Origin of the sequence: Shewanella sp. SM73 (assembly GCF_025653795.1) — a bacterium.
In the GTDB taxonomy this organism is placed as follows: domain Bacteria; phylum Pseudomonadota; class Gammaproteobacteria; order Enterobacterales; family Shewanellaceae; genus Shewanella; species Shewanella oncorhynchi.
The window spans coordinates 1-106,254 of the sequence record NZ_JAKKRY010000018.1 but is presented as its reverse complement, the minus strand read 5'-3'; the positions used below and the strand labels follow the sequence as shown (position 1 = coordinate 106,254).

The following is a 106,254-nucleotide window of genomic DNA, read 5'->3' as shown; positions in this document are numbered from 1 at the left end:
CTTCAGCGGCTCAATGAATTCTGATTTTTTGTTTCTAACTAAAGAAACAAACTGTACATATTACTATGAACACTCATTGTTACATTGATTTAAATTTTTGACTGCCAACCCGAAGGTTAAGCAGTTTCGATTAACTCAACACCTGTGAGTGTCCACACAGATTTCTTGTTTTATCTTGTTAAAGAGCGTTGACCACATACCGTTGCCGGCGGGTCGTGCTGATGCTTCATCAGCTCAGGGTCGTGCATTCTACGCATTTCCCGTTTCGCGTCAAGGAGTATTTTACAACTTCTTGCTGCGCTTGAATTAAGTGCTTAAAAGCGACTCAATTCAACCTAACTCGTCAGCTTGCTTTCGCTGTCTGCCGTGTCAGTGGATGCGCATTATAGGGAGATTAAGAAAGTCCGCAACCCCTATTTTTAAGATAATTGTCATTTTCTCACTGTTCGTTGGATATTTGACCTGACCCGCTAGTTTTTAACCTTTATAATGCTAAAAACCACTCAATTAGGGACTTTTCTATGTCAGGGCCACTCAGAACTTACCAAGGTATTCATCCTCAATTAGGCAATAACGTATATGTAGATGAAGCTTCGGTGCTTGTTGGCGATATTGCGTTAGATACTGATGCCAGTATTTGGCCTATGGTGGCGGCGCGTGGTGATGTTAACCATATTCGTATTGGTAAGCGCTCGAACGTACAAGACGGTAGCATATTGCATGTAACGCGTAAGTCAGCTGCTCGTCCCGATGGTCATCCACTGATTATTGGTGATGATGTGACTATTGGTCACAAGGCTATGCTTCACGGTTGCAAAGTCGGTAACCGAGTATTAGTAGGCATGGGTGCGATAATTCTCGACGGTGCGATTTTAGAAGATGATGTGATCTTAGGTGCGGGTTCTTTAGTGCCACCGGGCAAGGTATTACAGAGTGGCTATTTATATGTAGGCAGCCCAGTTAAGCAGGCTCGCCCATTAACGCCAGCCGAAATTGCCTTTTTGCCAGAATCTGCCGACAACTATGTCAGACTGAAAAACGAATACTTAGTTGAGTTACAAAACATCTAATCACTTATAGCCAATCTCTTATAGTTAGTCGCTTAGTGTCACTATAGCTATATAAGAAAGGCGGTAGAGACTCATTGAGTCTCTACCGCCTTTTGCTATTCGCTGATTCAGAAAAGTATCTAAGTTCGATAAGTTTAGCCTAAGTGTACTGCCCCAAACTCATCAAACTCTTCGGCTTCAATTAAGTCTTCCGCCATTTCTTCGGCATCAAATCTCACCGCATCAAACAATGCCAGCATAGCGGCGGCTTCATTGGCACTCGGCTGTTCAGAGAAATCATTCAGCTCGGCTAACTTATTCACACTGATATAGCACTTGATGTTCATCCCCTGTGACTGCGCGATAAAGCAGACTCGCTTGTGGGCGTCGTCCCAATATTGCAGTTCGGGGAAAAGAATACTTTGATTCATGCTTCCTACTTAGGCTCGGCCATTAGTTTATCCCTCAAAAGATTTAATACCACTTGAGTGTCGGGCTCGATACCTCGCCATAGGGTAAAACTCTTAGCCGCTTGTCCGACTAACATGCCGAGCCCATCAATAACCTTAGCTGCACCTTGAGATAGCGCCCATTGGTTAAACGCGGTGACCGAGGCGCCATACATCATGTCATAACAAACGGTTTGGGTGGTGATGATATGTGCTGGCAAAGGTGGCAACTCGCCCGCAAGACTCGCCGAGGTTGAATTGATGATGACATCGAACTCGCCCACAAGCTCATTCATTTCTACGGCGGTGACTCTATTTGCGAAAGCACCGTTATCCACCGAAGTAAAGATATCGACCAGAAGCTGTGCCTTAGTATGAGTGCGATTACTGATGATCATCTGCGCAATTCCCGCATTTAATAACGGCAGAATACAACCGCGCGCCGCACCACCAGCACCAATAAGTAACACGCGCTTATCTTGCAGGCTGCCTAAGTTAGCGATGAGATCGGCCACCAGCCCTAAGCCATCGGTGTTATCACCGCGAATAGTGCCATCGGCCAATAAACTTAAGGTGTTTACCGCGCCGGCAAGCTTGGCCTCTGGGCTGAGACTGTCACACAGCGCAAAAGCTTGCTCCTTAAAAGGCACTGTCACATTCGCGCCCTTGCCGCCCGTATTGAAAAACGCCGTCAGAGAGGCTTCAAAACCATCGACCGGAGCAAGAATGGCTTCATAGGTTAATAACTCTTGGGTGGGCGCGGCAAATTGTCCATGAATGAACGGCGATTTACTGTGGCTAATTGGATTGCCAAACACTGCGTATCTGTCTGTCATAGCGATATTAAATTTTAGGTTCAATGGCTTTGCAGTCTACCGCGCTTTTGAGCCTAGGCAAGACGAATTATGTTCAACTAAATTTCACGTTGGGTTTCACGCTATAATGCGCCATCGGCTCAATACTCTCTATTTTAGTGAACGACTATTCCAATGAACTGGCTTAAAAAGATTTTTAGCAAACACACTCCACCGCAGGATGATCGCGATCCGAGCCAATCTAACGCTTACGACTTAATCGGCGGCGAAAAAGTGATCCGCGCTATCACCAAATGTTTTTATCAGAAGATGGCAAGCTCTGAAGAAACAACAACACTGCTTGCCATTCATAGAGCGCCAATTGCGGAATCAGAGCAGAAGTTGTTCGAATTTTTAAGTGGTTGGCTCGGCGGGCCGCAGCTCTATCAGCAGAAATATGGTCATCCTGCATTGCGAGCACGACACATGTATTTCGCCGTCGATGAGGTGATGCGCGATCAATGGCTGTTTTGTATGAAATTTGCGATTGAAGAACACATTAAAAAGCCAGAGCATCGAGCCGCCATCTTTGAGGCGATTTCAACTCTGGCCGATCATATGCGTAATCAATAAAGTGGATGCTGTATCCACTTCATAAGATTACTGGCTAAACCCAGTCGCGGGGTTTGAGGTAGTTATCGTACAAATCTGCCTCTGGGCTTCCCGCCTCTGGCGTATAAGCATATTGCCAACGCACTAATGGCGGCATCGACATTAAGATAGACTCGGTACGGCCGCCCGTCTGTAGGCCAAACAAAGTGCCTCTGTCGTAGACTAAGTTGAACTCAACATAACGACCACGACGATAGAGTTGGAACTGACGCTCACGCTCACCGAATTCAGTCTCTTTACGACGCTCGACAATCGGCGCATAGGCCGTTAAGAAGCCATTACCCACGGCTTGCATAAAGCTAAAGCTTTGCTCGAATCCTTCTTGATTCAAGTCATCGAAAAACAATCCACCCACGCCGCGGGTTTCATTACGATGCGGTAGGAAGAAATACTCATCACACCATTTCTTATACTTGGGATAAACCTCATCCCCGAAAGGCGCACAAATATCCTTAGACGTTTGATGCCACTCGCGCACATCTTCCTCAAATGGATAATAAGGTGTTAAATCAAAACCACCGCCAAACCACCACACGGGATCGGCACCTTCTTTTTGAGCAATGAAGAAGCGCACATTGGCATGAGTCGTTGGGATATAAGGATTATTAGGATGAATCACTAAAGAAACGCCCATAGCTTCAAAACTACGGCCCGCTAACTCAGGGCGATGCGCCGTAGCCGACGCAGGCATAGCAGCGCCAGTCACATGGGAAAAGTTAACCCCAGCTTGCTCGAACACTGCACCTTGGGTTAATACTCGGCTCGTACCACCACCGCCTTCGGCGCGAGTCCATGAATCGGCGGCGAACGTAGCTTGGCCATCCAGCACCTGTAAACCAGCACAAATTCGGTTTTGTAGATCGATTAAAAACGCTTTTACCACTGCAACATCAGGCACACTCATCTTGTTATCCTTATTATTGGTTTGCTCATTGTCCATTTCGTAAAATCTTACCGCTTCGCGCATCGATAATGGTCGAGGGCTGACGTTGCTCACCGAGTTCACCTAATACGAGTGCATCAATTTTACCTGTAAAATCTGCAAGAATTTCATCGGCAGTTAATGCTGGATCTTCACCCGCAAGGTTAGCGCTAGTCGACACTAAAGGTTTATTGAGCGCGCGGCACAGGGCTTGCACCCCAGTATGGGCTGATACTCGCACTGCGATAGAGTCAAATTCACCACAGAGGTATTTTGAAACCTGCACTTTGATTGGCATTACAAAGGTAAAAGGCCCCGGCCACTTGGAAAATGCAAACTCGAGCTGCTCAGCCGTTAATTGCGATTCATCAACATAAGCTAAAAGCTGCTGAAAATCACTGGCGACTAAGATCAGTCCCTTTTGCCATGGGCGCTGTTTTACAGCCAATAACTTTTGGATAGCGGTGTCATTATCTGGGTCGCAACCTAGGCCATAAACGGCCTCGGTTGGATAAGCGATAACACCACCGTTAAGCACAATATCTTTTATGTCAGATGGGTGCAGCTGCAACATCTTAGGATCACCTTTTGAGTATTGTCGATTTCAACAATCAAATTATTGGATAAATTCGAATACTGACCGCCCCATCAGCGGTCAGCCGAGGATTATACGCAAGCCACTTTCATCGGCCAAATATTAAGATGCAGGTCACACAATAAACTAAAGTGGTCTTTTGTATTTACAGCTTTTTTGCGGGCATTCTAAACGCATCCCAGCCGCACCTTTACGCTCGACTAAGATCCCAAAACCACAACTCGGGCAAGCTTCAGCAACCGGAGGATAATTCACAATAAACTTACACTTAGGGTAAGCACTGCAGGCATAAAAACTCTTTCCGAAGCGACTCGTTCTGTGCTCAAGCTTACCCGCTTTGCATTCAGGGCAAGGAATGTCAGGCTTGTCACTCGCTTGATCCTGTTTTTCAATATGCGTGCAGCTAGGGTATTGAGTGCAACCAATAAAGATCCCAAATCGACCAGATTTTACCGCCAGCTCGTGGCCGCATTCAGGGCATACAGAACCTTCAATCACTTGAGTTTCAATAGATTCGTGCTGCACTAAGGGTCGAGTGTAATTACAGCTAGGGTAATTATTACAGCCAATAAAACCGCCGTGCTTACTGTGTTTAACCGATAACTCGCTGCCACATTCAGGACAAAGTTCGTATTCTTTTTCCAGTGCGTGTTCGTGGGCACTAAATAATTGTTCATCAATCTTAGACATAATCATTCACCACCTGTCGTAGCGCATTAGGATATCAAGCGCAGTGCCATCAAGGAATTTATGGCATCAAAAAAGGAGGTCTTAGCCTCCTTTCTCTCATAATTCATCTGTCACAACAATTAAGAATGCAGTCGGCCTTCGGGCTGTTCGAAGATCAAATCTTCCATTTGCTCATAAGCGGACTCATGGCCAGGAGCATTAAACAGCACCATTAAGATAACCCATTTGAGATCTTCTAAAATCAGGGTTGGTTCATCCAACTCCATAACTCTATCGATCACCATTTCACGGGTTTCGACATTCAGCACTTTAACTTGCTCTAAAAACAACAAGAAACCGCGGGATTCTACATCCAGCTTGTCCATTTCGTCCTTTGTATAGATACGAAACGAATGCTGATCGTGATTACAAAGATAAGGTTTATCCCCTTCTTGTAATTCAGCTAAGCGCTCCAACCAAGTTAACGCTTTTAAAATCTCGGATTGATGAAATCCGGCACGAGTGAGTTCCTTGGTTAACTCGTCTTCATCAACTAGTAGTTCAACTTCACTGTGAACATAGTTTTCAAATAGATACATGAGGATATCAAACATGGCTAGCTCCTCTTTACTCTGACGTAACCACCGGGTACTGCTATTACCCAACCTTGCAACTCAAGTTCAAGCATTTGTTCTAACACCAGATCTATCGTTTTTCCACTATGTTCAACGACTGCATCAATTGATGTAGTTTCATAACCTACACTAGCTAACAGAGACGAAAATGGCAAATTACAAATCTCGTCTTGCTGTATATGGTGGCATAACTTCAATTCTTCAAGGTGGAAAGCGGTTAAACTTGCCAACTCTTCCACTATATCGGCAGCGGTTTCCACAAGCTTTGCTCCATCACGTAATAAATCATGGCAGCCTTGATGGTAACCCCCTAAGATTGAGCCCGGAACGGCAAACACCTCACGCCCTTGTTCCATCGCCAACCTAGCAGTGATTAAAGAGCCGCTTTTGCGACAGGCTTCAACCACAAGAGTACCTAAAGATAGACCGCTAATAATGCGATTTCGTTTTGGGAAATTACCCGCAAAGGGACCAGTATCGGGCCAAAACTCGCTAAGTATACAGCCTTGCCGCTGAATATCATGATAAAGCTGTCGATGTTTTCGTGGATAAATGATCTCTATGCCCGTTCCTAGTACGGCAATAGTGCGCCCTTGATGGTCAACACAGGCTTTATGGGCCGCCCCATCAATCCCCATCGCCATGCCACTACAGATACCAAATCCCATTGAGGACATCTCAGCAGCCAGTTGATAAGCGACCTGCAATCCGCCTGGAGAAGCATTACGACTGCCAACAATAGCAAGATAAGGAAGGGCTAACGCCTCTAAGCAACCTTTAACGAACAGGACGGCGGGCGGATCTGAGAGTTGTTTTAATAATGGTGGATAAAGCGGATCAGAGAAACAAAGCAGATGATGATCGGCGGCTTGCTGTTGCCATTCGAGGGCGACATCCACTTTTTGATAATCAATAACAAGGCTATGGAGCAGATGATCAGATAAAGGTAGCGCTTGTCTCTCATGCTCTAACCTTTGTCTGAGGTCGTCCACTTCCATGTGCGTTAATAATTGTTGGATCCGAGCGGGTCCTAGCCCAGATACAGCACAAACAACTAACCAATCAACCAAATTTTCAGAGATTATAGACCTCTTAAGGCTAAAGATTCTGGGGCGATTAACTTATCGTCGACACGAACAGGCCGCTCGGTGGAGACAATCAAACCTAAGCTCGCCTTATCAAAAACTTTAAACACTAACAACTTACCATGATAAACATCCGGCATCTTAACTGCACGATCCGAAGAGACTGACGCCATTAGGTTATCATAGGCAGTACGTTCAATTGCAGGAACCGGCATACCATCATTGTTGATAACAATAACCTCACCATCACGGTAAATAGAAAATACCACCCCAGGCTCGACGCCATCCTGAGTGCCTTTATCTAAGTACACGACATTCAACTTACCCGCTTCACGCAAATTTGATTCTGTTGCTAACACTAAAGCTGGTATCTTTAATTCCGCAGGTTTAGGAGTAAAGTAAGCTGACATCAAGGAATCACTTTCCATCGGCAATACTCTGAAGCCTGCTTTGGTTTCGCGAAAGCTCGTTAGCAACTTAATTTTTGAAACCTTACCAGACTCAATCACTTGCCCAGTAGACGACAAAATGGCTTCTTGTCCTAACGCTTCGCCTGACTCTTTATTGAAAAACTCGCGACCACGTTCGTAAATACCATATTTTTGGTTTATTGGCAGTTCAGCATCAATATAAATCACATCACCCACAATATGGTGACGCGATGGACTTTCACCTGCCAGCACCATAGGTTGCTCAGTAAGCCAGTGAGTCTCAACGACCCGATTCTGCACTAAATATTGTTCAATCAAAGCTAAATCAACGGCTGGAATAGCATTACTCTTAGCAATAACACGTCCCTCGGGACTCTTTCTTACATGGGGTTTAGCACTATCGACAGTAGCACCATTACGCACAAGGCGGGGCTGACCATCAATAAATACTAGAGTGAGTTGATCGCCAGGGTAAATAAGGTGGGGGTTAGCAATCTGTGGGTTTACATCCCAAAGACTCGGCCATTTCCATGGGTCATTCAGAAACGCGGCGGAGATATCCCAAAGAGTATCGCCCTTTTTCACTACATATGACTCAGGATGCCCCGCCTTAAGCGTCAGGGTATCTGCGGCAACAAACGTGCAATTGAATGTCATTAACGCGAGTAAAATTAACCGTTTCATGGGTATTTCCATGTTGTTTAACTCTTAGTTTGAGCTTTTACTGTTATTGGTAGGCACTAAAGATTAAAATTAACTCATTAGCATCAGTCAGTATAACTAACTGGCAGAGATTTGACAGACTTGTTAAGAGTTTATGTATGACACTATTAAAAGTATTACAATTCCCTGACGAAAGATTACGAACACAAGCCACACCCATCACAGAGTTTAATGCCGAGCTGCAGACTCAAATTGATGATATGTTCGAAACCATGTACCAAGAAAAAGGTATCGGTCTGGCCGCGACCCAAGTTGATTACCATAAACAACTCATTGTCATGGACTTACAGGATGAAGTCGAACGACCAAAAGTGTTTATCAACCCTGAAATTATCGCCAGTAGCGGTGACTTCTGCAATGAAGAAGGTTGCCTGTCGGTTCCGGGGATTTACGCCAAAGTCGATCGCGCCGAATTTGTCACGGTAAAAGCCTTAGACAGGCACGGTAACGAATTTATAGTTGAGGCCGATGAGCTATTTGCCATTTGTATTCAACACGAGATGGATCACCTCAAAGGCAAATTGTTTGTCGATTATTTGTCGCCGCTAAAACGTCAGCGGATCAAACAAAAACTTGAAAAAGCGGCCCGATTGGACGCCAAAGAAGCATAGGATCAGATTTGAAACCACTCAACATCATCTTTGCCGGAACACCGGATTTTGCCGCTCGCCACTTACAAGCACTGTTGAACTCACACCACAATGTGATTGGCGTTTACACTCAGCCCGATAGACCCGCTGGCCGCGGCAAGAAACTGACCGCCAGCCCAGTAAAAGAACTCGCTATCGCCAATAGTATTCCAGTGTTTCAACCCGGCTCATTACGTAAAGAACCCGCGCAACAAGAACTTGCCGCACTCAACGCCGATATCATGGTGGTCGTAGCCTATGGTCTGATCTTGCCAAAAGTCGTGTTAGATACACCGCGTTTAGGTTGTATTAACGTTCATGGTTCTATTTTGCCACGCTGGCGCGGTGCCGCACCGATCCAACGCGCACTTTGGGCCGGCGACAAAGAAACCGGCGTGACCGTTATGCAGATGGATGTGGGTTTAGATACAGGTGACATGCTGCTTAAAACCTATCTGCCGATCGAAGATAACGACACGTCAGCCAGCCTTTACGAGAAACTGGCAGAACAAGGTCCCGTTGCCCTATTGCAAGCCCTCGAGGGTTTAGCAAACGGTACCTTAGCCGCTGAAAAACAAGATGAAGCCTTAGCGAACTACGCAGAAAAACTCAGCAAAGAAGAAGCCAGACTCGATTGGAATAAATCTGCCAAACAACTCTGGCAAGAAGTCCGCGCCTTTAATCCTTGGCCTGTGAGTTACTTTGAGCACCAAGGTAACACTATTAAAGTGTGGCAAACCCAAGTCAGCGAAACCACCAGCACAGCTGCTCCGGGCACTATTATCAGCGCCAGCAAAAAAGGCATAGACGTCGCCACCGCTGATGGTGTGTTAACCCTGCTGAGTATGCAGCTTCCGGGGAAAAAGCCACTCAATGTTGCCGATATTCTCAATGCTCGAGGTGAATGGTTTAGCCCGAATACTCGCCTCGCAAACGAGGCACAATAATCATGAACTTGCGCGCGCTGGCTGCGAAAGCCATCTTCGAAGTATTAGAAAAAGGCGTGTCACTGTCAGTGGCATTGCCTGATCAACAAAAGCATCTTGCCAGCGGCAAAGATAAAGCCCTACTTGCCGAGATCTGTTACGGCGTGATGCGCACTCTGCCGCAAATAGAAAAACGCATCAGTGAATGCCTAGAGAAACCACTTAAAGGCAAACAAAGGATTATCCACCAGCTCCTGATCGTAGGTTGCTATCAACTGTACTTCACTCGTATTCCAAGCCACGCCGCAATTTCAGAAACCGCCGAAGCCTGTCGCCAATTAAAATTTGAAGGCATGGTCAAAGTGGTTAATGGTGTACTGCGCAATATTCAGCGCCAGCTATCGCCGCTAAACACAGAATCAGATACCTTAAGCTATAACACACCCGCTTGGTTAATTAAGCGCTTAAAAGAAGCCTATCCCGAGCAGTGGCAAGACATCATTCAACAAAGCCATGAACGCCCGCCCATGTGGCTGCGTAACAATCGCTTATCCCAGAGCCGTGCCGAATACCTCGCAGCCCTAGCCGAAATCGACATTGAAGCGAGCGAAGGCAGCAGTGCCGATGCCATTCTCCTAGTGCATCCAAAGGATGTCGCCACACTGCCACACTTTCATGAAGGTGCAGCATCAGTGCAAGATGGCGCGGCACAATGGGCGGCGACCTTATTAGCCCCGCAAGCGAATGAATTAATACTCGATGCCTGCGCGGCACCCGGTGGCAAAAGTTGTCACTTACTCGAACTTGAGCCGAGTATCAAATTAGTGGCTGTTGATTTTGATGCCAAACGCCTTGAGCGTGTGCAACAGAACCTTGACCGCTTATCATTAAAAGCGGAGCTTATCCATGGTGATGCGGCCAACATAGACTCATGGTGGCAAGGCGGACAATTTGATCGTATCTTACTGGACGCGCCTTGCTCAGCCACAGGAGTGATCCGCCGCCATCCCGATATTAAATGGTTGCGAAAAAACCATGACATCGAAGAGTTGGCTGAACTACAACAGCAAATTCTCGATCATTGCTGGAAGTGGCTAAAACCCGGTGGCACGCTTCTTTATGCCACTTGTTCGATTTTACCGCAGGAAAACCGCGACCAGATCAGTGCGTTTTTAGATAGAACGGTAGATGCTAAGCTAGACACACTTGCCCAGCAAAATTCGCCACAGGATATAGGTTGGCAAATCACGCCAGGACAAGACAATATGGATGGGTTTTATTATGCCCGTTTATTGAAAGCGACTGATTAGGAAGTAAGCAAGGCCATGAAAATTATCATATTAGGTGCAGGTCAAGTTGGGGGAACCTTGGCCGAAAATTTGGTGGGTGAGAACAATGACATCACCATTGTCGATTATGACAAATCCAGATTACGCGCCCTGCAAGATAAATATGACCTTCGCGTCGTAGCGGGCCATGCCGCTCACCCTGATGTGCTCAGAGAAGCGGGCGCAGAAAATGCCGACATGCTTATCGCCGTAACCAATAGTGATGAATGCAATATGGCTGCCTGCCAGATTGCCTATACCCTTTTTGGTACGCCGACTAAAATTGCCCGTATCCGCTCAGAACCGTATTTGGCGATGCGCGATAAACTCTTTATCGACAGTGAAACCAAAAATAGCGATGGTCGTCCCCGTGGCGGCTTCGTGATCGATGAATTAATCGCCCCTGAACAGTTAGTGACCGCTTACATCCAGCGACTCGTAGAATATCCAGGCGCATTGCAAGTGCTTGAATTTGCGGAAGGCCGCTTGAGCCTAGTGGCTGTTCGAGCCTATTACGGCGGCCCACTGGTGGGGAATGCATTAGCGGCACTTCGCGAACACATGCCTAATATTGATACCCGGGTCGCGGCGATTTTCCGCCAAGGCCGCGCTATTATGCCTCGCGGAACGACCATTATCGAAGCCGATGATGAAGTCTTCTTCGTTGCAGACAGTCGCCACATTCGTGCTGTCATGAGCGAAATGCAAAAGCTCGATAACTCCTACCGCAACATTATGATCGCCGGTGGCGGTAACATAGGCCTAGGTTTAGCAAAACGCCTTGAGCGCACCCACTCGGTCAAACTGATTGAGCATAAATTAGAACGTGCAGAAGCCTTATCGGAGCAGCTGGAAAATACCACAGTGTTCTGCGGTGATGCCTCAGATCAAGAATTACTGCTCGAAGAACACATAGACCAAACCGACGTATTTATTGCGGTCACCAATGACGACGAAGCCAATATTATGTCCGCCCTGCTAGCAAAACGTATGGGCGCGAAAAAGGTCATGGTGCTTATTCAACGCGAAGCCTATGTGGATATAGTGCAAGAAGCCAACATCGATATTGCAATCTCACCACAGCAAGCGACGATTTCAGCACTATTAACTCATATTCGTCAGGGTGATATCTGTAACGTTTACTCTCTACGTCGTGGGGCGGCCGAGGCAATTGAAGCCATCGCCCACGGAGATGCCAGCACTTCTAAAGTCGTTGGCAAAGCCATTGGTGATATTAAGTTGCCACCGGGGACAACGATTGGCGCCATTGTCCGCAATGATGAAGTGCTGATGGCCCACGACAAAACCGTGATAGAGCAAGGAGATCACGTGATCTTGTTCTTAGTGAATAAAAAGTTTGTCGGCGAAGTCGAGAAGCTTTTCCAACCAAGTGCTTTCTTCTTCTAAGAACCTTAGTAAGCCAACTTATGCTGAACTTTAGACCGCTATTGTTTATTTTAGGGCTGTTTTTGTCCATGCTGACAGCTTTCATGCTGATCCCACTACTCCTCGCCGCATACAAAGGTGAGGAAACTGTGGGCTCTTTTATGGTGTCGGCATTAGTCACAGGCATTAGCTCAAGCCTGTGTTTACACAATGGCCAGAGCAAAAGCATTAACCTCAATATCCGCGATATGTTCCTACTAACCAGCCTAACGTGGTTGATCGTAAGCCTATTCGCGGCCATGCCATTTACCCTTTATCACGGTATTGGTTATACCGACGCCTTCTTTGAAACCATGTCCGGCATCACGACCACAGGTTCTACTGTACTCTCAGGGTTGGATACTATGGATCACAGTATCTTAATCTGGCGCTCTTTATTGCAATGGCTAGGTGGGATTGGTTTTATCGTAATGGCGGTGGCGATTCTGCCCTTCTTAAACGTTGGCGGGATGCGGCTATTCCGCACTGAATCATCCGATTGGAGCGATAAAGCAGTGCCTCGCACCCAAAGCATGGCTAAGTATTTATTCTTTATATATATTTTACTAACGAGTATCTGCTGTGTTGCCTACCATCTGGCGGGAATGACTTGGTTTCAGGCCATCAATCATGCAATGACCACCCTCTCGACTGGTGGCTACTCGACCTCAGATAGCTCAATGGCGGCGTTCTCCAACTCTGCACACTGGGTTGGGATTTTCTTTATGGCAGCAGGTGGCTTGCCACTACTCATGTTTGTACAAACCATACAGCAAAGGGATCTACGGATTTGGAACGATGCTCAGGTCAAAGGCTTCTTATTTTTCCTCACATTTGTATCTTGTTCTATTGGCTTCTGGCTGTGGCAAACCCGTGACATTGAACTTCTAGATGCACTGCGTTTATCCAGCTTTAACGTGGTATCGGTAGTCACCACTACAGGTTATGGCTTAACGGACTATGGTGCTTGGGGCGCCTTTGCCAATATCGCCTTCCTGTTTTTAATGTTTGTAGGTAGTTGCTCTGGTTCCACTTCGGGCGGGATTAAGATCTTCCGTTTTCAAATTGCTGGGGCCATTATGCGCGAGCAATTGAAACAGCAATGTCATCCAAACGGTATCTTTAGGGAACGTTACAACAACCGCATCATCAGTGATGATATCGTGCGCTCTCTGATCACTTTCGTACTGCTGTTTGTGATGGTGATTGTAGGCTTGTCAGTGATTTTAGTGCTCACGGGTCTCGATCCTATGACCAGTTTCACGGGCGCGATTACGGCAGTCACTAACGTGGGCCCTGGTTTAGGCCCGATTATTGGACCTGTAGGTAACTTCTCAACGCTACCCGATGTCGCTAAATGGGCGTTGTCACTCGGCATGCTCCTCGGTCGTTTAGAAATCTTAACCGTGGCGGTGTTGTTTCACCCGAGTTTCTGGAAGTACTAATTCAGTAGAGCTTGAATACTAAAAAGGCGCTTAACTTGTTAAGCGCCTTTTTTATTAAGCTGTTGCAGTAACGTCAGCTAATTCCAACAGATGATCAGCATAAACATTCACATCTGCCCAGTCGGTATAATCGATAACTGACTTAGGATCAGTTGGACCCTTAGTCATCTTCATAATCAACTGAATCGCCAATCTGTCATACCAAGGCCATGAAGGATAATCCACTTTGCCCGCAATAATTTTAAGATCAGCAGGCGTCCATGGCGATAACGCAATGAACTTTTGCAGATATTTATTATTTGCAGGGATACGTTTTTCAGGATTTCTCGCCACAACATTGACGCAGAAAAAACTGTTTGGCAATGCGCCCAGAGCCTGTGCATGCTGCTCAATAAATTGAAAAACGCTCTTATCATAGGTGCCATAGAGCACGCAGGCACCTAAGGCAACGACATCATAATCAGGCCAATTAATACAAGTCGCGGCAGCACTGTTGATATCGATGAGGTCAACCTTAGCGTCACGAAATCTTAATTGCTCGGCAATTGCACTGGCAATCTTGGCCGTATGGCCACCACGGGTAAAATAAAGTACGAGGACGCGTGTCATAGGCAATTCCCGATCCACTGAGTAATACCACCATTGTGGCAAGGTTACGTTAAATAAACCTCTGATAGGATCACAAATCAGTCGTATCTCATATTCTGAGATGCAAAAATTGAGATCTGCATTGCCGAGCAGTATGATTGCGTAAACACATGTGTTCAATTAGAATTATCTAATCAAAAGCGATAAAGTGAGTGACCTTATGCAAAATGATATAGATGTAGATGCAATGGTAACTAATGCGGAAAGTGCGGCTAAATGGCTCAAGGCCATAGCGAACCCTTATCGCCTAATGATTTTATGTCTATTACTAGACAAAGAGTTGAGCGTAACCGAGCTCAACGCCACAGTGCCATTAAGCCAGTCGGCCCTATCCCAGCATTTAGCCGTATTACGCGCAGAAGATCTCGTGGATACCCGTAAGAGCTCGCAGATTGTTTACTATAAACTCAAGAACGAGCAAGTCACCCAAGTGATTTCGATTCTGCATAGCCGCTACTGCGCGGCCTAACACTGCAAAATGAGCCTAAATTTAAGCCCTAACCTCTTGCAAGTGATTAGGGCTTAATGGTTTTTAATGTTGGCTAAAACGGTTACCGAAGGCATCGACTTTTGCCCAATCGGTAAACTCAAAAGTGCCTGTGATATCCGTTGGCCCTTTAGTCAACCACATGATAAAACGTATCATGGTCCGGTCGAAGAAACCGTATTTAGGGTAATCAATCTTGCCCGCAAACACTTCTAACAGCTGGGGTTGCCACAGTGAAAGCTTGAGAAACTTTTGCATATAAGGATTGGTTTCAGGCGTATTTTTTAAGAGTTTGCGCGCCACTACGTTAACGGTAAAAAAACCATTAATCTTAGTATCTAGCACTGCATGGTGGCGATTCACATACTGATAAAGCTCTGGTCTATGTTTACCATAACGAATACTGGCACCAATCAGCACTTTATCAAAATCCACTAAGCTCAACGCTTCCGCCTGCTTTAATGTGACGAGCGAAACCTGCTCTCCCGCCTGTTCAGCAATCGTCTTCATTTTTTGGCAAATTGCCAATGTTTGGCCATCAATCGTCGAATAGATTATTAACGTCTGCATGATTAATTCTTCCAAAAAGTTGGCGTAAACAAAATCAGTAAGGTAAATACTTCGAGGCGACCAAACAGCATAGCCACGACCAATACCCACTTGGCTCCATCACCAATACTGGCATAATTGCTCGCTACCTCACCTAAACCTGGGCCTAGGTTGTTTAAGCATGCCGCCGTGGCACTAAAAGCCGTAATATCATCTAATCCCATCGCCATGAGTGCAAGCATACAAATCACAAACACCAGCGCATAGGCAGAAAAGAATCCCCAAACAGCATCAACCACACGGTCGGGTAAGGCTTTAGAGCCAATCCTAATCGAAAACATTGCCTTAGGGTGAACGAGTCGTTTCAATTCACGGGAACCCTGTAACAGCAGTAAAATTACTCGAATGACCTTAATCCCACCCGCAGTTGAGCCACCACAGCCACCGATAAAACTCGAAAACATTAATAGTATAGGTAAAAATAATGGCCACAGATGGAAGCTATCAGTGCCAAATCCAGCCGTAGTGGCAACTGAAACTGCCTGAAATAAAGCATGATCTAAGGTTTCTTCTGGCGAATCATAAATACCAGAACGATAAAGCGTGAAGAAACAAATCGCGGTGAGAATAAGTTGAATCGCCACCAGCATCTTAAATTCAGCATCTTTAAAATAGACTCTAACGTTAATCCCACGTCGTGAAAATGCCGCAAAATGCACGCTAAAGTTAACCGCAGAAACAATTAAAAAGAACACACAAATAAGATTAATAGTAGGACTATCGAAATAGCCCATACTGGCATCGTGGGTCGAAAAACCTCCGATGGCTATGGTCGAAAATGAATGACAAATGGCGTCAAAAATACTCATGCCCGCCCACCAATAAGCCGTCGCGCAGGAAATCGTTAGCAGTAAATAGATATACCACAGTGCTTTCGCGGTTTCGGCTATCCGCGGGGTCATCTTACTGTCTTTCACTGGCCCCGGAATTTCTGCGCGATAAAGCTGCATTCCTCCCACACCGAGCACAGGTAAAATAGCCACTGCGAGCACAATAATCCCCATGCCGCCAAGCCATTGCAGCATATGGCGGTAAAACAAAATGGCCTTAGGTAAGAAATCGAGCCCGACAATAACAGTGGCTCCGGTGGTGGTTAACGCAGAAAAAGATTCAAAGAAGCTGTCTGTCCAGCTTAAGTCTGGCTGACTCGAAAAGATAAACGGCAAGGCACCAATAGAACCCAGTACAGTCCAGAACAGCACGACAATCAGGAAGCCCTCTCGAGTACGCAATTCTTCTTTGCAGTGGCGGTTCGGATACCAGAGCCAAAAACCAATAAATAGGCTAACAAAAAATGCCTGCATAAACGCCGTGCCGCCGCCATCGTTATACCAAACAGCGATCAGTGCTGGTGGCAGCATAGTGATTGAAAATAAACCAATCAGCAGGCCTATGATTCTAATTATGGTTTTATATTGCATTACGCGAGTTCAATTATTCCATTGGCTGTAAAGGTATTTTCAGCATTTGGGCTATTTTGGCATAATTTACGCAGGCATCACAGCTCAAACTCGGGCCTCAAACTTCCTTGACTCAGTGTCGCCAGTGACTCACAAAGCCATGCCTGTTGCTCTCGCCCTATCTCAAACACAATATCGACCGCTGCGGCAAATTGCTTATCGATGATCACGGCATCCACTTGCTGTAATAGATGCTCGACATCGCGCAGCTGCGCATAATCACAATGCAACTTGGCGGGATACCGTAACTGTTTGAGTCGCGTCGGTAATTGAATCAAGCCTTGCCTTAAGCCCGACGTATAAGCCCGAACGAGTCCACCTACGCCTAGCTTAGTACCGCCATAGTAACGCACAACAACGGCGCCCACTTCGCCAATATGTGCCCCTTGCAACACAGCTAACATAGGGCGGCCTGCACTGCCAGCGGGGCTCACCGTCATCACTCGAACCAATTAAGACGCTATCATCCGGTGCGCCAGCAACAAAAGCTGAGCAATAGTGGCTTGCGCCGGGATAGTCACGCTTTATGTCAGTAAGTACTAACTTTAATTTATCGACGCTATCGCAATGAAAGAGAAAAGAGATAAAGCGACTATGCTTTATCTCTTCTTCAATGACGATTTCATCACAGGGAACGTTATAACTTTCGAGCACGAATTCGCCCTAATCTATTTTCAAACATCAATCGGCTAAGCCGAGCTCACGGGTCATGTTCTCGTTTCTATCTTGATGCACTATGACGTTATCTTCGATACGAATACCGCCAAAAGGCCTTAACTCATCAACCGTTTGCCAGTTGATCTGTTGGCCACGACTATCTTGTTTAAGCTCATTGAGCAAAGTATCTATGATGTATAACCCAGGTTCCATAGTCAGCACTTGGTTTGGCGCTAAAATGCGGGTGCAGCGCAAAAATGGGTGGGCCTCGGGGGCCGCGATATGGGTACCGCGCTCATCGTGGGAGAAGCCACCCACATCATGCACTTGTAAACCTAACATGTGGCCTAAACCATGGGGGAAGAAAGCACTGGTAATGCCTTGTTCAACCAAACCTTGGGCATCCCCCGTGGCTAAATCAAAATCCAATAGCATTTGCGCGACTTTAGCGTGAGTCGCTAAGTGTAAATCAGGATAACGAACGCCGGGGCGCATCATGTCGATAAGCTCCAGCTGCGCCTTATTCATCGCAGCGATCAACTCATCGAAACGATTCTTCTCAAATGCATAGGTTCTAGTGATATCAGACACATAGCCAAAGTAACTCGCTCCCGCATCAATAAGAAAAGACAAACGTTTCGCAGGGCTTTGATGCTCGAGCGCGGTGTAATGCAAAATCGCCGCATTTTGATTAAGAGCGATAATATTGCCGTAGGGCACTTCATTTTCGCTCTGGCCAACGGCAGATAAATAATGCTGTTGGATCTCGAACTCACTCGCACCGTTATAAAACGCATTTTTAGCCGCCAAATGTCCCTGCACCGCAATTTGGTTGGCGCGGCGCATACATTCCAGCTCATATTCAGTTTTAGTGGTTCTGTGGTAATGCAAATAGCTCATCACAGCATCGGGATTGCGACTGGTAAAACCCAGCACTTCGGCTACATCTAAATGCTCACCCAAATAAGCCCAATTAACTGTGTCTTTAGGTAACAGCTCAGCGACCTTATCGGCCTTAGTTAACAGCTTAATATCAAAATGCTCGGTCCAGAACATATCCGGCACATCGGATACTTTGTGCCAAAAATCCACAGGACGATAAAAAATCAGCTGCGGCTTATCGCGACCATTGACGACTAACCAGCAATTCGGATTATCCAACACTGGCAACCATGCCTTGAAGTGCGGGTTTGCTTTAAAGGGATAATTGATATCATCCAAAAACATCCGATGCGGCTGACCCGAATGGATCACTAAACCAGACAAGGCTTCTCGAGACAAAATATCTGCGACTCGGCGGTTTAACTCGGCAATATGGGCACGATAGTGATGAGCCAACTGATCCATTTGTCATCTCCTGCAATGAATAAAAGTTAATATTATGAGCCAAATTTGCCCACATAATCTTAATCTGATCATGAACAACAGATTCAATCAAAACGTTAAACTGTCACTCAATCTAAAATACATGGCTGCTGAATAAAGAACATTAAAGCGATAACATCATGATTATTTTTAATAATTCTATTCAACCCTAGCATGGCTACAGCGTTTAAACGTCTAAGAAAAACAGCCACAAAGACCTATTTATCCGCAAAGTGATTTAACGCATTCTAGGTGTTCTACACTCTGTGCAGTGTATCACAAAGGTGAAAAATCACTCTAGCCGACAAGAAATTAAACAGTCGTTTAAATTGGGTGTTGTAATTTATCGAATTTCGAAGCACACTGGCACACAACTGGTCAAATGATGGCCGAAGCTGCTGTGAGATAGAGAGTCGTACTAGCACCAACACATAATGGTGGGTATCACTTTTAAGCCAAAAGGAAGCAAGCAATGATCTACCAAAGTCCTACAATTCAAGTTGAGTTACTCGAGGATAATATTGCCAAGCTGTGCTTTAACGCACCCGGTTCGGTGAACAAATTCGACAGAGAAACCCTCGCTTCGCTCGATGCCGCATTAGACAGCATCAAGCAAAATTCCAATATCAAAGCGTTAGTGCTGACCTCCAGTAAAGATACCTTTATTGTGGGTGCCGACATTACCGAATTTTTAGGCCTATTTGCACAAGATGACGCCGTACTGCTCTCTTGGGTTGAACAAGCCAACGCTGTCTTCAACAAACTCGAAGACTTACCTTTCCCAACCGCATCTGCAATCAAAGGCTTTGCCTTAGGTGGCGGCTGTGAAACCATTCTGGCAACGGATTTTCGTATCGCAGATACCACAGCCAAAATCGGTTTACCTGAAACTAAACTCGGCATCATCCCAGGCTTTGGCGGCACAGTTCGTCTGCCACGTGTAATTGGTGCAGATAACGCACTCGAGTGGATCACCACAGGTAACGACCAACGCGCTGAAGATGCACTGAAAGTCGGTGCTGTGGATGCCGTGGTTGCGCCAGAAGCATTAGAAGCGGCTGCGATTCAAATGCTCAAAGATGCTGTTGATGAAAAGTTGGATTGGCAAGCGCGTCGTAACCGCAAACTGTCTGCCCTAACGCTGCCAAAACTTGAAGCTATGATGTCATTCACCACAGCTAAAGGCATGGTGTTTGCTGTTGCGGGTAAACACTACCCTGCACCAATGGCCGCAGTAAGCGTGATTGAGCAAGCATCGACTAAAGGCCGCACCGAAGCACTCCAAATCGAGCATCAAGCCTTTATCAAACTGGCTAAAACTGACGTTGCTAAAGCGCTTATCGGTATCTTCCTTAATGATCAATTCGTTAAAGGCAAAGCGAAAAAAGCGGGTAAATTAGCCAAAGAAGTGAAAAACGCTGCCGTATTAGGTGCTGGTATTATGGGCGGTGGCATAGCCTACCAAAGTGCCAGCAAAGGCACACCGATTGTCATGAAAGACATTGCCCAGCCAGCATTAGATTTAGGTCTCAATGAAGCCGCCAAACTGCTGTCTGCCCAAGTTGCTCGTGGTCGTTCAACGCCAGAAAAAATGGCCAAAGTGCTGAACAACATCACGCCTTCATTAGATTATGCTGCGCTCAAACACAGTGATGTCGTCGTTGAAGCCGTTGTTGAACATCCAAAAATTAAAGCACAGGTTTTAGCCGAAGTTGAAGGCTATGTGAGTGAAGATGCAATTATCGCGTCAAACACCTCAACGATTTCAATCAACTTGCTCGCTAAGAGCATGAAGAAACCTGAGCGTTTCTGCGGTATGCATTTCTTCAACCCAGTGCACAAAATGCCGTTGGTCGAAGTTATCCGTGGTGAGCACAGCTCTGAAGAAACCATCGCCTCTGTTGTGGCTTACGCCAGCAAAATGGGCAAAACCCCAATCGTGGTAAACGATTGCCCAGGCTTCTTCGTTAACCGCGTACTCTTCCCTTACTTTGCAGGCTTTAACGGCTTACTTGCCGAAGGTGGCGACTTTGCTGCAATCGACAAGGTAATGGAAAAACAATTCGGTTGGCCAATGGGCCCTGCTTACCTGCTCGACGTAGTGGGTTTAGACACAGGTCATCACGCCCAAGCCGTTATGGCTGAAGGTTTCCCTGATCGCATGGGTAAATCAGGCACTGATGCGATTGATGTGATGTTTGAGAACAAACGTCTTGGCCAGAAAAATGGCAAAGGTTTCTATGTCTATTCAGTCGATAGCCGTGGTAAACCGAAGAAAGATGTCGATCCTACGAGCTACGGCCTATTGAAAGCTGCCTTCGGCGAATTAAAAGTCTTTGAAGCCGATGACATTATTGCCCGTACAATGATCCCTATGATCATCGAAACCGTGCGCTGTTTAGAAGAAGGTATTGTCGCATCACCAGCCGAAGCGGATATGGGCCTAGTTTATGGCTTAGGTTTCCCGCCATTCAGAGGCGGCGTGTTCCGTTACTTGGATACCATGGGTGTCGCAAACTTTGTAGCCTTAGCAGACAAATATGCTCACTTGGGCGGTCTGTATCAAGTCACAGATGCGATGCGTACATTAGCAGCCAATAACGGTAGCTACTACCAAGCCTAATTAGCGGGAAAGGAATTTAATCATGAAACAAGCTGTTATCGTAGACTGCATCCGTACTCCGATGGGCCGCTCAAAGGCTGGCGTATTTCGTAATGTGCGTGCAGAAACTCTGTCTGCCGAATTGATGAAAGGTCTGTTGCTGCGTAATCCGCAACTCGACCCAAACTTGATTGAAGACGTGATTTGGGGTTGTGTGCAACAAACCCTAGAGCAAGGCTTCAACATCGCCCGTAATGCTTCACTATTAGCCGGCATTCCAAAGACCGCTGGCGCAGTGACGGTTAACCGCCTATGTGGTTCGTCAATGGATGCTATCCATCAAGCGGCGCGTGCGATTATGACTGGCATGGGCGACACCTTTATTATTGGTGGCGTAGAACACATGGGCCATGTGCCTATGAGCCATGGTGTCGACTTCCACCCAGGTCTTGCTAATAACGTGGCAAAAGCCTCTGGCATGATGGGGTTAACTGCTGAAATGCTGGGTAAACTGCACGGTATTACCCGTGAACAGCAAGATGCTTTTGCAGTACGTTCTCATCAACGTGCTTATGCTGCGACGATTGAAGGCCGTTTTGCCAAGGAAATCTATGGCATTGAAGGTCACGATGCTAACGGTGCCTTAATTAAAGTACAGCAAGACGAAGTGATCCGCCCAGAAACGACTATGGAATCTCTAGCAGCACTGCGTCCGGTATTTGATCCAGTCAACGGTACTGTCACTGCGGGTACTTCTTCTGCACTGTCTGATGGCGCTTCAGCCATGCTGATCATGGAAGAATCTAAAGCGCGCGCACTTGGCTTGCCGATTCGTGCACGTATTCGCTCTATGGCGGTTGCGGGTTGTGATGCGGCGATCATGGGTTACGGCCCAGTTCCTGCCACGCAAAAAGCGCTGGCTCGTGCCGGTATCACAGTTGCCGATTTAGATGTGATTGAACTTAACGAAGCGTTTGCTGCTCAGTCTTTACCTTGTGTGAAAGATTTAGGTTTAGCGGATGTGGTTGACGACAAAATCAACCTCAACGGCGGCGCGATTGCACTAGGTCACCCACTGGGTTGTTCAGGTGCGCGTATCTCTACGACGCTGATCAACTTGATGGAAGACAAAGACGCGACCTTAGGTTTAGCGACCATGTGTATTGGTTTAGGCCAAGGTATCGCCACCGTGTTCGAACGCGTTTAATTCGTTAATCAAATAATCATCAAAGCCGGAACTTGTTCCGGCTTTTTTATGCCAAATCTTCTGCCATCATAAATATTAATATTTCTCATTTCTTCTGCTGTTCATTTGAAAATCAGTCCGTTATCGACTTAACTACAAGGGCATTACTGGCTATTGTGGACGACAACAGGCAAGCAATCATCAGCCAAATCTAGGCAGTGTAGTGCAAGGATGCAATTCGTTGTTTTACCAGAGGAATGCCAGATGCTACAAACGGAACAGACCCTTTTCGAACAAATGCGGATCACTGAGCTGGAGATCGAGTCTCGTAAAGCGCTCTTCTCTTTTACAGGGGCAGACGTAAAGGCACTGCAATCCTTTAAGCCCATCATTGAAGAAAACATCGATAAAATTGTCGATGACTTTTACGGCTTACAAACCAGTGTGTCAGAAATTGCGCTCTTGATTGGAGACTCAGACACCCTTGCCCGCCTACGTACCGCACAGAGAAGATATGTGCTTGATTTATTTAATGGTATTTATGATCTTGAGTACGTAAACAATCGCCTGCGGATTGGTTTAGTCCATAAACGCATTGGTGTTGAACCCAAACTTTACCTGTCTGCAGTACACACTCTCAAGGAGTTGATCTATGCAGTGATCAACAGCTCAGTACAAGATGTACGTCAAGCCGAACGTATTCGAGCCGCAATTGATAAACTCGTGCTGTTTGATGTCACACTAGTATTCGATACATATATTCGCAGCTTAGTCTCCGAGATTGAGAACGCTAAGGATAAAGCCGAAAAATATGCCCAAAGCATGGAAAGCAAAGTCAAAGAGCGAACACAGCAGTTAGAAGAACTCTCGCAAACCGATCCCTTAACAGGTTTGCTCAACGTAAGGCACTTACAAGAAACCGCAACTCGCATACTCAGAGCAGCCCAAAGACGCGCCGAGCCCGTATGTGTCATCTACTTAGATGTAGATGATTTTAAATTATTTAATGACACTCAAGGCCATAGATCAGGTGATGAAGTACTTTGTGCTGTCGCAAAAGCGATTAAAGAAACCACTCGTGCTGAAGATCAATGTTTTCGATATGGTGGAGATGAGTTCTGTATCATCATGCCTAACTGTCGTGAGGAACAAGCTCGCGAGAATTTCATCACTCGGTTTAATCAAAAAATAAAACTCAGTCTAAACAATATTTCCTTAAGCTTTGGCATTACAGATACTGGCCCCTATGAATATGAAGAAGCCAATAGCTTAATTCATAAAGCCGATCAAAAAATGTATAGCTACAAACGGGCGTCCAAATTGCAGCAACAAACTATGGCGGCAGCAAATGATTTAGCACCAGAGAATAGTACAGCTGTCATCCATCCAATCTCTCAATCTCAAAGCGCTGCTGATAAAGCCGTTGAGTAATGTTAATTACTATCAGCCATAAGTTTGTTCCACGTGGAACATTTTATCTCTAGCTTTGGTAACGACAAAAAGCACACCAATCAAACCACATCACAAATTGAGACCACCAACTTGGTTTATCATGGGGGCTGGAGTAACATTAGCTAATTCTGCTTAACCGTTCAGTAGAGGTAATATGAACGATGCTTTCTCAACCGCACAGCATAGGCTCGATGCACTAGGCTTACGTTGCCCAGAACCTGTAATGATGGTGCGTAAAACGGTAAGACAAATGGCTGCAGGCGAGACACTGCTGATCATTGCCGATGACCCTGCAACGACACGCGATATTCCAAGCTTCTGTGAGTTTATGGATCACACCCTTATCGCCAGCGAAACGGCTCAGACGCCATACCAATATTTGATCAAAAAAGGACTTTAAGTCGTATCGTTTTAGCGACTTAATCATTAAAAAAGGATGTGAGGAACTATGCCAAAACTGCTGGCAATTGCCTATAAAACTGTAAAGCGCGGCCCAATGAATGAGGTTCTCTGTGCCAATGTCACCCAGTTAAATGGTGTAGAGAAAGATGTATTTGGTCGTCCAGGCAAACGCCAAGTCACTGTGCTTTCCAAACTACAATGGCAACAAGCCTGTCGTGCTATCGAGGCAGAATTGCCTTGGACGACTCGCAGAGCAAATCTGCTCGTTGATGGTCTAGTATTTAGCAGTGCAGATGTTGGTAAACATTTACAGATTGGTGAGTTACTACTTGAAATTACAGGTGAGACCGATCCTTGTAAAAAAATGGAAATTGCACATGTTGGTTTAGAAGCCGCACTCACCCCAGATTGGCGAGGAGGTGTAACATGCAGGGTATTGAATGACGCTATGATCCACTTAGGTGATGAGATAGCAATTTTCTTTCCTAGCTAATCCAATCAGCCTATCTCAGCTAGTTCTCCATACTCCTCTATAAATAGAACCAAATAACTTGGTTCTATTTCTGTTGTCCCAATCCTAATATAAATATCAGCTTTCTAGCTCGAACATCAATTGAAACAGTATTTACGTTTTCCTTCCTATCTATTTATGCGATAACTACACCAAGTATTAACAAAACTTTATCTTGTGATTAATACCGCTCATGTAGCCCATAAGAACGATAACAGGAAGTGACATGTTGAACTCTAAACTTACCCCGCTTTATATTGCCCTCACTCTTGGGATGAATACCCTCGCAGTTAACGCCACAGAAACGAAAGAATCGACTTGGAATGTTAACGCTCCAGCGAATGCTCCCTTAGTGCAAGTCAAAGTTGATGTTAATGAAGGCACTTGGATGAACTTAAGTGTCAGCCCAGATGGTAAATATATCGTCTTCGACTTACTCGGTGACATCTACCAAATTCCAGTAACAGGCGGTGAAGCTAAGCCATTAGCCCAAGGCATAGCTTGGCAGATGCAGCCCGTCTATAGCCCTGATGGCAAGCACATTGCTTTTACGTCCGATGGTGATGGTGGTGATAACATTTGGATTATGGATGCTGATGGTAAAAACCCAAGAACAGTTACCCAAGAAACCTTCAGGCTGCTAAACAGTCCAGCTTGGAGCCCAGACTCCCAGTATCTGGTTGCCCGTAAGCACTTTACCGCCAGTCGTAGTTTGGGTGCGGGCGAAGTGTGGCTATACCACGTTGCGGGTGGTGAAGGCGTTAAATTGACCGAGCGTCCTAATGATGAGAAAGATTTAGGTGAACCCGCGTATTCACCCGATGGTCGCTATATCTACTTTAGCCAAGATGACACGCCGGGTAAAACATTCCATTACTCAAAGGACTCGGTCAACGGTATCTACAAAATAAAACGCTACGATACTCAAACTGGTGAGATTGAAGTATTAATCGAAGGCACGGGTGGTGCAATTCGGCCAACGCCGAGCCCAGACGGCACTAAGCTCGCCTATATTAAGCGCGATGATTTTCAGTCATCACTCTACCTACTCGACCTTAAGTCGGGAGAGACGACTAAACTGTTTGGCGAACTTGACCGTGATATGCAAGAGACTTGGGCCATTCATGGCGTCTATCCAACAATGGCATGGACACAAGATAACAAGGATATTTTCTTCTGGGCTAAGGGAAAAATTAATCGTCTGAATGTTGCCAATAAAACACTCACAGATATCCCCTTTAGTGTAAAAACTGAGTTAGCCATACAACCCTCGGTGCGCTTTAAGCAAGATATCGATAAAGACGTTTTCGATGTAAAAATGCTACGTATGGCGCAAGTCTCACCGGATGGTAGCAAAGTCGCCTTCGAAGCACTGGGGAAAATTTGGTTAAAATCCTTACCCGATGGCAGAATGTCGCGCTTAACTGATCTAGACAAAAATATTGCAGAACTTTATCCCCAATGGTCGCGCGATGGTAAAAATATTGTTTTCACCACTTGGAATGACCAAGACCAAGGCACAGTACAAGTGATTAGCGCCAAAGGTGGCAAACCTAAGCAGCTAACATCTGAACCAGGAAAGTATGTCGAACCCACCTTTTCACCCAATGGTGAACTCGTAGTGTATCGTAAAACTCAAGGCGGTAACCTCACACCAAGAACTTGGTCGCAGGAGCCCGGGCTATATAAAGTCGATATTAAAGGTAAACAAAATAGCAAGATCAGTACCGATGGCTATCAAGCTCAATTCGGTGCCAATGCTGATCGCGTCTTTTTTATGAATAGCAGCGAAGATGAAACGCCGCAGTTATCATCCATCAACTTAGACGGCTTCGATAAGCGGGTTCATTACAGCAGCAAACATGCAACTGAATTTAGGGTTTCACCCGATGGCGAGCAACTCGCCTTTGCTGAACGCTTTAAGGTTTGGGTAACACCTTTTGCTAAACACGGCGAGACAGTTGAGATTGGCCCCAATGCCAGCAATCTACCCGTAAGCCAATTGAGTGCCCGTGCGGGCGAAAGTATCAGTTGGAACAGTAAAAGCGACCAACTATATTGGACTCTTGGCCCCGAGTTGTACCAAGCCAAGGTTGACACTCAATATCGCGACAAAGATGAAAAGGCACAACCAAGCATTATCGATTTAGGCTTTACCGAAAAGGCCGATGTTCCACGTGGAACAATCGCCTTCGTCGGTGGCAAAGTGATTACGATGGAAAATGACCAGGTGATTGATAATGGTGTGGTCATAGTCAAAGACAATCATATTGTCGCCGTAGGCGATGCCAATGTTGCGATTCCTAAGGATGCGCAGATCATCGACATCAAAGGCAAATCCATTATGCCAGGACTATTCGATGCCCACGCCCATGGACCGCAAGCAGATGATGAAATTGTGCCACAACAGAACTGGGCGCTCTACTCTGGATTATCTTTAGGCGTGACTACTATTCACGATCCATCGAATGACACCACAGAAATATTTGCCGCTTCCGAACAACAAAAAGCAGGCAATATTGTTGGCCCACGAATATTCTCCACCGGCACCATACTCTATGGAGCGAATGCGCCTGGCTACACATCGCACATAGACTCACTGGATGATGCTAAATTCCATCTTGAACGCCTGAAAAAAGTTGGAGCCTTTAGCGTAAAAAGCTATAACCAACCTCGCCGCAATCAGAGACAGCAAGTCATAGCCGCAGCACGTGAACTTGGAATGATGGTTGTCCCTGAAGGTGGCAGCTTGCTGCAACATAATTTAAGCATGGTCGCCGATGGACATACTACGATTGAGCACTCGCTCCCCGTTGGTTCAATCTATAATGATATCAAACAGTTTTGGAGCCAGACTCAAGTTGGTTACACGCCAACCTTAGTGGTTGCCTATGGTGGTATTTCTGGTGAAAACTACTGGTATGATAAAACCGATGTGTGGGCACATCCACGCCTATCCATGTATGTGCCAGCCGATATTTTGCAAGCAAGATCAATGCGACGCCCCCATGCACCAGAGAGCCACTACAATCATTTCAATGTTGCTAGAGTCGCTAACGAGCTCAATAAGTTAGGGGTTCACCCAAATATTGGCGCCCACGGACAGCGTGAAGGTTTAGCGGCACATTGGGAAATGTGGATGTTTGCCCAAGGCGGCATGAGCAATATGGAAGTGTTGAAAACGGCCACCATTAATCCAGCGACGACCTTTGGCATGGAGCAGCAACTCGGTTCTATCAAAGAAGGTAAGCTCGCAGACTTGATCGTTATTGATGGTGATCCATTAGCCGACATTCGAGTCACCGACAGAGTCACTCATACTATGGTCAATGGTAAGTTATTTGATGCAGAGACTATGAATGAACTTAATGGGGATAAAGCACAGCGTAAGCCGTTTTTCTTTGAGAAAATCTAAGTTCGACCTCAAGGCAAAATGAAATTGTCGCTTTTCTATAAGGCCATTTAGACTTTATAAGAGTGATGACTAACTCCTGCGAATAACAAAAAGCATGTTCCACGTGGAACATGCTTTTTTATCGCTAGGCTTCTAATACCACGACAAGTCCCAACCCCTACTTTAACATAGGCAAGCTCTGCGATTAATGTTACTCGTGGTTATGCAGTCCGGCACAAGAATCGACACAGGCCTGATAAGCAATACACTCGACAAGATGATCGTTCACCATACCCACCGCCTGCATAAAAGCATAACAAATGGTTGGGCCGACAAAATTAAATCCAAGCTTCTTTAACGCTTTTGACATGGCTTCAGATTCTGGCGTTTGTGCCGGAACCTGCGACATTGCCCTAATCTGATTAACTATGGGTTTACCGCCCACAAAGCTCCATAAAAAAGCAGAGAAATCCTTCCCATCGGCAGTATAGGCTAAATAACCTTTGGCATTCTTGATGATAGAGTTCACCTTCAAGCGATTGCGCACTATACCGGGATTCAACATGAGCTCCTCTACTTTCGCCTCATCGAAAGTCGCAATAATCTCAGGTTCAAAATTAGCAAAGGCCTGTTCATAGTTTTGTTGCTTCTTCAGGATAGTTATCCAAGATAATCCGGCCTGTTGACCATCTAAACACAACTTAGCAAACAGCTCCTTTGGATCATAAACAGGTCGCCCCCACACTTTGTCGTGATACTCACGATACAAGGGATCATCACTTACCCAGCCACAGCGGATCTCTTCCATGACATATAACCTTATCGTTTTAATTAAGAAGGTAAAAAATAACCTACATAAGCAGATATCTACAAGGTATAATCGAACCCATTTTCTATTCAGGCTGACGGCAGTAGACAAGTAGACATGACGACAAAACACGACGTAAAAACATTTCAGGGTTTCATTCTCACCCTGCAGGAATATTGGGCACAGCAAGGCTGTGCAATTGTTCAACCTTTAGATATGGAAGTCGGCGCTGGTACATTCCACCCACAAACTTTCCTACGTTCTTTAGGGCCTGAACCTATGAGCAGTGCCTATGTGCAGCCATCGCGCCGCCCTACGGATGGTCGTTACGGTGAAAACCCTAACCGTCTGCAGCACTACTACCAGTTCCAAGTCGTGTTAAAACCTTCGCCTGACAATATTCAGGAGCTGTATTTAGGCTCACTGCAAGCACTGGGTATTGATACTCAAATCCACGATATCCGCTTTGTGGAAGATAACTGGGAATCACCAACACTAGGTGCTTGGGGCTTAGGCTGGGAAGTTTGGCTTAATGGTATGGAAGTGACTCAGTTTACTTACTTCCAACAGGTCGGCGGCATCGAATGCAGCCCTGTCACAGGTGAAATCACCTATGGCCTAGAGCGTCTGGCCATGTATATCCAAGGCGTAGATAGTGTTTATGATCTCGTATGGACCGATGGTCCACTAGGCCTAATCACCTATGGCGATGTGTTCCATCAAAACGAAGTCGAGCAATCGACCTATAACTTCGAACACGCCGATGTGGATTTTATGTTCACCCTGTTCGATCAGTGCGAAAAAATGTGTCAGCATTTATTGTCGCTAGAAAAACCCTTACCTCTGCCCGCCTACGAGCAAGTGATGAAAGCCTCACACGCTTTCAACCTGCTCGATGCCCGCCATGCCATTTCAGTTACTGAGCGCCAACGCTACATCTTACGCGTTCGTACTATGGCGAAAGCGGTCGCTGAATCTTATTATCAGGCACGCGAAGCGCTTGGCTTCCCAATGTGTAAGTAGAGGTAAAAACATGAATTTTGAAAACTTACTCATAGAGTTAGGCACGGAAGAATTACCACCTAAGTCACTGCGTAAACTGGCTGAATCCTTTTTAGCTAACTTTACTGAAGAACTCACCAAAGCCGATTTAGCGTTCAGCTCAGCCGTTTGGTACGCAGCGCCACGTCGTCTGGCAATTGACGTCACTGAACTTGCCCTTGCACAAGCTGACAAAGTCGTTGAAAAACGCGGCCCAGCAGTGAGTTCAGCATTCGATGCTGAAGGCAAACCGACTAAAGCCGCCGAAGGTTGGGCACGTGGTAATGGTATTACTGTTGAACAAGCCGAACGTTTAGTTACAGATAAAGGCGAATGGTTAGTCCATAACGCCAAAGTTGAAGGCGTCGAAACCAAAAGTTTGATCGCTGCTATGGCTCAACGTGCACTCGATAAATTGCCCATTCCTAAGCCAATGCGTTGGGGCAATAATAAAACCCAATTTATTCGCCCTGTGCACACAGCAACTATGTTGTTAGGCAGTGAGTTGATTGAAGGTGAATTGCTGGGTATCAAATCGGCACGCACTGTTCGCGGTCACCGCTTTATGGGGCTCAAGCAGTTTGAATTAGCACACGCTGATCATTACCTTGCCGACCTAAAAGAAAAAGGCAAAGTCATCGCCGATTACGAAAGCCGTAAAGCATTAATCAAAGCCGATGCCGAAAAAGCCGCCGCTAAGATTGGTGGCACAGCCGATATCGAAGATAGCCTGCTGGAAGAGGTCACCTCTTTGGTTGAATGGCCAGTAGTATTGACCGCTAGCTTCGAAGAAAAATTCTTAAGTGTACCGTCTGAAGCTTTGGTCTATACCATGAAAGGCGACCAAAAATACTTCCCAGTCTTTGATGATGCAGGCAAGTTACTGCCAAACTTTATCTTTGTGGCCAATATCGAATCTAAAGATCCCGCGCAAATTATCTCTGGTAACGAGAAAGTCGTTCGCCCACGTTTGGCTGATGCTGAGTTCTTTTTTAATACCGATAAAAAACACACGCTGGAATCGCGTTTACCTAGCTTAGAAACCGTCCTGTTCCAACAACAGCTCGGCACCTTAAAAGACAAAGTGAATCGTATTTCTGCCCTAGCCGCCTTTATTGCCGGACAAACTGGCGCGAATGCAGTTGATGCAGCCCGTGCAGGTTTGTTATCTAAAACCGATTTGATGACCAATATGGTGATGGAGTTTACCGACACTCAAGGCACTATGGGCATGCACTACGCCCGCCTCGATGGTGAAACCGAAGCCGTTGCAGTTGCAATGGAAGAGCAATACAAGCCTAAGTTCTCTGGCGATACAGTGCCTAATGCCGGTGTATCTTGCGCTGTCGCATTAGCAGACAAGCTCGACACCTTAGTCGGCATCTTTGGTATTGGCCAAGCACCAAAAGGCGCTGCCGATCCCTTTGCCCTACGCCGTGCCGCCATCGGTGTGCTGCGTATTATCGTTGAGAACAAACTGCCACTGGACTTAGTAACGCTGATAGCTAAAGCTCAGGAGCTCCACGGTACTAACTTAAGCAACGCCAATGCAAGCGATGAAGTGTTAGAGTTCTTAATGGCACGCTTCCGCGCTTGGTATCAAGATAAAGGTATTGGTGTTGATGTGATCTTAGCCGTGCTAGCACGTCGCCCAACACGCCCTGCTGATTTTGATAGCCGTATCAATGCGGTATCACACTTTAGAAGCCTAGAAGCTTCTAGTGCACTTGCGGCAGCGAACAAACGTGTATCAAACATTCTGGCTAAGGTTGAAGGTGCTTTACCGACAACGATCAATGCGAGTCTGTTAACCGAAGCCGCAGAGCAAGCATTGGCGGCCAAGTTGAACGAGCTGCAACCGCAGTTAGCGCCTCTGTTTGCCAATGCCGATTACCAACAAGCCTTAACCTTGTTAGCTGGCCTACGTGAAAGTGTGGATCAGTTCTTCGAAGATGTGATGGTCATGGCGGATGATGAAGCGTTGAAAAACAATCGTTTAGCATTATTGAATAATCTACGCGAGCAGTTCCTGCACGTCGCGGATATATCACTACTGCAATAACGATACTAACGTTTTTTAAATTATCGCTTTAGAAAAAACGCGCTCAATAGCGCGTTTTTTATTGTCCTGATTTCTTAAACAGCCCAATCAGAACTGCGTCAGTTTTTGATGTAAGCCATCAAATTGAGTTTGATCTAAGTTAACTTGCTGCAGTAAATTCGCCAGTATCTCAGGGGATAATTGCCCTGCTTGATGCAGCATAGAAATCTCGCTAATCACATTCGCCCGCCACACCACAGCGGCGAGCCCCGCTTGCGGGCGCGAGTTCACACTGGCAAGCTTGTCTAATTCTGTTTCAAAGGTATTAGGTAACTGCCAATGCTTAGCAAGCAATGAACTCAAGGTTAACGATTTCGTCGTCATCACTTGTCTAAATAATCCAGAATTAGGCTGTTCTCCCGGCTCTGCCTGTACAAATGCATCGAGGAGCATTTTAAAAATGGCCAACTTGCCGACATCGTGTAATAGGCCCAATAAAAAAGCCGTATCTTGATCTTCATCGCTTAACTCACTGGCAAGAAAAGCAACCTGCATCGAATGGCGCCAAATTTCAGCCCCAAAACGACGAAAATAGATTGGTTTAATATCCAACATTTCACGCACTAAACAAGTAGTGACAAATTTTCTCAACTGTTCGCGGCCAAGCTGTACCAAAGCCTGCTGTAAACTGGTGATATCCCTATCGCTACGTTTAAACGCAGGGGAATTACATAGCTTAAGCACCTCCACACTCAATAAAGGATCTCGCTCGATAAGCGCTAATAGATCCTTAATATCAAATTGTGGGTCGGCCAATTTACGATCTAACTCCAATACCTTTGACGGCAGCTTTAACACTTTTTCGGCGATGACTTGTGGCGATGCTAAGGCCTGCTCTATCTCCGCCATGACTCTACGTTCAAGATTATTCGCTACACCGCCAGTGTCCTTAACCCGTGTCGGAAATAACAAACTATAAAAGAGTGCAGATAAATCGACAGATACGACGCTAATATCTTCGAGAGATTTAGCTGGCTTTCGCGCAGGTTCAAGCGACTTACCTAAGTCCGTCGTTGAAAAACTTTTGGGTCTCTCAACGGTCGCCGTATCACGAATATTAAAGAGTTTGTTAAAAAGTGATTTAATCAAGAAGCATCAACCTGTCATTATAAATAATTGTTAAAAAGTCAGTTAAATATTGCCCATCATAAATCCATTTTGATCAGCTCAAGCCATGCATTAAGGCATTGTAGAGAGGCTAATATTTAGCTTAAGTGTAACATATTCAATTCATTTCGGACTTCTTCTATCCCACCATTACTGCTTTTACAAAGACAATCTTGGTTACAAGTTGAAACCTCAAAAAACTTACATTTCAGCATCATTTAACTGACAATACGCCTACCATTCCTAAAGGGATACATATTTTGTCTCCCTTTAATTGATTAACAATCTACTCGCGAGCTAACAACGGAAAATTTGATGATCGAGGTAATAAAAGCGGGTGCACTAACCACAGTTCAAGATATCGGACGCATGGGATATCGACATTTAGGCGTAACCCAAGCTGGTGCCTTAGATAGACCTGCACTGTGTTTAGCAAACCGCCTACTCTCAAATCCAGACAATACACCCGTACTGGAATTGACCTTCGGACAATCGATTTTTTTGTTTAAACGCGATGCTTGGATTGCCTTAACGGGTGCCGATTTCGATGCCCGCATAGACAATAAACCCATAGTTTGCGGCTGGCGCTACTCCATTAAGGCAGGACAAAAACTCAGTCTTAGAGGGGGAAATAAAGGCATGCGTGCCTATGTTGCGGTTGACGGCGGCGTTAAAGTGCCGTTAGTGATGGATTCTGCTGCAACTGATTTAACCTCAGGTATCGGTGGATTTCATGGCCGCGCATTAGAAGCTGGCGATAACCTGACCTTAGGTTCCGCTCATCCACTAAGAAGGCAAGTTGGCGCAATTCAAAAAAGTTGGAATGGGCATATTCGCGCACTCGCAACAAAGCACACCCAAGCCTTCTCGTTGAAATCTCAGCAAATATTCTGGCAAACACAGTGGCAACTTTCGGCAGAAAGCAATCGTGCAAGTGCAATACTCAACGGGGAAATATTGACCTTAGCAAAACCATTCCCTGTTCAATCCCATACAGTCAAGCCAGGAGTCATTCAAGTGTCAGCTTCAGGGCAACCTTTAGTGTTACTTGCCGATGCTAAGACCACCAGCAATCACCCTCAAATAGCCGTGATTATTGAAGCCGATTTGTGGAAACTCGCGCAAACTCGCCCAGGGCAGACAGTTAAATTCGAATTGGTTGACGATGAACAAGCGGCAACGGCGCAAGCGGAATGGCATGACTACTTCTACCGACTACAACGTAGCCTAGGTTAACGAACCACTGCATAATCAAATCTACAAAATATCACCCCGTATTCCCTACTAAACCCTATATCGGTTTAATTCAAATAACACACTATGCTCGTGCTAATTCGCACTTAGGTTCGGTGTAACTTGCTGGCTATAAAACAGCGCCACATCTTGTAATTGCTCAGAGCTTAACGCGCTGACTTGTGATTGCATCAAAGGTTCGAGTCGTAAACCGGTTTTAAAATCGACGAGCTGTTTATTAAGATAAGCTAATTTTTGTCCCTTTAAGTTTGGGAATTGCTTGGCCATAGCGATCACCGCATTGCCATGGCATGACTCACACTGTGCTGTAGCCAATGCCTGACCTCGCTCTATATCTGCTTGATAAACCTCTCCATTAACCTCTGTGGATAAGCCACATAGCGCAATCAAACTTATGATAATAGCTTTCATTTTGGTTCCTTAGGGAAAGGGTTAACTAGCACAGGCTGCAGGTTCGGTTCTAAAGGTAGACGTCTGAAGATCGTCATATCCATTTCAGCCTGCCCATAATGAGTGCTTAGATAACTCAAGGTGGGCTCCCAAGTATCCGACAAGTCCCATAAACCCTGAGTGTCTATCATCCACTGCAAAGTCTCTTTCCAAAAGGCTTTATCGCCGTGGTTTTGCACGACTATCATACTGGTATGGCAGGCATTACATTGATAGTTCACTAACTCCCAGCCAGGAGCCATGATCAAACCCGATTTAGGGTCCACTGGATACTCAGCGGCTAGCGAAATACTGGATGCCACTAGCCCAAGCAATATCAGTTTATTGATATGCGACTTCATCACACCACCCTAACGGCAATACGGTGGCAGCCGTTAAACATATATCCCTTAGGATTCCATTGCGGTTGTACGACAGGCTGACTATCACCTTCACTATCGGTCGCTTTGGCCCAGATTTCATAATAACCCTGCGACGGTAATTGCAATTCAATCTTCCATTGCTGCCATGCTGTTATGTTTTTAGGTTTTTCTAATTCAGCGGCAAACCAACGGGTGCCATAATCGTAACTGACTTCCACCTTAACCACTTCCCGCAATCCCGCCCAAGCATGACCTGCGATAGTCATCTTTTGACCCACAGCTAATTCGGTTCCAGATTGGGGTTGAGTGATCAATGACTTCACTATCATTTCTTCAATGATTTTATAGTCTTTATCATCAACAGACTCACCTGGCGCTATCGGATATTTAGGGAGTTGATACGCTGGTGCTTCCATTTTATGTCCATCATGAACTTTATTACGCACACTGATCCCCGTCGCCGCTTTTTGCGAAACGGAGCCCGGCCGTCCACCAAACACAATACGTAAGGGATATCCATGTAGATAAGGAATGTCCTCACCATTCATCGACCATGCAATAAGCCCAAGCTCTTCAAGCGCCGCCTTTATTGGTACGCCGCGTGAAATCGCCTCACCTTTGCCGCTCAAATGCCGATCAACACCGTGATGGCCTGTGTAAACAGCATCAGATTTAATACCGCAATCCTTAAGCACATCACTCACTAAGACACCTGTCCACTCGGAGCAAAATACGCCGGCATTATTCCACTGATTACCCTTAGTACTAGGAAAAAAGCCAGAGCGACTATTACCGCCACATTCAATCAGCAACTGCAATGTGTAATGCTTAAAGCGACGCTTAAGTTCATCAATTGTGTAGGTTTTTGGGGTGATTACAGACTCACCATCCACTTGAAAAGTCCAAGTTTTAGCATCTAACGCCTTAAAGTCAGGCACTATGCCATTCCAACGGATAAACGAGGCATCTGCAGGCGTCACGGCAGGAGCGAGCTTATGCTCCGGCGGAAACGCATTCAGTGGATGAGTGTTTAACACTTTGAAATAACTCGGTAAGTCATCTGCCTTAGTCCAAGTTAATGCTGATATATCCAGAGGAGTGACGGCTGCGGGAAGCTGTTCGGCAAATACCCACTTAACGGGTAAAGCTGATAACACAGACGTCGCTACCGCACCTTTAATAAAAACCCGACGATTAAGATCCATGTTATTTATCCTTTCCGAGGTAAAAGTAATCCGCCATCAGCTGCATATCAGCCTCAGTCAAGAGTTGGGCGACTTTAGTCATAGTGGGATCTTGGCGATTCCCCGCCTTAAAGGCTCGCAGTTGCTTCAATAGGTATTCTGAGTTTTGCCATCCGATATTAGGAATATGCTCAAAACGACTCACACCGGACTCGCCATGACAGGCCTTACACATATTCAATAACTTATTTGCCTCATCGGCGTTTGCCACCGCCGATAGCATAAAAATCAGTGCACTTACGGGGTAAATCACTCGCTGCCACATCCATTTATCTCGCCAATTAGCCTTTATCTCGACAGAATCCATCGAGCAAAGTAATTAAGATATGGTTAAATTATCTCAATGCTGTGGGTCGTTTAAATTCAATAAAAGTGACTCGTAAGCTCAAGAGAAATGACGCGTATTAGCGGATGTAGAAAGGGTAAAATATTCATTAGTCATAGGTGAAATGAGTCCATATAGTAGCTTTGCAGAAACACTCGGCATTTCACTCAAGGACAAACAATGGATCTTTATATTGGCAATAAAAACTACTCTAGCTGGTCACTGCGGGCTTGGTTTATGGCCGCAAAATCTGGCGTGCAGTTCAACGAAGTATTACTGCAACTCGATACCGACAGCTTCTATCAGCAACTCAAAGCCATTTCGCCGACTTTAAAAGTACCGACATTAGTCGATGGTGACATTACGGTATGGGATTCACTTTCGATTTGCGAATATCTCAACGACACCTATCTTGCAGGTAGCGCATGGCCGCAAGATCCTAAACAAAAAGCCAAGGCCAGATCGATTGCCAGTGAAATGCATTCAGGCTTTAATGCCGTGCGTAACGCTCTACCAATGAACATACGCGCGAGGCGCTATGTTGAGCTCACTGATGCGGTCCGCAAAGACATTGAGCGCATCGATGCGATTTGGTCAGCACAAATGGCCGAGTTTGCCCCATCACATGCGGAAGGTACTTGGTTATTTGGCCAATGGTCGATTGCCGACATGATGTTTGCCCCTGTGGTTATGCGTTTTCTTACCTACGATATTGAAGTCTCGCAGGCAAACCGTGCCTATATGCAGCATGTGATCAGCTGTCCGGAAATGCAGGCGTGGATTAATGCGGCTAAAGCAGAGACTGAAATTGTTGCAGCGGATGAAGCGGGTATTGATCGATAAAGAGATAAATCATAGAGATAAAAAAGGGAAAGCCTTGGCTTTCCCTTAATCATTCAAGTACTAACGCGAGTCTTAACACGCATTACACGTCTAATATTATACATCTAGCATTAAACGTCTAAGTTAGCCACGTTCAATGCGTTCGCTTCGATGAACTCACGACGAGGTTCAACTTGATCACCCATCAAACAAGTGAACAACTGATCGGCACCCACAGCATCATCGATCGTGACTTGCAACATACGGCGTGATTCAGGATCCATTGTAGTTTCCCACAATTGCTCAGGGTTCATCTCACCCAATCCTTTATAACGTTGAATGTATAAGCCGCGTTTGGCTTCAGAAATCGTCCAATCTAGCGCTTCGAGGAAGCTGCCGACTTCTTTAACACGATCGCCGCGTTGTACATAGCCGCCTTCTTCAATCATGCCATCTAACGCCGCACCTAACTTACCGATACGTTGATAATCGCTTGATTGGAAGAAGTCATAAGTAAACAGATAGTTAGTATCGATACCGTGCTTACGAATGGTGATCTTAGGCAGATACACTTTACGCTCAGGATCGAGAATCGGCTCAGCAGAATACAGTACACCGCTGTTTTCCATTTCCACCAGCTCATGGATAAAGGCATCGATCCACTCTTTCATCTTGCCTTCATCGGCCAACATATCGTTGGTGATCATTGGGTGGTAAAGCATACGGTTAGTAATGTGCGTTGGATAGCGCTGCTCTAAACGGGCCACAATGGCTTCCACTTCACGATACTGAGTCACTAAACGCTCTAACGGCTCACCTGACATACCAATCGCACCTTGCGTTGGATACACAACAGTGCCATCCAATGCTTGAGTCGTGAGGTATTGAGTCAATGCTGGCTCATCTTTCAAATACTGTTCTTGCTTGCCCTTTTTCACTTTAAATAAAGGCGGTTGAGCAATATACACATAACCACGTTCAATCAATTCAGGCATTTGACGGAAGAAGAAGGTCAACAGCAAAGTACGAATGTGCGAGCCGTCGACGTCAGCATCCGTCATGATGATGATGTTGTGATAACGGGTTTTATCTGGGTTATATTCGTCGCGACCAATACCACAGCCAAGTGCCGTGATCAGTGTGGCCACTTCTTGAGAAGACAACATCTTATCGAAGCGGGCCTTCTCAACGTTTAGAATTTTACCTTTCAGTGGCAAAATCGCTTGGTTCTTACGGTTACGTCCCTGCTTAGCACTACCGCCAGCAGAGTCACCTTCCACTATGTAAATTTCTGAAAGACCAGGATCTTTTTCTTGGCAATCGGCCAGCTTACCTGGCAAACCACCTAAATCGAGTGCGCCTTTACGACGGGTCATTTCACGAGCTTTACGCGCCGCTTCACGGGCACGGGCAGCATCGACAATCTTACCGACGATCAACTTCGCATCAGCTGGGTTTTCCAGCAGATAATCGTTCAGCTTCTCACCCATGGTTTGTTCAACCGCGGTTTTCACTTCACTAGAAACCAGTTTGTCTTTGGTTTGCGAGCTGAACTTTGGATCTGGCACTTTAACAGAGATAACGGCAGTCAAGCCTTCGCGGGCATCGTCGCCAGTCGCGCTGGTTTTGCCTTTCTTGTTATAACCTTCGTTTTCCATGTAGCTGTTGAGGTTACGTGTCAACGCACTACGGAAACCGACTAAGTGAGTACCACCATCACGCTGTGGGATGTTGTTGGTAAAACAGAAAATATTTTCCTGATAACCGTCATTCCACTGCATAGCCACTTCAACGGTAATGCCATCTTCACGTTCTTGCATAAAGTGGAATACATCTTTGTTGACTGGCGTTTTATTACGGTTCAGGTAATCGACGAATGCGCTAATCCCGCCTTCGTATTTGAAAAATTCATTTTTATTGTCGCGTTCATCAACCAGACGAATACCCACGCCTGAGTTAAGGAAAGACAGTTCACGCACACGCTTTGCCAGAATTTCAAAGTGAAACTCAACATCGCTGAAGGTATCTTCACTTGGCCAAAAACGGATTTCAGTACCGGTTTTGGTTGCATCACCAATCTCTTTGATCGGCGCATCAGGCACACCGTGAGTATAAAACTGCTCGTATACTTTGCCAGCACGACGAATGGTCATTTGCAGCTTTTTAGATAAAGCGTTTACAACCGATACACCCACGCCGTGGAGACCGCCAGACACTTTATAGGAGTTATCGTCGAACTTACCGCCGGCATGCAATACCGTCATAATAACTTCTGCCGCCGATACGCCTTCTTCCTCATGGATAGAGACCGGAATACCACGGCCGTCATCCTTAACAGAAACCGAACCATCTACATGGATAGTAATCGTAATATCGCTACAGTGGCCGGCTAAGGCTTCATCGATAGAGTTATCGACTACTTCGAACACCATATGATGTAGACCCGTACCGTCGTCGGTGTCACCAATATACATCCCAGGTCTCTTACGTACTGCATCAAGGCCCTTAAGGACCTTAATACTCGAAGAATCGTAACTATTCTCTGACATATTATTCTCTCAATGGTTATTCAATTACCGTTACACGTCCCTGTTCCACATGAAACATCCTACTGGGAGGCGTGTGTAACGAATCGACTATTGCAGCAGGATCAATGGCGGTCACAAAAACTTGTGCTCCGGTATCCGTTAACTGCTTAAGCAATAGCTGCCTATGCTGTGCATCCAACTCGGACGGAAGATCGTCCACAAGATAAATACTGTTTTTATCTATTTGTTGTTTGAGCAACTTTCCCTGTGCAATACGCAGTGCACAGACTAATAATTTCAATTGACCACGGGACAGGGCATCCTGCGCCGGCAAAGTGCCTACACGAAGTCTAAGGTCAGCTTTATGGGGACCGCTGACGGTATGACCTGTGGCCAAATCTCTGGAATATTGGTTTTCGAGTAGTTCTGCAAAATCCGTTTTACTATCCCAGCCGCGCGTAAATGAAACCTTCACATCTACACTCGGTAAAAACTCCCCGATTATACCCTTAAGTAGCTCATTTAACGAGTCTACATAATGGTTTCGTATTTCGGTGACCTGCTCGGCATAGCGCACAAACTCTTGATCCCAAAATTGAATATGACTGTAAGCCGAACCGTTTCTAAGCAATTGATTTCTTTGCTTAAGAACGCGACGAACATTCGTCCAAGCGCCATAAAACTGTGGGTCAGCATGAAATGCGCCCCAATCGATAAATTGTCGACGGGATTTTGGGCCTTCAAACAGTAAAGAAAAGCTTTCAGGTGTGATCACTTGAATAGGTAAAGCTTCGGCTAAGGTCGACAGACGTTTGACTTTTTCGCCGTCGATTTTCACTTCCGTCTCACCATTGCGAAATCGGCGTAAACCAATTTTACTGTCACCGCGCGCTAAATTTAAAGTCGCAAATAGCGTTAATTTATCGTCATCGTGATTAATCACTCGTTGGGATAAATGACTGCGAAACGAGCGCCCCATACCGAGGAAATAAATGGCTTCTAAAATACTGGTTTTTCCGCTGCCATTTTGACCATAAATCACGTTAATCCCAGGTGCGGGGATTAACTGTGCGGACTGAATGTTGCGAAACGCTTCGATATTGAGACGGGTCAGGCTCATGCATTACTCATTAAGCCGCGTCAACGGCGTAGGCAAGGATTCATAGCACTTAACGAGCAACTCAATCGCTGCCACAGGCTAAGACTATCGGTAAATGAGTGAAAGAATGGCCAATGCTGTGCATTAAACACTGTGCCGCCGTTAAGCGGCATAGACATCGAAGACAGAGGTACAGACACGGGTAACGTAAAAATCGATGGTTTATAAGCGCATCGGCATAACCACATACATGGAATCTTCTTCCAAATGGTTTTCGATTAGGGCGCTGGAGTTACCATCAATGAGCGTGATACGCACATCATCGGACTTAAGGTTGTTGAGCACGTCCAGTAAGTAACTGACGTTAAAACCAATTTCTAAGGCCTGATTGTTGTATTCCACATCAATGATTTCTTCCGCTTCTTCCTGTTCAGGATTATTAGCGGTGATCTTGAGCAGACCATTTTCGAGTTGAATACGCACACCACGGAATTTTTCATTGGATAAAATAGAAGCCCGCGTCAGCGCTTGCTTCAAGTGATTACGACTCGCAATCACAATTTTATCACCGCCCTTTGGCAATACACGGCGATAATCAGGGAAGCGACCATCGACTAATTTACTGGTAAATACTGTGTTAGCCGTGGTGGCACGAATAGCATTATCACCAATAGCAATGGTGATATCGAGATCGTCAGACTCCAATAAGCGCGCCATTTCAATTACGCCTTTACGGGGCACAATGACTTGTTTTTCTGGTAATTGTGCTTCAATCGTACGATGACTTAAGGCTAAACGATGGCCGTCGGTCGCTATCGCACGCAACACATTACCTTCAGTTTCAAACAATAAACCGTTGAGGTAATAGCGTACATCTTGGTTAGCCATCGAAAACTGCGTCGAGTCGATAATCGACTTCAACACGCCCTGCTTCAAGCTAAATTCAATCTCAGCTTGGAAGGCTTCAACGTTAGGGTATTCTTCTGCGGGCAAAGTCGCTAAGGAAAAACGGCTACGGCCTGAGCGCAGCAACCATTTATTATCTTGTTGTTCGACTTTCAGTTCGCTTTGTTCTGGCAAAGACTTAACAATATCGAGCAGTTTCTTCGCGGGAACCGTAGTACGACCTTCTTCGATATCACCGTGAACCACAGCTTGGCCCACGAGTTCGACTTCTAAATCTGTACCAGTCAGCTTAAGTGAGTGACCACTTACTTCTACAAGGAGGTTAGACAAAATGGGCAAGTTATGGCGTCTTTCTACCGCACCACACACCAATTGCAACGGCTTTAATAGGGCATCCCTATCAATTGAGAATTTCATCGTGTCCAAATTCCTTGTTTTAAGAAGATAAGGTTCTAATCAAATTAGCATAATCTTCTTTAATGTCGTGGCTCTCTTCCCGTAGCTGAGCAATCTTACGACAGGCATGCAACACTGTGGTGTGATCTCTACCACCAAAAGCATCACCAATTTCCGGCAAGCTTTGGTTAGTTAATTCTTTGGATAACGCCATTGCCACTTGCCTTGGGCGCGCGACACTGCGTGAACGACGCTTAGACAACATATCAGCCATCTTGATCTTGTAGTATTCAGCTACGGTTTTCTGAATATTGTCTATAGTGACTAATTTTTCTTGAAGTGCCAAGAGGTCACGTAAGGCTTCACGAACAAAATCAATAGTAATTGGCCGACCCGTGAAGTTAGCGTTGGCGATAACGCGGTTTAATGCCCCTTCTAGCTCGCGTACGTTTGAACGTAAACGCTTAGCAATAAAGAAAGCCACTTCATCGGGCAAGTTAATGCCGCTCTCTTGAGCTTTACGCATCAAGATCGCTACGCGGGTCTCTAACTCTGGTGGCTCAATAGCCACAGTTAAACCCCAACCGAAACGCGATTTCAATCTGTCTTCAACACCGTCGATCTCTTTTGGATAACGATCTGAAGTCAAAATAATTTGGTGATTCCCTTCAAGTAACGCATTGAAGGTATGAAAGAATTCTTCTTGGGATCTGTCTTTATTGGCAAAAAATTGAATATCATCAATAAACAAGGCATCGACGCTACGGTAGTAACGTTTAAATTCTTCGATCGCATTGTTTTGCAGCGCTTTAACCATGTCCTGGACAAAACGCTCGGAATGCATGTAAACCACTTTGGCATTAGGATTATTTTTAATGATCCCGTTACCGACAGCGTGCAACAAGTGAGTCTTACCTAGACCTGTTCCGCCATATAAAAATAGTGGGTTATAAGCACCACCCGGATTTTCAGCCACTTGTAACGCCGCAGCCTTACCTAATTGGTTAGACTTACCTTCTACGAAGTTATCAAACTGGTAGCTCGGATTAATGTTACTGCGGTGATTCGCGTTCGCCATAGGCTCGGCTTGGACATTAAACGTCGTGCCTACCGTCGCTTTAGTTTGGGTATTCGCTACACGAGTTGGCGCAATCGGTGCTGGAACACTAGGCTTTTTCGCCGAAGGACGACTACCTATATCGAAACGCAATTTAGGCGCGTCGCTACCCATTTGCTCAGTAAAGAACTGATTAATGATATTGATGTACTTATCTCTGACCCAATCAAGCACGAAGCGGTTGGGCGCATAAAGCACCAGAGTATCTCCATCCATTTCGGCTTGTAACGGTCTGATCCACATACTGAACTGCTGAGCAGAAAGCTCATCTTGCAGTCGTCCGATACATTGTTGCCAAAGTGAAACAGCCACTTAGTTATCCCCAAAAGATCATCAAAAAAGAGGTGTATTCTATAGCGAGATCTCAAGGATCGCTATCCTTAAAAAATATTTATCCCCAGCGAGATCATTCTATGTGGATATCCTCGATCATCAAAGATCCAAAACGATCCTTTTATTCAGCAATAACCGCAAATCCTGCTTTATTAAGCGATCCACATTGATCTATAATGGCGCCCCTTCGATCGGCTCGAAGATCCCCTGCACTACTACATGTAGTGTCCGTACACAGAGTTATCCACATCTTATGGTGTATTCTGGGGATTGATCTAAGGATACGCTGGCAGAAATAAAGCACTTACTTACTTTCGTTGTTGACGTGACTAAGTATTGTGATTACAATTCGGCCTCTTTTTTGCCCTTACCTCTATCCTAGAGATAAGGATATGTTCACTAATAACAAAGACGGATTGCCATCATGAGTAAACGTACTTTTCAACCTAGCAACCTGAAGCGCAAGCGTTCTCACGGCTTCCGCGCTCGTATGGCTACTGTAGGCGGCCGTAAGGTGCTTGCACGTCGTCGTGCGAAAGGTCGCGCTCGTTTATCTGCTTAATAAGTGGGTAACTAGTTGACTAGCTATACCTTTTCGCGGGAGTTACGTTTGTTAACTCCCGCGCAATTTAAATCTGTATTTTCCAATCCCATCAAAGCATCTTCTGCTGAAATTACCTTGCTCGCTATTCCTAACACGGAACAACATCCGCGTATGGGCCTTACTGTTGCTAAACGCTATGTAAAACGCGCCAATCAACGTAACCGTATTAAGCGCGTGATCAGAGATAGTTTTCGCTTAAATCAACACGACATTCCTCATCTTGATATTGTTGTGCTTGTCAGAAATGGCGTGATGGAAATGGAAAACGCTGAAATCAACAAATTGATAGAAAAGCTATGGCGCAAACTCAGTCGCCGCTACAATGGCTAGCGACCACGTTAATTCGTGGCTATCAAGTATTCATAAGCCCTATACTGGGCCCTCGATGCCGTTTCAATCCCACCTGCTCTCACTACGCTATTGAAGCAATAAAAGTGCATGGAACCGCGAAAGGTTGTTGGTTTGCATTGAAACGCATATTAAAATGTCACCCTTTACATCCCGGCGGTAGTGATCCCGTCCCCCCTAAAAATGATAGGTGTAATAAATAGGCTATGGAATCTCAACGCAATATATTGCTCATAGGACTACTGTTTGTCAGCTTTTTGCTGTGGCAACAGTGGCAAGCAGACAAAGCTCCTAAACCCGTTGCAACCGAATCGTCCTTAGTGGCGAACGCGGCAAGCTCGCACAGTGCCGATGTTCCAGAAGCTGATACAGGTGTTCCTGCTGCAGCAGTTACTGCAAACAGCAAACTGATTACGGTAAAAACAGATCAGTTAGACATTCAGATCAATCCAGTGGGTGGTGACATCGTTTTTGCTGCGTTAGTTTCGCACAAAAAAGAACTAGAGAAAGATCAACCATTCGTATTGCTTGAGCAAACGAATGATTTCACTTATATCGCTCAAAGCGGCCTAATTGGTCGCGATGGTATAGATAGCAGCGCAAAAGGCCGTGCCGCATTTAGCACAACGGCAACTGAATATACCTTAGCCGAAGGCCAAGATACCTTAGAAGTACCGTTAACTTATATTGCTGACAATGGTGTGACTTACACTAAAGTGTTCGTATTCCATCGCGGTAAGTTCAACATAGATGTTGACTATAAAATCAACAACACTTCAGCAGCACCACTGCAAGTTCAGATGTACGGTCAGATTAAACAAACGATCAAGCCATCTGAAAGCAGCATGATGATGCCTACCTATCGTGGTGGTGCGTTCTCAACGAATGATGTGCGCTATGAAAAATACAACTTTGACGACATGGCCAAAAGTAACCTGAACCAAGCCACTTTAGGCGGTTGGGCAGCCATGTTACAACACTATTTCGTTTCAGCTTGGGTGCCACCCGCAACTGACAGCAACACTATTTTTTCTAGTGTCAGTGCTGGCGGTTTAGCTAATATTGGTTTCCGCGGCGCGGTATACGATATTGCACCTGGTGCCAGCCAAGAAATTAGCTCACAGTTCTATGTTGGTCCTAAGGATCAAGCGGCACTGTCAGCGATTTCTGAAACCTTAAATCTCGTGGTCGATTACGGTTTCTTATGGTGGTTAGCAGTTCCTATTCACTGGCTATTGATGTTCTATCAATCATTCGTCGGTAACTGGGGTGTGGCAATTATTCTGATCACGTTAACCGTTCGTGGTTTACTGTTCCCGCTGACAAAAGCGCAGTACACCTCAATGGCGAAGATGCGTAATCTGCAACCTAAGCTGACAGATTTGAAAGAACGCTTTGGTGATGACCGTCAAAAGATGGGTCAAGCCATGATGGAACTGTATAAGAAAGAAAAAGTTAACCCTATGGGTGGCTGTTTACCTATTATTTTACAGATGCCAATCTTCATTGCCTTATACTGGGTATTGCTAGAAAGCTTCGAATTACGTCATGCACCATTTATGCTGTGGATCCACGATTTATCGGTACAAGATCCTTACTACATACTGCCGCTGCTGATGGGCGTCTCTATGTTTGTAATGCAGAAGATGCAACCAATTGCGCCGACAATGGATCCAATGCAAGTGAAAATGATGCAATGGATGCCAGTAATCTTTACCGTATTCTTCCTGTGGTTCCCATCAGGTCTAGTACTGTACTGGTTAGTAGGTAACATAGTTGCCATCACGCAGCAGAAGATTATTTATGCAGGTCTTGAGAAAAAAGGCTTAAAATAAGCCCTACCTTTAGCAAAGCATAAAGTGAAAATAATACTAAAGGCGGCTTAATTAGCCGCCTTTTCCTTTACATGATTTGGTAGATATTAGTTTGGTGGGTATTTCCGTGACAACTGACACTATCGTGGCTCAAGCCACCGCGCCCGGACGTGGCGGCGTTGGCATCATCCGAATTTCAGGCAACAAGGCCAGTGATGTCGCTATGGCCTTATTGGGTCATCTTCCTAAAACAAGATATGCCGATTATTGCGACTTTAAAAGTGCAACAGGCCAAGTAATCGACCAAGGCATAGCGCTGTTTTTTAAAGGCCCCAATTCCTTTACTGGCGAAGATGTATTGGAGCTTCAAGGCCACGGCGGCCAAATCGTTCTAGACATGCTGATCAAACGTGTAATGGAAGTCGGTGGTATTCGAATAGCCAAACCCGGTGAGTTCAGCGAACAAGCCTTTATGAACGATAAGCTAGACTTGACCCAAGCCGAAGCGATTGCCGATCTTATCGATGCCACCAGTGAGCAAGCGGCTAAAAGTGCGCTGCAATCACTCCAGGGTGAATTTTCTAAGGAAGTCCATGAGCTGGTGGATCAAGTCACTAACCTACGTTTATATGTAGAAGCTGCGATTGATTTCCCCGATGAAGAAGTCGACTTTTTAAGTGATGGTAAAATTGCCAATGCACTCTACAAAATCATCGACAAACTTGACCTAGTGCAAGCCAGTGCTAAACAAGGTTCTATCATCCGCGAAGGCATGAAAGTCGTGATCGCGGGTCGTCCTAACGCTGGAAAATCCAGCTTATTAAACGCCTTAGCCGGTAAAGAATCGGCTATCGTTACCGAAATTGCTGGTACAACACGGGATGTATTACGCGAGCACATCCACTTAGATGGCATGCCGCTGCACATTATCGATACTGCAGGCCTACGTGATACGACAGATACCGTTGAACAAATTGGTATAGAACGCGCTTGGAATGAAATAAACAGTGCCGATCGGGTGTTATTTATGGTTGATGGCACCACCACTGCCGCCGTTAATCCCCATGATATTTGGCCTGACTTTGTCGATCGCCTGCCCTCAAATTTAGGTGTGACAGTGATCCGCAATAAAGCCGATCTCACTGGCGAAGACTTAATGATGACTGAGGAACAAGGTTATAGTGTTTACCGGATCTCGGCTAAAACGGGCTTAGGTGTCGAACAGTTAAAGCAGCATTTAAAGTCACTCATGGGCTACCAGAGTAACCTCGAAGGTGGCTTTATCGCCCGTCGTCGTCACTTAGAAGCCCTTGAACTCGCCGCAAGCCATCTGCAATTGGGGAAAGAACAGTTAGAAGTGTACCTAGCTGGAGAACTGCTGGCAGAAGAGTTACGCATGTGCCAATTAGCGCTATCGGAAATCACTGGCCGCTTCACCTCAGATGATCTCTTAGGCAAGATTTTCAGCTCTTTCTGTATCGGAAAATAATTAACCTTAATATTATTTCCATATAAATCAGCCCATACAATATGGGCTGATTTTTTATCTACAACCGAATATTTCCACTCATCGGCTAACTCATGATTCGACGTGGCGGTAATGATCTTGCATTTGATAGGATCTTGCATAAAGCGCGAATATCAATGCCGCCAAGATGGCAAAACCTGCGAAGAAAAACATCTGAAATGCGGTAATACTGATCCCCGTCTGGGCAATTTGTTCGGTCACAGCCGGACTTTTCACACTGACGTTCGCCAGTAACACCCATAAGTTACCGACAGTCACAGATAAGGTCCAAAAACTCATGATAGTGCCTTTCATAGCTTTAGGCGCTTGGCTGTAGGCAAACTCTAGTCCAGTGGCAGAGACTAATACTTCACCAAAGGTGAGCAAAGCATAGGGCACAATCTGCCAAAATATTGATAATGCCGAGCCGCCATCCATCACCAATTGAATGCTACCAACGACTATCCAACTCACGCCCGTGATGGCAATCCCTGCCCCCATTTTACGCAAAGCAGTTAACTTTATACCCATACGCTCAATCGCCGGATATAACACAAAGTTATTAAATGGGATAAGTAACATAACTAATAATGGGTTTAAAGCTTGCATCATGGCGGGTTCAAACCATTCAGGTTTAGACATGTCATTGGCTTGCAGTATCCAAGTGGACGCTTTCTGATCGAACAAAGACCAAAAAGGAGTCACTAACGCAAATAATATTAAGATCCGTAGTACTGAGCGTACCCCATCAACGGCGATATCCGGATGGATCCCCCTAGCCCGTTCGAGTTGCAATGAAGCCCCTGCGCCAACAAATCCCATCACTAGCACTAACGCACAACACAAACCAGCAACGATACCTAAGGTTGGAATATTCACTAAAGCATACGCTGCAGAAATTATCCCAACTAAAGCTAACACTAAACCTATGTTGGCTTGACCAGCGATTTTAGTGAGCAATGCGGTACGAATAACGGGTAAAAAACCATGGGGATTTTTCGGCTCGGGTGGCATATGCACATAACGTTTGCGACCTAACCAGAAGAACACAGTTGCAATAAACATTAAGACACCAGGGATCCCAAATGCGACCGCAGCACCATAATATTTCAATAGTAATGGCATCGATAACGAGGCAAAGAAGGAGCCAAAGTTAATCGTAAAATAAAACAGATCAAACGCTTTCTGCGCCAATGTTTTATTGGTTTGATCAAATTGATCTCCCATAAAGGAAGAAACCAAGGGCTTAATCCCACCCGATCCGAGCGCAATTAAAAATAATCCCGTATAAAACCCTTGAATACTGTGTTCAAAAATAGCGAGAAACGCATGACCAACACAGTAAATCAAGCTTAACCATAAGATAGTATTGTATTTACCGAAAAAACGATCGGCAATCCAACCACCGAGTAACGGGAAAAAATACACTCCAATGACAAAGGAATGGAACACATCCTTAGCCATAGTTCCGCGCAGTTCTTCTGGAATAGACAACAAAAGTGCTGTCATCAAGAATGGGGTAAGAATATTCCGCATACCGTAAAAGCTAAAACGTTCACAAGCTTCACTGGCTATGATGTAAGGAATTTGCCGTGGCCACTGGGGCGCATTTACGGGTGTTGTCATGGATCATCCTATTATAATTATTTGATTTTAAATGAAATTAACTTTTTAAATATATTAATTATGTATCAAGAAGCTAAAGGTAACATGTAAGCGAAACCAACCTTATATAAAGGATGCAAAAACTGCAAAAATCACGTATTGCTTCTGTGGTCCTATCCACATTTCCTTTATGATGAACATAATAATAGCCATTCAGCTATCTATTTAATTGAAATTAGTTTTAAAAACAACAACACACTGAGAAATCATAATGGCAAAGATTGAAGTAATCGTTGGTACAACATTGGGCAGTGCAGAGTATGTTGCCGACGAAATGATGGCCCAATTAACGGAGCAAGGACACCAAGTTCAAGTTCATTTAACCCCAACATTGTGCGAAATAGACACCCATGCACTGTGGATTATCGTGTCATCAACTCATGGAGCTGGTGATCTTCCAGATAATATTCAGCCTTTTTTCAACGAAATTACCGAGCAAAAACCGGATCTCAGCCAAGTAAACTTTGCCTTATGTGCAATTGGTGACTCAAGTTACGATACCTTTTGCCAAGGCCCAGAAAAATTAATTTCGGCCATTCAAGACTGCGATGCAAAAGCCTTTGTGGATAAGATCCAGATCGATGTACAGCTTGATCCTGTGCCGGAAGACCCAGCCCTTGCATGGTTAGCACAATGGCAACAGGATATTTAAGATCGCTTATTGGATAAGGTCCCGATCTATGTACAGTTTAGATCCTATTTATCCACAATTTACTTATTTAAAGTATAAACATGTGGATAAGCTATTATTTAGATCTGATCAACCTCTGTACTATTCACAGTCCGATCTGCTTAATGATCCGCCTTGTGGATAAGTAGGCGATCTATCCCCATGTTTAATGACATTAGATCGCGATCAGATCACAGGATCAAGATCGCGCTAATTAATGATTTATATAATGAATTTGGGTTATGCACAGAAAAACGCGATCCTAATAGTAAACATAATAAGAAGATCTATATAAAGATCTTAAGATCTATTAGTCCGGATCATCTCGATCGAACAGAGTAAAATGATCATTCACCTAAGACGAAGCAAATGCTAAAATGCTCGGCTCGTACTGAGTCTCTTAGCAATTGAAGGTAGTGGCATGCATTTTCATGAACGGTTTGATGTTATTGTTGTTGGTGGTGGTCATGCCGGAACTGAAGCCGCGTTGGCAGCAGCAAGAATGGGATCAAAAACATTATTACTAACGCACAATATCGATACGTTAGGACAAATGTCATGTAATCCAGCAATCGGTGGCATAGGCAAAGGCCATTTAGTGAAAGAAATTGACGCCTTAGGTGGTGCAATGGCAATCGCAACCGATTATGCAGGGATCCAATTTAGAACCTTAAATTCAAGTAAAGGCCCAGCAGTACGAGCAACACGAGCACAAGCTGACCGTGCACTATATCGTCAAAAAATCCAAAATATATTACAAAACCAACCTAACTTACGTATTTTCCAACAAGCCGTAGATGACTTAATTGTTGAAAATCATCAAGTAGTTGGTGTAGTTACCCAAATGGGTTTAGCTTTTGAATCTCCAGCTGTTGTATTAACAGCAGGTACATTCTTAAGCGGCAAAATTCATATAGGCTTAGAAAACTACAGCGGTGGTCGCGCAGGCGATCCACCAGCGATTGCTTTAGCAAATCGATTACGTGAATTACCGATCCGAGTCGGTCGTTTAAAAACAGGTACACCGCCACGTATCGATGCAAACACGATCGATTTTTCTCAAATGGCTGAACAGAAAGGCGATTCTCCGTTACCTGTCATGTCATTTATGGGGGATATCAGTCATCATCCAAAACAGATTTCTTGCTGGATCACTCACACCAATGAAAAAACCCATGAAATTATTCGTGGTGGTTTAGACAGAAGCCCTATGTATTCAGGCGTCATCGAAGGTATTGGTCCACGTTATTGCCCATCGATTGAAGACAAGATCCACCGCTTTGCGGATAAATCTTCGCATCAGATCTTCATCGAACCAGAAGGTTTAAATACCAATGAGATCTATCCTAACGGGATCTCTACTAGCTTACCTTTCGATGTACAGTTGAATTTAGTACGTTCGATTAAAGGCATGGAAAACGCAGAAATCATGCGTCCAGGTTATGCGATCGAATACGATTATTTCGATCCAAGAGATCTGAAAAACTCATTAGAAACCAAAGCGATCAACGGTTTATTCTTCGCTGGCCAAATAAACGGCACTACAGGTTATGAAGAAGCCGGTGCTCAAGGTTTATTAGCAGGCATGAATGCCTCACTGCAAGTGCAAGGCAAAGAAGCCTGGTGTCCACGCCGTGACGAAGCATATCTTGGAGTACTAGTTGACGATTTATCAACTCTGGGTACCAAAGAACCGTACCGCATGTTTACTAGCCGTGCCGAATACCGTTTGTTACTCCGTGAAGATAACGCTGATATTCGCTTAACGGCAAAAGGTCGCGAATTAGGTTTAGTTGACGACACTCGCTGGGCGGCATTTAGTGAGAAGTTAGAATCGATCGAACTTGAGTTACAACGTTTGCGCGCTCAATGGGTGCATCCAAATTCACCTTTGATCCATGCGTTAAACCCACATTTGAATACGCCGATCTCTCGCGAAGCATCATTTGAAGAATTACTACGTCGTCCAGAAATGGATTACAGTAAGTTGATGCAGATCGAAGGTTTTGGTCCTGGGCTTGAAGATCCACAGGCGGCTGAGCAAGTTCAGATCCAAGTTAAGTATTCTGGATATATTCAACGTCAACAGGAAGAGATCAACAAAGCTGTGCGTAATGAGAACACAGGTTTACCTTTGACGCTCGATTACAAAGAAGTACCAGGCTTATCGAACGAGGTGATTGCTAAGTTAAATAACCATAAACCAGAAACCATAGGCCAAGCCTCACGGATCTCTGGTATTACGCCTGCGGCTATTTCAATTTTGTTGGTTCACCTCAAAAAGCGTGGCTTATTACGTAAGAGTGCGTAAAAGCTAGCTTAATCGCTGCTTAGGTCATAGAAGGGAAGCATTCAGGCTTCCCTTCATCGTTTTCGGGCTTCATAATAGCCTTCGCGTTCATAATCGTATCTTTGTTGAGGTTGCTCAGTGTTATCTGCCCAGTTAGAGGCTTATTTAGCCGAAATTAATTTGCCCGCAACCGTCGAGCAGAAAAAACAACTAATTGATTTTGTTGGTATGCTCAACAAATGGAATAAAGCCTATAACCTGACATCGGTGAGAGATCCCGAAGCTATGCTGATCCGTCATATCATGGACAGTTTAGTGGTTTCAAAACATCTGCAAGGTGAACGTTTTATCGATGTAGGCACTGGACCGGGTTTACCTGGGATCCCATTAGCGATTATGAATCCTGATAAACAATTTGTGTTATTGGATAGCTTAGGTAAACGTATTCGTTTTCAAAAACAAGTGTCTTTTGAATTAGGCATATATAACATCAGCTCAGTTGAAAGCCGCGTAGAAGCTTATCAACCGGAGGATAAATTCGACGGCGTATTAAGTCGTGCATTTGCCTCAATCCAAGATATGCTGACTTGGTGCCATCATCTCCCCGCCGAACATGGACAGTTTTATGCACTTAAAGGCCAGTTGAATGATGAAGAGATGCAACATATTCCAAGTGGATTTGTGGTGAAAGAAGTTATCGAGCTTAAGGTGCCTAAACTCGATGAAAAAAGACATTTATTGAAGATAATCAAAGAATAACAGGCTTAAAAGTGATAAATAAATCATTTATAAGCAAGGGCAATAAACCAGCATTTACATACAGGGTGATATTGTGGGTAAAGTGATTGCCGTGGCTAACCAGAAAGGTGGCGTAGGAAAAACAACTACTTGCGTTAACCTCGCCGCTTCGTTAGCAGCAACAAAACGTAAAGTATTATTGATCGATCTCGATCCTCAAGGTAATGCCACCATGGGGAGCGGTGTCGATAAGTATGACGTAGCTAATACAGCCTATGAATTATTGGTTGAAGAAAAATCCTTCGACGAGATCGTCATTAAAAACACTGCGGGTAAGTATGATCTGATCGCCAGTAATGGCGATGTCACTGCGGCAGAAATCAAATTGATGGAGTTTTTTGCCCGTGAGATCCGTTTGCGTAACGCACTCGCACCGATCAAAGATCAATATGATTATATCTTTATCGACTGCCCTCCTTCATTGAACATGTTGACCGTAAACGCTATGTCTGCGGCCGACTCTGTACTCGTGCCTATGCAGTGTGAATATTATGCCCTCGAAGGCTTAACTGCACTGATTGATACCATCACTAAGCTTGCTGCTATGGTTAATCCTGGACTTGGCATCGAAGGCATTTTACGTACTATGTATGATCCGCGTAATCGTTTATCTAATGATGTGTCCGATCAGCTAAAACAGCATTTTGGTGACAAAGTCTACCGTACTGTTATCCCACGTAATGTGAGGCTGGCAGAAGCACCAAGTTTTGGAGCGCCTGCTATGTATTACGATAAATCGAGTGCTGGCGCTAAGGCGTATCTAGCGCTTGCGGGTGAAATGATCCGTCGTTCAGAACAACAAACTCAGGCTAAGCAAGCGTAAAGGATCACCATGACGTTAAAGAAAAGAGGATTAGGCAAAGGGTTAGATGCCCTACTGAGTAACAGCCATGCCGCCAGTAAAAAGCACACTGACGAAGCTGATGTTGTCGATAAAAAAGAAGAGCTTATCCATCTCGATTTAGACTTATTACAGCCAGGTAAGTATCAACCTCGTAAAGACATGTCCCCCGAAGCGTTGGAAGAACTGGCACACTCTATCCGCAATCAAGGCATTATTCAGCCTATCGTTGTGAGACAAGTGACGAATAACATGTATGAGATCATTGCGGGTGAACGTCGTTGGCGTGCTGCGCAACTTGCTGGCTTGAATAAAATCCCCTGCATAGTAAAGCAAGTACCTGATGAAGCCGCTGTTGCTATTGCTTTGATTGAAAACATCCAGCGTGAAGACTTAAATGCCATGGAAGAAGCCATTGCATTGCAACGTTTAATGCAAGAGTTTGAACTGACTCACCAACAGGTTGCCGATGTTGTGGGAAAATCCAGAGCGAGTGTATCTAACTTGTTACGTTTAAACGGCCTAAATGAGCCTGTTAAGCGTCTACTCGAGTATGGCGACATTGATATGGGTCATGCTCGCGCTTTGTTGGCAATTGAGGGAGAAGAACAAACAAATCTTGCGAGATTAGTGGCCGCTAAGGAATTAACCGTTCGCGAAACTGAACGATTAATTAATCAAACCTTAAATCCGCCTAAACAAGCCGAAACTACGACTAAAGATCAAGATGTTTGTCGTTTAGAGCAGCAGTTAATTGAAAGATTAGGTGCCAAGGTTTCGATCGCTCATAGCAGTAAGGGCACGGGTAAAATTGTAATTAACTATCAGAATCTGGCTGAATTAGACGGAATTCTTAGTAAAATTCATTAATGTCTGTAGATTAACAGTTTTTAATGTAAATTTGTGACAGATGCTAATCTTACATTTTAACTCGTTTGGCGCGAGATCACGTTAAAAGTGTTGTTTTTCCTTATCTCAAAGTTGCAATGAAGGCGTGAAAAGGTATACTTTCGCAAGCTTTTTGTGCATCGACATAAATACGGGTATTTGTCATCCGGTCATCGAAACAAAAAGTATGAATGCGGAGAGGATGAATTGAGTAAGGTTTTAGCGCGTCGTGGCCGGTGGTCAGCCTATAAATTGGTGATGATGCAGGCGGCGGTCGCTGGGGGTGCTTCAATTCTCTTTTTCGCCGTGTGGGGAGTTCAGTTTGGCTATTCTGCATTAGCAGGTGGTTCAATCGCTGTGCTCCCTAATTTTGTATTCGCAACCCTCGCTTTCTCCCACACGGGAGCAAGTTCAGCTGCAAAAGTCATAAAGACTTTTTACTGGGGGGAAGCGGTAAAGTTGCTGTTAACCATCGCAATGTTTTCGTTTGTGTTTATCAATCTTAAGGTCGCTTTTATGCCGCTTTTTGTTTGTTATGTGCTGACGCTAATCGTGCATTGGACAGCTCCTTTATACTTCAAGCAAAGTTAAGTGGGATGAATCATGGCTGCAACTGGTGAAGCGTTAACACCGCAGGGCTATATCCAACATCACCTTACCAACTTAAGTGTTGGTGAAGGCTTTTGGACATGGCACATTGATTCGTTGTTCTTTTCGGTTGGTCTTGGTGTTCTGTTCCTGTGGATTTTCCGCAGCGTTGGTAAAAAAGCGACTTCCGGTGTTCCTGGCAAACTGCAATGTTTTGTTGAGATGATCGTCGAGTTCGTAAATAACAGCGTGAAAGAAAGTTTTCATGGCCGCAATGCTCTGATCGCGCCTTTAGCTCTGACCATTTTTGTATGGGTATTCATGATGAACTTCATGGATATGATCCCTGTAGATTGGCTGCCTCACGCAGCAAGTTTAATGGGTATTCCCTATCTAAAAGCGGTTCCGACGACTGACGTTAACATTACTTTTAGCTTAGCTATTGGTGTGTTCGTGCTGATTATTTTTTACAGCATTAAGGTCAAAGGTGTGTCTGGGTTTGTTAAAGAATTGACACTACAGCCCTTTAACCATAAGGCAATGATACCCGTCAACCTCCTATTAGAGACTGTTACTTTGATTGCTAAGCCAATTTCATTGGCATTGCGACTCTTTGGTAACTTGTACGCAGGTGAGTTGATCTTCATCCTTATTGCGCTGATGTATGGTACCAACTTGTTATTATCTACCCTAGGTGTGACTCTGCAACTGGGCTGGTTAATATTCCACATTTTGGTTATCACGCTGCAGGCGTTTATCTTCATGATGTTGACCATTGTTTATTTAAGCATGGCGCATGAAGATCATTAAGGATTGCTGAAGAAATTTTAAACTAAATCATCAACTAATATAGATTTAGATACTGGAGATACAGATGGAAACGATTTTAGGCATGACAGCTATCGCTGTTGCTCTGCTGATTGGTATGGGTGCTCTTGGTACTGCAATCGGTTTCGGCTTATTAGGCGGTAAGTTCTTGGAAGGCGCTGCGCGTCAACCAGAAATGGCTCCTATGCTACAAGTTAAAATGTTCATCGTAGCGGGTCTTCTTGACGCCGTAACTATGATCGGTGTTGGTATCGCATTATTCATGCTATTTACCAACCCACTGGGTGCAATGCTGTAAAAAACGCTTCTGTCTTAACTCTAAATAGGAGGCTGTTGTGAATTTCAACGCTACCCTAATCGGTCAGACGGTCGCCTTTATCATCTTCGTGTGGTTTTGCATGAAGTTTGTATGGCCCCCTTTGATGAATGCCATCGAAGAGCGCCAAAAAAGGATTGCTGACGGTCTAGCTGATGCTGATCGTGCGGTAAAAGACCTGGAGTTGGCACAAGCGAAAGCGACTGACCAACTAAAAGAAGCCAAGGTAACGGCTAATGAAATTATTGAGCAAGCTAACAAGCGTAAAGCTCAAATAGTTGAAGAAGCCAAAACCGAAGCAGACGCTGAGCGTGCTAAAATCATCGCTCAGGGTAAAGCAGAAATTGAAGCTGAACGTAATCGCGTCAAAGAGGATCTGCGTAAGCAGGTTGCTACTCTTGCCATCATGGGTGCTGAGAAGATCCTTGAGCGTTCTATTGATCCAGCCGCCCACAGTGACATAGTTAATAAACTAGTCGCTGAAATTTGATAAGGGAGTTGAGTTATGGCTGAATTAACCACCATCGCTCGCCCTTACGCAAAGGCAGCTTTTGACTTTGCTATTGAACAAGATGCAGTGGATTCATGGGCAGAAATGCTTACGTTTGCCGCATTGGTGAGTGAAAACGAAACCATGCAACCACTGTTAGCTGGCTCTTTAGCCAGCACTAAGCTCGCAGCACTCTTTATTAGTGTGTGTGGTGAGCAAGTCAATGTGCAAGGTCAGAACCTGATAAAGGTAATGGCTGAAAACGGTCGCTTAAAGGTGCTACCTGCTGTATCTCAGTTATTTACTGAATACCGTAATGAGTGGGCAAAAGAAGTAGAAGCCGATGTGGTTTCTGCAACTGAGCTGAGCTCTGAACAACAACAGCAGATTAGTATTTCTTTAGAGAAACGTCTCGCACGCAAAGTTAAGCTGAATTGTAGCACTGACGCCGCGCTCATCGCCGGTGTAATCATTAAGACAGGAGACCTAGTCATCGATGGCTCGGTCCGCGGTAAGTTATCGCGTCTGTCTGATAAGCTGCAGTCGTAATTGGGAGTTTGAGCATGCAACTGAATTCCACTGAAATCAGCGATCTGATTAAGCAGCGGATCGAGCAGTTCGAAGTCGTTAGCGAATCTCGTAACGAAGGTACTATCGTTGCGGTAAGTGACGGCATCATCCGCATCCACGGCCTAGCCGACGTGATGCAAGGTGAGATGATCGAACTGCCTGGTAACCGTTTTGCAATCGCGTTGAACCTTGAACGTGATTCTGTCGGTGCCGTAGTAATGGGTCCTTATGCTGATTTAGCAGAAGGCGTAAAAGTGAAAACGACTGGCCGTATTCTGGAAGTTCCAGTTGGCCGCGGTCTTCTTGGCCGCGTTGTTAACACTCTAGGTGAGCCAATTGACGGAAAAGGACCTATCGATAACGATGGTTACTCGCCAATTGAAGTTATCGCACCAGGTGTTATTGAACGTCAGTCTGTTGATCAACCAGTTCAAACTGGTTACAAAGCCGTTGATGCCATGATCCCTATCGGTCGTGGTCAACGTGAATTGATCATTGGCGACCGTCAAACTGGTAAAACAGCTATGGCGATCGACGCAATTATCAACCAGAAAAATTCTGGCATTAAATGTGTGTACGTTGCGATTGGCCAAAAGGCTTCTACTATCGCTAACGTAGTGCGCAAGCTAGAAGAACACGGTGCGTTAGCTAACACTATCGTTGTTGTTGCAACGGCTTCTGAAGCTGCTGCTCTACAATACTTAGCGCCATATTCTGGTTGTTCTATGGGTGAATACTTCCGTGACCGCGGTGAAGATTCTTTGATCGTATACGATGATTTGTCTAAGCAAGCAGTTGCTTATCGTCAAATTTCGTTACTGCTCAAGCGTCCACCAGGCCGTGAAGCTTACCCAGGTGACGTATTCTATCTACACTCACGTTTACTAGAGCGTGCATCACGCGTTAACGCGATTTATGTAGAGAAGTTCACTAAAGGTGCAGTAACTGGCAAAACCGGTTCTTTAACCGCGCTGCCGATTATTGAAACGCAAGCGGGTGACGTTTCTGCATTCGTACCGACCAACGTAATTTCTATTACCGATGGTCAGATCTTCCTTGAGACCGATCTGTTTAACTCTGGCCTACGTCCAGCGGTTAACCCAGGTATTTCTGTTTCTCGTGTTGGTGGTGCGGCTCAGACTAAGATCATCAAGAAACTGTCTGGTGGTATTCGTACTGCACTAGCACAGTATCGTGAGCTTGCTGCGTTCTCGCAATTTGCATCTGATCTTGACGATGCAACACGTGCTCAACTTGAGCATGGTGTGCGTGTTACCGAACTGATGAAGCAAAAGCAATATGCTCCTATGAGCGTAGCCGCTCAAGCTGTGTCTATTTTCTCAGCTGAAAAAGGTTACCTGAAGAGTGTTGAGCTGAATAAGGTCGGTAATTTCGAAGCCGCTCTGCTCTCGTTCATGAACAGCGAGCATGCTCCTTTAATGAAGCTTATCAACGAAACTGGCGATTATAGCGCTGATATCGAAGCTGAATTAAAAGCTGGCCTCGACAAGTTCGTAGCAACCCAAACCTGGTAACAATGATAGAGGTGTCTTAAGACACCTCAGGTCCAGATTGGAGAGTAGAGATGGCCGGCGCTAAAGAGATTAAAACCAAGATCGCGAGTGTGAAAAACACTCAGAAGATCACGTCCGCCATGGAAATGGTGGCAGCCAGCAAAATGCGCAGAGCGCAGGAACGCATGGCTGCGAGCCGTCCATATGCGGAAAGCATGCGTAAGGTGATCGGTCACGTCGCGCAAGGTTCTCTCGAGTATAAACACCCCTATTTGGAGGTGAGAGAGGCTAAGCGGGTTGGTTACATTGTTGTAGCAACCGACCGTGGCCTTTGTGGTGGTCTGAACGTTAACCTTTTCAAAAAGGTTATTGCAGACGTGAAAAGCTGGAAAGCCCAAGGTGCAGAATTTGAATTTTGCCCTATCGGCGCACGTAGTGTGCAGTTTTTCAAAAACTTCGGTGGACAAGTGTCTGCTCACGCTTCAGGTTTAGGCGATGCTCCAAAGCTCGCTGACTTGATCGGGACAGTCGGTGTCATGCTAGAAGCTTACAACGAAGGCAAGCTGGATCGTCTGTACGTGGTATTTAACAAATTTGTGAATACTATGACGCAGACTCCTGTGATCGAGCAGCTGCTACCTTTGCCTAAATCAGAAGATGATGAAACTGCTCATCGTTGGGATTATATCTACGAGCCAGATCCAAAAGCACTTTTGGATACTTTATTGGTCCGTTATGTAGAATCTCAGGTTTACCAAGGTGTTGTTGAAAACATTGCCTCTGAACAAGCTGCCCGTATGGTGGCAATGAAGTCGGCAACAGACAACGCGGGTGAGCTTATCAACGACTTGCAACTGGTCTATAACAAGGCCCGTCAGGCTGCGATTACGCAGGAACTGTCGGAAATTGTTTCTGGTGCCTCTGCGGTTTAGGTTAGGTAACGAATACAAGTTTTAGAGGATTAATCATGAGCACAGGTACTGTTGTCCAAGTGATTGGCGCGGTTGTGGACGTAGAGTTCCCACAAGATGCCGTACCTCAAGTATATGACGCTCTGAAAATCGTAGGTGAAGGCCCGTGTAATGGTTTGGTGCTGGAAGTTCAGCAACAGCTAGGTGGTGGTGTAGTTCGTACCATCGCTATGGGTTCTTCTGACGGTCTGCGTCGTGGTCTTGAAGTAGTAAACTCAGGTTCACCTATTACTGTTCCTGTTGGTACCGCCACTCTTGGCCGTATCATGAACGTATTAGGCGAGCCTATTGATGAAGCGGGTCCAATCGGTGAAGAAGAGCGTTATGTCATTCACCGTACAGCTCCTTCATACGAAGATCAATCAAGCTCTACTGAACTGTTAGAGACTGGCATCAAGGTTATCGACCTTGTTTGTCCATTCGCTAAGGGCGGTAAAGTCGGTTTGTTCGGTGGTGCGGGTGTTGGTAAGACAGTTAACATGATGGAACTGATTAACAACATCGCTAAAGCCCACTCGGGTCTTTCTGTATTCGCCGGTGTAGGTGAACGTACTCGTGAAGGTAACGACTTCTACTACGAGATGAAAGATTCTGGCGTTCTCGACAAAGTGGCCATGGTTTATGGTCAGATGAACGAGCCTCCAGGTAACCGTTTGCGTGTTGCACTGTCTGGTCTGACTATGGCAGAGAAGTTCCGTGACGAAGGTCGTGACGTACTGTTGTTCGTTGACAACATCTATCGTTATACCTTAGCCGGTACTGAAGTATCTGCACTGTTAGGTCGTATGCCTTCTGCGGTAGGTTATCAACCAACATTGGCTGAAGAGATGGGTGTTCTGCAAGAGCGTATCACTTCAACTAAGACGGGTTCTATTACTTCTGTACAAGCGGTATACGTACCTGCGGATGACTTGACCGATCCGTCACCAGCAACAACCTTCGCTCACTTAGATGCGACTGTTGTACTGTCACGTCAAATTGCTTCTCTGGGTATTTACCCAGCGGTTGACCCATTGGATTCGACTTCACGTCAATTAGATCCATTGGTTGTTGGCCAAGAGCATTATGACGTTGCTAACGGCGTGCAAACTGTACTGCAACGTTACAAAGAGCTGAAAGACATTATTGCGATTCTGGGTATGGATGAATTGTCTGATGAAGACAAGACTGTCGTATTCCGTGCTCGTAAGATTGAGCGTTTCTTATCTCAGCCTTTCTTCGTAGCAGAAGTCTTTACTGGATCTCCTGGTAAGTACGTTTCTCTGAAAGACACTATCCGTGGCTTTAAGGGTATTTTGAACGGTGAGTTTGATCACCTGCCAGAACAAGCGTTCTACATGGTTGGCTCAATCGATGAAGTCATCGAGAAAGCGAACAAAAAGAAATAACTAAGTATTCATACTTAGTTTTTTAAGGAGAACGGGATGGCAGCCATGACAGTACATCTTGATATTGTAAGCGCAGAGAGCAAAATCTTCTCTGGTCGTGTAGCTTCGCTGCAAGTGACTGGTTCTGAAGGTGAGTTGGGCATAATGCATGGCCACGCTCCTTTGCTTAGTTATATCAAACCTGGCATGGCGCGCATCGTCAAGCAAGACGGCAGTGAAGAAGTGTTTTACCTTTCAGGTGGTATTCTGGAAGTGCAGCCTTCTTCTGTCTCCGTATTGGCTGATGTGGTTATGCGTGCCAAAGATATTGATGAGCAAGCGGCATTAGAAGCTAAGCGTCGTGCAGAAGCCCATATGGCAACTGCTGGCGCTGACTTCAATTATGACGCGGCTATGGTTGAGTTAGCTAAGGCTATGGCTCAATTACGTGTTGTTGAAACCATCAAGAAAAACATTGCCAGATAAGGTTATTGTTTGTGAAAAAAGGCGACCCTATGGTCGCCTTTTTTGTGTCTAAAAATGGGATAGATTGGCATTCTTGCATGTCTTTGATTGACTAGCATTGCTATCTACTTCGCTTTTCGATGTGCTTTCCGTTAAAATTGCGCCACTAATACCAATCGTATTAAATATCTGTTCATTCAGCGGGAGTTCAACGCGCTTTAGACAAGGCGAAGGCTTGAAGGCATAGTGGTGCTCTGTCGAAAGCCTTGAACGCAGTATGAAGCGCGTTGAAACCCGCCCTTTGGGAGCCTCACAGGCATCCCACTCCCGTGTTGCATTGATTTAAAAGGGAATAACCATTTCTGCGTCAATGCGCCTTGGATTGAGATGCCTGTGAGGCTCTGAACTGATTAGATATTTAATGTGATTGGTATACGACCGTAATTTTTTCACCCTCTTGGGTATTTGTTCAAGGATATGGTAATGGCATTAAATGTAGTGATCTTAGCGGCTGGCAAGGGAACACGGATGCGCTCTGATCTTCCTAAGGTATTACATCCCATCGCCCATAAGAGCATGGTGCAACATGTCATCGATACCGCTAATAAAGTTGGCAGTGACTCTATTCAGTTAGTCTATGGTTATGGTGCCGACAAGCTACAAGCCTGTTTGGGTGAGCAACAACTTAACTGGGTATTGCAAGCCGAGCAATTAGGCACAGGTCATGCGGTTGCACAGGCTAGCCCACATATCGCCGACAGCGATACAGTGCTTATTCTTTATGGCGATGTGCCGTTGATCCAAACATCGACTCTCGAAGCATTACTCGCCGCCCGTCCTGAAAATGGTGTTGCTATTTTAACAGTGAATTTAGCGAATCCTATTGGTTATGGCCGTATTGTCCGTGAGCAAGGAAAAGTCATTGGAATTATTGAGCAAAAAGATGCGACAGCAGAACAGTTGCTGATCAACGAAATTAACACCGGCATCATGGCGGTTCCAGGTAAACAACTTAAAACTTGGTTGAGCCGTTTATCGAACAATAATGCTCAAGGCGAATATTATCTAACGGATATTATTGCTATGGCGCACGCTGATGGCGTTGCCATTGATACTGCTCAGCCACAATCGGCCATTGAAGTCGAAGGCGCCAATAATCGCGTACAATTAGCGCAACTTGAACGTGCTTACCAAGCTCGTGAAGCCGAAAAACTCATGTTGGCGGGAGCGAACCTTCGCGACCCAAGCCGTATCGATATCCGTGGTGAAGTCACTGTTGGTATGGATGTGATGATCGATATTAATGTGATATTCGAAGGCAAAGTGACCTTGGGTAATAATGTCACTATTGGCGCAGGCGCGATTTTAATTGATTGCGAGATTGCCGATGATGCTGAGATCAAGCCTTACTCTATTATCGAAGGTGCTACGCTTGGCGTTGCTGCCAGTGCTGGCCCATTTGCCCGTTTACGTCCCGGCGCAGAGCTTAAGCAAGATGCACATATAGGCAACTTTGTTGAAGTGAAAAAAGCGGTGATTGGCGTGGGATCAAAAGCAGGGCACTTAGCCTATTTAGGCGATGCCATCATTGGTGATGGCGTCAACATTGGTGCTGGTACTATTACCTGCAACTATGATGGCGCGAATAAGCATCTTACTGTTATCGAAGATAACGTCTTTGTCGGCTCTGACACTCAGTTGGTGGCTCCAGTGACCATAGGTAAAGGGGCAACTTTAGGGGCCGGTTCAACGATTACCCGTGATGTAGGTGAGAATGAGTTAGTGATCACTCGTGTTAAACAAAAACACCTCACAGGTTGGCAACGTCCAGTGAAAATTAAAAAGTAAGTTTTAAAACTCAACTTAATGTCAAAAAAGCGGCCATGTGCCGCTTTTATCTTTATTGTGTTCAATGTTTTGCACTAAAAAGCCTTTTTATTAAGTAATGCTTAATAATTAAGATTTTCTTCATGTTTTTGTGGTATGGGCAAATTGTTGGTTTTTAAGTTAATTTGATCACTATCACACTCAATTGTAAATTTTAGTAAAGAAGAGAAAATAAAAACACTTCTCATTTATATTGCCTGCAATTCTAAGACGAAAGGTCTATTTGAGGTGTTGGCAATGGTATTTAAATATTCAGTTATAGGTTTAGCTGTAGGCTCGGCATTAATGGCTATGCCGGTTATTGCAGAAGTGGCGAGCGATAATAATATTGAGCGCATCAATGTGACTGGCCGTACTTTTAACGACTATAAAGTCGGTAGTGCATCGGGTGCCATGCGTGGCGATATCGACTTAATGGATACCCCACAGTCAGTTAATGTGATCCCCGATTTTGTGACCGATGAACAGTTGGCCACTAACCTTGCCGAGGTTTTAGTTAACGACTCCAGTGTGACGGCGGGAACCACGCGCTGGAACCGTCAAGTCTTCAGTATCCGCGGCTTCGAGCTCGATTCGGGTAACGGTTATCTTATCAATGGCCATCAACAATGGTCTCACTACGTACAACCAATTGAAACTTTACAGCAAGTCGAAGTATTGAAAGGTCCTTCGAGCATGTTGTACGGCCAATCTGGCCCTGGTGGTTTAGTGAATATGGTCACTAAGAAACCGACCTATGATTCAATGCTCGATTTAGGTTTTGATACTGATGGTTTTGGTTCGACCCGTGCTCAGCTAGATGCGGGCGGCAGTTTAAATGATGCTCAGAGTCTTCGTTACCGCGGCGTGTTAGTGAAGCAAGACACAAAATACTGGCGTGAGTATTCCGCTAACGATGAGAACCAAGAGCGTGACCGTTGGCTGGGCTACTTAAACTTAGAATTTGATGTCAGTGATGATGTTCTGTTATCGGTTAAGTACGATCATACCCAAGATAAAGCAGGCATTGATGCGGGTGGGTGGTTAGATAAACAAGGTAATGTTATCGGCGAACGTAAAACCGTATGGGATGCACCTTGGGCCTTTACCGATAACACAGTCTCTAACTTAGGTGCCGATCTAACTTGGCAGATGAGTGATGATTGGAAAGTTAAAGTCGGCTATAACGATCAACAATTTAATCGTCAACGTTTTGATTCAGCTCCCCAATATACTGAAGACCCATTCACTAAGGGGTATAGTATCAAACCATTCGATCGTTACGACGATTGGCAGCATAAAACCGCTTTCGTGGACTTTACGGGTGAATTTGCCTTAGCGGGCATGGAGCACCAATTCCTTATTGGGGCTAACTACTTAGACTATTTCTACCAGCAGCAAATTCAGCGTGGGGCAACTCAAACCGTTATTTCTGGGCAAGCGGTAATTGAGCCAGATCTTGATTACCACAATGGCAAAAAAGGTACCCCAAGCGAATACAAGTATTACGGTTTCTATTTACAGGACTTAATGACGCTTAATGAGCAATGGAAATTGCTTGCTGGCGTGCGTTACGACGAACAGAAAAAAGATGGTTATGGCGAAAATAGCTATGCCGTATCGCCTAAGTTTGGTGTGATCTACTCGCCAATGAGTAATGGCAATATTTACGTTAACTATTCAAAAAGCTTTACACCACAAGGCGCGGTAAATAACGAATTCGATGTCAACGATGGCCTGAATTTAAAGCCAGAATACGGTATTCAATATGAACTGGGTACTAAGTGGGAATTGTTTGACGATAGCCTGTTATTAACCGCAGCGGTATTCGATATTACGCTCGAAAACATCACAATTTCAGAGAAATTATCTACACCAATTGGTAATTATACCGATATCACTACTCAGGGTGGTGAACAGAAACATCGTGGCTTTGAAATGGGAGCACAGGGTCAAATCGGTGATAGCTGGTTTGTGACTTCTTCCATGATGTATTTAGATGCAGAGTATCAAACGGGAGATGCCCGTGAAGGTAAAACTCCGATTGATGCCCCTGAGTGGTCGGCCAATATCTGGACCCGTTACGAAGTGACTGACAATTTTGCGATGAACTTCGGTGCTATCTATGTGGGTGAGCGTTTTGCCGATCTCGATAACACTATTACTAAAGATGGTTATGTGCGTTTCGATATAGGTGCAGCCTACACTATGGATATCATGGGCAAAGATGTGAGCCTTCGCGCCAACGTGAGAAACCTCTTCGATACCGATTATATCGATGGTGGCCAGTACAATATGGTCACTATTGGCCAAGACCGTAACTTCAGTGTTGCAGTTGAAGCTAAGTTCTAATACTTATTAGGATTTTTAATCTATTTAAAGCAGTTTATCCCTAAAGGATAAACTGCTTTTTTATTGGTTGTTTTTTAAGTTCACAATTTTAAATTAATTAAAATGACTCGCGATCATGCGAAAGAGTGCTTCGTATGACTAGCAAAAAAGTTTCGTTTCACTATAATGCACCTTTCGAATCGAAACTTACCTGAAAGGTTTTATGAACAAACGAAACACACAGCAGCGTCGCCACAGTATAATCACCATATTGAACGAACAGGGTGAAGTGAGTGTTGATGAACTGTCGTTACGTTTTGAAACCTCAGAAGTGACGATTCGTAAGGATCTCGCCGCGCTTGAGAAAACGGGTTTATTATTGCGCCGTTACGGTGGCGCCGTGGCGATTCCAGACGAAGTCACTCAACAGTTCTCTGCCAAGATAGCGCCTAATAAGCTGTCTATTGCGAAAACCGCCGCGCAGCTGATTAAAGATCACAATCGCATCATTATCGATAGTGGCACTACGACGTCAGGCTTGATTGAACAGCTGAACGATAAGCGTGGGCTGGTGGTTATGACTAATGCGCTACACCTTGCAAATGCCATCCATGAACTCGAAAACGAGCCCACCTTATTGATGACCGGTGGCACTTGGGACCCGCATTCTGAATCCTTTCAAGGCCAAGTCGCCGAGCAAGTGTTGCGTTCATATAATTTCGACCAACTGTTTATCGGTGCCGATGGTATCGATCTTGAACGCGGGACCACCACCTTTAACGAGTTAACAGGTCTAAGCAAAGTGATGGCCGAAGTTTCCCGCGAAGTGATCGTTATGGTCGATTCAGACAAAATCGGCAAGCGGATCCCTAACTTAGAGTTACCGTGGGCCAAGGTCAGTGTGTTGGTCACCGACTCACGTATCGACGAGAGTGCGCTCAAACAAATTTCAGATCAGGGCGTGCGAGTCATGCTAGCGCCCTATGCTCAATAGACAAAATTGCTTAACAACTTCATTTTAATTTATAGGTAAAGACTATGTGTGGAATCGTAGGCGCCGTGGCGCAAAGGGATGTGGCTGAAATTCTGGTAGAAGGCTTACGCCGTTTAGAATATCGCGGATATGACTCTGCAGGCGTTGCCGTTATTCACAATGGTGAACTCAACCGTACGCGCCGCGTTGGCAAAGTACAAGAGTTGTCGGCTGCGCTTGAAACTGACCCATTAGCAGGCGGAACCGGTATCGCGCACACTCGTTGGGCGACTCACGGTGAGCCGAGTGAGCGTAATGCTCATCCGCATTTATCGGAAGGTGATATTGCCGTGGTGCACAACGGTATTATCGAAAACCACAATAAACTGCGCGAAATGCTTAAAGGTTTAGGTTACAACTTTAGTTCAGATACCGATACCGAAGTGATTTGTCACTTAGTGCACCATGAGCTGAAAACCCATAACACTCTACTTGGTGCTGTACAAGCCACAGTTAAACAACTCGAAGGCGCCTATGGCACAGTCGTTATTGACCGTCGTGATAGTGAACGTATGGTTGTTGCTCGCTCTGGTAGTCCATTGGTGATTGGTTTTGGTCTAGGTGAAAACTTTGTCGCTTCAGATCAACTCGCCTTATTACCCGTCACTCGCTCATTTGCTTTCCTAGAAGAAGGTGATGTGGCCGAAGTGACCCGTCGCAGCGTGAGTATTTTCGACTTAAACGGTAATGCCGTTGAGCGTGAAGTCAAAGAATCTGAAATTACCCACGATGCCGGTGACAAAGGCGAATATCGCCACTATATGCTTAAAGAAATTTACGAGCAGCCATTGGCACTGACGCGCACAATTGAAGGTCGTATTGCTAATAAGCAAGTGCTAGACACGGCTTTTGGTGACAACGCTGCTGAGTTTTTAAAAGATATCAAACATGTGCAAATCATCGCCTGTGGTACTAGTTACCATGCGGGCATGGCGGCACGTTACTGGTTAGAAGATTGGGCTGGTGTGTCTTGTAACGTCGAAATTGCCTCTGAATTCCGTTATCGCAAGTCGCACTTATTCCCAAATAGCCTGTTGGTGACGATTTCACAATCGGGTGAAACTGCCGATACCTTAGCGGCCATGCGCTTAGCGAAAGAAATGGGTTACAAAGCCACATTGACGATTTGTAATGCGCCAGGTTCATCACTGGTTCGCGAATCTGACATGGCTTACATGATGAAAGCAGGCGCCGAGATTGGCGTGGCATCGACTAAAGCTTTCACAGTACAGCTTGCTGGCTTGTTAATGTTGACTGCGGTGATCGGTCGTCACAATGGCATGTCTGATCAAATGCAGGCCCAAATTACTCAAAGCCTACAATCTATGCCAGCAAAAGTGGAACAAGCTTTAGGTTTAGATGCTGCGATTGCTGAACTGGCTGAAGATTTTGCCGATAAACACCATGCATTATTCCTTGGCCGTGGCGATCAATATCCGATTGCGATGGAAGGCGCGTTAAAGCTGAAAGAGATTTCTTATATTCATGCTGAAGCTTATGCCTCTGGCGAATTAAAACACGGCCCACTAGCGCTTATCGATGCCGATATGCCAGTGATTGTCGTTGCGCCAAACAATGAATTGCTCGAAAAACTGAAATCGAATGTTGAAGAAGTGCGTGCCCGTGGCGGCTTAATGTATGTGTTTGCCGATGTAGATGCCGAGTTCGAGTCGGATGACACGATGAAAGTGATCCCTGTGCCACACTGTGACATCTTTATGGCGCCACTGATCTACACTATTCCTTTACAGCTATTGTCGTACCATGTTGCATTAATCAAAGGTACCGACGTGGATCAACCACGTAACTTGGCAAAGTCTGTAACAGTAGAATAAATAGAGATATTTAAATGAAAACCGCTGTGGGAGAGTAATAAAGTCTCATACTAAGTATTAAAGGTTCATACTTGGTATTAAAGTTTCATACTGAAATGGCAGCGATCACGTAGGTACGCTGCCATTTCTAAAACGTTTATGCCCCAAAACGTTTCAGCAATGATCTAGGATGAGCTTTGTTTCCCAAATCGGATTTACGAACAAGTCCAAAAATTGTTCAAATATCAAATTACATTCTGAGTTTCAGGCATACAAAACCCTTTAAGTTTATACAAACTGATGTGCATAGCTTTCAATCGAAAGCTACAGGAATATTTCTAGCCTCTATGTCCTTATGTAATATAGAGATAGGAGTATGAGAATACAGATAGAGATTTATTGTCATCCCAAAACCACCGCCTCTGGCGGTGGTGATTGTTCCTTGAGGCTATAGCCTGAATTACGCCCATGCTAAAAGAGACTTCTTATTCACCACAAGTAAGAGGAAACGAAAAGCATGGGCGATTATAGAAGTTCATCACATGTTTATTGGCGTTGCAAATATCATATTGTTTGGACTCCGAAGTACCGTTTTAAAATTTTAAAAGGAAACCTTGGTAGGGAGTTATACAGGTCAATTTATATCCTTTGCAATATGAAGGGTTGTGAGGTTTTAGAATTAAACGTTCAGATAGACCACGTTCACTTAGTTGTCATAATCCCGCCGAAGCTGTCAGTATCAACGCTGATGGGAGTATTGAAAGGAAGAAGTGCGATAAGGCTGTTCAATAAATTCCCTCATGTACGTAAAAAACTATGGGGCAATAGCTTTTGGGCCAGAGGTTATTTTGTAGATACAGTAGGGGTTAATGAAGAAATCATTAGACGATATGTGCGCCATCAAGATAAACAAGATCAGGCACATGAGGCTCAATTGTCGTTGCAGATGATGTAGGTTCTTGGAATAGCCCCTTCCAGGGGCAAGTCAAAGCCGCCTTCTAAGAAGGCGGATTCTTTACTATATAAGGTAATTAACACTTGCACCCTTTAGCTTTACGATTGATGTTTGTGTGTACTTTAATCAAAATATTTCAGGGTGCAAGTTAATCTTAATATTTTATATGCTCAGTAAATAACTGAACGTGGCTAAATATTCTTTGCTATGACGGGATAACCAATTGCCCACAAATCGCAAATAACTTTATTTACTAAAATTGGAGGAGCAACATCAGGATGACCACAGTTAAACGGTGGGTCTGGATTATATTCCAGTAGTAATTGAGTTTCTTGTGCTTTATCGATACCAATAATACGTGATATAATTGCAAGACCAAAGTCAATTCCAGCAGTAACACCGCCACCTGTTACACGATTACGATCAATCACATAGCGGCCTTTTGTATAGACAGCACCAAATGAATGAAGCATATCGACCATTGTCCAATGTGTCGTTGCTTTATAGCCTTCCAATAATCCTGCTGCACCAAGAATAAGTGCACCTGTACATACGCTCGTAATCCAAGATGATTTATCTGAGGTACGATTTAAAAAATCTAAAACTTCTTGATCTTGCATTGCTTCAAATGCACCAAGTTTTCCTCCTGGAACAAAAAGTATATCAACTCTCGGCAGAGCATCAATTTCATCAAAGGTGCAAGTTGGCAATAAATATGCGCTAGTATCAGTCTCTATTTGCTCACGATTTTTCCAAACCAGTTGAATATTAACATCATTTATTAATGACCAAGCTTGTAATGGCCCAAATAAATCTAAAGGGGTTATACCAGGGTAAAGTAACATCACAATATTCATAAAAACTCCAAATTTAAAAAATTATTTTATGCTTGATTTAAATTCATCAATCTTAAATGAACCATAAAAATTACTTACCCTGTGTCCAGAGTTAACCCATGAAAATAGCCCATCCTTTAGATTGTAAACATTAATATACCCAAATTTATTAAGGATATCAGTAACGATTGTGCTTCTAATGCCATGGGAACACATAACAACAATATGTTGATTCTTATTTGGGATCAACCTCTGAACATTAAATTCCACCGTTCCCCTAGGGATGTTTATCTTATTATTTATATCTATATTTACAGCAATGATTTCTTCAGACTCTCTAACATCTAAAAGAATAAAATCTTTCTTGGTTTCTATCCATTTATTAAGTGTTTCAGCTTCAATTGAACTAATCTTATTAATTAGCAGCTGATGCTGATTCCTGATAATTTTTTCAGCTGAAATTATTTCACTAGCAGTAACTGGTATACTAAAAGCAACCGAAAACAAAAAAACTAAGCTAAATTTCATAAACAACCATCTCATAAAACAAAAGTTAATGTCGAGTCATAATGATAAATGCTTTAAGATTTGCAAAATATAGACAAATTATATATATTGTCCATACTTAGACGAATATGATTTGTTGGTTATAATGTGAGATACCAAGCTATGGAACGTGGAGAACGAGAACGTTGCCGAACTAAAAGTGCAATTAAGAATGCACTTATACTAATAGTAAAGAATAAAAACTATAATGACATTACTGTAAAAGACATTGTCGAAGAGGCTAATGTTGGCCGCAGTACACTTTATAAGCATTATCCATCTAAAGCACACATTATGCTTGAAATTCATGAGGATATGTTTAACCTGTTATTCGATGATCTTACAACATCTGAAAACTGGCTGCAGACTGAGCCACAACCTCACTTAGTATCGTTTTTGAATCGGTCACGTCAATTAGGAAACAATCGATTTTTTATGAGTTATAAACTGGGGAATGATCTTGATTTTTTATTAACAAATGTGAATATGCTTATGAGCAAAATTCTACAGGAAAGATTAAATCAGGCTTTTCCTACAATAAGTTTTAATATTCCCAGTCAAATTATTTCTATATCTATAGCGAGTATTTATAAAGATTTATTATTGGCTTGGTTCGCTAAGTTCTCAGCGACGCCTCCAAACGAGTATGCTCATTATATTTCACAGTTGCGTAGTCACTTAATAAAGTCACATATGAAGTAGATCTAAGTCACCCGATTTAATACATCGCGCGCTATTTTTACAGTACATGGATTTTTAACTTTCTTTTTAATTATGTTAAGCGCTTGTAAATAAAGCTAAATATAGGTGGCAGAATAATAGGGTGCTCGCCAGTTGGTGCTTATGATTAAAAATTAATAATAGTATAGATAGCGCCCGCTCAATCATTAGTCCAGAATTTATGATAATTTACTGAGAATATAACTATTATGCATTTTTTGAACTTGCAGTTTGCATAAAAATCATTTCTTTTAATCTAATAAAGAATGAATTACTGTTGATAAAAGATAACTTACACTCTTTCCAGTTGATTGTTTTATAATGATATTTTAGAACTGAAAACAGATAATACTGTGGAAGATACAAAATAAGCTTATCAGATTGAATTAAAAATTAGAACCAATCCATATTATTTAAACGATCTAGATGTAAAGTGACGATAAAAGATGTATTTATCTTATTGATTTGTTTTTTAACCCATTTTGTAATGTTATGATATCTAGTTGAGAACATATCTTATTTATTAAGCTGCAGATACTAGAGTTTTTGGGGGCGAAGTTGTTTGCCCAGATATTTGCCAATGTGAATATGAGTCTTTCACATTGGCTAAGTTCGTTATCTTGCAATGCTTTTATAAATAGTAACTGGCAGCTAATAAATAAACAGTTTAAAACATGTTCTTCTGATATTTTTTTGAAGTTAACTTTTTGGGGCAACCACTCTGGTTTACCTTCATTGTATACCAGCGCAGCAATCATACATGTCACAGAATTTAAACTGGTTGCACCTGTAATAAATTGATTTATTTGACTATGGTTTCTAAACTTCTGATTTAACACGTCACTTAAATGAGATTTTTCCCATTGTTGGTTTATTGAATTTAATAATGTCATTATTAGATACCTAGCGATAAATATTCCTAACTTTAACTTTTAAGTTGAATACTCTAATTAAATATTCAAAGAACTCTAATCCTAAATTTGAAAATCCTTTATAATAGTCTGATTCAGAACTTTCATAAGCTAACTGCAAACACCGATTTCCCCACGGTAGAAAATGGGTCTCTAATAGCTCTGTAAGAACTAATCTATAATCATCGACACTAGGGTTTTCTATCATTTTTTCTAGTAAAAAATTAATAACAGCCATAATTAAGCCGATGTGATCAATAGGTTCATTGCTTTCGGCTTTAACATTTATTCTGTGTTTGGCGTAAAAATGTTTTAACTCAATAGTGCTGCTGTCATTTAATAGCTGTGAAGGTGATAAATAGGTTGACCCCCAAGGTGTTGCTTTGGGAGTGTTTGGACCATAAAAAACCGTTCCGTAATCTAATTTAAGCTTAATGAGTTCATCATTATTATCACTCCATTGTGTTAGAAATCGGGACAATTCTTCTAAAGCTTGAGATTCTCTTTTTGAATTAGTTAGTCTTGGCCAATCTTTGGCTAGGTTTTGCTCTTTGAATTGATTTAGTAATTCTGCCTCAGGATATATCATTAATACTGAATGTAAAATATTTGATATAGCTTTCAATTCGTTGAGTGTTGCGAGATTATTTCTTTTCATGATGATTGAATTATCTTTTTATATTTTAAAAGGTGCAATTTTCATTGCACCTTAACTTAAAAGTTCTTTAAACTTCGCGTATATTCAATACTTTACCGCTAGCATTGCCTGTCGATTTTGAGTTTCGAGAGGCTTTTACAATCAAGTTTGGAGACGTTATTGACTGCGAAGGTAAGGGGGCAAAATGCTCATCTCCATCGCCATATTTTGCTCGTAGATTTTCCATCGTATCAAAATCTAATGCTCGCAAAGGACAGCTTTCGACACAAATAGGTTTTTTACCTTCGGCAAGACGGTCGTAGCAACCATCACATTTAGTCATTACTTTTCGGTCTCTATCAATTTGCGGAGCATCGTAAGGACATGCTCTAGAACAACTTTGACAACCAATGCAAAGTGATTCTTCAACTAACACAAGACCATCTTCCTTGCGTTTGTGCATCGCTCCTGTTGGGCAAGCTTTGACGCAAACAGGTTCAGAACAATGATTGCAACTTAACGAGGTATAGTAAGCAAATACATCTTGTTCGAAGCTATTATCGCTATTCTGGTTCCATGTTCCGCCACCGTATTCATACACTCGACGCCATAACATGCCAGGTAGAGAAGCTACGCCATTTAAGGCTACGTCATCTTTGTTTCGAATTTTTCCAACCATACGGTCTTTACAAGCAATGTGACAAGTCTTACAGCCTGTACATTTGCTACTATCGAAATAGAATCCAAATTGAGTTTTTTCTGTCATTTTGATTACCCTTAAGCTTTTACTACCTGAACACGATTGGTATGTTGTGGATTCCCCTTTGTAATGGGCGAAGGATGGTATTTGGTTAATGTGTTAATACAACCACCAATATCAATCACATGACCAGATGGACCAATTCGACCATTGCTATCTGGTTTGTACCATGCACCTTGCCCTAAGGAGCAAACTCCTGGTGTTACTCTAGGTGTTAATTTGACTGGAATCTCTATCGTACCTCTGTCATTGAAAATATGGACTTTATCTCCATCAGCTAAACCGCGTTGAGCTGCATCAATTGGATTCATCCACACAGCATCTTCAACTGCTTCACGTAACCAAGCGACATTGTGATAACTGGAATGGGTTCTACCTTTTGTGTGATAACCACAAAGTTGTAATGGATAGCCAGCATTAATCGCATCAGCATCTTCATACCCGTCCCAAGTGATAACATATTGTGGCAGGGCAGTAATTTTGTCTCCTGAAGGCAATGTCCAAGTTGCCGCTTTACGTGCAAGGGAAATGGAGAATATTTCAAACTTTCCTGAAATCGTTGGTCGTGGATTTGCTGTTGGGTTTTGAATAAATGATTGATACGCTACAAATGAAGCTGGCATATATTTGCGGAATACCCCAATTTTTTGAGCCTCTTCATAGGTATTGGGCATCGCAACGTCTGGATTCATCGCTTTTGTTTCACTGTAGAGTTTTTCACACCATTGTTGGCCAGTTAGCCCATTGGTATATTCAGACTCTTTACCCATTGCCTTGGCTATGCCAGTACACATTTCATACATTGATTGAGCTTGGCCAAGAGGAGTTAGTGATGTACTCATGAAGGTTGCATAGGCCATCTGCCCTGATGCATAAGAGTCATTTGCATAGTCATCAGATTCAAGCCAAGTACTATCAGGTAACAGATAGTCTGCAAATTTTGCAGAAGCTGTCATCCAACAATCACTTACGATCACTAATTCACACAGTGTCTCGTCTTGTAATATCTCTGCTGTACCATTACTGTCAGAATGTTGGTTTACCAGTGTGTTACCCGCACAGTTGATTATGGCTTTGATGTTGGTTGTTAGCTTTGCAGGGTTGTTGTCTACTAGTTCTTGGCTGCCACTCGTCTTGTAACGAACACCATCAGTGGTTCCTGTGAACTCTTTGCCTCGAACAATCGCATCGGACCATGTAAAGACTGGGATTGTTACTTCAACAGGATTATTACCTGCCGGCATTCCTGATACCCCAAAGCTATAACTGGTAGGCATTGCACCACTGTTTACGCCTGGGCGGCCAATCTTACCTGTCATTATCGCTAGGGTATAAACAGCTCGGGTTGCTTGATCACCGTTAGCATGTCGACTAATACCTGCTCCAGCAGAAATATATGGCGCTTCTGCAGCCATAATTGCTGTAGCTAATTGTTTGATTTTATTTTCAGATACGCCACAAATAGCAGCCGCCCAACTTGGAGTTTTAGCTCCGTTAGCGGAATAAATGCCTTGTCCCATGATGTAATCAAAATAGTTTTCATCTGGGTTTACATACTGTGCATGTGATGCAATGAATGGATCTGAATGTAACGCGATAGATGCTTTGGCATTAACTAAAGAATTCCTGTCATAACCTACAACATACTTATCTAAAAATGACTTCGCATTTGAGTCTACCCAGCCAGAATTAATCATCTGATAAATAACAGCTTCGATTAATGCTGCGTCTGTTCCTGGGCGAATAGCAAGCCATTCATTTTCGTTCCCACGCATAGAATCAGTGTAACGAGGTTCGATCATCCAAACTTTAATTCCCTTTTGGTTTTTTTCAAGGGCTTTCACAAAGTCATAACCTTCACCACTACCACTCATGCGAATTTCATTAGGGTTAAATCCAAAACCAATAAATAGGTCAGAGTTTTCAATTTCGCTTAGAGATGAACCACTAATACTGTCCCATTGACTTCCGTATGTCGCTATACTCGCAGCATAGACTCCTGCCCAAGAGTAATCCCAATGGTAATCAAGGAAACCACCATTTAAATTTAATAAACGTCCCCAAGTCGCAGTATTAGATGAAAAACCATAATAAGCTCCTGAACCATGATGAAGATATATTGATTCTGGGCCATAGGTTTCTTTAATTACTTGTAACTTAGTGGCTATTTCTGAATAAGCTTGTTCCCATGTAATAGGAATAAATTGAGCATCACCACGTTTACCTACTCGTTTCATTGGTGAACGAAGTCTATCAGTCGCGTAAGTTCGTTGCCTTAATGACCGGCCTCTGGGGCAAGCTCTTGCTTGATGATTAACGCCATACTCATCAGTGGTTTCATGATCTGTTTCGATACGAGTGATAACCCCATCCTTACTGAACACTTTTATGGGGCAGTTTGAACCACAGTTAACCAAACAAGCGGACCAATTAATGACTTCATCCGTGGGTGTTGTCGTCGGTGGTACAACATTGGCTTCACTAGCGCTTTTATTGCATCCAGAAATTGTCGCTGCAGCGGTCACCGCGGCACTCATTTTTAAAAAACTTCTACGTTCCATTCTCTTCACCTCTTTTAAATCAAGGCAGCATGTAGCTGAAGGTCAACATCAGCAGATGCGCGTTGTAGTTATGATTAAGCTCACCCAAGGTCACTAATCCCGGAACGGCATGGGGGCTGACTTCGGCATAGTCAGTATCGTAGTAACGTTCGTACTGATAGCTCAGTTTTAGTCCCATACTGTTGTTCAGGGCATAACGGCCATACAGCTCAAAGTTGTGGCTGTAGGAGTAGTAATCGCCGTAAGGCTGGTTAGTGGTCGTGGTGATTAGGGTGTCACTCGCTGAGTTAGCAAATTGGTAATTGCCCCCAATGCTTAAGCGGTCATCCATCAGCCCGTCGTAGGTGAAACCGATATTGAGGTCGATAAACTCATCGTCGATATTGGTGTACCAATCTGGGGTGGAATAGGCTTGGCTACCTGCGATGTCAGATTCAATCCATTGTTGCCCTGCGCTAGCAAAAACGTTGAATCTGTTGGAGAGCTGCGCACTGAGTTGTACGTTGTAACCGTAGTCCTGCACCTCAGTTAAACCAATGAGGGTGTCATCGTAGTCGTCATTGTTGTAATGGGCATCGAAGTCAAGGGTTAACCATTGCAGGGGGGTATGATTAACGCTGAGTTCGAGCCCATTACGGTTTCTGTCTGCAAGGTAAAACTTGCGTAACAACGGATTTTCCTCGATGGACGTGGCTTCCAGGCTGTCGTAAGTTGAGCCATCACGGGTTTCATAACTGGCTTTAAGGTCTACCACAGTTTTAGGGATGACACGGATATTCAGCTTGGCCCACAGCGCACTGTCTTCTGTTTCTTCACGCTCGGTATAGTTACGTTCCACCGCTTTGTAATCAAAACCGCCGAGTAAACGATAGTCGCTGTTGAAACGGTAGCTACTCTGCAGTTTGAAGTTAGTGCGCTGAATATCCATCGCAACGTTTTGCTTAAAAGCACCGCTGACATTGTCCACTTCAAATTGGGCAAAATCCCAGGTAGAGCTTTTATTATCTCGGTCGCTGTAATCCAGCTGACTGTTTAGGCGCCAACGGGGACTCAGCATACTGCTAAAGCCGATACGCGCGTCTAAGGTCTCCACTTCACCATCCCAGCTTTGCAGGGGATTGCCGCTGACTTGGATAAGATTGTCATCCTGAATCATTCGGCCAGTAGCGAGGCGACCGTTAATCACGTTCGTGCCGAGTAGGTATTGGCCCGTTAACGAGACTTGATGAGCATCGTTATCTGGGGTGGCAGCATACACATTATCGGCATAGGGTAGACTTAAGTGATTAATGTGATTTCGGTAATAACTGCCGTTATAGGCCAGTTCGCTTTGCCATTGGTGTTGGTCGATGCTAATACCCGCATTGATATTTTGGGTCGTTGCATCGACGGGCAAGGCAAAGTTCATTGGGCCTGAGTTGGCTAATAAACTGCTGCGACGATTGCCCGTTTTATCCTCTTGGTCATAGTTGATATAGCCCTTGAGGCCGTTAAGCAGCGCATCTAACTCACCCTCAAGGCCGATGCCGACTTTTTCACGCTGTAATTCAAGGTCAAGGTAGCGGGTGTGACTGTCGGGTAGCAGCAACCCATTGTTATGCCATAATTGGGTTTGGGCAGTGGCGTCATAACGAGTCATCATGCTGTAATCGAGTTGGATGCCGCCCAGATTGTTCTTGGCGGCTTCGAGGTGCAGATAACCGTTGTCCGAACCGAGTTCATCGGCTTTCATCACTGCCTGGTATTCACCTTGTCGATAACTCACATCGCCACCGACACTGCCGCGCCAGCCCGCATCACTGTCGCCAAAGCTATTACCTGAGTGGATATCGTCACTGTTTGCCCAGCCAACATTGGTATTGACTTCGCCTTGATAGCCCAGTTTTACTGTACAGGACTTACATTGATAGGCGCTGGTGTTGACCAGGCTGGTATTGGCTTGCTTAACCGAAAAGTCTGCGGCGTTAACGCTTGCAGAGGCGGCAAGCAGTCCAATGGTGATTAAATTCAATTTAAACTTCATCTCAGACTCCTTAATCAACGCGCAAAATTGCTGCCAGCAGGGTGGTTGGAGCCGTGGATTTGGCTATGGCAATTCAAACAACCCATACCCGCACCAAAAGCATTGGTACTCGGTTGGCTAACCACACGGCTCGCATGGCCATCGTCGGCATGACATTGTTGGCATAACTGCGGCACACGTTGCTTAACTAGGGCCTCGTTCACGCTGCCGTGAGGGTTATGGCAGGTTGAGCAGTTTTCGGTGACGGGCGCATGCTCCCATAGGAAGGGGCCGCGTTTTTCGGCATGACAACTATAACAAGTGTCATTTACTGTGGCTTTTTTGAGGGCGCTCTCATTTGATGAACCGTGAGGCGCATGACAATCGATGCACGTCATCTGATCCCACTTTAAGGGATGGGATGAACGTTTACTCATATCCGCTTTTTCGCGGGTATGACATGAAGTACAAGCTTGGTTAACCTGTTGTTTATCTAAGATAGGGTCTTTAGCCACATGTACCTGGTGGCAGGATGCACAGGCGATTTCCTCCAGATTATGCAAACTATTATGCCAACCCACTTTGGCGGTATTTTGGTGACAACCCAAGCACACAGTATTTTGAGTCGGGGCAGATAACTTGCTGTCCTGACCAAAGGTGATCATTGGTTCTTTGCCACCTTTGTTATGGTTACCTAGAGGGCCGTGACAAGACTCACACTGCAATCCCGCCATGGGGGAATTGGAATGGCTCATGTCACCATGCTTGCCATCGAAAATAGCCATCACTTTGTCATTTTTCTTATGACACACTAGGCAAGAATCTGCACCTTTAGGCGAATATTTACCTGCGGTAAACTTCTCTTCCAGGGTCGACTTAACCTGCTCAGTTGTTAGGCTATCCCAAGGTGTAGAATATGCTAAAGGAATGAAAAGAATTAGTTTAATCAACAGTATTGCTGATAATAAGTGTTTCATTATTAAGCCTCGTACCACATTTTGCAAACCATTAACCTTAAGCACTTAAGCTCATTATTTTTATCCGTATTTAATAACTGCAAATGTGATCAATTTAAGTATGTAAAAAGCACATCAGCATTTATTTAACGAATGTCTTTGACGCTTTAAGATTTAAGCATAAATTAGTTAGAAATATGTATATACGCATATAGAAGTTGTATGATAAATGATGATGCTAGTCACAAATTCCATTGATTAAATTTTTTGATTGCCATCACGCATTTTTATCAAGTGTCTGTTGTGTCCGTCATTCCGCACCTAATTTTCGATTTAAAAAACTTGACGGCGATCGGTCATTCTGATCTATTACTCTCTTTTGCAGGTAATTCATCATGGCCGCTCCCGCTATCTCTATCCGTAACCTCGACCACCTTGGTTTGGTCGCTGCACTTTGCCAAGAACTCGGCATTGCTCGCATGATTGATGCGGTGCTACCCAAAACGCCGCCCTACAAAGTCTCACATGGTGAAGCGTTGGTGGCGATGATACTGAACGGTCTTGGCTTTCATAGTTCGACCTTGCACATGTTCCCGCAATTCTTTGCCAACAAGCCTGTAGAACGCCTGATTGGCCCGGGGATCTGTGCCGATGACCTCAATGATGATGTGCTCGGCCGCTGCCTTGATGCCCTCTTTGAGGCCGATGTCAGCACGCTTTATCAGGTGATGGCGGAGCAGGTCGTTGAACGATTGGGGCTCAAAAGTACTGCAGTACACCTCGATATCACCAGCTTCCACGTCGATGGCGCCTATGACCAAGCCGATGGCGAGCAGCTCGGTAAGTTGCAATTGGTACGGGGCTATAGCCGCGACCATCGGCCAGAGCTAAACCAGGTTATCCTGGAGCTTATCTGTGAAAATCAGGCCGGCCTGCCCATCTACATGCAAGCCTTGAGTGGTAATATTAATGATACCAAGGCCTTTGCCCAGACGGTACGGCGCCACTTGAGCAGTCTCAAGGCCGCGCAGGAGAGTCGTTATCTGGTCGGCGATGCGGCGCTGTATTGCGCCGACACCTTGCAACTACTGGCACAACAGCAACAGTTGTTCGTGACTCGTGTGCCTGTCACCCTCAATGAAGCCAAGCGAGCCGTGGCAACCATTGGCACCCAGTCGCTGGTTGCGCTGGGCAATGGCTATCATGGCTGTTGGCAAAGCGCCAATTATGCCGACGTCGCGCAGCGTTGGTTGCTGGTGCGCAGCGAACAGGCCAGCCACCGTGAGCAGCAAACATTAGCCAAAAACCTACTGAAAGACAGCACGCGTGAACTGAAAGCCTTCAACAAATTATGTGCCCAGCGTTTTGCCTGCGAGACCGATGCGCAGGCTGAATTAGCCCGTTTTGCTGTCAGCTTAAATCTGCTGCAACTAGAAGCAGAAGTCGTGAGTGAACCTATCTATGCAGGGCGCGGAAGGCCCCAAAAGGGTGAAATGCCGGTGAACTACCAATTTCACATCAAGGGGTTAGCCGCAAGTAGCTTGGCGCGGGTGGCTGAGGCGCGCAACCAGACAGGGGTGTTCATCCTCGCGACCAATGATCACAGTGAAACGCTCACCATGGCTGAGCTGTTGGCTACCTATAAAGCCCAGCAGAATGTCGAGCGTGGTTTTAGGTTTCTGAAAAGTCCCGAATTTTTAACCTCCTCGTTATATCTTAAAAAACCGGAACGTATCGAAGCGTTGCTGATGGTGATGACCTGTAGCCTGATGATTTATGCGGCGCTGGAGCACCGGATCCGGCAGGGCTTAGTAGAGCAGAACCGGAGTGTGGCGGACATGAAAAAGAAACCCACGCAAAAACCGACTGCGCGGTGGATTTTTTTACGCTTTGGCGGGGTGCACGAGTACCAGTTGGGAGAGGCGCCACCTCAAGTCACAGGACTCACAGTGGACCAGCAGATCATTCTCGACGTGTTAGGCGAACGGTATCGGCAAATTTATTCCTAAATCAGGTGCGGAAAGTCGGTTGTGTCACGATTTTATAAATATAAAATTGATAAGTGGTATGTTTAAAGTTTGTTTTAATTATTATAATTAATATACGTGGTAACTATTAGATGGCTTTATCATGAACGCAGTAGATCTAAACGCAAGAATGAGGGAACAGTCGACAATATTTTTCCCCGAAAAAGTTGAAAAATGCATTGTGGATTTTATATATGAAAATGGTGTAACAAAGACTTTATCCAAAGGAAGCTCGATAAGTAAGCAGTTGTTGTTAAACAATTTTATATATTTAGACGATGGACTTCTTTTATATGCCAAACGGACTAACGATTACACTAGACCAAAATTTGTAAATGCAATAATCCCAGGTAGGCTGACTGATTATCATTTGCTCTTAGAGGATAAATGTACTTGTTGCAAACAAATAATAGTTGCGAGGGATAGTAAAGTAACGTTTATAGATAAACGATTAATCAACAATTTATCTCACACAAATATTAATCTTTTTACTAAGTTTATGTTTAGTTCAAACTATTTCATGGAAAGACAAACGGCTTTGGCAATTTTTTTACTAACGTCCTCTCCTGACGAAAAGTTAGTAAAGTTAGTTTTTGACTTGTTAACAGTGTTCAACAGTAACTTTAAGGATGAATGGCTTAAAGTTGATGTCAAGCTAACTAGAGAGGAAATATCGGACATTTTACATATAAGTATAATTAAGTTAGATATTATGCTGGCCAAGCTTCGTAAAAATGGATTGTTAAAAAAGGAGTGTAACTATATGTTTTTTAACTCAAAGTTTATAAAAAACTTATCACCTTGTCCATTAGGTAGAGAGGACGCTAGTGGGTGCAAATCGAATAACATGCTAAAATTTAAAGTAAATAATATGATTGCCATTAATAATGGTTGAGTTCGACTCTCTGAGAACAAGGCCGTGTTTAGCATTTAACTAAGTGAATTAATTCATGATGTGGATACAGAACTATTAGATTTTACTTTACGATTTCCTTGAATTCCTAGGTGAACATGTAACCTATTTTTACAACCGACATTCCGCACCTAATTCAGGAATAAACTGCCTCGTAGAGGCTACCTAACCGTTTTAAAAGCCGAGTTTGATGTTCTTGAAGCCCTGTGATGAATCGTTGGCCATTGATTTCCAAGATATCTATACCTTCAAACTTCAAGAACACCCAGCGTGCCGTCGGCTTTGTCGTCGGTTTGTTGCTTACCATGCTCGGGAAAAACGCTTCGGTTTGGGTGAGTTGTTCTCTGATTTTGTGCTCTAAGCTGGCGTAAACAAGCAAGCTCAGCGTCATTATCATCAGCAATGCTTCAATACGCTGTGGTTTTTTCAAGAATATTGAAGAAGTTAGGAACTCCGGACTTTTTAGAAAACGAAACCCGCGCTCGACTTTTTGTTGCGATTTGTAGTGCTTGAGAAGGGCTTCCATTGTTAGCGCTTCGCTGGCGATGTCATTCGTTGCAAGGATGAACATGCCGACTTTAAGTTTTGCCAACTTTACTTTTTCTAGGTCGGTAAATGGTCGCGCCTCGATGAAATATTGATATCCAGTCGGTTTTTCGTTTTTCTTTGGGCGACCAGGACTCGAGTAAGTCGGCGTTTTGATGATAATGGTTTGTTCAAATCCCAGTAGCTGGCATTGCTTCTTGAAGGTGTTGAATGCCAATGTTGCGTCGGCATCGCAAGCGAAGGGGAGCTTGCTTATTTTATCTAACGCTTTGAGTTCGTTAGCGACGTTTTTCTCTAAGTTTTTGTAGAAGGTGATTTCTTCTCGCTTTGTCGCTTGCTCACTGTGAACGAGCAACCAGCGTTGAGTCACCTTGCCGTAGTCCGAATCTATCCAGCACCCTGAGTAGCCGTTGCCCATCGAGCTTAATTGCTCTGGCTCTAAGGCAAGCAAAGCTTGCTTTGCCAGTTTGATGGTCATCGGCACTCGGGTAATGAACTTTTGCTGTTGTTTATCTAGCGAGGCGATGCTCTCTTCTGTGTACAACGCGGCATCAGCGATAAAGTAACGGCTATTTTGTGCCGCTTTTAGACAATGAATATGATGGCGAGTGACTTCGGCGAATGCTTTGGCATCATTGGTGTTACCACTGAGCGCTTGCATATAAACCGGAAGGCCAGCTTGGTTTTCACAAATGAGCTCAAGCACCACTTGATTGAGCTCTGGACGGTGGTCTCGGCTATAACCTTTCACAAGCTGGATCACATTGGTCTCTTCATCTTGCGCATACTTGCCATCAACGTGAAAGCTCGTGATATCCAGATGAACAGCGTCCGTAGTCAGGCCGAGTTTATCAACAACGCGCTGTGCAATAACTTGATAGAGCGCGGAGACATCGGCTTCGTACAGGGCATCCAAGGTGCGACCTAGCACGTCATCGGTCAGGTGATGTGCATCAATATCTTTGGCGAGCAATTTAGACACGGGCTTGGTCTTAAAAAAGTCAGAGAACATGTGAAGCGTTCTGCTGTGAAAGCCGAGTCCATTAAGGATCATGGCCAATACAGCGTCACCATGAGAAACATGGTGGTCGGAATACTTAGGAATGACCGCATCTATCATCTGTGGCAGGCCGATTTCATGACAAAAAGCGGCAATGAGGCCAAGGTGATCCAAGCGCTTAATAATAGGTTGAGTCGACATATTTTGAGACCGTCAAATAACAGTAATAGATCAAAACTGTCGTTCGCGGTCAAGATGGTATCGTCTTTTTCACTGAGAAATGATCACTGGATCACACTATTTTAATTATTAAATTAGGTGCGGAATGACGGTTACAATGTTCATTTCTGATTTTTCTATAAGACAGTTTTTAATTAATGTTATCATGGAAGAATCTATTGCCAATTTAATTAGGTTTTTCATCTGAAAAATTTGTTGAAATCTTCACGATCCAAGGTTGCAATAAGTTATTGAGAATTCCCATTAAACAAGATTAATTAAAGAACTAAAGTTTTACATAAATGGTGATGGAAATTCATCTAGCGAAACATACTTAACTGATGCTCACTTATTTGATAGAGATATAGTTATTATCTGATTTACGAATAAAAATGTTTAACGTTTTACTTTTTTTGCGACCTTATTTAAAAGTGTATTGGGCAAGCTTTGTGTACAAGTTTTGGATATGGAAAAATATGATGGACTATCTCTTGAGATATAATGTTAAATTTGGTTTAATAGTCTTTAATAAAGAATTTCTCACACAGCCACTCGGTGATAATTTAGGTGTTACTTAGAATTTTATGGCCTTTACATATTAATGTATAGGCCTGATTATCAGATAGTCAAATATTTATATCTCTTAACCACTGTCCTATGGTACGTGGTGTAATTCCTAATAATACTTGCGCACTCATAGCTTGTTTGATTGCTGAATCTTGAGTTAATGCTTTTGCTTTATATCCTTTTACAACCTCTGTTGCGGTACTTTCTCCAAACAAAATAGCTAATTTCATACCAAACTCATCAGGAGTAAGGCTTTGAAAGCTAACATCATGACCAAAATAGTCAGCAAATGCATCTGCTAGGTCATTACCAGTGATGGCTGGCAATTGGCCCACTTCCACAATCCCTGTTACAGAAAAATTGCGAAGAAGAGCTGCTGCGACATCAGCAATATCAAGATGAGAACACCAAGAAACTGGATAATCATTACGAAGTGGATAAGGGAGTTTATGATCTTCTTTCACTGGTCCAATAACAATTGGCAACAACAAATTCTCAAGATATAACTGCGGTGCAATGATAGCCAAAGAGACGTTCGTCTTCTCAAGTTCATTAATCAGAGTGGGCAATGCGTTTTTATCTCCAGGGATACCTAAGGGCCAACCACTAGTTGTAAGAACTACACGGGCAGGCTTAGCCTCCATAATCGCTTTCGCTATATTATGTGCAAATTCACTACGCATTACTTCAGGACCAATTGGTAAATGAACGAATATCCCATCAGCACCAGCATAAGCAGAAATAAGAGAGTCTATGGAAGTTAAGTCTAAAGTGACTGTTGGAACACCCTTAAGAGAGGTGGGGTCGCGCACAGCAGCAACAGCATCCACACCTTGTTCAATCAACTTATTAAAAAGAGGCGATCCCTGGGCACCAGTTGCTCCATGAATAATGTATTTCATATATACTCCAGTAATGATAATTTAAACAGAGTGATAATAGTGCAGACGTTAAGTCGGTTACGTCAAATGCACTATTAGAAATAACTTACAAAAATGAGAGAAGTATGAATAACAGAGAAACGCCTTGCTGCGGAGTCGCGCGTTTTTTAATACTTATGGATGGCCCATGGGCAACGTTAATCATTAGAGAGCTGTTACATGGCCCCCTTCGTTTTACCGAACTGAAAAATAACCTGAATGGAATTAGTGCACATACCCTAACCCACAGATTAAAGCAATTTGAAGCTAACGGACTTGTTACTCGCACTGTGTATGCCGAAACGCCGCCACGAGTGGTATATGAATTAACTACTTTAGGCGAAAATCTACGAGATGTTCTTGAAGCAATGGGAAAATGGGGTGAAACCATTCCAGACCAACTTATCCAACGCAATAAATTATAAAGTGAAGTAGCTAGGGTCTGTTGATCTTTGGCCGGTGATTTTCAGACAGTATGGCAAGACGTTATAATTTGCTTCGCCAAAAGTAACTATAACCTCAAGCCATGCAAAGACTTATGTTAACGGATGCCAGCTGGGGAAAAGCTATTTCATTTAGTGCTTGTTAATTTTCTGAACACCATTAACTTCCTGCGAATGTTTTACGCCAAGCACTTGGGCTAACGTGAAAACGTTGATTAAAATGTTGCCTAAATGACGTTGCAGTCTGAAAACCAACCATTTCAGACACTTTTTCTACAGAAAGTCTTGTACTTTCAAGAAGCTCAAGGCTACGTTGCAGACGAGTGCTTACAAGCCATTTTCCAAATGACATACCGGTAGCGTTGTTGAAATGCCGAGTAAAGGTACGGCGACTCATAAATAATTGGTCTGCTAAATCAGCAATGGAATATTGTTTGTCGAGGTTTTCACGTAAATAATCCAGTAACCGATTGACCTCTGCATCTTGAGTTGATTTTGGGATAGGTTGTGCAATAAATTGTGCCTGACCGCCTTCTCTGTGTGGCGGTACAACCAAGATGCGCGCAACTTTATTCGCTGTTTTTGTCCCATAAAAAGACCTCACAATATACAAGCAGCAGTCTAAAGCAGCGGCTGTACCTGCAGACGTGACTACACGGTCGCTTTCAACATAAAGTGCATTCGTATTTAGCTTTATATTTGGAAAACGAACAGTAAAATCATCCTCTGCCATCCAATGAGTAGCAGCTTCTTTTTCATCTAATAACCCTGAGTAGGCTAATGCGTAAGCACCATAGCAAAGCCCCACGACAGTAGATCCTCTTTCATGAGCTCTAACCAATGCTTCAGAAATATTAGAAGCAGGCGTACTGTCTAGGTCATGCCACCCAGGGATGACAACTATATCTGCCAACTCAACGAGTTCTAATCCACCATCAGGCTGAACTGTCATCCAATTGTCAGAGTGTTGTGGCTTACCATCAATTGACACTATCTTTAAGTCAAAAATGGGTTTGCCATCTGGCTGCATCGAAAAAACAGCTTGAGGCACAGCGACATGAAACACGCTGAAGTGAGGGTAGAGAATCAAAGCGACAGTTGGTACTTGCATGTGCAAAGTGCTCCCAAGTGGATCGTCATATCATTATTTGGCCCAATTGTTTCGACATTTGTCACTTGGGTCAATATTCCCTCTCGTAAATACCGAAGATAATGTCTCATATTAATCAACCGCCAAAGAGATACATTATGAAAAACAAAGCTATCACCATCCTACTTACCTTAGGGCTTGCAACCATAATAAATAGCACCAATGCACTAGCTGAATCGGCTCCAACGCTGCATGCAGAACCACAGCAGATTCACTTTCAGCATATTCGAAATGCAACATCTAAACTCACTTATGGTGACACAACATTCTTAATCGACCCTATGCTGGCAGAGAAAGATACTTATCCTGGTTTTGCCGGTACTTACCGTAGTGAAATACGTATACCAATGATCGATTTACCCATGTCAGCTAAAGTTGTAATTGACAATGTAGACGCTGTTATTGTCACTCACACACATCTTGATCATTGGGATGATGCAGCACAAAGTGTAATACCTAAAACGATGCCTTTATTTGTTCAAAATGAAGAGGATGCAAATACTATTCGCGCTCAAGGCTTTAAAGATGTGCGCGTGTTAGGAATTAAAACTCAGTTCAATGGCATTAGTTTAACCAAAACGGGTGGGCAGCATGGCACGGATGAAATGTATGCAATCCCAGCGTTAGCTAAAGCACTAGGAGAGGCTATGGGCGTCATATTAGAGGCTGACAACTACAACACTGTTTATTTTGTCGGTGATACTATTTGGCGCGATGAAGTGGAGGATGCGTTACATAAATTTAAGCCTGAATTCGTTGTGCTTAACACTGGTGATGCTCGAATGGAAAATCTTAAAGGCTCAATTATCATGGGGAAAGAAGATACGGTAAGGGCTATTAAACATGCTCCTCAAGCGAACATTATTGCTGTGCATATGGATACGGTTAATCACGCAGCATTGACTCGTAAAGAGCTCAGGGAGTTCGTGGAAGAAAAAGGCATAGAAAAACAAGTATTAATTCCTGAAGATGGTGAATCGTTGAAATTGTAATGTAGTCCACCTTATCGTTTCCCTGCAATGACATAAGAATGTAGTGGTCAAATTTAGTTGGCCACTACAAATGCTGAGGGTAAATTTTTCGGAAGGCTGGACGCTGAAATTCCAGCAGATGTGTTTGATAAAATTGCGATAGCATGGTGCAGAAAGAGAAAGAGAAAGAGAAAGAGAAAGAGAAAGAGAAAGAGAAAGTTGCAAGGTGCTTTAGGTGGTCCAGTTGGTTTGGAGCCTGGGAGTCCAGGCCGTCATTGGGCCTGATTTATATATTATATAAGCAAGAGTGAATTTATGAACTATTTTGAAGAGGACCCCTTCTAGGTAACGTAAACCTGGAGGGTGTATGAAAAAGCTAAAATCACATTACATACAGACTATAAATGAGGAACATTCAAAATATTTATGGTGGCGATATCCCACTATTCGTAGCGGTTTACATAAATATTTTAGTACTAAACAAGAGAAAAGTTTTTACTTTATGCATTTGATTGAATGCAAGGGGTATCCAGTTAAACTTCGTGCTGCTCGTGGGAAACTGCTAGCAGATTCTTGGGATGATTACCCTTCACATGTCTTTGATGTAGCAAAAAGTTGGAAGCATAACTCAAAAAGAAAGCACCAATATTACCGTTTAGGTTGATAGTACTATAAGGTCATCAGCCCTAAAAAAGAGAGGTAATAAAGTTGCATACTAAAACCATCGTCATTATGCTCGATTAACGAGCTAATATCGGTGGTTTTTTTATGGCTTCACGATTAAAGGGCTGCTCAGAGCAGCAATTTGCCAAATGGATAAAGGAAGGTCGAGGTAGTGGCCTGCATGCAGACTACAAACCTTGGTTAACTGTTAGGGATTTTCCATCTTTAGGGCGTGTTCATCGTGTATTTGGCCACAAATCACAAAGAACCCATCACCTGTTTTCCGATCTCGAGCTTTCAGTATTCCTTATGCTGGAGTGGCACTGCGAAGTCACCCAGATCCGCGAGCAATTTCCGCTTGAGCGCGATATCACCCGCCAACTGGCGAGCGACGCTGGGATCAAACATCCAAATATCGCGGGTATTGATCAGTACATGTCGTCGGATTTTTTGGTCGATTCTACCGATGAAGAAGAGTCAAGGTTTGTATTGCAGGCAAAGCATTCCTCGGCTTTGAGTGATGTGAGAACTGTCGAAAAAGTTGAACTCGAGCGTCTCTATTGGCAGGAGAAAACCTTGCCTTGGTATCTGATAACAGAACAAAACGTGCCTGATGTGGTGACTAGAAACATCAAATGGCTCTATTCGGCACAAAGGGAAGAAACTGAGGACGTAGAGTTGGCACTGCAGCAGATCGAATTCTATGCTCATCATTTCAAAAAGAATCCTAATAAGACGGTACTCGCCTTGTGCAAGGAATTGGATGCGGCTTACGATCTGCCGCTCGGCGAATCGCTTTACGAAGTAAGGTGCTTGCTGGCCAAGCGCTATTTCTCCTTCGATATCTTCATTCCGACCACCAAACTCAAGGCGTGTGATTTGAACGCTGGAGAGCTAGGTTTTATCAGGGAGGCATACCTTGTTTCGAATCAATGAGGTTCTTAAGTTTGGTGAGCGCAGATATCGAGTTCTGCAGCAACTCGGCGAGTATTTGGTATGGATAGATATCGATGACGCATCTGCTTTTCCTGAATTAATATTGACGAGCGAACTGATAAGGGCAATTGATCAGGAAAATCTTGAACGTATAAATGATCCGTATAAAGAACTTTCCTTCGAAACACCTATTGAAGGTGGTGTTGCTAGAACCAAGCGCGATACAAACTACGCATTAATTAAACCATTGCTTGCTCTACCAGACTTTTATAGGCCTCAAAGCCGCGGGGCGGTTATCAAAGGCATCCTTGCTGAGCATGGTTCAACTAAACAGACGCTATATCGGCTGGCACGTCGTTACTGGCAGCGTGGGCAGACGCCGAACGCTCTATTACCTGATTATAAAAATTCCGGTGGCAAGGGCAAACGCCGGGTGGCCAAGGATAAAAAGCTTGGGCGTCCGCGTAAATATGAGCCAGGAACCGGGGCTAAAATTGATGAATTTATTGAACGTCTTTTTCGTATCGCAATTGACCGTTATCTCTTGAAAGATAAGGGCCATTCGTTCCCTTATGCTCATCGTCGTTTCGAGACTCTGTATTTAAATTATTTTCCTGATACGCCTCAAGAAGAATTGCCCAGTAACTGGCAGATGATGCACTTCTACAAGCGCGAGTATTCTCAACCTGAAAAGCTAAGAAAGCGTGTGTCGAACGTTGAATATAATAAAGATATCAGGCCCCTTCATAGTACTGCCAATACTCAAGTGCTTGGACCAGGATCTCGTTACGAGATAGATGCCACCATAGCTGATCTTTATCTTGTATCAGATAGTGAGAGGGCAAACATCGTCGGCCGTCCCGTTGTTTATATGGTTATTGATGTGTTCAGCCGAATGATTGTTGGTTTCTATATTGGTTTTGAAAATGCCTCCTATGCTGCAGCTATGCAGGCTTTGTTTATGGCTGCTACCGATAAAACGTCATACTGCAAAGCGTTGGGTTTTGATATTGCATCGGAGGATTGGCCTAGTGTAGGCCTACCGGATGCCATTCTAGCTGATAGGGGTGAGCTACTAGGTCATCAGATTGAGAATTTAGAGAGCAATTTTGCAGTCAGAATAGAAAATACGCCGCCCTACCGAGGTGATGCAAAAGGTATTGTTGAACGTAATTTCAAAACTATTCAGGCTTCCTTTGGTCCGTTTGTACCAGGTTATGTCTCGGGTACTATGGTAAAAAAACGAGGTGGAAACGACTATCGGCTAGACGCGAAGCTAACGGTAAAAGAGTTTTCTCAGATCATTATCTCATCAGTGCTTTATCATAATCAGTACGCAATACTTGAAAAGTATGACAGAGATTCAGATATGCCGACTGATCTGTCTACAACCCCTATTCACTTGTGGAACTGGGGTTTACAGCATCGAACCGGACGCTTGCACCAAGCTGATGAAGATGCGCTTCGTATCGCCCTTTTTCCAAGAAAAACGGCCACTTTATCTGAGTTGGGAGTTTGCCTATTCGGTATTTACTATACGTCTTCTGAATTGCTGCAGTTGGGTTGGACGCATAGAGGGAAGGATGTGAAGCGTCCAGCCAATATGGAAGCTGCTTACGATCCACTTGTTGCCGATAGAATTTACCTTTTTCCTGAAAAGGGTAATAACAAGTATTGGGTATGCAACTTGGCTGACCGATCAAGAGAGTTTCAAGGCGCTTCGTTTTGGGATGTATGGCAACTTCGTGATGAGCAGAAAATGACGACTGGGCAAGCTCGTGTGCAGTCTAAGGCAAAGAAACGGCAACATGAGCAATTTGTCATCGATAAGATAGCTCAAGCGGAGAAGACTGCACCTGATACTTCGGGGATCTCCAATGCGGAGCGGATACGTGCTATCAACGAGAATAAGCGGGAAGAAAAGGCCAGGGAGAGAGCTGAGAAGGCGCACAATCCCGTTACAAAGGATAATAGAAAGCCAGGTAAGGTGATCCACCTTGTAAACCCTGAGCCGGACTTGGATTATCCCGATTATATCGATGAACTGTTTGGGGAGGATGACTGATGTCATTACCAGATAACTTTGTCGAGGCCGTTTACATCGATCCTGGTCTCGAACGCTATCGGGGCAATCCGCTGATAGAGGCTCTGCCGCCGATAATGGATTTACAAGACCTTAAGGTCAAGCTAACAGGTAAGGTGGAGTTCAACCCTAAGGACTGTTATGTAAAGGGACATATACGTGCTCACGAGATTAGTGCTCTACTCGATGATTTTTTTCAGCCACTGTCAATTCACAAGCAGTTAGAAGAGAAAATATCGGTCATGATCCGCGGTGGTTATGTGGGGCGTAATATAGCGGACGGTTCCCTGAATCAGAAGATGCAGGAAGGCTACCAAAGGATTATGTCAGGAGCTACGAACGATTTTCGTTTTACACAATCGAACTCGACGGCAAAGAGCATGTCATTGATTGGCTGTTCTGGTAGCGGAAAGAGTTCGACTATTAATCGTATTCTCGCGACTTATCCGCAAGTCATTTATCACAAAAAATATAACTTCATTCAGATGCCCTATCTGAGAATCGAATGCCCGTCAGATGGCTCGTTGAAGAGTTTATGCCTAAATTTTTTCCGCGAAGTTGATCGTACCCTCCATACTGGGTATGAGGAAAAGTATGCACGCAAACGCCATAGTACAGAAGTCCTGCTTTCTCTTATGGGACAGGTGGCAACACAGCGGGCAATAGGTGTTTTGGTCATAGATGAAATTCAACGATTAACGTTGAAGCGTTCGATAAGCAAAGAAGCGATGCTGGAGTTTTTTGTTGCGCTTGTAAACGTGGTTGGGGTGCCAGTTGTGATGGTGGGTACGCCTAAAGCTAGGCCTATATTTGAAATGGAACTTCAGGCTGGTCGACGCAGTGCTGGGTTCGGTTCGCTGTTTTGGGAGCCTATGCAACAAGGTTTAGTTAAAACAGATCCGACTACAGGAAAATCGAGAAGAACCGAATGGCAGGCATTTACTGACAAGCTTTGGCAATACCAGTGGTTGAGTAATCGTGATGAGGTGTTGAGTGACGAAATTCGCGATTGTTGGTTTGATTTGTCACAGGGTGTAATTGATATAGTCGTGAAAATATTTGTGCTTGCACAGATGCGAGCTATTTCTACAGGGTTGGAGCGGATCACCACTAAATTGTTGCGGACCGTATATGAGCAAGAGTTAAAGCCAGTACATCCCATGTTGGACGCTTTACGTAGAGATGATCCTCAGCTTATCGTTAAATATTCAGATTTACAGTTACCTGGGATTGATAAGCGCCTTATTGAGCTAAGGAGATTAATTGAAGAGCGGCAGGGCGAAAAAGAAAATGAAGCGGCCTTTGCCGGTGATGAGAAAGCTATGCGGCTGAATACCATGTTACAGGCTATGGGATGCGACTCTGCATTGTTGCAGCCACTGATTATTAATGCTTTCAAGCAGCATCCCAATTTGTCTCTTCCTGAGCTAAGCAGAATTATTCTGGACTGGTATTCGAAGCCTTCCGAACCTCCTAAAAAGGTCAAAACTCAGACTATTAAGCCCTCGGATTGGCATACACTGCCTTCCGAAGATTTGAGGTTCAAATTCTCTCAGGCTGGCAAAGGGCGGCTTTACGAAGAGTTGAAATACGGTAAAGAATTGTTCGACGTGCCTAAGTGGCTGAAGAAAGTAGGCTGATATGTTGGGCTTTCCTTTGCCTTATCGCGATGAACTGCTATACAGCACTATTGCGAGGCATGGGAGCCACTGTGGCATAGCTTCGCCGAAGGAGCTGTTATTTGAAGTATTCAGTGATACTAAGATCATTGCTTCGTCAGATTTGCCATCGCACCTACAACATATCGCAGCACTCTATCCTAAAGAACTTGAGATTACACCGCTCGATTTGCTCTATCGAAATACTCTTTTTCCTTTGTATGCATCTTTCGTAGGCGAAATAAAACGGATAGCTCTAGTTAAGGAGCTTACGGCAAACAGTAAAAGTTCTGTTCATCTCTCGGTCGGGGTGGCGGCTTCGCGTATAAGACAGCCTAAATACCTAAGATATTGTCCAGCTTGTATGCTCGAGCAGTTAAGCAAACATGGAGAATGCTATTGGCGGCGCGATTGGCAAGTTGCTGGTTCCGAAATTTGCCTTGTTCATGGCAAGCTCATAGATTCACAAATATTTCGCCACGATGTGCATAGGCATGAGTTTTTAGTCGCTGATTTGACTATCTGCCCTCAGGTTGAACAGCTTCAAGGTGAATGGCAATACAACTTGCTTGCTGAAAGTATTAATGACTTATTGAACCTAGGTGTTGTGCTTGCACCAGAGTTCTCACAATGGAGTCTTTGGTACGCCAATCTAGCAGCTAACCATTTATGCACTCGTGGCTCTTTTATACGTCATGACCTTATCCGTGACAAAGTCCTCAGTTTTTGGGGCACAAACTGGCTTTCCCGATATGGGCTAATGCCAAATGATGACGAAGCTAATTGGCTTAAAAGTATATTTCGTAAACACCGTAAGGCTTTTAGCTACTTAGAGCATTTAGTTGTACTTCATGCCTTCTTAGAACCTAGATGGAAGCTGGCAAGTGTCATCGATACTGTTATGCGGCTCAAGCCAGATAAGAAAAAATCGAGCAAGATACTGAGTGGAACAGATAAACATTTACTGAATGAATGTCGCAATCGATGGCGAAAAGCCATAGAAATACAAGGAACCAAGCAAGCACGCCTCAATGGTTTTGATGATCTTTACGCTTGGCTTTATCGTCGTGACAGAGATTGGTTACTCAAAACAAATCAGGTTAATCAAATGCCGCAACCAAAACATAAAGCAAAAGTTGACTGGCAGAGACGAGATCGAGATACAGTTAAAAAGCTGATACGCATTCGTGAATTGAGCGAGTTACTGCAGGATATGCCCAGACGTTCAATAAACTGGTATCTAAACCAGCTTGAGCATAAGGCTAGTATTGAAAAACACTTGAAACTACTTCCGTTGTGCAGATTGTTTTTTGATCGTTATTGTGAAAATATCTTTGAATATCAAATAAGAAGAATAACCGGAACAGTTATATCTCTTATGTTGGATGACGAGCCGCTCAAACGCTGGCAAGTTTTGAGAAAATCAGGACTTAGCGAAGAACGCCTCACCGAACAAGCAAGTCTATTTCTAAAGGAAATTATTGGGATTTGAACGGTACAACGCATCTTAAGGGATTTAAAGACGATACTTGGATCAATGGTATCGGTGATCTATTCCGTAAAAAGGATAGTAAACAATGGGGAATTAACCTCAGTATTTATCCAAGTAAAGATAACGGCCCTGATGCAATTATCCTTTCTAATGCACCTATCCTTATACGTAAGCACATCATTAATCCGACCAAAGACTATTATCGTAAAGATTTTGAAAAGACGATTAAAATCTCTACAACCAGTAATTGGCAAGTTGATAAGCTCGAAAATTGTCCTGCTCTTGAAAGACGATTACCCAAGGAATTAGGTCAATACTGTTTTGTGTTTCAACTGACTGACGGAACTAGGGTGTACCTACCTCAGTTTGAGTTGGCGCGAGCATTATTCTTCCATAATGCCTATTTAGCCCGTTCTTCGGTAGTTCACGATCTATTGAGTAATGAGTTTTCCCTTGAGCAAGATGGTGATAAGACCATCATCAATGTACTGGAAACTTTTTCTGGAAACTGGGAGTTATTCAATGATTATGGTTATCGTCGATTAATCGCTTGGTTGCTGATGGACAAAGATGCTAGGCCTTCATATGAGAGTATCGGCAATTACCAATTGAACGATGGATACGATGTGGGGCAATACCGGCGTTGGGCCTTTAGGTTTAACCCTCCTGCGCTAAAAGGAGCTAAGTTGAAACTGAAGGGGCATTTTGATCTCAAGACTAATACCCTGTTTGTCTATGAAATATCCAGCATTTTAAATATACCTACCGATCTGCCGGAATATATCGAATTTTTCAGCCCCAAATTTTATTCCCAAGTAAACGGACAGGGCCGAGCAGCCAGAACAGGAGCTGATCGCCCACCTAATCATGATATCGACGAAACCGCAGAGGGAAGTCGTGATAATAAGCCGGTCATGATAAGTGAAAATACTACGGAGTTTGAGTTTGACCGAGCAGTGCAAACATCTAAGGTCAGTAAGAAAAGAAAGTCTGTGGGCCGCGGTAAAAAAGACGCGGAGGAACCAAGTGAAGCTTCTAGCGATGTCAGTACTGAAGAGCAGGGGCCAAACGGTGATCTACCGAGTGCTGAATGGGATAATTTGAAAGAGCAAACGGACGATGCTCATCTGTATTTAGACAAATTTACTAGCTACTTTGCGATGTTGGATCTTCTGGAGAAAAAGCATGGCTGTGAGGTCGTAAAATATCCACTTAGAAAACTGCCTGCCATTGGTAAATGCAAAAGGCATATTCTGGAAACGGACGGTAACCCTAGATGCTTGTCGGTCACTCATATCACTGTAGAAACAACTGGTTATTACCTATTGGAGGTTGATACATCTGATTCCAGTAAGGCGTTGTCGACAAAAGTAATCCGTGCCAGCGCAATTGGTGACATAGAGTCACACCTATATGAGATAGAAAAGCAATTGCTAAAGGCTTCCTTGTCTTGGCCTAAGGAGCATTTAGACAAGCTTGTAGGGGCGGGAAACCACTCATGGATACCGCACCAGAAGTCAAATAAAGCGGGAGCGTTGACCCCAGAGGACATTGAAAAATGGGCAAGTCGAATATACGTATCAATTGTTTAACGTGCTGATTTGTAGGCTTTTATCATTTCAACTAAAGCATTGCGTATATGTTTATGCTTATCTCCGTCTAATCTTGATACCTCATTAATCAGATCCAACAAGCTTTCATCTCCTTGTTCACTAGAATTGATTATATTCATGCAGTGAATATATATTTCTGTGGATGGTTTGCTATCACCTGATATGTATTTTGATACTTGAGCCTGACTCTTGCCTATTTTTTTCGCAAAACCAGCCTGTTTCAAGCCTGATTTTTTCATGGCAAGCTTTATGACTTCAGGTTCACTTAGTAAAAACATGTGTTTATAGGGTTTGTGGAAATTATGGAAATTATTCTTTAAATGAATTAAAATGTCTAGTTGATATATATGTATTTTCTTCATATTCTTACTGATAGACTACAGGACGTAGTAACTTGGGGTGTATCATGGCTAGAGCTGATTTGGTTTTAAATTTGGTTGAAACGGGAATAAAGGGTGACCTTCCTCGTTTTAAAAAAACAGCAGAAGCAATTGCGGCTGAAGCCAAGGCTCGTCATCATTATCATTTAGCGGATAGGCTAAGAAATATTCTTACAAGCACCGCGACAGTTGAGACTAGAAAATTTACTCATAATGCAGACCTTCAAAATGCATTCTATGAAATTCACGCCCAAAAAACTCTATCAGATCTAACGCTTCCCGATCATGTGATCTCTGTATTCCAAGAGGTAGTTGAAGAGCATGCTCGCAGAGATCTACTTCGTTCCTATAATCTAGAGCCTCGTCATAAGTTATTGTTGTCAGGTCCTCCTGGCAATGGCAAAACAACCTTGGCAGAAGCCTTAGCCAATCATTTGTCAGTCCCTTTCTTTACTGTTAAGTATGAGGGCATTATTAATCGTTTCCTTGGTGAAACAGCACAGCAAATCGATAAGCTATTTGAGCATATAAAAACCCAACGTTGTGTGCTTTTCTTTGATGAGTTTGATGCGATCGGTAAGGAACGCGAAGATGCAAATGACAATGGCGAAATGAAACGTGTGGTTAATTCACTTCTGAAACAAATTGATATGCTGCCAAGCCATGTTGTTGTCGTGGGTGCAACCAACCATGAGTCAATGCTTGATAGAGCTATCTGGAGACGCTTTCAGGTTCAAGTTAATATACCTAGCCCAACTCAACGGATGGCGACAAAGTGGTTTGAAGAGTTTGAAAAACGAATTGGCCATAGTTTAGGGTTGGCTCCAAGCACATTGGCGCGCAAATTATCAGGACTGAGCTTTGCTGAGTTGGAAGAGTTTGCATTAGATGTTCAAAGAAAGTACGTGCTCGGGCTTCCGGACAGTGAAAACAATCTAAAAGAAATTACTTCTCATTGCCTATCCTTTTGGGTCAACCGTTATAAGACTGAAAACAAATAATAACTTATTAGTAGTAAAGGACGTTGCATATGGATATGAAGCCGATTCTTACCTTTAACAAACCCAAAACGGATGGAATAAGAGGGAAATTGCAAGGGAGGGGCGGTGCTCCAATAACTCCGGGAGTGGGTGCACAAGCTGCGCGCATTATTCCAAAAGTAGAACGTTTAGAGAAGCACTTCGCAGAACATATTCAACTTTCTTATTCACCTGAAGGTATGCAGCCTGAAAGAGTTCTCGTTCTTGAGGTCGCTGGCGATGTACAGAACTTGGCTGATGCTTTAGCTAAAGTTCAAGGTTTTGAGCTTTTAGCTCAACACATAGTCGACAGAGACTTTAAGGATGATAATTTTTACATTGAGAAGAATGGTAAAATTAAGTCAGTTGTCAAAAATGCTTACTTGGCGATGAGTAATCAAGCTGGGTTACATAAACTCCTTGCTATGTGGAAGCGTTATGTTGCAACAGGCCAAATTGACGCAGGGTTTACACCATTAAGAGATGCATTCTTACAACTCGCAGATATAAGATTTTGGGATACCAAGGATAGGCTGGAAAGCACCTATATTCTTGAAGATTGGCAACATAAATTACAGGATGCAGAGCTAGGATTTGATGAGTCTATTCCTTTTGAAATAGAACTTTGGTATCGACCAACTGGATTTTTAAGAGGGCAAGCTGAAGGACATATTCGAAGTGTCGTCTTAGGGTGTGGTGGAAGTATTTCGAAAAGCTTTGTCCATGATGGGATAGGTTATCATGGTTTACTCGGTTTATTACCTCTAAGTAAAGTGAGGGATGTTGTCGAATCGAGTGGCGCCGCACTGGAATTAATGAGATGTGATGAGGTTATGTTTTTTAGGCCTTTAGGTCAATGTATTACTCCAAAGATTATCACTGCAGAAGAGCAACTCATTACTGATTCAGAACGTTTTGAAGGCCCATCACCGGGATATCAACAACCAGTAGTGGCCCTTCTGGATGGCCTACCTCTATCAAATCATAACGCTTTGAAAGGCATGCTGATAATTGATGATGCTGATGATTTAGAACAGTTTTATCAATCTCCTTCAGAGCAGGTTCATGGTACAGCAATGGCTTCTATAATCATTCATGGTGATTTAAATAATCGCCAAGAAAGACCATTAGAGCTCCCGTTGTATGTACGGCCTATACTTGCGCCTGAGCATACTCAAATGGATGGAACCAGACTTGAGCAAATTCCATCTGCATACTTGCCTATTGATTTAGTACATAGAGCTGTCATTCGTATGAAAGAAGGAGAAGGGGGCCTTCCACCTACTGCACCAAATGTCGTCATAATAAATCTTTCCGTTGGCGATCCATATAGGTTATTTGATACTCAGATGAGCCCTTGGGCGAGAATGCTGGATTGGCTTTCTATTCGATATGGCGTTTTGTTTGTTGTTAGTGCGGGTAATATGACTCAGCGCATATGCTTGGACGGTATCAAAGAACATGATTTTAAATCTTTAACGCCTGAAGAATTGGAAGAGAGGACGCTCAAAGCAATTGCAAAGCAAAAGCATGAACGGAGGATGATGTCGCCTGCCGAAGCTATAAATGCAATAACAGTGAAATCCTCCCACCAAGATCGATTTGAAGGAGCTATACCAGTTAATCAGGTTGATGTGTTTACTACGCCTGGCTTATTTAGTCCAATAAGCCCTGTCACATTAGGTAAGAAGAATTCGGTAAAGCCAGAACTGTTAATGCCAGGTGGGCGTCAGACATATATTAACAAAACGATGCTAGTGAATGAGGATGTAGTCCTTGACGTTGCCAGGAGTGTTCGTTTTGGACCAGGAGTAAAAACAGCCCTACCTGCATCTTCACCAGGTGCGTTAAATACATATGGATTTATAACTGGCACAAGCAATGCTGCGGCACTCGCTACACGACGCCTTGCATTTCTCTATGAAACACTTATCAGCATTAAAGAGTTTGGGGATCAGCAAGCGTTATCATATGCTTCAGACGCCTTGATTCTCAAGGCTCTGCTCGCGCATGGTGCGGAGCACATGGAGCAAGCGACAGAAGTCATAGAGCAATTGTTAAAGACCAAAGAGAATAATCGTACATTTAAGTCTGAATTAAATCAGTACTTAGGCTTTGGAGTGGTAAATGAGAGCCGGATACATGCATGCCAAAACAATCAAGCGACATTGATTTACACTGGAGTAATAAGAGATGGTGCGGCACATGAGTACCGTTTACCTTTACCTCCATGTTTAGCCGCTGAAACAGTAAATAGACGCTTAATTGTAACAGTTGCTTGGTTTTCACCCGTTAATCATGGCCATCAAGATTACAGAGGTGCTCAATTATGGGCTACGCCAGCCCATAAAGTTATAAATGCGGATAATGGAGACTATTATCATCATCACTTGAAAAATGGAACGATATTCCATGAAGTCAGAAAGGGTGACAAGGCTGCCAGCTTTACCGAGGGGGATTTCCTCGCGATTCAAGTTCATTGCAACGGACGTGCTGGGTATGAAGGAATAGATGTACCTTATGCATTGGTTGTAACTCTTGACACTCCGGGAAGCGACCTTCCAATTTACGAAGAAGTTAAGCTAGGACTGAATATTGAAGTGGAGCAGACAGTTTGATGATAGTTATTTGCTCTCTGCTTTGTCTTTGTAGTTAGATTTATATCGGTATGACACTTTATTACTTAATGAAGGCTTCGAAATGGAGCTTATTTCAGATTTAGTATGATACTTTATTTTTTCAGTATCGATTTTCACGGCTAAAAATTAGTGTCTGCAGAATGGGTTAGTATGAAACTTTATTCCTCTCCCACAACCGCCTTTATTGGCGGTTTTTTCATTTAGATTCACGACAAAATGACGATTAACTTACAGTAATAGCAAATGCTGGTGGCTTAACTTTCTATGCTGGAATGGCATCTAGCTCGTGCTGCTTTTTTGCCTCAATGCGTTTCCACACTTTGTCATGGAAGTAAAACACTACAGTGTTAATCGCGGGTTCTACTAAGGCTACTGCGCCACCTACGACCACACTGCCAGTTAATAAATAGGTTACGGTAAAAGCGACGCTAAAATGTAGTACAGCAAAAGTGAGTGTCTTAGTCATGATCTTGTCCTCTAAATAGGCTCCCAGCGGGAATACTTAGATGATAACAATTCTCATTAAAATTAAAAGCCGTGTTTTCAGATTAGTTTAAACGGTTTTATCTATTTATCCGTTGTAAAAAACATAAAGCCCTCACGATGGAGGGCTTTGAGCATTTAAACGTAAATTAATACGATTCTAAAATTAGTAGTGCCAAGGGAAGGCTGAAAAATCTTGATCGCGTTTTTCGAGGAAGGCATCGCGTCCTTCCTGTGCTTCGGCGCTCGCATAGGCTAAACGCGTCGCTTCACCAGCAAATAATTGCTGACCGACCATACCATCATCAGTCATGTTGAAGCCGTATTTAAGCATACGCATAGCTGTAGGTGATTTAGAGTTAATCTCTTTCGCCCACATTAATGCTTCGGTTTCTAGCTCTGCATGGGGAACGGATTTATTAACCATACCCATGTCGAAGGCTTCATCAGCGCTGTAGTTAAATCCGCAGAAGAAGATTTCGCGGGCACGTTTTTGACCTATCATTTTGGCGAGATAAGCACTGCCATAACCTGAGTCGAAGCTTGCAACATCGGGATCGGTTTGTTTAAATATTGCGTGTTCTTTCGAGGCTAAGGTTAAGTCGCACACTACGTGTAAACTATGGCCGCCACCCACCGCCCAGCCCGGCACAACGGCGATGACCACTTTAGGCATAAAGCGGATAAGGCGTTGTACTTCTAATATATGTAAGCGGCCCATTCTGGCTTGATCGGCTTTGCCTTCTTCAGCGCCTTCATATTTATAGCCATCTTTGCCGCGAATACGTTGATCGCCACCTGAACAGAACGCCCAGCCACCATCTTTTGCCGAAGGGCCGTTCCCCGTAAGCAGTACGCAACCCACATCAGACCATTGGCGTGCATGGTCGAGTGCGATAAATAATTCATCAACGGTTTTAGGTCGGAAGGCGTTACGGCACTCTGGGCGATTAATGGCAATGCGTACTGTGCCGTGCGCTTTGGCTCTGTGGTAAGTAATATCGTCGAAATGAAATCCACTGACTTCATCCCATAGGGTGGGATCAAAAATGTCTGATACTTGTTGGGTCATGATTCATAGGCCTTTATGCTGTAATGCCTCAAAGGCTAGGCGGAATCATATATAAGGTCAATCACCTAAGTCTAAACCTTAGCGCTATATAGCAAAATCCCGTTTGCCTATGAGTCTGTAATGATTAAAGGTGATCACATAGATAAAGCTGATTATCTTTGCTAAACACTGGATGTTGAGGTGCCATAGTACCGCAATAGTTAGCCTTAAAGTCGGCAATAGACTCGGGTGTCATTGGAATTTGATTGAAGGCTTCGAGTTCTAATGTGGATAAACGTTCTATTATGTCGGTTCTTACCTTAGCCAGTTTATGGTCGATTTTAATAATTTTTGTTCCTGTCATAGAGTCAACTTTATTCTCTATTTCTTTGATCATCGCCTCAGTCTTTGCAATAGGAACATCTAATTTATCTGTTTCTGTGTATAAGTAATATAAAGCACCCGCGAGTAGCGCCAATATGATCCAACCTTTCATCTTTTAGTCCAACATAAGTGAATAACCATTAAGAATATGGGTATAATAAGCTAGTTTTCGTCCAATATTAAAGCAGTAAAAGGCTGTAACGATGAACTCAGAATCTAACAACAAGGACTATTCGAAAACCAATCGAATTAAGATTCACCAGCCAGATGCGAGTAAAGCTGATCGCTTTAATCCTCGTAATCGGATTTATGTCCGAGCCATAGACGGTTTGTGGAGTAGCGTACGTCGCCGCATGGGCTGGATCGCCATGTTATTTTTCCTGCTTTTACCTTGGATCCCTTGGGGCGACCGTCAAGCCGTATGGTTTAACTTGGGCGAACAAAAGTTTCACGTCTTCGGTTTAACGATTTGGCCGCAGGACCTCACCTTGCTTGCAGCGTTGTTTATGATCGCTGCCTTCGCTCTGTTTTTTGTGACCACCTATCTTGGCCGTGTTTGGTGTGGATACACTTGCCCCCAAACAGTATGGACCTTTATGTTCATCTGGTTCGAGGAAAAACTTGAAGGCGCACGCAATAAACGCATTAAGCTCGATCAAATGCCATGGAGCTTTGACAAACTCTGGCGTAAAACGGCAAAACATACGGCCTGGCTATTGCTCTCACTGATGACGGCGATGACCTTTGTGTCCTATTTTGTGCCAAGTCGTGAAGTCTATGTCGATGTATTTACGCTTAATGCTTCTGGCGGTATCTACTTCTGGGTCGTGTTCTTTACACTCGCCACATACGGCAATGCGGGTTGGATGCGTGAAATCATGTGTATCCACATGTGCCCTTATGCTCGTTTCCAAGCGGCCATGTTCGATAAGAATACTTTTATCGTGGGTTACGATACTAAACGTGGTGAGACCCGTGGTCCGCGGTCACGCAAAGATGACCCTAAAGAGCTAGGGCTTGGCGACTGTATCGACTGTGACTTGTGTGTGCAGGTATGTCCTACGGGAATCGACATTCGTAATGGTCTGCAATATGAGTGTATTAACTGCGGCGCTTGTATCGATGCCTGCGATCAAACCATGGATCGTATGGGTTATGAGAAAGGGCTTATCAGTTATACCACCGAGAACAAATTAGAAGGAATTAAGCAAAAAGTGCTGCGACCTAAACTTGTCGGTTATGGCGTGGTACTGGTAGCGATGATATTAGTCTTTATATACTCCAGTGCGACCATAGCGCCTGTGCGTATGGACATCATTCGTGACCGCAACCAGCTCTATAGAGAGAACAATCAAGGTTTGATTGAAAACACCTTCACCTTGAAGATTCTTAATAAGACAGAGCAATCCCACGAATACACTATGAGTGTCGAAGGATTAGATAACTATAAATGGTACGGTCCAACTTCGGTCACTATTGCAGGTGGTGAAGTGTTAACTCTCCCTATTAGTGTCGGTATCGATCCGGTAGAGCTGTCTCGTTCAGTTACTAATATCGAGATAAAAGTGAAAACTCATATCAACGGTGAAGAAGTCGAAGTTGAGCAAGAATCTCGCTTCTTTAGTCCATAGATAACAGTATTTATGATGATCTAGCTGAGCGTGACTCATATAGATTGCCAGACTTAATCGAGATAAAGGGGCTTTTTAGCCCCTTTTTTATACGTATCGTTTGATAAGTAAACGTCTAAACCATTAATCGTTATTTTCCTACAAAAAGCCCTTGCACAAAATCTCCTGCTCCCTATAATGCGCATCCACTGACACGGCAGACAGCGAAAGCCAGCTGACGAGTTAGGTTGAATTGAGTCGCTTTTAAGCACTTAATTCAAGCGCAGCAAGAAGTTGAAAAATACTCCTTGACGCGAAACGGGAAATGCGTAAAATGCACGACCCTGAGCTGATGAAGCATCAGCACGACCCGCCGGCAACGGTATGTGGTCAACGCTCTTTAACAAGATAAAACAAGAAATCTGTGTGGACACTCACAGGTGTTGAGTTAATCGAAACTGCTTAACCTTCGGGTTGGCAGTCAAAAATTTAAATCAATGTAACAATGAGTGTTCATAGTAATATGTACAGTTTGTTTCTTTAGTTAGAAACAAAAAATCAGAATTCATTGAGCCGCTGAAG

General features: G+C 44.0%; 96 protein-coding genes and 1 pseudogene. 56 read left to right on the top strand and 41 right to left on the bottom strand.

The genetic code is table 11. The features are described 5' to 3' along the window. Positions 1-521 precede the first annotated feature (521 nt). Positions 522-1,070, top strand: coding sequence for a gamma carbonic anhydrase family protein (locus L5M51_RS19995; protein ID WP_168827558.1), 549 nt, complete (start codon positions 522-524; stop codon positions 1,068-1,070). Between the two features lie 134 nt (positions 1,071-1,204). Here L5M51_RS19995 and L5M51_RS19990 read toward each other — a convergent pair whose 3' ends face one another. Then, on the bottom strand, positions 1,205-1,480 hold the full coding sequence (locus tag L5M51_RS19990) for a DUF1488 domain-containing protein (RefSeq protein WP_113941387.1): 276 nt from the start codon (positions 1,478-1,480) through the stop codon (positions 1,205-1,207). 5 nt (positions 1,481-1,485) lie between these two features. Next, positions 1,486-2,334 (bottom strand): shikimate dehydrogenase, encoded by an 849-nt coding sequence (gene aroE, locus L5M51_RS19985; protein ID WP_263174281.1) that lies wholly within the window; start codon positions 2,332-2,334, stop codon positions 1,486-1,488. A 153-nt stretch (positions 2,335-2,487) separates the two neighbouring features. On the opposite strand from aroE, the gene L5M51_RS19980 reads away from it, so the two are divergent. Then, complete coding sequence (locus tag L5M51_RS19980; RefSeq protein WP_263174274.1) at positions 2,488-2,925, top strand: group II truncated hemoglobin; 438 nt, start codon at positions 2,488-2,490, stop codon at positions 2,923-2,925. A 34-nt stretch (positions 2,926-2,959) separates the two neighbouring features. Here L5M51_RS19980 and hemF read toward each other — a convergent pair whose 3' ends face one another. From hemF to L5M51_RS19950, 6 genes are all read right to left on the bottom strand, one after another. Further along, positions 2,960-3,868 (bottom strand): oxygen-dependent coproporphyrinogen oxidase, encoded by a 909-nt coding sequence (hemF, locus tag L5M51_RS19975; RefSeq protein ID WP_263174279.1) that lies wholly within the window; start codon positions 3,866-3,868, stop codon positions 2,960-2,962. Between the two features lie 25 nt (positions 3,869-3,893). Next, the gene (locus tag L5M51_RS19970) at positions 3,894-4,460 is read right to left on the bottom strand and encodes an L-threonylcarbamoyladenylate synthase (protein ID WP_263174272.1); all 567 of its coding nucleotides are present in this window, start codon (positions 4,458-4,460) and stop codon (positions 3,894-3,896) included. A 147-nt stretch (positions 4,461-4,607) separates the two neighbouring features. Continuing rightward, a complete protein-coding gene (locus L5M51_RS19965) occupies positions 4,608-5,171 on the bottom strand; it encodes a type I DNA topoisomerase (RefSeq protein WP_105253028.1) in 564 nt (187 codons plus the stop codon). Positions 5,172-5,290: 119 nt separating this feature from the next. After that, positions 5,291-5,764, bottom strand: coding sequence for a DUF494 family protein (locus tag L5M51_RS19960; protein ID WP_006083793.1), 474 nt, complete (start codon positions 5,762-5,764; stop codon positions 5,291-5,293). A gap of 2 nt (positions 5,765-5,766) precedes the next feature. Next, entirely contained in the window at positions 5,767-6,783 is a 1,017-nt protein-coding gene (gene dprA, locus L5M51_RS19955; protein WP_168827568.1) for a DNA-processing protein DprA, read from the bottom strand. An 83-nt stretch (positions 6,784-6,866) separates the two neighbouring features. Continuing rightward, positions 6,867-7,997 carry a LysM peptidoglycan-binding domain-containing protein gene (locus tag L5M51_RS19950; protein ID WP_131524499.1) on the bottom strand — a complete coding sequence of 377 codons (1,131 nt, stop codon included), beginning with the start codon at positions 7,995-7,997 and terminating at the stop codon, positions 6,867-6,869. 125 nt (positions 7,998-8,122) lie between these two features. On the opposite strand from L5M51_RS19950, the gene def reads away from it, so the two are divergent. From def to L5M51_RS19925, 5 genes are read left to right on the top strand one after another with little or no spacing between them, the layout of a single operon-like run. After that, positions 8,123-8,635 (top strand): peptide deformylase, encoded by a 513-nt coding sequence (def, locus tag L5M51_RS19945; RefSeq protein WP_206766142.1) that lies wholly within the window; start codon positions 8,123-8,125, stop codon positions 8,633-8,635. Positions 8,636-8,643: 8 nt separating this feature from the next. After that, the gene (fmt, locus tag L5M51_RS19940; RefSeq protein ID WP_131524501.1) at positions 8,644-9,600 is read left to right on the top strand and encodes a methionyl-tRNA formyltransferase; all 957 of its coding nucleotides are present in this window, start codon (positions 8,644-8,646) and stop codon (positions 9,598-9,600) included. Positions 9,601-9,602: 2 nt separating this feature from the next. Next, entirely contained in the window at positions 9,603-10,889 is a 1,287-nt protein-coding gene (gene rsmB, locus L5M51_RS19935; protein ID WP_263174265.1) for a 16S rRNA (cytosine(967)-C(5))-methyltransferase RsmB, read from the top strand. A gap of 15 nt (positions 10,890-10,904) precedes the next feature. Further along, the gene (trkA, locus tag L5M51_RS19930) at positions 10,905-12,314 is read left to right on the top strand and encodes a Trk system potassium transporter TrkA (protein WP_263174262.1); all 1,410 of its coding nucleotides are present in this window, start codon (positions 10,905-10,907) and stop codon (positions 12,312-12,314) included. A 20-nt stretch (positions 12,315-12,334) separates the two neighbouring features. Continuing rightward, positions 12,335-13,777 carry a TrkH family potassium uptake protein gene (locus tag L5M51_RS19925; RefSeq protein WP_113941395.1) on the top strand — a complete coding sequence of 481 codons (1,443 nt, stop codon included), beginning with the start codon at positions 12,335-12,337 and terminating at the stop codon, positions 13,775-13,777. A gap of 54 nt (positions 13,778-13,831) precedes the next feature. Here the strand turns inward: L5M51_RS19925 and hemG (L5M51_RS19920) are convergent, their stop codons facing one another. Beyond that, positions 13,832-14,386 carry a menaquinone-dependent protoporphyrinogen IX dehydrogenase gene (gene hemG / locus L5M51_RS19920; protein WP_263174260.1) on the bottom strand — a complete coding sequence of 185 codons (555 nt, stop codon included), beginning with the start codon at positions 14,384-14,386 and terminating at the stop codon, positions 13,832-13,834. Positions 14,387-14,585: 199 nt separating this feature from the next. On the opposite strand from hemG (L5M51_RS19920), the gene L5M51_RS19915 reads away from it, so the two are divergent. Continuing rightward, positions 14,586-14,894 carry an ArsR/SmtB family transcription factor gene (locus tag L5M51_RS19915; protein WP_105250823.1) on the top strand — a complete coding sequence of 103 codons (309 nt, stop codon included), beginning with the start codon at positions 14,586-14,588 and terminating at the stop codon, positions 14,892-14,894. Between the two features lie 63 nt (positions 14,895-14,957). Here the strand turns inward: L5M51_RS19915 and hemG (L5M51_RS19910) are convergent, their stop codons facing one another. The 4 genes and pseudogenes from hemG (L5M51_RS19910) to pepQ all read right to left on the bottom strand — a co-directional run bounded on the left by hemG (L5M51_RS19910) (position 14,958) and on the right by pepQ (position 18,985). Further along, entirely contained in the window at positions 14,958-15,482 is a 525-nt protein-coding gene (gene hemG / locus L5M51_RS19910; RefSeq protein WP_263174257.1) for a menaquinone-dependent protoporphyrinogen IX dehydrogenase, read from the bottom strand. A 2-nt stretch (positions 15,483-15,484) separates the two neighbouring features. Next, entirely contained in the window at positions 15,485-16,942 is a 1,458-nt protein-coding gene (locus L5M51_RS19905) for a TrkH family potassium uptake protein (RefSeq protein ID WP_105250821.1), read from the bottom strand. Positions 16,943-17,019: 77 nt separating this feature from the next. Continuing rightward, positions 17,020-17,635: pseudogene (locus L5M51_RS19900) on the bottom strand (YigZ family protein). A 27-nt stretch (positions 17,636-17,662) separates the two neighbouring features. Further along, on the bottom strand, positions 17,663-18,985 hold the full coding sequence (pepQ, locus tag L5M51_RS19895; protein WP_263174255.1) for a Xaa-Pro dipeptidase: 1,323 nt from the start codon (positions 18,983-18,985) through the stop codon (positions 17,663-17,665). A gap of 490 nt (positions 18,986-19,475) precedes the next feature. Here pepQ and fadB point away from each other — a divergent pair, with 490 nt between their 5' ends. The 6 genes from fadB to L5M51_RS19865 all read left to right on the top strand — a co-directional run bounded on the left by fadB (position 19,476) and on the right by L5M51_RS19865 (position 28,571). Beyond that, positions 19,476-21,626 (top strand): fatty acid oxidation complex subunit alpha FadB, encoded by a 2,151-nt coding sequence (gene fadB, locus L5M51_RS19890; protein WP_263174252.1) that lies wholly within the window; start codon positions 19,476-19,478, stop codon positions 21,624-21,626. 22 nt (positions 21,627-21,648) lie between these two features. Next, complete coding sequence (gene fadA / locus L5M51_RS19885; RefSeq protein ID WP_263174250.1) at positions 21,649-22,812, top strand: acetyl-CoA C-acyltransferase FadA; 1,164 nt, start codon at positions 21,649-21,651, stop codon at positions 22,810-22,812. 243 nt (positions 22,813-23,055) lie between these two features. Continuing rightward, positions 23,056-24,222: a diguanylate cyclase domain-containing protein gene (locus tag L5M51_RS19880; RefSeq protein ID WP_198573722.1), complete on the top strand. Its 1,167-nt coding sequence runs from the start codon at positions 23,056-23,058 to the stop codon at positions 24,220-24,222. Between the two features lie 175 nt (positions 24,223-24,397). Continuing rightward, complete coding sequence (tusA, locus tag L5M51_RS19875; protein WP_105250817.1) at positions 24,398-24,643, top strand: sulfurtransferase TusA; 246 nt, start codon at positions 24,398-24,400, stop codon at positions 24,641-24,643. 48 nt (positions 24,644-24,691) lie between these two features. Then, positions 24,692-25,138, top strand: a complete 447-nt coding sequence (locus L5M51_RS19870; protein WP_168827597.1) for an MOSC domain-containing protein — start codon at positions 24,692-24,694, stop codon at positions 25,136-25,138. 244 nt (positions 25,139-25,382) lie between these two features. Beyond that, positions 25,383-28,571, top strand: a complete 3,189-nt coding sequence (locus tag L5M51_RS19865; RefSeq protein ID WP_263174247.1) for an amidohydrolase family protein — start codon at positions 25,383-25,385, stop codon at positions 28,569-28,571. Between the two features lie 190 nt (positions 28,572-28,761). On the opposite strand, the gene L5M51_RS19860 is transcribed toward L5M51_RS19865, so the two are convergent. After that, positions 28,762-29,358, bottom strand: coding sequence for a DNA-3-methyladenine glycosylase I (locus L5M51_RS19860; RefSeq protein WP_198573720.1), 597 nt, complete (start codon positions 29,356-29,358; stop codon positions 28,762-28,764). Between the two features lie 117 nt (positions 29,359-29,475). Between L5M51_RS19860 and glyQ the strand changes: the two genes are divergently transcribed. After that, on the top strand, positions 29,476-30,381 hold the full coding sequence (glyQ, locus tag L5M51_RS19855; RefSeq protein WP_006084781.1) for a glycine--tRNA ligase subunit alpha: 906 nt from the start codon (positions 29,476-29,478) through the stop codon (positions 30,379-30,381). 10 nt (positions 30,382-30,391) lie between these two features. Beyond that, on the top strand, positions 30,392-32,461 hold the full coding sequence (gene glyS, locus L5M51_RS19850) for a glycine--tRNA ligase subunit beta (RefSeq protein WP_263174246.1): 2,070 nt from the start codon (positions 30,392-30,394) through the stop codon (positions 32,459-32,461). Positions 32,462-32,548: 87 nt separating this feature from the next. On the opposite strand, the gene L5M51_RS19845 is transcribed toward glyS, so the two are convergent. Continuing rightward, positions 32,549-33,589 (bottom strand): HDOD domain-containing protein, encoded by a 1,041-nt coding sequence (locus tag L5M51_RS19845; RefSeq protein ID WP_263174244.1) that lies wholly within the window; start codon positions 33,587-33,589, stop codon positions 32,549-32,551. A gap of 333 nt (positions 33,590-33,922) precedes the next feature. On the opposite strand from L5M51_RS19845, the gene L5M51_RS19840 reads away from it, so the two are divergent. Beyond that, positions 33,923-34,843, top strand: coding sequence for a biotin-dependent carboxyltransferase family protein (locus L5M51_RS19840; protein WP_263148669.1), 921 nt, complete (start codon positions 33,923-33,925; stop codon positions 34,841-34,843). Positions 34,844-34,936: 93 nt separating this feature from the next. On the opposite strand, the gene L5M51_RS19835 is transcribed toward L5M51_RS19840, so the two are convergent. Genes L5M51_RS19835 through L5M51_RS19820 form a run of 4 tightly spaced genes read right to left on the bottom strand, consistent with a single transcriptional unit; the run spans position 34,937 to position 37,182 of the window. After that, positions 34,937-35,272 carry a c-type cytochrome gene (locus L5M51_RS19835; protein ID WP_263164815.1) on the bottom strand — a complete coding sequence of 112 codons (336 nt, stop codon included), beginning with the start codon at positions 35,270-35,272 and terminating at the stop codon, positions 34,937-34,939. After that, positions 35,269-35,652 (bottom strand): cytochrome C, encoded by a 384-nt coding sequence (locus L5M51_RS19830; RefSeq protein ID WP_263148671.1) that lies wholly within the window; start codon positions 35,650-35,652, stop codon positions 35,269-35,271. Before L5M51_RS19830 ends, L5M51_RS19835 begins: the two co-directional genes overlap by 4 nt. Continuing rightward, entirely contained in the window at positions 35,652-36,878 is a 1,227-nt protein-coding gene (locus L5M51_RS19825; RefSeq protein WP_263164817.1) for a sulfite oxidase, read from the bottom strand. The genes L5M51_RS19830 and L5M51_RS19825 overlap by 1 nt, the downstream gene beginning before the upstream one ends. 1 nt (position 36,879) lies before the next feature. Then, on the bottom strand, positions 36,880-37,182 hold the full coding sequence (locus tag L5M51_RS19820) for a c-type cytochrome (protein WP_006083821.1): 303 nt from the start codon (positions 37,180-37,182) through the stop codon (positions 36,880-36,882). Between the two features lie 240 nt (positions 37,183-37,422). Here L5M51_RS19820 and L5M51_RS19815 point away from each other — a divergent pair, with 240 nt between their 5' ends. Continuing rightward, positions 37,423-38,085: a glutathione S-transferase family protein gene (locus L5M51_RS19815; protein ID WP_263174242.1), complete on the top strand. Its 663-nt coding sequence runs from the start codon at positions 37,423-37,425 to the stop codon at positions 38,083-38,085. Between the two features lie 110 nt (positions 38,086-38,195). On the opposite strand, the gene gyrB is transcribed toward L5M51_RS19815, so the two are convergent. The 5 genes from gyrB to dnaA are packed head-to-tail and all read right to left on the bottom strand — an operon-like array spanning position 38,196 to position 44,422. After that, a complete protein-coding gene (gene gyrB, locus L5M51_RS19810) occupies positions 38,196-40,613 on the bottom strand; it encodes a DNA topoisomerase (ATP-hydrolyzing) subunit B (RefSeq protein WP_105250805.1) in 2,418 nt (805 codons plus the stop codon). Positions 40,614-40,629: 16 nt separating this feature from the next. Continuing rightward, positions 40,630-41,712 carry a DNA replication/repair protein RecF gene (gene recF, locus L5M51_RS19805; protein ID WP_105250804.1) on the bottom strand — a complete coding sequence of 361 codons (1,083 nt, stop codon included), beginning with the start codon at positions 41,710-41,712 and terminating at the stop codon, positions 40,630-40,632. Positions 41,713-41,732: 20 nt separating this feature from the next. Then, entirely contained in the window at positions 41,733-41,939 is a 207-nt protein-coding gene (locus L5M51_RS19800; protein ID WP_263174240.1) for a hypothetical protein, read from the bottom strand. Continuing rightward, the gene (gene dnaN, locus L5M51_RS19795) at positions 41,914-43,014 is read right to left on the bottom strand and encodes a DNA polymerase III subunit beta (RefSeq protein ID WP_105250803.1); all 1,101 of its coding nucleotides are present in this window, start codon (positions 43,012-43,014) and stop codon (positions 41,914-41,916) included. Before dnaN ends, L5M51_RS19800 begins: the two co-directional genes overlap by 26 nt. Positions 43,015-43,033: 19 nt before the next feature. After that, entirely contained in the window at positions 43,034-44,422 is a 1,389-nt protein-coding gene (gene dnaA, locus L5M51_RS19790) for a chromosomal replication initiator protein DnaA (RefSeq protein WP_006083826.1), read from the bottom strand. Between the two features lie 445 nt (positions 44,423-44,867). Here dnaA and rpmH point away from each other — a divergent pair, with 445 nt between their 5' ends. From rpmH to mnmE, 5 genes are all read left to right on the top strand, one after another. Continuing rightward, a complete protein-coding gene (gene rpmH / locus L5M51_RS19785; protein ID WP_006083827.1) occupies positions 44,868-45,005 on the top strand; it encodes a 50S ribosomal protein L34 in 138 nt (45 codons plus the stop codon). 15 nt (positions 45,006-45,020) lie between these two features. Beyond that, a complete protein-coding gene (gene rnpA / locus L5M51_RS19780) occupies positions 45,021-45,377 on the top strand; it encodes a ribonuclease P protein component (RefSeq protein ID WP_105250802.1) in 357 nt (118 codons plus the stop codon). Next, positions 45,344-45,598 (top strand): membrane protein insertion efficiency factor YidD, encoded by a 255-nt coding sequence (yidD, locus tag L5M51_RS19775; protein WP_006083829.1) that lies wholly within the window; start codon positions 45,344-45,346, stop codon positions 45,596-45,598. Before rnpA ends, yidD begins: the two co-directional genes overlap by 34 nt. A 3-nt stretch (positions 45,599-45,601) precedes the next feature. Continuing rightward, entirely contained in the window at positions 45,602-47,230 is a 1,629-nt protein-coding gene (yidC, locus tag L5M51_RS19770; RefSeq protein ID WP_105250801.1) for a membrane protein insertase YidC, read from the top strand. Between the two features lie 106 nt (positions 47,231-47,336). After that, the gene (gene mnmE, locus L5M51_RS19765) at positions 47,337-48,698 is read left to right on the top strand and encodes a tRNA uridine-5-carboxymethylaminomethyl(34) synthesis GTPase MnmE (protein WP_263174237.1); all 1,362 of its coding nucleotides are present in this window, start codon (positions 47,337-47,339) and stop codon (positions 48,696-48,698) included. A 90-nt stretch (positions 48,699-48,788) separates the two neighbouring features. Here the strand turns inward: mnmE and L5M51_RS19760 are convergent, their stop codons facing one another. Further along, complete coding sequence (locus tag L5M51_RS19760) at positions 48,789-50,342, bottom strand: oligopeptide:H+ symporter (RefSeq protein ID WP_263174234.1); 1,554 nt, start codon at positions 50,340-50,342, stop codon at positions 48,789-48,791. A 250-nt stretch (positions 50,343-50,592) separates the two neighbouring features. Here L5M51_RS19760 and mioC point away from each other — a divergent pair, with 250 nt between their 5' ends. The 14 genes from mioC to L5M51_RS19690 all read left to right on the top strand — a co-directional run bounded on the left by mioC (position 50,593) and on the right by L5M51_RS19690 (position 62,998). Next, on the top strand, positions 50,593-51,033 hold the full coding sequence (gene mioC / locus L5M51_RS19755; protein WP_105250799.1) for an FMN-binding protein MioC: 441 nt from the start codon (positions 50,593-50,595) through the stop codon (positions 51,031-51,033). A 439-nt stretch (positions 51,034-51,472) separates the two neighbouring features. Beyond that, on the top strand, positions 51,473-53,362 hold the full coding sequence (gene mnmG, locus L5M51_RS19750) for a tRNA uridine-5-carboxymethylaminomethyl(34) synthesis enzyme MnmG (protein ID WP_168827624.1): 1,890 nt from the start codon (positions 51,473-51,475) through the stop codon (positions 53,360-53,362). 117 nt (positions 53,363-53,479) lie between these two features. Further along, a complete protein-coding gene (rsmG, locus tag L5M51_RS19745) occupies positions 53,480-54,100 on the top strand; it encodes a 16S rRNA (guanine(527)-N(7))-methyltransferase RsmG (protein ID WP_263174232.1) in 621 nt (206 codons plus the stop codon). A 73-nt stretch (positions 54,101-54,173) separates the two neighbouring features. Beyond that, positions 54,174-54,962 carry a ParA family protein gene (locus L5M51_RS19740; protein WP_105250796.1) on the top strand — a complete coding sequence of 263 codons (789 nt, stop codon included), beginning with the start codon at positions 54,174-54,176 and terminating at the stop codon, positions 54,960-54,962. A gap of 9 nt (positions 54,963-54,971) precedes the next feature. Then, entirely contained in the window at positions 54,972-55,850 is an 879-nt protein-coding gene (locus tag L5M51_RS19735; RefSeq protein WP_131524523.1) for a ParB/RepB/Spo0J family partition protein, read from the top strand. 225 nt (positions 55,851-56,075) lie between these two features. Continuing rightward, positions 56,076-56,459, top strand: a complete 384-nt coding sequence (locus L5M51_RS19730) for an ATP synthase subunit I (protein WP_105250794.1) — start codon at positions 56,076-56,078, stop codon at positions 56,457-56,459. A 12-nt stretch (positions 56,460-56,471) separates the two neighbouring features. Next, positions 56,472-57,266 (top strand): F0F1 ATP synthase subunit A, encoded by a 795-nt coding sequence (gene atpB, locus L5M51_RS19725; protein ID WP_107950087.1) that lies wholly within the window; start codon positions 56,472-56,474, stop codon positions 57,264-57,266. A gap of 64 nt (positions 57,267-57,330) precedes the next feature. After that, positions 57,331-57,582, top strand: a complete 252-nt coding sequence (gene atpE / locus L5M51_RS19720) for a F0F1 ATP synthase subunit C (RefSeq protein ID WP_006083840.1) — start codon at positions 57,331-57,333, stop codon at positions 57,580-57,582. 37 nt (positions 57,583-57,619) lie between these two features. Next, positions 57,620-58,090, top strand: a complete 471-nt coding sequence (gene atpF / locus L5M51_RS19715) for a F0F1 ATP synthase subunit B (RefSeq protein WP_006083841.1) — start codon at positions 57,620-57,622, stop codon at positions 58,088-58,090. A gap of 15 nt (positions 58,091-58,105) precedes the next feature. Further along, on the top strand, positions 58,106-58,639 hold the full coding sequence (gene atpH / locus L5M51_RS19710; RefSeq protein ID WP_006083842.1) for a F0F1 ATP synthase subunit delta: 534 nt from the start codon (positions 58,106-58,108) through the stop codon (positions 58,637-58,639). Positions 58,640-58,653: 14 nt separating this feature from the next. Continuing rightward, positions 58,654-60,195, top strand: coding sequence for a F0F1 ATP synthase subunit alpha (atpA, locus tag L5M51_RS19705; protein ID WP_263174230.1), 1,542 nt, complete (start codon positions 58,654-58,656; stop codon positions 60,193-60,195). A 50-nt stretch (positions 60,196-60,245) separates the two neighbouring features. Further along, on the top strand, positions 60,246-61,106 hold the full coding sequence (atpG, locus tag L5M51_RS19700; RefSeq protein WP_006084762.1) for a F0F1 ATP synthase subunit gamma: 861 nt from the start codon (positions 60,246-60,248) through the stop codon (positions 61,104-61,106). 35 nt (positions 61,107-61,141) lie between these two features. Continuing rightward, positions 61,142-62,533 (top strand): F0F1 ATP synthase subunit beta, encoded by a 1,392-nt coding sequence (gene atpD, locus L5M51_RS19695; RefSeq protein ID WP_105250791.1) that lies wholly within the window; start codon positions 61,142-61,144, stop codon positions 62,531-62,533. Positions 62,534-62,569: 36 nt separating this feature from the next. After that, positions 62,570-62,998 (top strand): F0F1 ATP synthase subunit epsilon, encoded by a 429-nt coding sequence (locus L5M51_RS19690; protein WP_105250790.1) that lies wholly within the window; start codon positions 62,570-62,572, stop codon positions 62,996-62,998. 48 nt (positions 62,999-63,046) lie between these two features. On the opposite strand, the gene L5M51_RS19685 is transcribed toward L5M51_RS19690, so the two are convergent. Next, entirely contained in the window at positions 63,047-63,319 is a 273-nt protein-coding gene (locus L5M51_RS19685; RefSeq protein ID WP_263174277.1) for a hypothetical protein, read from the bottom strand. Between the two features lie 141 nt (positions 63,320-63,460). On the opposite strand from L5M51_RS19685, the gene glmU reads away from it, so the two are divergent. The 5 genes from glmU (at position 63,461) to tnpA (ending at position 70,976) form a co-directional block, all read left to right on the top strand. Then, positions 63,461-64,825, top strand: a complete 1,365-nt coding sequence (gene glmU, locus L5M51_RS19680) for a bifunctional UDP-N-acetylglucosamine diphosphorylase/glucosamine-1-phosphate N-acetyltransferase GlmU (RefSeq protein ID WP_263174228.1) — start codon at positions 63,461-63,463, stop codon at positions 64,823-64,825. A gap of 276 nt (positions 64,826-65,101) precedes the next feature. Beyond that, positions 65,102-67,195: a TonB-dependent receptor gene (locus L5M51_RS19675; protein ID WP_263174225.1), complete on the top strand. Its 2,094-nt coding sequence runs from the start codon at positions 65,102-65,104 to the stop codon at positions 67,193-67,195. 202 nt (positions 67,196-67,397) lie between these two features. Next, positions 67,398-68,168, top strand: coding sequence for a DeoR/GlpR family DNA-binding transcription regulator (locus tag L5M51_RS19670; protein WP_011791272.1), 771 nt, complete (start codon positions 67,398-67,400; stop codon positions 68,166-68,168). 44 nt (positions 68,169-68,212) lie between these two features. After that, positions 68,213-70,042: a glutamine--fructose-6-phosphate transaminase (isomerizing) gene (gene glmS, locus L5M51_RS19665; RefSeq protein ID WP_105250786.1), complete on the top strand. Its 1,830-nt coding sequence runs from the start codon at positions 68,213-68,215 to the stop codon at positions 70,040-70,042. 496 nt (positions 70,043-70,538) lie between these two features. Further along, positions 70,539-70,976: an IS200/IS605 family transposase gene (gene tnpA / locus L5M51_RS19660; RefSeq protein WP_263174219.1), complete on the top strand. Its 438-nt coding sequence runs from the start codon at positions 70,539-70,541 to the stop codon at positions 70,974-70,976. Positions 70,977-71,167: 191 nt separating this feature from the next. Here the strand turns inward: tnpA and L5M51_RS19655 are convergent, their stop codons facing one another. Beyond that, a complete protein-coding gene (locus L5M51_RS19655; RefSeq protein WP_263174216.1) occupies positions 71,168-71,833 on the bottom strand; it encodes a DJ-1/PfpI family protein in 666 nt (221 codons plus the stop codon). Positions 71,834-71,854: 21 nt separating this feature from the next. Next, positions 71,855-72,340 carry a rhodanese-like domain-containing protein gene (locus L5M51_RS19650; protein ID WP_263174213.1) on the bottom strand — a complete coding sequence of 162 codons (486 nt, stop codon included), beginning with the start codon at positions 72,338-72,340 and terminating at the stop codon, positions 71,855-71,857. A gap of 141 nt (positions 72,341-72,481) precedes the next feature. Between L5M51_RS19650 and L5M51_RS19645 the strand changes: the two genes are divergently transcribed. After that, complete coding sequence (locus tag L5M51_RS19645; RefSeq protein WP_263174211.1) at positions 72,482-73,060, top strand: TetR/AcrR family transcriptional regulator; 579 nt, start codon at positions 72,482-72,484, stop codon at positions 73,058-73,060. A gap of 470 nt (positions 73,061-73,530) precedes the next feature. Here the strand turns inward: L5M51_RS19645 and L5M51_RS19640 are convergent, their stop codons facing one another. The 6 genes from L5M51_RS19640 to L5M51_RS19615 all read right to left on the bottom strand — a co-directional run bounded on the left by L5M51_RS19640 (position 73,531) and on the right by L5M51_RS19615 (position 80,926). Continuing rightward, complete coding sequence (locus tag L5M51_RS19640; protein ID WP_263174209.1) at positions 73,531-73,971, bottom strand: hypothetical protein; 441 nt, start codon at positions 73,969-73,971, stop codon at positions 73,531-73,533. Positions 73,972-73,981: 10 nt separating this feature from the next. Further along, positions 73,982-74,647, bottom strand: a complete 666-nt coding sequence (locus L5M51_RS19635; protein ID WP_263174205.1) for a molecular chaperone — start codon at positions 74,645-74,647, stop codon at positions 73,982-73,984. Between the two features lie 67 nt (positions 74,648-74,714). Further along, positions 74,715-75,392, bottom strand: a complete 678-nt coding sequence (locus L5M51_RS19630) for a DMSO/selenate family reductase complex B subunit (protein ID WP_218737736.1) — start codon at positions 75,390-75,392, stop codon at positions 74,715-74,717. An 11-nt stretch (positions 75,393-75,403) separates the two neighbouring features. Next, positions 75,404-77,947 carry a DMSO/selenate family reductase complex A subunit gene (locus L5M51_RS19625; RefSeq protein WP_263174201.1) on the bottom strand — a complete coding sequence of 848 codons (2,544 nt, stop codon included), beginning with the start codon at positions 77,945-77,947 and terminating at the stop codon, positions 75,404-75,406. Between the two features lie 19 nt (positions 77,948-77,966). After that, complete coding sequence (locus L5M51_RS19620; protein WP_263174200.1) at positions 77,967-79,970, bottom strand: MtrB/PioB family decaheme-associated outer membrane protein; 2,004 nt, start codon at positions 79,968-79,970, stop codon at positions 77,967-77,969. Positions 79,971-79,984: 14 nt separating this feature from the next. Continuing rightward, on the bottom strand, positions 79,985-80,926 hold the full coding sequence (locus L5M51_RS19615) for a DmsE family decaheme c-type cytochrome (protein ID WP_218737739.1): 942 nt from the start codon (positions 80,924-80,926) through the stop codon (positions 79,985-79,987). A 374-nt stretch (positions 80,927-81,300) separates the two neighbouring features. Here L5M51_RS19615 and L5M51_RS19610 point away from each other — a divergent pair, with 374 nt between their 5' ends. Both L5M51_RS19610 and L5M51_RS19605 read left to right on the top strand, forming a co-directional pair. Further along, on the top strand, positions 81,301-82,914 hold the full coding sequence (locus tag L5M51_RS19610) for an IS1634-like element ISShes12 family transposase (protein WP_011715680.1): 1,614 nt from the start codon (positions 81,301-81,303) through the stop codon (positions 82,912-82,914). Between the two features lie 121 nt (positions 82,915-83,035). Further along, positions 83,036-83,827, top strand: coding sequence for a Crp/Fnr family transcriptional regulator (locus L5M51_RS19605; protein WP_263174195.1), 792 nt, complete (start codon positions 83,036-83,038; stop codon positions 83,825-83,827). 154 nt (positions 83,828-83,981) lie between these two features. On the opposite strand, the gene L5M51_RS19600 is transcribed toward L5M51_RS19605, so the two are convergent. Both L5M51_RS19600 and L5M51_RS19595 read right to left on the bottom strand, forming a co-directional pair. Continuing rightward, entirely contained in the window at positions 83,982-85,592 is a 1,611-nt protein-coding gene (locus tag L5M51_RS19600; protein ID WP_115014254.1) for an IS1634 family transposase, read from the bottom strand. Between the two features lie 644 nt (positions 85,593-86,236). Next, positions 86,237-87,079, bottom strand: coding sequence for an SDR family oxidoreductase (locus L5M51_RS19595; protein ID WP_263174194.1), 843 nt, complete (start codon positions 87,077-87,079; stop codon positions 86,237-86,239). 104 nt (positions 87,080-87,183) lie between these two features. Here L5M51_RS19595 and L5M51_RS19590 point away from each other — a divergent pair, with 104 nt between their 5' ends. Further along, on the top strand, positions 87,184-87,522 hold the full coding sequence (locus L5M51_RS19590; RefSeq protein ID WP_172591458.1) for a winged helix-turn-helix transcriptional regulator: 339 nt from the start codon (positions 87,184-87,186) through the stop codon (positions 87,520-87,522). Between the two features lie 178 nt (positions 87,523-87,700). On the opposite strand, the gene L5M51_RS19585 is transcribed toward L5M51_RS19590, so the two are convergent. After that, positions 87,701-88,651 (bottom strand): GlxA family transcriptional regulator, encoded by a 951-nt coding sequence (locus tag L5M51_RS19585; RefSeq protein WP_263174192.1) that lies wholly within the window; start codon positions 88,649-88,651, stop codon positions 87,701-87,703. A gap of 137 nt (positions 88,652-88,788) precedes the next feature. Here L5M51_RS19585 and L5M51_RS19580 point away from each other — a divergent pair, with 137 nt between their 5' ends. The 7 genes from L5M51_RS19580 to L5M51_RS19550 all read left to right on the top strand — a co-directional run bounded on the left by L5M51_RS19580 (position 88,789) and on the right by L5M51_RS19550 (position 98,085). Then, positions 88,789-89,682 (top strand): MBL fold metallo-hydrolase, encoded by an 894-nt coding sequence (locus L5M51_RS19580; protein ID WP_263174191.1) that lies wholly within the window; start codon positions 88,789-88,791, stop codon positions 89,680-89,682. Between the two features lie 346 nt (positions 89,683-90,028). Beyond that, positions 90,029-90,325: a hypothetical protein gene (locus tag L5M51_RS19575; RefSeq protein ID WP_172591456.1), complete on the top strand. Its 297-nt coding sequence runs from the start codon at positions 90,029-90,031 to the stop codon at positions 90,323-90,325. A gap of 104 nt (positions 90,326-90,429) precedes the next feature. Further along, entirely contained in the window at positions 90,430-91,260 is an 831-nt protein-coding gene (locus L5M51_RS19570) for a TnsA endonuclease C-terminal domain-containing protein (RefSeq protein ID WP_172591455.1), read from the top strand. Continuing rightward, entirely contained in the window at positions 91,244-93,325 is a 2,082-nt protein-coding gene (locus L5M51_RS19565; RefSeq protein ID WP_172591454.1) for a Mu transposase C-terminal domain-containing protein, read from the top strand. The genes L5M51_RS19570 and L5M51_RS19565 overlap by 17 nt, the downstream gene beginning before the upstream one ends. Then, a complete protein-coding gene (locus L5M51_RS19560; protein WP_263174190.1) occupies positions 93,325-94,983 on the top strand; it encodes an AAA family ATPase in 1,659 nt (552 codons plus the stop codon). Before L5M51_RS19565 ends, L5M51_RS19560 begins: the two co-directional genes overlap by 1 nt. Before the next feature lies 1 nt (position 94,984). Then, the gene (locus L5M51_RS19555; protein WP_263174188.1) at positions 94,985-96,493 is read left to right on the top strand and encodes a TnsD family Tn7-like transposition protein; all 1,509 of its coding nucleotides are present in this window, start codon (positions 94,985-94,987) and stop codon (positions 96,491-96,493) included. Continuing rightward, complete coding sequence (locus tag L5M51_RS19550; protein ID WP_172591451.1) at positions 96,490-98,085, top strand: Tn7-like element transposition protein TnsE; 1,596 nt, start codon at positions 96,490-96,492, stop codon at positions 98,083-98,085. The genes L5M51_RS19555 and L5M51_RS19550 overlap by 4 nt, the downstream gene beginning before the upstream one ends. Here the strand turns inward: L5M51_RS19550 and L5M51_RS19545 are convergent. Beyond that, a complete protein-coding gene (locus L5M51_RS19545; RefSeq protein ID WP_172591450.1) occupies positions 98,082-98,468 on the bottom strand; it encodes a helix-turn-helix domain-containing protein in 387 nt (128 codons plus the stop codon). The two genes, L5M51_RS19550 and L5M51_RS19545, sit on opposite strands and share 4 nt — an antisense overlap. A gap of 44 nt (positions 98,469-98,512) precedes the next feature. On the opposite strand from L5M51_RS19545, the gene L5M51_RS19540 reads away from it, so the two are divergent. Then, the gene (locus tag L5M51_RS19540) at positions 98,513-99,487 is read left to right on the top strand and encodes an AAA family ATPase (RefSeq protein WP_172591449.1); all 975 of its coding nucleotides are present in this window, start codon (positions 98,513-98,515) and stop codon (positions 99,485-99,487) included. Positions 99,488-99,516: 29 nt separating this feature from the next. Further along, positions 99,517-102,123, top strand: coding sequence for a S8 family peptidase (locus L5M51_RS19535; protein WP_263174187.1), 2,607 nt, complete (start codon positions 99,517-99,519; stop codon positions 102,121-102,123). A 283-nt stretch (positions 102,124-102,406) separates the two neighbouring features. On the opposite strand, the gene L5M51_RS19530 is transcribed toward L5M51_RS19535, so the two are convergent. The 3 genes from L5M51_RS19530 to L5M51_RS19520 all read right to left on the bottom strand — a co-directional run bounded on the left by L5M51_RS19530 (position 102,407) and on the right by L5M51_RS19520 (position 104,174). Continuing rightward, positions 102,407-102,610 carry a DUF2061 domain-containing protein gene (locus L5M51_RS19530; RefSeq protein WP_105250772.1) on the bottom strand — a complete coding sequence of 68 codons (204 nt, stop codon included), beginning with the start codon at positions 102,608-102,610 and terminating at the stop codon, positions 102,407-102,409. Positions 102,611-102,793: 183 nt separating this feature from the next. Then, a complete protein-coding gene (locus L5M51_RS19525; RefSeq protein ID WP_113941423.1) occupies positions 102,794-103,699 on the bottom strand; it encodes a 1,4-dihydroxy-2-naphthoyl-CoA synthase in 906 nt (301 codons plus the stop codon). Positions 103,700-103,823: 124 nt separating this feature from the next. Further along, positions 103,824-104,174, bottom strand: a complete 351-nt coding sequence (locus L5M51_RS19520; RefSeq protein WP_113941424.1) for a hypothetical protein — start codon at positions 104,172-104,174, stop codon at positions 103,824-103,826. A 91-nt stretch (positions 104,175-104,265) separates the two neighbouring features. Between L5M51_RS19520 and ccoG the strand changes: the two genes are divergently transcribed. Then, entirely contained in the window at positions 104,266-105,693 is a 1,428-nt protein-coding gene (gene ccoG / locus L5M51_RS19515) for a cytochrome c oxidase accessory protein CcoG (protein WP_131524528.1), read from the top strand. The last annotated feature ends 561 nt before the right edge of the window (positions 105,694-106,254 follow it).

Bases quoted from the DNA above. Each gene is read 5' to 3' on its own strand.
- L5M51_RS19995 (WP_168827558.1), top strand. From the start codon at position 522: ATGTCAGGGCCACTCAGAACTTACCAAGGTATTCATCCTCAATTAGGC.
- L5M51_RS19990 (WP_113941387.1), bottom strand. From the start codon at position 1,480: ATGAATCAAAGTATTCTTTTCCCCGAACTGCAATATTGGGACGACGCC.
- aroE (WP_263174281.1), bottom strand. From the start codon at position 2,334: ATGACAGACAGATACGCAGTGTTTGGCAATCCAATTAGCCACAGTAAA.
- L5M51_RS19980 (WP_263174274.1), top strand. From the start codon at position 2,488: ATGAACTGGCTTAAAAAGATTTTTAGCAAACACACTCCACCGCAGGAT.
- hemF (WP_263174279.1), bottom strand. From the start codon at position 3,868: ATGAGTGTGCCTGATGTTGCAGTGGTAAAAGCGTTTTTAATCGATCTA.
- L5M51_RS19970 (WP_263174272.1), bottom strand. From the start codon at position 4,460: ATGTTGCAGCTGCACCCATCTGACATAAAAGATATTGTGCTTAACGGT.
- L5M51_RS19965 (WP_105253028.1), bottom strand. From the start codon at position 5,171: ATGTCTAAGATTGATGAACAATTATTTAGTGCCCACGAACACGCACTG.
- L5M51_RS19960 (WP_006083793.1), bottom strand. From the start codon at position 5,764: ATGTTTGATATCCTCATGTATCTATTTGAAAACTATGTTCACAGTGAA.
- dprA (WP_168827568.1), bottom strand. From the start codon at position 6,783: ATGGAAGTGGACGACCTCAGACAAAGGTTAGAGCATGAGAGACAAGCG.
- L5M51_RS19950 (WP_131524499.1), bottom strand. From the start codon at position 7,997: ATGGAAATACCCATGAAACGGTTAATTTTACTCGCGTTAATGACATTC.
- def (WP_206766142.1), top strand. From the start codon at position 8,123: ATGACACTATTAAAAGTATTACAATTCCCTGACGAAAGATTACGAACA.
- rsmB (WP_263174265.1), top strand. From the start codon at position 9,603: ATGAACTTGCGCGCGCTGGCTGCGAAAGCCATCTTCGAAGTATTAGAA.
- trkA (WP_263174262.1), top strand. From the start codon at position 10,905: ATGAAAATTATCATATTAGGTGCAGGTCAAGTTGGGGGAACCTTGGCC.
- L5M51_RS19925 (WP_113941395.1), top strand. From the start codon at position 12,335: ATGCTGAACTTTAGACCGCTATTGTTTATTTTAGGGCTGTTTTTGTCC.
- hemG (WP_263174260.1), bottom strand. From the start codon at position 14,386: ATGACACGCGTCCTCGTACTTTATTTTACCCGTGGTGGCCATACGGCC.
- L5M51_RS19915 (WP_105250823.1), top strand. From the start codon at position 14,586: ATGCAAAATGATATAGATGTAGATGCAATGGTAACTAATGCGGAAAGT.
- hemG (WP_263174257.1), bottom strand. From the start codon at position 15,482: ATGCAGACGTTAATAATCTATTCGACGATTGATGGCCAAACATTGGCA.
- L5M51_RS19905 (WP_105250821.1), bottom strand. From the start codon at position 16,942: ATGCAATATAAAACCATAATTAGAATCATAGGCCTGCTGATTGGTTTA.
- pepQ (WP_263174255.1), bottom strand. From the start codon at position 18,985: ATGGATCAGTTGGCTCATCACTATCGTGCCCATATTGCCGAGTTAAAC.
- fadB (WP_263174252.1), top strand. From the start codon at position 19,476: ATGATCTACCAAAGTCCTACAATTCAAGTTGAGTTACTCGAGGATAAT.
- fadA (WP_263174250.1), top strand. From the start codon at position 21,649: ATGAAACAAGCTGTTATCGTAGACTGCATCCGTACTCCGATGGGCCGC.
- L5M51_RS19880 (WP_198573722.1), top strand. From the start codon at position 23,056: ATGCTACAAACGGAACAGACCCTTTTCGAACAAATGCGGATCACTGAG.
- tusA (WP_105250817.1), top strand. From the start codon at position 24,398: ATGAACGATGCTTTCTCAACCGCACAGCATAGGCTCGATGCACTAGGC.
- L5M51_RS19870 (WP_168827597.1), top strand. From the start codon at position 24,692: ATGCCAAAACTGCTGGCAATTGCCTATAAAACTGTAAAGCGCGGCCCA.
- L5M51_RS19865 (WP_263174247.1), top strand. From the start codon at position 25,383: ATGTTGAACTCTAAACTTACCCCGCTTTATATTGCCCTCACTCTTGGG.
- L5M51_RS19860 (WP_198573720.1), bottom strand. From the start codon at position 29,358: ATGGAAGAGATCCGCTGTGGCTGGGTAAGTGATGATCCCTTGTATCGT.
- glyQ (WP_006084781.1), top strand. From the start codon at position 29,476: ATGACGACAAAACACGACGTAAAAACATTTCAGGGTTTCATTCTCACC.
- glyS (WP_263174246.1), top strand. From the start codon at position 30,392: ATGAATTTTGAAAACTTACTCATAGAGTTAGGCACGGAAGAATTACCA.
- L5M51_RS19840 (WP_263148669.1), top strand. From the start codon at position 33,923: ATGATCGAGGTAATAAAAGCGGGTGCACTAACCACAGTTCAAGATATC.
- L5M51_RS19835 (WP_263164815.1), bottom strand. From the start codon at position 35,272: ATGAAAGCTATTATCATAAGTTTGATTGCGCTATGTGGCTTATCCACA.
- L5M51_RS19830 (WP_263148671.1), bottom strand. From the start codon at position 35,652: ATGAAGTCGCATATCAATAAACTGATATTGCTTGGGCTAGTGGCATCC.
- L5M51_RS19825 (WP_263164817.1), bottom strand. From the start codon at position 36,878: ATGGATCTTAATCGTCGGGTTTTTATTAAAGGTGCGGTAGCGACGTCT.
- L5M51_RS19820 (WP_006083821.1), bottom strand. From the start codon at position 37,182: ATGTGGCAGCGAGTGATTTACCCCGTAAGTGCACTGATTTTTATGCTA.
- L5M51_RS19815 (WP_263174242.1), top strand. From the start codon at position 37,423: ATGGATCTTTATATTGGCAATAAAAACTACTCTAGCTGGTCACTGCGG.
- gyrB (WP_105250805.1), bottom strand. From the start codon at position 40,613: ATGTCAGAGAATAGTTACGATTCTTCGAGTATTAAGGTCCTTAAGGGC.
- recF (WP_105250804.1), bottom strand. From the start codon at position 41,712: ATGAGCCTGACCCGTCTCAATATCGAAGCGTTTCGCAACATTCAGTCC.
- L5M51_RS19800 (WP_263174240.1), bottom strand. From the start codon at position 41,939: ATGTGGTTATGCCGATGCGCTTATAAACCATCGATTTTTACGTTACCC.
- dnaN (WP_105250803.1), bottom strand. From the start codon at position 43,014: ATGAAATTCTCAATTGATAGGGATGCCCTATTAAAGCCGTTGCAATTG.
- rpmH (WP_006083827.1), top strand. From the start codon at position 44,868: ATGAGTAAACGTACTTTTCAACCTAGCAACCTGAAGCGCAAGCGTTCT.
- yidD (WP_006083829.1), top strand. From the start codon at position 45,344: ATGGCGCAAACTCAGTCGCCGCTACAATGGCTAGCGACCACGTTAATT.
- yidC (WP_105250801.1), top strand. From the start codon at position 45,602: ATGGAATCTCAACGCAATATATTGCTCATAGGACTACTGTTTGTCAGC.
- L5M51_RS19760 (WP_263174234.1), bottom strand. From the start codon at position 50,342: ATGACAACACCCGTAAATGCGCCCCAGTGGCCACGGCAAATTCCTTAC.
- mioC (WP_105250799.1), top strand. From the start codon at position 50,593: ATGGCAAAGATTGAAGTAATCGTTGGTACAACATTGGGCAGTGCAGAG.
- mnmG (WP_168827624.1), top strand. From the start codon at position 51,473: ATGCATTTTCATGAACGGTTTGATGTTATTGTTGTTGGTGGTGGTCAT.
- L5M51_RS19735 (WP_131524523.1), top strand. From the start codon at position 54,972: ATGACGTTAAAGAAAAGAGGATTAGGCAAAGGGTTAGATGCCCTACTG.
- atpB (WP_107950087.1), top strand. From the start codon at position 56,472: ATGGCTGCAACTGGTGAAGCGTTAACACCGCAGGGCTATATCCAACAT.
- atpE (WP_006083840.1), top strand. From the start codon at position 57,331: ATGGAAACGATTTTAGGCATGACAGCTATCGCTGTTGCTCTGCTGATT.
- atpH (WP_006083842.1), top strand. From the start codon at position 58,106: ATGGCTGAATTAACCACCATCGCTCGCCCTTACGCAAAGGCAGCTTTT.
- atpA (WP_263174230.1), top strand. From the start codon at position 58,654: ATGCAACTGAATTCCACTGAAATCAGCGATCTGATTAAGCAGCGGATC.
- atpG (WP_006084762.1), top strand. From the start codon at position 60,246: ATGGCCGGCGCTAAAGAGATTAAAACCAAGATCGCGAGTGTGAAAAAC.
- atpD (WP_105250791.1), top strand. From the start codon at position 61,142: ATGAGCACAGGTACTGTTGTCCAAGTGATTGGCGCGGTTGTGGACGTA.
- L5M51_RS19690 (WP_105250790.1), top strand. From the start codon at position 62,570: ATGGCAGCCATGACAGTACATCTTGATATTGTAAGCGCAGAGAGCAAA.
- glmU (WP_263174228.1), top strand. From the start codon at position 63,461: ATGGCATTAAATGTAGTGATCTTAGCGGCTGGCAAGGGAACACGGATG.
- L5M51_RS19675 (WP_263174225.1), top strand. From the start codon at position 65,102: ATGGTATTTAAATATTCAGTTATAGGTTTAGCTGTAGGCTCGGCATTA.
- L5M51_RS19670 (WP_011791272.1), top strand. From the start codon at position 67,398: ATGAACAAACGAAACACACAGCAGCGTCGCCACAGTATAATCACCATA.
- glmS (WP_105250786.1), top strand. From the start codon at position 68,213: ATGTGTGGAATCGTAGGCGCCGTGGCGCAAAGGGATGTGGCTGAAATT.
- tnpA (WP_263174219.1), top strand. From the start codon at position 70,539: ATGGGCGATTATAGAAGTTCATCACATGTTTATTGGCGTTGCAAATAT.
- L5M51_RS19655 (WP_263174216.1), bottom strand. From the start codon at position 71,833: ATGAATATTGTGATGTTACTTTACCCTGGTATAACCCCTTTAGATTTA.
- L5M51_RS19650 (WP_263174213.1), bottom strand. From the start codon at position 72,340: ATGAAATTTAGCTTAGTTTTTTTGTTTTCGGTTGCTTTTAGTATACCA.
- L5M51_RS19645 (WP_263174211.1), top strand. From the start codon at position 72,482: ATGGAACGTGGAGAACGAGAACGTTGCCGAACTAAAAGTGCAATTAAG.
- L5M51_RS19640 (WP_263174209.1), bottom strand. From the start codon at position 73,971: ATGACATTATTAAATTCAATAAACCAACAATGGGAAAAATCTCATTTA.
- L5M51_RS19635 (WP_263174205.1), bottom strand. From the start codon at position 74,647: ATGAAAAGAAATAATCTCGCAACACTCAACGAATTGAAAGCTATATCA.
- L5M51_RS19630 (WP_218737736.1), bottom strand. From the start codon at position 75,392: ATGACAGAAAAAACTCAATTTGGATTCTATTTCGATAGTAGCAAATGT.
- L5M51_RS19625 (WP_263174201.1), bottom strand. From the start codon at position 77,947: ATGGAACGTAGAAGTTTTTTAAAAATGAGTGCCGCGGTGACCGCTGCA.
- L5M51_RS19620 (WP_263174200.1), bottom strand. From the start codon at position 79,970: ATGAAGTTTAAATTGAATTTAATCACCATTGGACTGCTTGCCGCCTCT.
- L5M51_RS19615 (WP_218737739.1), bottom strand. From the start codon at position 80,926: ATGAAACACTTATTATCAGCAATACTGTTGATTAAACTAATTCTTTTC.
- L5M51_RS19610 (WP_011715680.1), top strand. From the start codon at position 81,301: ATGGCCGCTCCCGCTATCTCTATCCGTAACCTCGACCACCTTGGTTTG.
- L5M51_RS19605 (WP_263174195.1), top strand. From the start codon at position 83,036: ATGAACGCAGTAGATCTAAACGCAAGAATGAGGGAACAGTCGACAATA.
- L5M51_RS19600 (WP_115014254.1), bottom strand. From the start codon at position 85,592: ATGTCGACTCAACCTATTATTAAGCGCTTGGATCACCTTGGCCTCATT.
- L5M51_RS19595 (WP_263174194.1), bottom strand. From the start codon at position 87,079: ATGAAATACATTATTCATGGAGCAACTGGTGCCCAGGGATCGCCTCTT.
- L5M51_RS19590 (WP_172591458.1), top strand. From the start codon at position 87,184: ATGAATAACAGAGAAACGCCTTGCTGCGGAGTCGCGCGTTTTTTAATA.
- L5M51_RS19585 (WP_263174192.1), bottom strand. From the start codon at position 88,651: ATGCAAGTACCAACTGTCGCTTTGATTCTCTACCCTCACTTCAGCGTG.
- L5M51_RS19580 (WP_263174191.1), top strand. From the start codon at position 88,789: ATGAAAAACAAAGCTATCACCATCCTACTTACCTTAGGGCTTGCAACC.
- L5M51_RS19575 (WP_172591456.1), top strand. From the start codon at position 90,029: ATGAAAAAGCTAAAATCACATTACATACAGACTATAAATGAGGAACAT.
- L5M51_RS19570 (WP_172591455.1), top strand. From the start codon at position 90,430: ATGGCTTCACGATTAAAGGGCTGCTCAGAGCAGCAATTTGCCAAATGG.
- L5M51_RS19560 (WP_263174190.1), top strand. From the start codon at position 93,325: ATGTCATTACCAGATAACTTTGTCGAGGCCGTTTACATCGATCCTGGT.
- L5M51_RS19555 (WP_263174188.1), top strand. From the start codon at position 94,985: ATGTTGGGCTTTCCTTTGCCTTATCGCGATGAACTGCTATACAGCACT.
- L5M51_RS19545 (WP_172591450.1), bottom strand. From the start codon at position 98,468: ATGAAGAAAATACATATATATCAACTAGACATTTTAATTCATTTAAAG.
- L5M51_RS19540 (WP_172591449.1), top strand. From the start codon at position 98,513: ATGGCTAGAGCTGATTTGGTTTTAAATTTGGTTGAAACGGGAATAAAG.
- L5M51_RS19535 (WP_263174187.1), top strand. From the start codon at position 99,517: ATGGATATGAAGCCGATTCTTACCTTTAACAAACCCAAAACGGATGGA.
- L5M51_RS19530 (WP_105250772.1), bottom strand. From the start codon at position 102,610: ATGACTAAGACACTCACTTTTGCTGTACTACATTTTAGCGTCGCTTTT.
- L5M51_RS19525 (WP_113941423.1), bottom strand. From the start codon at position 103,699: ATGACCCAACAAGTATCAGACATTTTTGATCCCACCCTATGGGATGAA.
- L5M51_RS19520 (WP_113941424.1), bottom strand. From the start codon at position 104,174: ATGAAAGGTTGGATCATATTGGCGCTACTCGCGGGTGCTTTATATTAC.
- ccoG (WP_131524528.1), top strand. From the start codon at position 104,266: ATGAACTCAGAATCTAACAACAAGGACTATTCGAAAACCAATCGAATT.